We start from the raw sequence: 113,429 nt of genomic DNA, 5'->3' as shown, positions 1-113,429 counted from the left end.
GTGGCCAACGAGCGCACGGTGGAGCCAGTGGAAGAGAAGTTCAGCGGCTTCGTGTTCAAGATCCAGGCGAACATGGACCCGAAGCACCGCGACCGTATCGCCTTCATGCGCATCTGCTCGGGCAAGTACGAGAAAGGCATGAAGATGCGCCATGCGCGCCTGGGCAAGGACGTGCGCATCGCCGACGCCCTGACCTTCTTCTCCAGCGAGCGCGAGCAACTGGAAGAAGCCTACGCCGGCGACATCATCGGCCTGCACAACCACGGCACCATCCAGATCGGCGATACCTTCACCGAAGGTGAGGCCCTGGGTTTCACCGGCATCCCGCACTTCGCTCCGGAACTGTTCCGCCGCGTGCGCCTGAAAGACCCGCTGAAGTCCAAGCAACTGCGCCAGGGCCTGCAGGAGCTGGCCGAGGAAGGCGCGACCCAGGTGTTCTTCCCCGAGCGCAACAACGACATCATCCTCGGTGCGGTCGGCGTGCTGCAGTTCGACGTGGTCGCCAGCCGCCTGAAAGAGGAATACAAGGTCGAGTGCGCCTACGAGGCGATCAACGTCTGGTCGGCGCGCTGGATCGAATGCGGCGACGAGAAGAAGCTCAAGGAGTTCAAGGACAAGGCCTACGAGAACCTGGCCGTGGACGGTGGCGGCCACCTCACCTACCTGGCGCCGACCCGCGTCAACCTGAGCCTGATGGAAGAGCGCTGGCCCGAGGTGAAATTCCGCGCGACGCGCGAGCATCATTGATAGCCCAGAGCAAGAGCCTGTTCACGATCTCGCGGGGTCTCAGGCGGTATGCCTGAGACCTATGGCTTCACGCCTCTCACCTGCTGCAACAACACCCCGCACTGGTTCTCGTCCCCACCACTCGGCGCCACCAGTGCCAGCAGCCCGGCCGCTGGTGCCACCGCTACGCCCAGCGCCACCAGGCCTACGCCACGCAACACCAGTGGAGTCGCCCGCACACCCGGCTTGGGGTTCTTGAAGGTGCCTTCGACGTACAGCGGCGAACGCAGGGAAATGATACGGAAGCCCTTGGAGGTCGGCACGATGTCCATGTTCAGCGTTTCCTTGGCGAAATTGGCCGTGCCGTCGACCTTGATCACCGCGTTCTCGGTATCGACCACGAACAGCCGCGTGCTCAACAGACCCTCCTTGATGCCCAGGTCGGCGGCCGCGCAGTTGATCTGCACATCCTTGTCACCGAACAGTTTGCCGACCACGTAGTTACCGACGTTGAGCCCGGCGATTTCCATCAGGTCGCGGCTGACCGCGCCATCGTTGATCAGCATCTTCACCTGGCCGTTGGCACCGCCGAGCAAGGCCGCCACCGAGTTGCCGGAGCCACGGATATCGGCGTCGCCGTTCAACTCACCGAAGCTGGTCTGCATCGGCGCGAAGCTGGGGAACAGTTGCTTGAGCTTGAAATGACGAGCCTTGAGCTGCGCCTGCCCTTGCAGCGGCGTCACCCCGCCATTGAGACGGATGGTGGAATCCAGGGTGCCGCCCGCCACGCCGAAGCGCAGCGGTTCCAGGCTGAGTTGACCGTCGTTGAGCACCAGGTGGGTGTCGAGGTCGCTGATCGGCAGCTTGTCGCTGTGGACGATGCGCTTGCCGGTGAAGCGCACATCGGCATCCATGGCGCGCCAGCGGTCGGTGCGGAACTGCTCGACCGGCAGCACCTTGTCGGCGGGTTGGTTGGAGGCCGCCCCGCGCGCCTTCTTCTCGGCATTGGAGTCAGCACCGATCAGCGCTGCCAGGTCCTTGAACAGCAGTTGGTTGGAAACCAGTTGTCCGGACAGCTTGGGTCGTGGCTTACGGGCGACGAAGGTCAGCTCGCCGTGGATGTCGCTGTCGCCGATCCGGCCATTGAAACCTTCATAGCGAAAGCTGGCGCCATCGGCATCGCGCAGGTTGGCGCGCAGGCGGCCGTCGGTGGAGTACGCCGGCGTATCCGGCAGGGTCACGCCGGTCAGCGGATAGAGATTGCCCAGGCTGGAACCAGCGATGCGCAAGCGCAGGTCGAGGGCGCCGAGGTGCTGCGGGTCGGTCAATGTACCGGCGACCTGCACCCGCGTACGCCCCGCACTGACATCGGCCTGTACCGGGAATGGCAGCGCCGCGTCCTTCAGCGCCAGCAAACCGCCAACCTTGCCGCTGCCCGAAACCGGCAGGCCCTGGTATTGGCCCTTGGCCTGCCAGGCGAAGGCGTAGTCCTGGGGTGCCACATTGTCCTTGACCGCCTTGTCGGCCGCCTGTTTGCCGACGATCTCGCTGAACGGGATCGGCTTGCCCAATGGCTCGACATCGACCCGCACCGTGGCCTTGGTGATCGTGTCGTCGTACTTGACCACGCCCTTGTCGAAACCGATGGTGCCGATGTCCAGGGTCCAGGACGATGGCTCTTTGTCTTCTTCGGCTGCCTGGGAGCCAAGATCGAAGGTCCAATTCGCGCGCCCGTCCGCCAGGCGCTGCAGGTCGGCATTCGGCGCGGTCAGGTCGATGCGCGGGATGCTGACGGTTTTCCACAGCAATGGCACTGGCGACAGGCGCAGCACGACCTTGTCCAGGCTGACGAAGCTGTCGCCCTTGGCCCACTCAGGGTTGCCCAGCACCAGCTTTTCCGCCGACACATGGGGCCACGGCACCCAGGCGCGCCAGCCGCCTTCGCCCTCTTCACGCTGCCAGTGCACGGCCAGGTCGCCATTGATGGCGAACGGACGGTTGAGCGCCTCGGAGACCTTCTGGTTGATTGTCGGCTTGAGCAGATTCCAATCGAACAGCGCCAGGAACAGCATCAGCGCCGCCACCAGCAACAGCAGGCCGGCGAAAGTCCATCCCAGAATCTTGCGAACGCGTGTCATGCACCAGCTCCTCGTTACGTCTGATTCGTTCGACTGGCGCAGCGGCTGAATGACTCCCACTGATTGGCAAACAGCCAGCGAATCGCCGATCCTTGCAGCATGAAGCTCATCGACACCCACACCCATCTCGACTTTCCCGACTTCGACGCCGACCGTGCCGGGGTACTCGCCCAAGCCAATGCCCTCGGCGTCGAGCGCATGGTGGTGCTCGGTGTCTACCGGGACAACTGGCAACGCCTGTGGGACCTGACATTGCGGCATGATGGCCTGTATGCCGCCTTCGGCCTGCACCCGGTCTATCTCGATCGGCACCACGCCGAACACCTGCATGAACTGCGCGCCTGGCTGCAACGGTTGTCGGGCCATCCGCGCCTGTGCGCGGTCGGCGAGTTCGGCCTGGACTACTTCGTCGAAGGGCTCGACCCACAGCGCCAGCAGGACCTGTTCGAAGCCCAGTTGCGCCTGGCTGACGAATTCGAGCTGCCGGTATTGCTCCACGTTCGCCGTGCCCATGCCGCCACCATCGCCACCCTCAAGCGCCTGAAACCGCGCCGCGCCGGCATCATCCACGCGTTCGCCGGCAGCTACGAGGAGGCCCGCGAATACATCAGGCTCGGTTTCCGCCTGGGCCTTGGCGGCGCGCCGACCTGGCCCCAGGCCAAGCGCCTGCACAAGGTGTTGCCGCGCCTGCCGTTGGATTCGGTGGTGCTGGAAACGGATGCGCCCGACATGGCGCCGGCCATGCACCCGTATCAGCGCAACAGCCCGGCGTTCCTGGCCGATATTTGCGCCAGCCTCGCCCACTGGATGAACGTCACGCCCGAAGTCCTGGCCGAAACCAGCACGCGCAATGCGCGGGAGGTGTTCGGCTGGAACTGATGGCAGGCGGCTCCACGCCCTTTCCTTGACCCTGCCCCGTGAACGAATACCTCGCCCTACAGCAGCAGAATCCAGATCGCCAACAAGGCATACCAGAGCACCGCGGCACGCACCAGCAGTTGCCAGAGCCGGTCGAGACCGGCCAGGCCCTCTTCTCCCGCTGCCGGTTCGGTCGCCTCGCCGGCGGCAAGGCCCGCGTGCAGCAACAGCGTGCTGGCCGGCACATCCCAGTTGAGCAACTCGTGCAGCACCGCACGACTTACCGCCGCGAAATTACCCACCACGGCGAAACTGGCAGCCAGAACGCGCACCGGCAGCCAATCGAGAGCATGGCGCAGTTGAACGGCACGCTCGACGAGCGCGGCCTGGGTCGAGTTCTCGGCGACCAGCGCCAGCAGGCGATAGACCAGCGCCAGCAACGGACCAAGCAGCGCGTACCAGAAGATCACCGCGAAAAAGCCCTGGTAGGCCTGCCATAGCTGATACGCCTGGACCTGGGCCAGCAATTCGCCTTCCTCACCCGCGACCACTCCCAGATCACGCTCGGCCACATGCATCGCCGCCTGTTCGTCGCCCCGGCGCCAGGCATCGCGGAACGGGCCCAGCGCCGCCAGCACATCGCCGCGCCCCAGGCTGTAGATCAGTACCAGCAGGTGGATCGGCAGGGCCAGCCAGCCATAGGCCAGCGGCTCGACCAGCGCCAGCAACACGGCCAGGCCCAGCCCCGGCAGGAGCACCAGCCAGGCCAGTGCCAGCCAGGGTGAGCCAGGACTGCGCGACTCGATACGCGCCAGTTGCCCAAGCCAGAAGCCATCACACTGGATACGACGCCGCCAGGCAGAAAACTTTTCTGCCCAGATCACCAGCAGCAGCACCAGAAAATTCATTTATCGTTCTCCTTATCAAGCAGGTCCTCATGCAGGCGCGCCCAGTCGAAACAGGGACCGGGGTCGGTCTTGCGCCCTGGCGCGATATCACTGTGGCCACGAATCCGAGTGGCATCCAGGTCGGGATAAGCCGCCATCAACGCCTGGTTCAAGCGTTTCAACGCCTGGTATTGCGCATCGCTGAAGGGCAGTTCGTCGGTGCCCTCCAGCTCGATGCCCAGGGAAAAATCGTTGCAGTTCTCGCGCCCGGCAAAACTCGATACCCCCGCATGCCAGGCGCGCGCATTACAGGATACGAACTGGGTGACCACGCCATCGCGCTCGATCAGAAAATGCGCGGACACGTGCAGATGGGCAATGCCCGCGAAGTAGGGATGCTCATCGATGGGCAGGCGGTTCTGGAAGAACGCCTGCACCTTGCCCGTACCGAAGCAGCCTGGCGGCAGGCTGATGTTGTGAATGACCAGCAATGACACCTCGCCGTCAGGACGGGCGTTGAAGTTCGGCGATGGGCAGTGCCGCACACCGTCGAACCAGCCGGTTTCCGCGTTAAGAATCATTCGAACTCCAGTTCAACACCGCGCCATGTTCACGCGCCAGGCGCCGGGCGTCACTCTAGCAGGCATGCGACGCCCCTGAAACGACGACGCCCGGCATTGGCCGGGCGTCAGATTCGCAACAGCTGCTCAGGCTTCCTTGAGCCGCCGCAGATTGCTTATCACCGACTCCAGCGCGCGGTCGAACAACAACGCATCGTCGAGCAGGCGAATGGAACCGCGACGGAACTCCACGGCCAGGCCCATACGCGTTTTTTCCAGCACCTTCATGCCGGTGCGATTGACGAAGATGTACTTGCTGGTCGGCTTGATGATTGCCGCCAGCTTGCAACGCAACTTGTGCTCCTCATCCTCGGCGATCTCGACCCAACTGCCGACGCGCAGGCTGTCGACCTGTTGCAGGGCGCCATCATCATGGGGCAACGCCACCTCCGCCTCATGCTCGCGCTTCTCGCCCGGTGCCGACAGCACGATTTCCTCGACCACCTCGATCATCGCCGGCATATCCAGCAACGTGTCACTGTCATCGACGGCCGCGACAGTGCCATGCTCGTTGAGCGGATCAACCAGCGGGGTGTCGCCCTGGGGCTCAGGCGTGACGCGCTTGAAGCGCTGGAAAGCCTGGACGTGGACGGACTCGAGCTGGCTGAAGAACTCGCTGGTGACGAACGGGTCCACAGCGGCGCCCGCCAATCCCTCCCGCAGCGCCTTGAGCAGGTTGGGCACCAGCTCCAGCAGACGCAGGCGATCTTCCGCATCCTCGTGAGGCTCGACACTCCAGATCAGGTCATCCATTACCGACAGGTTGGCCTCCCATTCGGGCGAGCCCGCGCCGAACTTGAGGCAAGCCAGTTGCATGACCTTGCTCCACCCCTCCTGTAACAGGCGCACAACCACTTCGGGCAGAATCTTGCCGAGCATGCGCTGGTTGAGCGCATGTTCCACTTCGAGGCGCGCCAGCTCGGCCTTGGCACGGCCCTCTTCGGCGTCGCGTGTACGCTGTTCGAGCAACTCACTGCGACGACGTTCGTCACCGGTAAAGGCCAGGAATTCGGCGAGCAGGTCGGAGAAAACCGATGTGTCGTCAGTGAAATCGTTGAGCAGGCGCTGCACCACCTGCTCGATGTGCTGGAACAGTTGGTCGCGTTGCTCGTCGCCCTGATTATTCCAGCCAAGCGCTGCCGAGGCGATCTCGTTGAGCAGGCGTCGCGCCGGGTGGCTGCCACGGCTGAAGAAGGTCTTGTCCAGGACCGCGACCTTGAGCATGGGAATCTGCAGGCGCCCGATCAGGGCCTTGAGCGAATCCGGCAAGGTGCGGTCATCGAGGATGAACTCGAAGAGCATCGACACCAGGTTGATGACATCCTCATCGACCTCGCCGACCACACGGGCACGACCGCTCTTGGCGCTCGCGCGACTGAGCAGGTTCTGCAATTGGTCACGCAGGTCGAAGTCACTCTCGCGTCCACTTGGCGCCGGCAGGCGCTGCTGCATGTGGGAAAGCAGGCGCATCAGGTCATTACTGGAGATCGGCAGCGCATCCACAGGCAGTTCGCGGCGTGGCAACAGGGCATTGCCACGAACCTCGGCCAGCAGGTCCTGCAGCACGCCGAACACTTCCTTGAAGTCCTGTTCGGCATAGCCAGCCGAACTGCCGCCGTGGCCTTCGGCGGCCGGCTCACGCGCAGGACGCTCGCCAGGCGCAGTGCGACGACGCGCTGGCGTGGACTTGAGTTCCGGCAACACGCCGGCCTCGATCAGGTGTTCGTTGGCCATGGAGAACAACTGGTCGATATCGCTGAGGACGTACTTCTCGAACAGCTTGAGAATGATCAGCCTGACGCGGATTTCCACGCTCAGGCAGCTGGCCGACTCGACGAACTGTTCGCACAGGCAGCGCGGCCCGAGCGGGTTGCTCTTGTCATCGAGCTTCTGGGTAATCATCGCATTCAGGCGCGTGGTCAGGTGACCGATGGCCATGGCATCACGGCTCATCACCCGGGCGACCATGGCATCGAGCGCCACGTTCTCTTCCAGGTCGTCATTATTGACCAGTGACAGGCTCTCGGCAGTGGCCACATCCAGTTGCGGCGCACCGATCTGATACTGGTTGAGGGTAGCGAAACTCTCGAAGACGTTCTGCAGGAAGGTACGTTCGATGGTCCGCCGCTTCAGGCGCAGTTCGCGCATCGCCTCGAAGAAAGCGTTCTGCTCGGCGTTGCTGGTCGCCCTGTCGGCCATCTCGAAAAGCGTGTCGTCGGCGTTGTCGAACAGCGCCTGCAAGGCTTGCTTGAGCTGCTGGGCAGCCTTGTCGCGCAACTGGATCAGCGCCACGGGGAGTCTTCCTGCCGGCGAGTTTGGCGATTGCTGGGTGGCGACCGTACTGAGACGCACCACTTTCGCGTCGTTCTGCATCACGAATCTCCCGCATAGCGTCCTCTGTCTAGAGCGGGACACCTGCACATAATCATTGAGCGCTTTTCGGTTCCGTCAAAAGCATGGCGCCAAGCTAATTATCCACTCTCATTATAGGGATGAGGCGATGATCACCAAGTTACACGTGACACATACATGATCCAGGTCACAGATGAGTCGCACGCGGCCATTATCGACCGTTCTTTGATAGCCATTTCAGACTTTCTATCCCCAACACCCGCAACTTTCAACAGATGCATCGCTCCGTCTGGCGGATAACCCCATATCAGGTTGTGTGAAAACTACTGCGCTCGGTCATGCGGCGTTAAAAACCGGCTCAAAATGCTCATTTACAACGCGTAAACTGCGCTTTTTCGCCGGTTTTTGCCTTGCCTGACCGTCGCTCGCTACGTTTTCACACGGCCTGATATAGCCCGTGTTTTCAGGTTTTCACGGCAGATTGATGGCAATTCGCCCTGCACCATGCGAAGCATCCCACTCCGTCGCCAGCCTCCCTATAATGCACCACCCGTATCCGGAGGCCGCCATGCCCAACCTGTCTCTCGCCGAACTCGATGCCGAGATCCACGCCAATGTCCGCCGTGCCCTGCGCGAAGACATCGGCAGCGGCGACATCACCGCCCAACTGATTCCCGCCGAGCGCCTGGCCCACGCCACGATCATCACCCGCGAAGCCGCTACCATCGCCGGCACCGCCTGGGTCGACGAGGTGTTTCGCCAGCTCGACCCGCGCGTGGCGGTACATTGGCAGGTCGCCGACGGCGAGCGGGTGCAACCCAACCAGGCCCTGTTCCATCTGCAAGGCCCGGCCCGCGCCCTGCTCAGCGGTGAGCGCAGCGCCCTGAACTTCCTGCAGAGCCTGTCGGCCGTGGCCACCCGCTGCCGCTACTACGCCGATCTGGTGCAGGGCACCGGGGTCAAGCTGCTCGATACCCGCAAGACCCTGCCTGGCCTGCGCCTGGCACAGAAATACGCCGTCACCTGCGGCGGCTGCCACAACCACCGCATCGGCCTGTTCGATGCCTTCCTGATCAAGGAAAACCATATCGCCGCCTGTGGTGGCATCGCCGAGGCGATCAGCGCGGCGCACGGCATCGCGCCGGGCAAGCCTGTGGAGATCGAAGTGGAAAGCCTGGATGAGCTGCGCCAAGCCCTGGATGCCGGTGCGGACATCATCATGCTCGACGAGTTGAGCCTGGACGACATGCGCACGGCGGTCACTCTCTCGGCCGGCCGCGCCAGGCTGGAGGCCTCGGGCGGAATCAATGAAACGACGCTGCGCGACATCGCCGAGACAGGTGTCGACTACGTCTCCATCGGCAGCCTGACCAAGGACATCAAGGCGGTGGATCTATCGATGCGACTGAGCTTGTAAAGGCGCCTCGAAACGCTGCCGGCTGCCTTCAAGCCTGCACGACACGCATCGCCTCTTCAATTGAAGCCTCATCGCCCGGCCGTACCAGCCGGGCGCGTTCCTCGCCGTCACGCATGAAGATCAGCGTTGGCCACAGCTTGACCCGGAACGAACGCCCCGGCACGCGGCCGCTGCCATCTTCGACCATCAGCGCGCGAACCCGCGGATGACGGGCGAGCGCCCTGTCGATCAACGGTTGCGCAGCCTGGCAGTATCCGCACCAGTCGGTGCCGAACACGATCAACGTCGGGCCATCCAGTGCATCGACCTGCTCGCGCTCGGGTTGGCGGGTTTCAAACACTGGCATGTTCGCTCCGTTTCTTTTCCGCCGGCAGCCACAGCGTGCGCAGCGGGCCTTCCTCGCCGAACAGCGGATCGGCGAGCGGCAGCTCGACGCGGGCGATGCGTTTTTCGGCGCCCTCGTGGTTGAACACCGAGGGGCGTTCGATTTCATAGTCTTCCTGACCTCGGGGATAGGCACCGATGACCAGGAAATCGGCACTCGCCTCGGTACGGCAATGACCCACGCCAGCCGGCAGGATCAGGACATCCCCGGCCTGCAGCTCCACGCTGCGTCCCTTGACGCCACCGAGCAGGACCTTGCCGCTGCCACGCACCACGCCCAGTGCTTCATGGGCGTTGGGATGGTAGTGCTGGTAATTGAAGATGCCCGCCTGCCACAACGACGACCAGTGATGCGCCGCGAACAGCCGTTCGCAGAGCGCGGCCTTGTCCCCCGCCTCGTGCAGGACGGCCTTGTAGAGCAGCACCGGATGGCGATTATTGGGTGTGCGCCCATCGCTCTCGAACAGCAACTGCTGCGGCTCGACCAGGGGCAAAGGGGCGGTGGCTGACGACATGTCGTTGTCCTTGCTGAAATTCCATACGACCTCGGAACGACGCCGCCGGCGATGGTTCCCTGGCAAAGCAAAATAGATTGGCCGACAAAGCGTGCGGTAATCGCCCATCGTTTCAAGCCAGGCAAGGGCCTCCGGCGAGCCATGCAACTGGCGTCCTGACTGGCTCTGCCTGGAAAAGAAGCCCGCGGCGCAGCGCCTTGGCAGCGATAGCGAGGAATGCCGCCGATTGACCAAATTAACCGTTTGGTACATTTTCCCGAAGCGAACGACCACCCTCAAAAAGAACAATGGAGGTCAACCCGAATTGACTCATATCGTCCTCGTGCTCAACGGTCCCAACCTCAACATGCTCGGTACCCGCGAGCCTGCCACCTACGGTCATGAAACGCTCGCCGACGTTGCCCAGCTCTGTCGGCATACGGGCGAAGCCCATGGCCTGCAGATCGAGTTCCAGCAGACCAACCATGAAGGCCAGTTGATCGACTGGATCCACCAGGCCCGTGGCCGCTGCGCCGGCATCGTGATCAATCCCGGGGCCTGGACCCACACGTCCGTGGCCATCCGCGACGCCCTCGCCGCCGCCGAGGTCCCGACCCTGGAGGTGCACATCTCCAACGTGCACAAGCGCGAAGCGTTCCGTCATCACTCCTACGTCTCGGGGGTCGCCGTCGGTGTCATCTGTGGTCTCGGGATCAACGGTTATCGCGTCGCCATCGACCATTTCGCCCACCTGCTCGAAGCCTGATCATCATGTCCCAGAACAACAGCAACAACAGTGTCCTCGCCGGCCTCATCGGTTCCGGCATCCAGGCCTCGCGCACCCCCGCCATGCACGAGCGCGAAGGCGATGCCCAGGGCTTGCGCTACCTTTACCGCCTGATCGACCTCGATGCCCTCAAGCTCGACATCGGCGCCCTGCCGAACCTGCTGGAAAGCGCCGAGCGCATGAGCTTCACCGGCCTGAACATCACCTTCCCATGCAAGCAGGCGATCATTCCGCTGCTCGACGAACTGTCGGATGAGGCGCGCGGTATCGGGGCGGTCAACACCGTGGTGTGGAAAGACGGCAAGCGCGTCGGCCACAACACCGACTGCCTGGGTTTCGCCGAGGGCTTTCGTCGTGGCCTGAGCGACACCAGGCGCCAACGCGTGGTGCAGATGGGCGCGGGCGGCGCGGGTGCCGCAGTGGCCCATGCCCTGCTCAGCGAAGGCGTCGAGCAACTGACCATCTTCGAAGTCGATCCGAGCCGCTCTCAAGGCCTGGTGGATAACCTCAACGTCCACTTCGGCCAAGGCCGCGCAGTGGTTGGCCTGGACCTGCCAGCGGCGATGGCCGTGGCCGACGGCCTGGTCAACACCACCCCCGTCGGCATGGCCAAGCTGCCTGGCACGCCACTGCCGGTCGAACTGCTGCGCAAGGAGCTATGGGTTGCCGAGATCATTTATTTCCCGCTGCAAACCGAGCTGCTCAAGGCCGCTCGCGCCATCGGCTGCCGTACCCTCGATGGCGGCAACATGGCGGTGTTCCAGGCGGTCAAGGCCTTCGAACTGTTCAGCGGCGTGCGCGCCGATGCCGAGCGCATGCAGGCGCATTTCCAGAGCATGAACGGCTAAAGAGCTCGGGCCCGGAAGCCGCAAGCTACGAGACGGGCGGCTGCCTACTCCAATATCGGCTTGAGCAGCGCCTGCGCCTCGTACAGCGGCAGTAGATAGCGCTGGCGCATTTCCTCCAGGGTGATGCGCGAGGCATGGGTGGTGATCGCCAGGGTCGAGCGTAGGCGGCCGTGACGGTCCAGCAAAGGCACGCCCAGCACGCGCATGCCCACTTCATATTCCTGATCCAGCTCGGCATAGCCCTGCCGGGCGATCTGCCGCAGTTCCTCACGCAAGCGCTCGACGTCGGTACAGGTATGCGGCGTACGGGCCACCAGTTCGATACGGGCGAAATAGGCGTCGAGCTCCGCCGCCTCCATGGCGGCCAGCCAGAGTCGTCCGCTCCCCGTGCAGTACATCGGTACGCGCGATCCAGGCCGGATCGACAGCGAGGCGATATGGCTGTAGCGACTGCGCACGATATGCACGATCTCGTCGCCATCGCGCGTCCCCACCGATACGTGCTCCTGGGTCGTGCGCGCCACCTGCTCCACCACTGGCCGCAGCATGCGCGGCAACTGCGCCGAGTCGACATAGGCCTGGCCAATGCGCAACGCCTTGGGCGTCAGCCAGTAGTGGCGACCGTCCGACTCGGCGAACCCTTCATGCACCAGGGTCAGCAGAAAACGCCGTACCGCGCTGCTGGTCATTCCCGACAGTTTTGCCGCCTCAGGCACGCTCAGCTTCGGGTGGTCGACGCTGAACAGCTGGATCAGGGCCAAGCCTTTCTGCAGGCCGGCAATCAGGTCACGGGGATGGATCGTACTCATGGTCGCTCCATGGATTCGGACGAATGATGCGATTATCGCATCGCCGTTGCGATTAACAACCTGAACGACGGACTCAACCCTTGGCGATCCCCGTCTCGCGGTCCAGGCTTGTGGGCAAACAACAATGTCCCCTGGAGCTCTCCATGATTCGTGGTTCCACCGAGCTGGTCGCTATCGTCGGTTCGCCCATCGTCCAAGTGAAATCGCCGGACAATTTCAACGCCTGGTTCGCCGCCCAGGGCAAGGACCTGGCCATGCTGCCCATCGACCTGCGCGCCGATGCGCTGGACGCCTTCGTCCTCGCCCTGCGCGGCTGGCAGAACATACGCGGCGTGGTGGTGACCGTGCCGCACAAGCAAGCGTTCGCCAGCCGCATCGATGAACTCAGCCCACGGGCCAGGTTGCTCGGCGCGGTCAACGTGATTCGCCGCGAAGCGGATGGCCGCCTGATCGGCGATCACGTCGATGGCGACGGCTTCATCGGCGCGGCGCGGCAGAATGGCTTCGAGGCGGCCGGCAAACGTGCGGTGGTGATCGGTGCCGGCGGCGTCGGCAGTGCCATCGCCTATACCTTGTGCCAGGAAGGTGTCACTCACCTGACCCTCAGCGATGTCAGCCCGCAGCGGCTTGGCGCATTGCTCGACGCCTTGGCCAGCGCATTTCCTGCCGTGACCTTCAGTACCGACTTGCAGACCCTCGCGGAGACCGACCTGCTGGCCAATGCCACGCCGATAGGCATGGGCGGGACCGGCGAGCTGCCGCTGCCACAGGCGCTGCTCGACAGCCTGCCGGCCAGCGCCCATGTCGCCGACGTGGTCACCTCGCCGGAGATCACGCCGCTGCTGGCGTTCGCCCAGGCACGTGGCTGCAGCATCCAGACCGGGCCGCAGATGGCCAGGGCCGAAGCCGGGCCGCTCGGCCACTTCATGGGTGTCACCCCGCTGCAGTTGTGAGGAATGTCGAAATGAACAGTGCGGCTCAGTTGCCCCAATCCAGTTATGACCTGATCGTCCTCGGCAGCGGTGCCGCCGGTTTCGCCGCCGCGACCACGGCAGCCTGCAAGGGACTCAAGGTACTGCTGGTGGAAAAAGCTTCGACCTTCGGCGGCACCTCGGCGATCTCCGGTGGCGCGGTATGGGTCTATGGCACCGACCAGGCCAAGGCTGCCGGGGTCGAGGACTCCGCCGACGCCATGCGGCGCTACCTGCAAAAGACCATCGGCCCCGGCTACGAAGCCGAGCTGGTGGACAGCTACATCGAACAGGGCCACCAGGCATTGCGCTGGCTCGAGGCGAATACCGAGCTGAAATATGGCTTGCGCCCGTTGTCGCCCGACTATTACCCCGACGAAGACGGCGCGACCGATTACGGCCGCGCCCTGGAAATGGTCGAGTACGATGGCCGCCGCCTCGGTGAGCGACTCAAGGACCTGCGCATGCCGCCCCCCGGCATGCTGTTGTTCGGCGGCATGATGGTCAACCGCGTGGACATCCAGCACTTCCTCTCCATCCGCCGCTCGCTCAAATCCTTCGTGCATTGCCTGAAGCTGATGGCCCGCTACGGCGTAGATCGTCTCTCCCATCCACGCGGCACCCGCCTGACCACCGGCAACGCCCTGATCGCCCGCCTGGCCACCAGCGCCTTCGCCAAGGGCACCGAGCTATGGCTGGACGCCGAGACCGAGTCGCTGATCATCGAGGACGGCGCCGTGGTCGGCGCCAACATCCTCTATCGTGGCCAGCTTCATCAGGTGCGCTCCAGGGCTGGCGTGGTCTGCGCCAGCGGTGGCTTCGCCGCGGGCCCGCTGGCAGCGGCCAACCGCCCGGCCCCAGGCGAACACCTGACCATGTCACCCGCTGAGAACACTGGCGCGGGCCTGCGCCTGGGCCAGCAGGCTGGCGCGGTGCTCGGGGAGAACCTGGCGGCCAATTTCTTCTGGGCACCGGTTTCCGAAGTGCGCCACCGCGACGGTCAGCGCGAGCGCTTCCCCCATCTGGTCACCGACCGCGCCAAGCCTGGGGTCATCGCGGTGAACCCGGCAGGCGAGCGCTTCGTCAACGAATCCAATTCCTACCACCATTTCGTGCAGACCATGTTCGCCAATGGCCTCGAGCACTGCTGGCTGATCTGCGACGCCACGGCAATGAACGCCTATGGCCTCGGCCTGGCCCGTCCCAAACCGGTGGATAACTCGGCCCTGGTCGAAGCCGGCTACCTGTTCCGCGCCGACAGCGCCGAGCAACTGGCGAGCGCCATCGGGGTCGAGCCACAGCGCCTGCGGAGCACCCTGGAACGCTACAACGCCGACGCCCGCCAGGGCCTGGACCAGGACTTCGGCAAGGGTGGCAACAGCTACAACCGCTACATGGGCGACCCCGAGCATAAGCCCAACCCTTGTAACGCACCGCTGTTGCAGGCGCCCTGGTATGCGATCCGCATCCACACCGGCGACCTTGGCTCGGCCCGTGGCCTGGTCACCAATGGCAGCGCCCAGGTCCTGGACGCCGCTGGCCAGCCGATTCCCGGCCTGTACGCGGCCGGCAATGACATGAACTCGCTGATGAAAGGCACCTATCCCGGTCCCGGCATCACCATCGGCCCCGGCCTGACTTTCGGCTACCTGGCGGCCAGCCATGCCGCCGCGCGAATCGAACGAACCACCACTGCTTGAACGGAGAGTTGAACATGTACTACGAACTGCGCACCTACACGATCAAACCCACGCGCCTGGCCGACTGGCTGGCGTTGTACGAGCGCGAAGCCCTGGCGGTGCAGACCGAACACCTGGGCAACCTGGTCGGTTTCTTCACCACCGAGTTCGGCGAAGCCAACCAAGTGGTGCACATCTGGGCCTATGAAAGCCTCGACGACCGTGCCGAGCGTCGCGCGCGCATGGCGGCCGACCCGCGCTGGGCCGCGTTCGGCAAGCAGAACAAGGAGCTCGACGCGGTGGTGACCCTGGAGTCGCGGATCATGCGTCCGACCGGCTTCTCTCCGCTGAAATGACCTTGCCCATGCGTCAACTCGATTGCGATGTGCTGGTCATCGGCTCCGGCGCCTCGGGCCTGGCCGCGGCGGTCACCGCCGCGCATCACGGGCTCAAGGTCATCGTGGCGGAAAAGCACGTCCAGTTGGGTGGCACCAGCGCCTGGTCGGGCGGCTGGCTGTGGGTGCCCGGCAATCCCCTGGCGATCGCCGACGGCCAACTGGAGCAGGACGATGCGCCGGCCCGCTATCTGCGCAGCCAGGTGCATCGCGACAAGCTGGACTGCTTGCAGAGCGCCTACCTGGAGCGCGCGCCGGAGATGGTCGATTTCTTCCAGCGCCATACCCGCGTGCAATTTCAATCCGGTACGCACATGCCGGACATGCGCGATGCGGATGGCTCGGCGCGGGGCGGGCGCTCGCTGTGCGCCCTGCCCTTCGATGGCCGAGAGCTAGGCCCCTGGCTGCAGAAACTGCGTCCGCCACTGGATATCGTCAGCCTGTTCGGCATGGGCATCGCAGGCGGAGCGGACCTCAGGCACTTCTTCGACTCCCGGCGTTCGCCCAGATCAGCCTGGCATGTCGCCTCGCGCCTGCTGCGCCATGGGCGTGACTGCCTGCTGCATGGGCGCGGCCTGCACCTGGTCAATGGCAACGCCCTGGTCGCGCGCCTGCTGCGCAGTGCGCTCGACCTGGACGTCGAGGTGCGCACCGGCAGCCCGGCGCGCAGGCTGGTCATGGAGGATGGCGCGGTGCGTGGCGCGATCCTGGGGGGTGCGGACGAAGAAACGCGGATTCTCACTCGGCGCGGCGTGGTCCTGGCCTGTGGCGGCTTTCCCCACGACCAAGACCGACAAGCCCGGCTGTTTTCCCACACCGCGCATTGGTCGGCCGCGCCCCCCGAAAACAGCGGCGATGGCCTGAGCCTGGGAGAAGCCAGCGGCGGTCAGGTCGCCACCGACCTGGCCAGCGCGGCGGCATGGGCGCCGGTGTCCCTGGTTCCGCGCCGCGACGGCAGCCTCGGTCACTTTCCGCACCTGATCGACCGGGCCAAACCTGGCTTCATCGCGGTGCGCAACGATGGCCGGCGCTTCACCAACGAGGCGGACTGCTACCACGATTTCATGAACGACCTGTACGCCGGCACGGCGGCGGGCAAGCCCGTGGAAGCCTGGCTGATCGCTGACCGCCAGGCGCGCCAACGCTATGGCATCGGCTGGGCCAAGCCGCTGCCGTTCGCCGACCGTCATTATCAACGCCTGGGCTACCTGGTCAGGGCCAATACCCTGGAAGAACTGGCCGAACGTTGCGGCATAGACCGCGAGGGCCTGCGCCAGACAGTGCAGCGCTTCAACCAGTTCGCCGCCCAGGGCGAGGACCCGGATTTCCAGCGCGGCGCCTCGGCCTACAACCGTGCCCAGGGCGAGGCCAGCCATGCTCCCAACCCCTCGCTGCGCCCCCTGCGAGGGCCGTTCTACGCGGTCAAGCTGCATCCGGGCAGCCTGGGCACCTTCGCCGGCCTGCGTTGCGACGAGCAGGCGCGGGTGCTGGATGCCAGCGAATCGGCAATCCCCGGACTGTTCGCCGTGGGCAATGACATGAACAGTGTGATGGCAGGCCATTACCCCAGCGGCGGTATCACCCTCGGCCCCGGCATGACCTTCGGTTATCTGGCGGGGTTGGCGCTTGCCGAAGAAGCAAGCGCCCTCAGCGCCGCAGGTAACCCAGCACCGCCTCGCAGATCATCTGCTTGTGGCGCAGCTTGACCTCGACGTCCTGCAGATCGATCTGGAAGATGGAGCCGAAGGTATGCCGATTGGAAACCCGATAGAAGCAGAACGCGCTCATCAGCAGGTGCACGTCGGTCGGATCGAGGTTGGCCTTGAACACCCCCGTTGCCACGCCGCGCTCCAGCAGTTCGCCGAGGGTGGCGCGGATGCGGTCGCTCATCGAGCGAATCGACTCGGACTGGGAGACGAACTGGGCGTAATGGATATTCTCGATACTTACGGTGCGGACGAAATCGACGTTGCGGTCGTGGTAATCGAAGGTGAACTCCACCAGCCGACGAATCGCCTCCTGCGGTTCCAGCTCGTGCAGCGGCAAACCATGTTCGGTATTGCGAATCGCCGCGTAGAGCTTCTCCAGGACCGCCTGGTAGAGCTGTTCCTTGCTGCCGAAGTAGTAATAGATCATGCGCTTGGAAGTCTTGGTGCGCTCGGCGATGGCATCGACACGCGCCCCCGAAAGCCCTTGGTCGACGAACTCGGCGACCGCCGCCTGCAGAATGTCCTCGCGGGTTTTTTCCGGATTGTTCTTGCGCCCCTTGCGCGCGGCCTCGACAGGCTCGGCAAGCAGGGCGTCAGCATTTTTTGTCATTGTTGGCTCGCGACCACGGTGGTATCGAGCGGATTATGGGGCCACACGCTGGCCGGAAGAAAGCCACGCGCACCGGCGGCGATGCGCGTGGTCCCTCGGTCAGGTGCTTACAACTTGGCTTGGCGCGGTGCGCCGCTCCGTGCCTTGGCCATGGCCGCCAGGCGCACGGCGACGTTGGCCGCGCCATAGCCGACATAGCCATTCTTGCGTTGCAGGATCTCGAAGAAGAAACGCCCGTCGAACGGCTCGGTGTAGACGTGGAACAGCTCGCCACCCTGGGCGTCACGGTCATACAGCACGTTGTAATAGGCCAGTTCGCTGAGGAACTCGTCATCGAAATCGAAGCGCGCGGCCAGGTCGTCGTAGTAGTTGAGCGGGATGTCCAGTAACGGCACCCCGGCTTCCTTGGCCCGACTGACCTCGGCGAAGATATCCTCGCAGGAGAACGCGATGTGGTGCACGCCCGAGCCCCGGTAGCTGGACAGCGCATGGGAAATCGCCGTGTTGCGGTTTTCCGAGATGTTCAATGGCAGGCGCACGGTGCTGCAGCGGCTGCGGATGGCCCGGCTCTTCACCAGGCCATAAGGGTCGGGCAGGACCACTTCGTCGTCGGCCTCGAAGTCCAGCAGGCTCTTGTAGAACAGCACCCAGTTGTCCAGGCTCTCGGCGGGCAGCGCCATGGCCATGTGGTCGATGCGTTGCAGGCCGCCGGTTGCCAGGGCCTGGCTGTCCAGGCGGAAATCGCTGTCATAGATGGTCTGGCCCGCGTCCGCTGGCTCGACCAGGTAGATCAGGCTGCCATCGGGCGCGCGCACGGCAGGAATCTCCCGCTCGTTGGGGCCGACCAGTCCGCGATACGGCTGGCCCTTGAAGCCCCGCGCCCGTTCGAGCGCGGCATTGCAGTCACGCACGCGCAGCGCCGTGGCGCACAGCGAAGGCCCATGGGCCTCGAAAAAGCTGTGGGCGAAGGAGTACGGCTCGCTGTTGAGCACGATCTTGACGTCGCCCTGGCCAAGCAGGCTGACCGCCTTGGAGCGGTGCGTACCGATGCGGGCGAAACCCAGGCGTTCCAGCCAGCCGGTCAGGCGCGCGCCCTGCTCCTCGTCGACGGCGAATTCGAGAAACTCGACACCGTCGTAGCGGCTGGCCGCCGGCGGGCTGAACAGCAGGTCGGGAGCCACCGTGGCCTGTTCTTTCTCCAGCAACTTGCGGGTCTTTTCTTCGAGGTAGAGCAGCGAGCGCAGGCCATCGGCGGCATTGGCCCGTGGCGGCGCGGCGCGAAAGCCGTCGTTGAAGATTTCCAGGGACAGCGGACCGCTGTAGCCACTCTTGAGGATCGGCGCGAGGAAACCCGGCAGGTCGAACTCGCCCTGGCCCGGGAAGCAGCGGAAATGGCGGCTCCATTCCAGCACGTCCATGGCCAGGATCGGCGCATCGGCCATCTGCACGAAGAAGATCTTGTCGCCCGGAATCTGCTCGATACCGCTCGGGTCGCCCTTGATCGACAGGGTATGGAAGCTGTCGAGCAGTACGCCCAGAGCCGGATGGTCGGCCTGGCGCACGATGTCCCAGACCTGTTGCCAACTATTGACGTGACGGCCCCAGGCCAGGGCTTCGTAGCCGATGCGCAGGTTACGCGCGCCGGCCCGCTCGGCCAGTTGGCGCAGGTCATCGACGAGGATTTCGCTGTCGCCCAGGGAGTCGGCGGCGACGTTGCTGCAGACCAGCACCAGGTCGGTGCCCAGCTCCTGCATGAGATCGAACTTGCGCTCGGCCCGGTCGAGGTTCTTCTGCAAGCGGTCGCGCCGGCAGCCTTCGAAATCCCGGAACGGCTGGAACAGGGTGATGGCGATGCCGAGGTCGGCACACATCTGGCGGATCTCGCGGGGGCTGCCCGCGTAGTACAGGAGGTCGTTCTCGAAAATCTCCACGCCGTCGAAACCGGCCGCGGCGACAGCTTCGAGCTTTTCCGGCAGGGTACCGCTCAGGGAGACGGTGGCAATCGAGCGATGCATACTTCTGCTCCTTGTGAATGGCAGCCTCTGAAGGGCCGCATGACGTAGCCCCCACGAGCTTAGACGAGGGTGCCGGAGTTACCGTCCGTCGCCGCGCAGGCCAGATATTACAGGGGCTGCGGCGATTATTCGTGCGCTCACGCGAGGCGGCAATTTAAAGTGTACGAACTGGTTAGTTTTGTGTTCGGTTATCGAACAAAAGGCCGTTTATCGAATTGACGGTATTTCGCTCTCTCAACGACCATGTTCCCCACTGCGGTGTTCCACGCCTCCACTCAAAGGCACCCAGGCGACCCGGCTTCATCACATAACAATTTCAAGAAAGAGTACTCCTGTCATGCACGCTTCCCGCACCCTGATTACCCGCATACCATTCGCTCCCCTCCTGGCAGCCAAGCGGCCAGCCGCGTGCTCGCGCGTCTTTCCCTGACCCGAGACTTCCGCTCGATCCATCCCGATAGCGGTTGACCTGAGCCCGCCCCGGCCGGTCGCCTAGCGCCGCTGCTCGAATTCGCTTCGTCGACTCGATCAGGGCTCTAACAACAACAACGGAGACAATGATGGCTAAAACATCAAGCTCACAAGCCAAGAAAGCCACTGCCAGCGGCTGGGTAGGCTCCGCCCTGGAGTACTACGACTTTTTCATCTATGCCCAAGCGGCGGCGTTGATCTTCCCGCAGATATTCTTCCCCAACAGCGACCCGAAGATGGCCATCGTCGCCTCGCTCGCGACCTACGGCGTCGGCTACCTGGCCCGTCCGATCGGTGCGTTCTTCCTCGGCCACTGGGGTGACACCCGCGGCCGCAAGCAGGTCCTGCTGCTGTGCATGTTCCTGATGGGCATCTCGACCATGGCCGTCGGCCTGCTGCCCACCTACCACGACATCGGCCTGCTGGCTCCGGCCCTGCTGGTCGTCCTGCGCCTGATCCAGGGCTTCGCCGTCGCCGGGGAAATCTCCGGCGCCAGCTCGATGATCCTCGAACACGCCCCGTTCGGCCGAAGAGGCTTCTACGCCAGCTTCACCCTGCAAGGCGTACAGGCCGGCCAGGTCATGGCCGCCGCGGTATTCCTGCCGCTGGCCTACTTCATGCCGAGCGAAGCGTTCAACGACTGGGGCTGGCGCATCCCGTTCCTGATGAGCGCCCTGGTGCTGCTGGCCGGCTTCATCATCCGTCGCGAAGTCCATGAAACCCCCGCCTTCGTCAACGAAGAGAGCAAGCAGAAAGTCGCCAAGTCGCCGATCAAGGAAGCCTTCAGCAGCAGCTGGAAGAACATGTTCCTGGTCATGATCATGGCCCTGATGAACGTGGTTCCCGTGGTCGCGACCATCTTCGGCGCCGCCTATGCCGTGCAACCGGCCTACGGCATCGGCTTCGACAAGAGCGTGTACCTGTGGATTCCGGTGGTCGGCAACATCGTCGCCGTGCTGGTCATCCCCTTCGTCGGCAACCTGTCCGACAAGATCGGTCGTCGTCCGACCATGATCGCCGGTGCGCTGGGCTCGGGCCTGCTGTCATTCGGCTACCTGTATGCGATCAGCATCCAGAACGTACCGCTGGCGTTCGTCATGTCGCTGCTGATGTGGGGCATGGTCTACCAGGGCTACAACGCGGTGTTCCCAAGCTTCTACCCGGAGCTGTTCCAGACCCGCTACCGCGTTTCGGCCATGGCCATCGCCCAGAACGTCGGCACCATGCTGACCGCCATGCTGCCAGCGCTGTTCGCCATGGTCGCCCCGCCCGGCTCGGACAACATCCCGCTGCTCATCGGCGGCCTGGCCTTCGGCATCACCTGCCTGTGCGCCCTCGCCGCCTACATCGCCCCGGAAACCTACCGTGTGCCGATGGAAGACCTGGGCAAGCCGGACGCCAAGCCGCTGGCCAAGGCCGAGTACGACGCCGCCCGCCTGGACAGCGTTCGCGCCGCCAGCCACTGATCGTCATGCGCTAAGAGAAAAGGCCCTGCGGGGCCTTTTCTCGTTGGTCGCCGGCAACAGACGTCACCCCTTGCGCCGCTGCTGATAAGCCGCGGCCAGGCCGCTCAGGCAGATGATGGCGATACCGACCTTGGCGCTGGTCTCGGGCACATGGCCGAAGATGATGAAACCCAGCAGGCCGGCGAAGACGATCTGGCAATAACCGAAAGGCGCCAGCAGCGCCGGCGCGGCATGGCGGAACGCCTTGGTCAGCATCAGGTGGGCGAACATGCCGCAGGCGCCGAGGGCCAGCATCATCGGCATGTGCCGCCATTCGGGCAATTGCCAGAAGAACGGCACCAGGCAGCTCATCGCCAGGGTATTGAACAAGCCGGTGAAAAAGTTGCTGGTGGTCGGGCTGTCGTATTCGCTGAGTTTGCGCGTGAGCAGTTGATAGAAGGCGAAGCACATCGCCGAACACAAGGGCAACAGTACCGCCGGGGTGAACAGTTCGCCTCCCGGATGGACGATGATGATCACGCCACAGAACCCGACCAGCACCGCGATCCACTGGCCGCGGCTGACCTGCTCGCGTAGCAGCGGCACCGACAGGGCGGTCACCAGCAGCGGTGCGAGAAAGTTCACCGCCGTGGCCTCGGCCAGCGGGATGAACAGCAGGCCGGTGGTGAAGAACAGGCTGCAGCCCAGCAGGCATATGGCGCGCAGGGCCTGCAACAGCGGGCGCCTGGTACGCAGCACACGCAGGCCGGACTGCGGCATGAAGATGCCAGCCATGAGCACGGTGTGCACCACATAGCGCACCCACACCACCATCACCACCGGGTAGATCCCCGAGAGGTACTTGGACAAGGCATCGTGGCTGGAAAACAGGAAGGTCGCAAAAACGACGAGCGCAATGCCCATCAGTGGCTTGTTGACGCCAGACAGCGACGTGGAGGTGCTCATGGTGGTCCTTGGTGCGCAGGTCGCCCGGGCGGCGACCGGCGACATGCGCTCGATAGGTATGGAGAGAATATAGAACCCGGTTCTACCTCTCAAACCAGAGCTGACGTAACGCGACCTTTCAGCGCCGTGCGAGCACCTCGCGCGCCTTGTCCAAGGCCATCTGTGCGCGCTCCAGCGCACTCACACCCTGCTCCAGCAGTTGCCGCGTGGGAATCTCCAGGCTCAGGGGAATACCGGCGGGCAGCGTTCTCAGCAGGCCCACCAGGTCGCAGTCACCATCGCCGGGGAAGCGTCGTTCGTTACGCGCCTGGCGCAGGATTTCGGCCATGTCGTCGGGACGCGGCCCGGCCACGTCGCACAACTGCACGTAATGCATGCGCGATGCCGGCACCTTGGCCAGATCAGCGAGGGAGGAGCCCGAGCGGTCGAAGTGAAAGGCATCGACCAGCACGCAACCATTGTCACGCCCGGCCGCCTCGACGATACGCACGGCCTGTTCGAGGTTGCGCGCATCGGTCCAGGGCATGAATTCCAGGTGCGGGCGGATGGAGAACGGCTTGGCCAGGTCGCACAACGCGGCGAAGTTCTCGATCAGCCGCGCTTCGTCCGGGTCATTGCCGGCGACCAGCAACTCAGTGGCACCGAACTGCGCGCCCACTTCGAGGATCGCGGCGAAATCCGCCACGCGGGTTTCCGGCTTCAGGCGCAGGATCTCGATGTCGCAGACCTTGACCCCGGTGTCGCGCAGCCGCTCCAGGGTCGCCCGGCGCAAACCCGCATCGGCCACCAGCGGGAAATGGTGCTCTTCCGGGGTGGCCGGCTCCAGGCGCAGCCCGACATGGCTGTAACCGGCGCGCGCCGCCACTTCGACCATCTCCGGCGGGGAAAGCTCGAGGACGGTCAGCGCCGCCAGGGAAAAAATCTGTTCGCTCATGCTATCGACTCACGTGGGCCAAGGCCCGTCTCAGGGGGAATGAATTCAGATTGCCGCTGGCGCACAGGCACGGCCGCTTTGCGCCGCGTCGCGGATTGCTTCGATCAGCGCCAGGGTACGGCCGGCGTCGGCAGCGTCGACGATCGGTGTCGCCTGGTCGCGGACCACGGCGACGAAATGTTCCAGTTGCAGACGCAACGCTTCGTCGGCGCTGAACGCTTCGTCGACCTGCCGCAGGGGCTGGTGCCAGCCGGCGCCCGGCTCGGCGTAGTGCCAGCGCTTGAGCTGCGGAATGCTCAAGGCGCCCTGGGTGCCAGCCAGCAGGTAACAAGGCTGGTCGGCCTGGCGCGGGTAGATCGGGTTCTCTGCCGAGTCCAGCTCCCAGCTCCACGGCGCGGCAACGCCATCGGAAGCCGTCAGCGTGCCGAGGGCGCCGCTGTCGAATTGCAGCAGGATGGCCGCGCTGTCCTCGTTGCCGAAACCGCGCACGCCATTGCTGGTGAACGCCTGTACCTGGCGCACCTCGCCGCACAGGTGGCGCAACAGGTCCAAGTCATGGATGAGATTGGTCAACAACATGCCGGCCCCCGGCTCGCGGCGCCAGAGGATGTCGAAATAGCTGTCGGGCTTCTGCAACTGCCACAGCGCCGTAACCGTGGTCAGACGCCCCAACGCACCACTGGCGACGATCTCGCGGGCACGGGCGATCAACGGGTTGTGCCGCCGATGGTGACCAACCAGCACCGGCACACCGGCAGAACGCGCCGCCGCCGCCAGTTCGCGAACCTCGTCCAGATTCACCCCGACCGGCTTCTCCAGCAGCGGCGGTATGCCCGCGGCAATGCAATCCAGGGCCGTCGGCACATGCAGGGTATTCGGATTGGCGACGATCACCGCATCGGGGCGCGCCTGCTCGAGCATGTGCCGATGATCATTGAAGTACGGCACCCGCCACTCTCTGGCCAGCGCCTCGACCCGTGGTTCCGGATCGGCGATGGCGCAGAGCGAAGCCGCCTGCACATTGGCCAGGTGCTGGAGGTGTTGCCGGCCCATGCTGCCGGCGCCAATCAGGGCGATACGTATAGGTGAGCTCATGGCAGTCCTCTTGTGTTTGTTCGTTGCAACCGAGCTTTTTATATTTTAGAACTCAGTTCCACTTTCAAATCAAGCGTGCATTTGAGCGATGCGCCGAACTGCCGTCGGTACGACCTGACGAATCCTCAGCCGAACAGTTCGGAAGCCTGACTGGCGGCAGACAATTCTTCCGCGCCCTTGAGCAACAGCGGCGCCAGTTCTTCATGCATGCGCGCCTGGGGCAGGCGCGCGGTCGGCCCGGCGATGCTCAGCACGCCGATGCAATGACCATCCTGGGGGCTGCGCACAACGGCGGCCAAGGCCGAGGTGCCGACCGCCGAACTTTCCTCGACCCAGGCATAGCCCAGGCCCCGCGCCTGCCTGAGCAACGCCAGCAGGCCGGCCTCGGAAGTCGGTGCGTTGGGGCCGAAGCCTGCCGCATCGGCGATGCCCTGGCGACGGACCTGGGCCAGCGCGGCTTCATCAGAGAGCGTGGCCAGCCAGGCGTGCCCCGATGCGGTGTAGAACAACGGCGCGTCGCGGCCCATGTCCGGGTCGTAGCGCAGCCCCGAACGCGCGCCCTGGGACTTGGCGATCCAGGTCAGGCGGTCGTCCTCGGTCACGCCCAGGCGCACCAGTTCGCCGCTTTCCTGGGCGAGCCGGTCGATGATCGCCTGGACGATATCCGTGCCGGCGCACGACAGGTAGCGAAAGCTCTGCGCCACCAGCTTGGTCGACAGCTGATAGCGGCTGTTGTCCGGGTTCTGCCGCACGTAGCCGAGGCGAATCAGCTCCGCGAGCATCCGGTGCGTGGCGCTCTTGGGAATCTGCAACTCGTCGGCGAGCGTCTGCATCGGCAACCCTTGAGGCTCACGGGTAAGGCTTTCGAGAAGGCTGAAGGCGCGTTCGATCTGACTGCCGGCCATGCTGGGTTCCTGAATCTGTTGATGGTTTCGGCGCGAGCCGCGCTGCCATGAGAAAAGTGCCGGATTCTAAAGACAATCCCGGCCAACATGAAACTCGATGACGGGATGATGTCAATGTTCTAACCAGTTAATTAATGTGCGATATTCGAACGAAAACAACGGGCACCGATTGCTTCACGACGACGCCGCTCGCACCATCGGAACCACGCAAAGGCAACAGGCCCAGCAGCCGCCTGCCGCCACATTGATGAACCAATAAATATAAGAAGGTCCATTGTGATGCCGACTATCACCCGCGCAGTTGCAGCCACTTCGTCCCTCAGCACGTCTCCATCGCATCTCGTACGCCATCTCCGATTGCGTAGGCAATGACCGCATTCCACCGCAAGCCGGCCGTGACCACGGCAGGCTGATTCACTTCGCCCACAAAAACAACATCATCGAGAGCATCTATGAGCACATTTCGCCTAGTCCCGGCCAGCCTCGCATTCGCCATCGCCAGCGCCGCCCTGCTGCCAGCCGGTGCCAGCGCGGCTGGCTTCGTCGAAGACGCCAAGGTCAGCCTGAACCTGCGTAACTTCTACATGAACCGCAACTACCTGAATAACAGCAGCGCGACCTCTCAGGACCAGTCCGAAGAGTGGACCCAGAGCTTCATCCTCGATGCCAAGTCCGGCTTTACCCAGGGCTTCGTTGGCTTTGGCCTCGATGTGCTGGCGATGGAGTCGATCAAGCTCGACGGCGGTCGCGGCACCTATGGCACCCAGTTGCTGCCGCGCCATGACGACGGCCGCCCGGCGGACGATTTCGGTCGCCTCGGGGTCGCCGTCAAGGCCAAGATATCCAAGACCGAACTGAAGGTCGGCGAGTGGATGCCGGTGCTGCCGATCCTGCGTTCCGATGACGGCCGCTCCCTGCCACAGACCTTCCGTGGCGGCCAGGTCACCTCCCAGGAAATCGACGGTCTGACCCTCTACGGCGGCCAGTTCCGCCAGAACAGCCCGCGCAACGATGCAAGCATGGAAGACATGTCCATGAACGGTATCGCCGGTGCGACGTCCGACCGCTTCAACTTCGGCGCTGGCGAATACACGTTCAACGACAAGAAGACCATGATCGGCGTGTGGTACGCCGAGTTGCAGGACATCTACCAGCAGCAGTATTTCAACCTCGTCCACAGCCAGCCGCTCGGGGACTGGGTGCTGGGCGCCAACCTCGGTTACTTCCAGGGCAAGGAAGACGGCAGCGCCCGCGCCGGCGACCTCGACAACAAGACCTGGTCGGCCATGCTCTCGGCCAAGTACGGCGGCAGCACCTTCTACGTCGGCCTGCAGAAAGTCAGCGGCGACAGCGCCTGGATGCGCGTCAACGGCACCAGTGGCGGCACCCTGGCCAACGACGGCTACACCAACAGCTTCGACAATGCCGGCGAGCGCTCCTGGCAACTGCGCCACGACTTCAACTTCGCCAGCGTCGGCGTCCCCGGCCTGACCCTGATGAACCGTTACATGAGCGGCGACCACATCAACACCACCACCTCCAGCGATGCCAAGGAATGGGCGCGCGAATCCGAACTGGCCTACGTGATCCAGGACGGCACGCTGAAATCGCTGTCGGTGAAATGGCGCAACTCCTCGCTGCGCCGTGGCCATGGCCTGAACACCCTGGACTTCGACGAAAACCGCCTGATCGTCAGCTATCCGTTGTCGATCCTGTAACACAGCCGCCGGCGGCAAGCCCCGGGTACCCGCCGGGGCGCCGCTCGCTGCGCTCGGCTCATCATTCTCGGCTGCTCCAAGCCAAGCCTTCGGCCCGTCCTCGCGACGGGTCTTTTTCACGTGCCCCGCACACCTTTGCCCAGGCATCTGCCCTATCTCGCCGCGCTGCCCAAGCCCACGGGCCTGGGCAGCGCCCCTGACGCTTGGCGAGGCGGGATCATCGCAATAGAATATGGAACCAAGTTCCAGAATAACTAAATTACCGATCAACCCAGGTAACGCCATGACCTCCGCCCAGCAGCAAATCGAATGTGATGTCCTCGTCGTCGGCTCCGGTGCCGCTGGTCTTTCCGCAGCGGTAACCGCCGCCTGGCACGGTTTGAAAGTAATCGTCGCGGAAAAGGATGCGACCTTCGGCGGCGCCAGCGCCTGGTCCGGCGGCTGGATGTGGCTGCCGCGCAACCCGCTGGCCCGCCGTGCCGGTATCGAGGAAGACATCGAGCAGCCACGCACCTACCTGCGCCATGAGTTGGGCGAGCGCTACAACGCGGAACTGATCGATGCCTTTCTCCAGTCGTGCCCGGACATGGTCGACTTCTTCGAACGCAACACCGCCCTGCAATTCGCCGATGGCAACGCCATTGCCGACATGCATGGCGACAGCCCCGGCGCCGCCACCGGCGGTCACCAGGTGATCGCCGCGCCCTACGATGGCCGCCAGGTCGAGGATTTATTGCCGCGCCTGCGCAAGACCATGCGCGAGACGTCCTTCATGGGCATGCCGATCATGGCCGGCGCCGACCTTGCCGCCTTCATGAACCTGACCCGCTCGGCCAGTGCCTTCGCCCACGTGACCCGACGTTTTCTCACCCACCTTTATCACCTGGCCCGCTACGGTCGTGCCATGCATCTGGTCAACGGCGTGGCCCTGGTGGCGCGACTGGCCAGGTCGGCGGCCGACCTGGGCGTCGACTTGCGCGAGAACGCGCCGGTCGAACGCCTGTTGCTGGAGGATGGCCGGGTAGGCGGCGCAGTCCTCGGCGGTCGGCACAGCGGCCTGCAGGTAAAAGCCAAAGCCGTGGTCCTGGCCGCTGGCGGCTTTGCCAACGACATCGCCCTGCGCAAGGCGATGTTCCCGCGCACGCCGACCGGCCATGAGCACCTGGCACTGCCGCCGCTGTCCTGCAACGGCGACGGCCTGCGCCTGGGCGAGTCCGCCGGTGGCAAGGTCGCCGAGGACCTGAAGTCCCCCGTCGCCTGGGCCCCGGTATCGCAAGTCCGTCATCGCGACGGCAGCATCGGCCACTTCCCGCACATCATCGAACGCGGCAAGCCGGGCATCATCGGCGTGCTGGCCAACGGCAAGCGCTTCGTCAACGAAGCCCACGGCTACTACGACTACGTTGCGGCGATGATCGAACAGGTGCCGGAAGGCCAGGAAGTCTGTTCCTGGCTGATCTGCGACCACCGTTTCCAGCGCCGCTACGGCCTCGGCCACGCGCGGCCTGCGCCGCTGCCCGTCGGCCCCCACGTACGCAGCGGTTACCTGAAGCGAGCCGCGACCATCGAGCAACTGGCCCTGGCCTGTGGCATCGAGCCTGTCGCCCTGGCCACCTCCGTGGCTGAATTCAACCTGCATGCGCGCCAGGGCGAAGACCCGCAGTTCGGGCGTGGCAGCACCGCCTTCAACCGCAAGAACGGTGACCCCAGGCACCCCGGCCCCAACCCTTGCGTCGCGCCGATCGAACACGGGCCCTTCTATGCCGTCAAAGTCCAGCCGGGCAGCTTCGGCACCTTCGCCGGCCTGAAAACCAATGGCAGCGCCCAGGTGCTCGATGCAGCCGGCCACCCCATCGCCGGCCTGTATGCTGCCGGCAGCGACATGGCCAGCGTGATGGGTGGCTTCTACCCGTCAGGCGGCATCAACCTCGGTCCGGCCATGACCTTCGGCTATATCGCCGCACGTCATATCGCCGACGCACAGAATCACCAAGAGAAAGGAGACGATTGAGCATGCAGACCATCCGCAACGCCAACGGGCTGAACCTGCCGAAACTCGGTCTTGGCACCTGGCCGATGCTTGACGACGAATGCACCCGAGCCGTGCTCCAGGCCCTGGAGCTGGGCTATCGGCACATCGACACCGCAGCCGGCTACAACAACGAAGCGGCGGTCGGTAAAGCCCTGGTGCACAGCGCCACGCCGCGCGAGCAGATCCACGTCACCACCAAGGTCTGGTACGACAAGCTGGAACCCGCCGACATGCGCGCCTCTCTGGACAACAGCCTGAAAGCCCTGCAAAGCGACTACGTCGACCTGTTCCATATCCACTGGCCAGGCAAGCACGGCGACCTGCGCGGCGATGCGCTCAAACGCAGCATCGACACCCTGGTGGAGCTGCACCAATCGGGCAAGGCCCGCGCCATCGGCGTGGCCAACTTCCCCCTGGCACTGCTGCGCGAGGTGGTCGAGATACTCAAGGCACCGCTCTCGGCGATCCAGGTCGAGTACCACGTGCTACTCGACCAGCAGCCGCTGCTCGACTACGCCCGCCAGCACGACCTGGCCTTCACCGCCTACACCCCGCTGGCCCGTGGCGAAGCGGCAGCCAACGAAGTGATCCAGCGCATCGCCAGGAAACACGGCGTGCTACCGACCCAGGTCGCCCTGCAATGGTTGCTCGGCCAGGAGGGTGTCGCGGCGATTCCCAAGGCGGCCGGGCGCGAGAACCAGCAGGCCAATCTCGACGCGCTGAAGCTGCGACTGGATGATGAGGATCGCGACGCCATCGCCGCCCTGCCGAAGAATCGCCGGGTGGTCAGCCCGGCAGACTTCGCGCCGGTCTGGGACTGACAGTCGCTTCGCGTTGAAGGTTGACTGGAGGTAACTGCGGTCGCTCGAGATTATCTGCCGTCACACTCGCGAAAGAGGGAGCCCAGAAGCAGCTTTATCTTTGGGTTCCCGCCTTCGCGGGAATGACGGAGCACAGAAAATTTTCTGCTCCCTCATAGCAGCCATTCACTGGCTCTCACTGCTGCCAGGGCGGCGGCGGTGGCTCATCGCGGGGCGCATCCTCGGCGTTGCGCATGGCTTGCAAGCGCTCCTGCTCGGCCAGCGCCGCCTTGATTTCGCGCATCACCGCATCGACGTCGGCGGTTTCCTCGGGGTCGTCGAACTCACCGGTAAGCGGGCTCTCCGGGGTCAGCTTGCCCTCTTCGAACAGCGCCCACATTTCCTTGGCGTACTTGGTGTAGCGCAACTCCGGAGCGAACTGGCCGAAGTACTCGGCCATGTTGCGCACGTCGCGCTCGAGCATGCCGAAGGCATGGTTGTTGGCCGCCGCGTCCACCGCTTGCGGCAGGTCGATGATCACCGGGCCGTCGGGACCGAGCAGCACGTTGAACTCGGACAGGTCGCCATGCACCAGGCCGGCGCACAGCATCTTGACGATCTCGCCAATCATGAAGGCATGGAACTCGCGGGCATCCTCCGGCAGCAGGTCGACATCATTGAGGCGCGGCGCGGCATCGCCGAAGCCATCGTCGACCATCTCCATCAGCAGCACGCCATCGAGAAAGTCGTAGGGCTTGGGGACCCGCACGCCGGCATTGGCCAGGCGGAACAGCGCGGACACCTCGGCATTCTGCCAGGCCTCCTCCTGCTCCTTGCGGCCGTGCTTGCTGCCCTTGGCCATGGCCCGAGCATCGCGGCTGTTGCGGGTCTTGCGCCCTTCCTGATACTCGGAGGCCTGGCGAAAACCGCGCTTGTTCGCCTCCTTGTAGACCTTGGCGCAACGCAGTTCGGTGCCGCAGCGCACGACGAATACGGCGGCCTCCTTGCCACTCATCAGCGGGCGCACCACTTCGTCGATCAAACCATCTTCCAGCAGGGGTTCTAGGCGTTTCGGGGTCTTCATTGCGCGAACGTCGGGTCCTGTGAAAAAGGTGAAGTTGCGTTATACGGCAATCCGCGTGCTGCGCCCATAGGCACAGGGTGCAGATGACACAGTTTGAAAGTCAGATCCGCATTGGCAGGCCTTTCGGCGCGGCGGACAATCCGCTGCAACAGCCACCGAGGACTCCGCCATGCTCGATGCACAACGCTGCTGGCAAGCCGTCTGCGAACGCGATGCCGCTTGCGATGAGCACTTCGTCTTTGCCGTACGCAGCACAGGCATCTATTGCCGTCCCAGTTGCCCGGCACGGCGGCCGGAGCGTGCAAACGTCAGCTTTCATCCTGATGCCCAGGCCGCCGAGGCCGCTGGTTTTCGCCCCTGTCGACGATGTTCGCCCCACGGCCAGAGCCCGGCACGTCAGCTCGACGAACTGGTCGTTGCAGCCTGCGCTCTGCTTGAGGAAAACCCAGCCCTGACCCTGGCGCGACTGGCTGAACGCATCGGTCTGTCGCCCTCGCACCTGGTACGCGCCTTCAAACTGCGCACCGGCACGACACCCAGGGGCTGGGTCGCTGCCCAGCGTCGCCAACGCCTGGAAAGTCGCTTGCCTCGATCGACCTCGGTGCTGGATGCCGCGCTGGATGCCGGCTATGCGAGCCCCAGCGCCTTGTATAAAGAGCCCCGGAGCCTGAGCCCGGCGAAGCGCCGCCAGAAAGGCGCTGGCGAATCACTGCGCTATGCCATCGCGCCTTGCCCCCTCGGGCATGTGTTGCTGGCAGCCAGTGACCATGGTGTATGCGCCCTGCTGTTCGGCGATGAACAACGCCTGCTCATCGAGGAACTGCAGCAACGCTTCGCCGCCGCCGAGCTTCGACGCGATCAAGCCGGCCTGCACGACTGGTTGGCGGTTGTGCTGGCCCAGGTCGAGGAGCCCGCCCGCGCCGCGCACTTGCCGCTCGACCTGCGCGGCAGCGTATTCCAGCAACGGGTCTGGCAAAGCCTGCGCGCCATTCCTCGCGGCCAGACGCGCCGCTACGGCGAACTGGCCGAACAGTTGGATAGCCACCCACGGGCCATTGCGCGCGCCTGCGCCAGCAACCCCGTCGGCCTGCTGGTGCCTTGCCACCGCGTGGTCTCTGCTGGCGCAAGCCTGGGCGGATATCGCTGGGGCGTGGAGCGCAAGGCCAGGCTGCTGCGAGACGAGCAGCAGACGCCGGCCGAAGACTGACAACCGGCTATATCGGGGTAGTGCCTTAGCCCTATCGCCATGGCCGGTGCTTTTCATCAAGCTTGCGATCCGACGCTCGGCTTCATGTCACGTTTCCAGCCGCGAGGGCTTGGCCTTCACCACTGCTGGCTATATCGTGGCGCACAGCCTCGTCCCGCCAAGAAGGCCGAGCCACTGCCCAACCAGATAAAGGATTTTCCGCATGAAACAGGGATCCGCTTTCGCGATCACCGTCGCCCTCGCCTGCGCCTCATTCCAGGCCAGCGCCGCCGACGCCATCGGCCAGCGCTACATCGATCAACTGGTGCAAGGCGGCCCCGCCTCGGTCAGCCAGGCCGCACAGGGCATGTTCCACACCAACTACCGCGACCAGGAAGTGCTGGACGTCGCCGCCGAAGTGCTGGCCCAGCGTTACCGCACCGCTGCCGGCAACTCCGAAGCCGACGCCTACGCCTGGGTGTGCAAGGCATTGGCCGCATCCGGCAACGGCCGCTACAAGAACCTGCTGACCCAGGTCGGCGAGTCCGACAACCGCAAGCTGACCCGCCACTGCAGCAAGGCGGCCAAGAGCCTCAGCGCCGGCGGTTCGACCTTCGTGCCGGGCAGCGTCAACCTCGCTCACTACCGTGCCACCGGTGGCAATAGCACGGGCGGCGCCAGCACCAGCTATGCCCCCACGCCTGCCCAGGCCCTGACCGGCTATGGCGCCCCCGCCCAACAAGCGCAGGCCGGCAAGCCGACCGGCAGCTTCCGTGACGTCGCCATCGGCATGAGCATGGATCAGGTCAACGCCATCCTCGGCGCGCCAAGCGGCACCTTCGCCCACCAGACCGGCAAGGCCTGGATTCCCTTCAATTTCCAGGGCAAGGACGTCGCCCGCGTGGTCAACCTGTACAAGGGCCAGGGCCGCGTGATCTTCTCCCAGGCCAGTGTCTATTCATCGGTCTGGCGCGTGCTGGAAGTGCAGCAGAATCCGAACGAAACCGGCTACCCATAACAAGCTTGCCGCTTGAAGCTTGCGGCTCCGTATTGCAGTCTTCGCCCTCTGCAACGGAGCCGCTTCATGGACCTCGACGAACTCACCCAGCGCCTGCATGCCATTCGTGATCGCAACGACTGGCGACAATTCCACAGCCCGAAGAACCTGACCATGGCCGCCAGCGTGGAAATGGCCGAGTTGGTGGAAATTTTCCAATGGCTGAGCGAGGACCAGTCGCGCCAGCTGCCTGCCGAGAAACTTGCCCATGCGGGCCAGGAAGTCGGCGACATCATTCTTTACCTCCTGCTTCTCTGCGCCGAACTGGGCATCGACATGAACCAGGCCGTGCGTGACAAGCTGGCCGACAGCGAACGGCGTTTCGCCCATGACTGATCGCCATTTCGACGAACTGGCGGTGCGTTTCGCCGAAAAGATCTACGGCGGCGCCAAGGGCGCTATCCGTCTCGCCGTGCTCCAGGCCGACCTCGAAGAGGCGCTGCCCACTCGCCCGCTACGGGTACTGGATATCGGCGCGGGCCTGGGCCATATGTCCTTGTGGCTCGCCCAGCGCGGCCATCAGGTGACCCTGGCCGAGCCCGCCGCACCGATGCTCGACGGCGCCCGCCAGCGTTTCGCCGAGGCCGGCCAGCAGGCCGAGTTCATCCAGGCGCCCTGGCAAGACCTGCCAGCACGGCTCGATCAGTCCTACGACCTGGTCATCTGCCACGCCGTGCTGGAATGGCTGGCCGAGCCCCATGCGATCCTGCCGCTCCTGCATCACCTGACCACACCAGGCGGCCACCTGTCCCTGGCCTTCTACAACAAGGATGCGTTGATCTACCGCAACCTGCTCAAGGGCCATTTCCGCAAACTGCGCAAGGACAGCTTCGCCGGCGAAGGCCAGAGTCTGACCCCGCAACGCCCGCTCGACCCTCGCGAACTGGCGGCGCAACTCGCGCCAGCCTGGACGGTCGAAAGCCAAAGCGGCATCCGGGTGTTCCACGACTTCATGCCCGCCGATTTCCAGGCCAAGGCCGAACTCGGCGACCTGCTGGAAATGGAGCTGGCGCACCGGCGCCACCCGGCCTTCGCCGGACTGGGTCGTTATCTGCACTGGATATGCAGGCCACAGTAGGCTTTGTTGAGCTTTTGATGAAAACGACTGAATCGAGGCAGGAGCGGACATTGGTTATTCCGGCGTTCCCGCGAAGGCGGGAACCCAGAAGCGCCTTTTTATTCGGGCTCCCGCCTTCGCGGGAGTGACGGCAAATAATCCCGATCGTCTGCTTGTTCCGGTCTGATGCACCGAAGCCCTGCAAATCGAAGGCCGCTAACGGAGTTCGTGATGAAAACACTGCTGCTTCTGTCCGCGACATTGCTGCTGGCCGCCTGCCAGAGCCCCAACCCGTACGTGGCCGAATCCGCCCCGATGCCGCCCGCCCCAGCCCAGGCCGCCACGCATTTCGATGCCAGCGCCTACCCGGCAGCGCCGCGCGACTACTCCATCTACCGCAGTTGGACCTGGCGCAACGGCCAATTGCCGCCCGCTACGGTCTGGGCCGACAGCACGCTGGTCGCGGAAACCCTGGGCAACGCCCTGGACCAGCGCGGCCTGCGCCCTGCCGCTACGCCGGCCCAGGCCAATCTGCTGGTCAGCAGCGACCTGCGCCTGGAGCGCCGCCTGTACCAGATGCAGGATGACTACGGCGGCTACTACGACCGCGGCCCCTACGGCAATCGCTACGGCATGTACGGCAGCGCGCCGATCGTGCGCACCTATGAACGCGAAGTCGCCGTGGTCCGCCTCGACTTCTTCGATGCCCGCAACGGTCAGCCGGTGTGGAGCAGCAGCGCCGAAGCGCCGAGCGCCGGCAGTCAGTCACAACGCGCCGACGCCCTGCGCCAGGCCATGGACAACGCACTGAAGGGGTTCCCGCCACCATGAACACATTGCACGTTGCCGCACTCAACGAACAAGCCTGGTACCTGCTCAAAGACGACGAAAGCTGGTATCTGCTGGCGCGCTGCTCGCAATCGGCAGTCGACTTCGAGCTGCTGGTCCAGCTCAGCGCCGACGAATACCGCGAGTACCACGCCCTGGGCCATGTCTACCTGGACTACCTGGCCGCGCGTATCCAGCATTGGCCGCACGACTACAGCCCAAGGCACCTGCCGCAGGCACTGGCGGCAGCCAACCAGGCAATCGCCCAGTGGCGCTCGACCACGCCTTGATCCACTGCGGCTAGACTGATTACACAGGAGGCACCGGCCTCGGAGGTTTGACCATGCTGTCCCGTCTTCTTTTGATTCCTATGCTGCTGGTGCTGGCCGCCTGCCAAAGCCAGCAGATCGACCACGACTTCGACGCCACCCGCGATTTCAGCCGCTATCAGGACTGGACCTGGCAGGAGCCGGCGATGACCTACCGGCCGGACGATCCGCGCATCCGCAGCGACCTCACCGAACAACGCGTGCGCAGCGCCATCGCCCAACAACTCGACCAGCACGGCCTGCGCCCGGCAACCTCCGGCAAACCGGCTGACCTCAAGGTGCGCGCCTACCTGATCGTCGACGACCGCCAGGAACAGATCACCAGCAACGCCAGCGCCGGCTACTGGGGGCCTGGCTGGGGCGGCTACTGGGGCGGCCCGCTGGCGACCGAGACGCGCACCTTCGACTACAAGGTCGCGACCCTGCAGATCGACCTGTTCGACGGCAAGGACGGCAAGCTGGTCTGGCGTGGCAGTGCCGAACAGGTGGTCAATCCGGCCCCACGCCATCCCCGTGATCGCGATGCGCAGACCCGCGCCATCGTGGCGAGAATCCTCAGCCAGTACCCGCCAAGATGAGCGAACGACTCCTCAGCCATCGCCCGGCCGACCCGGCCGACCTCGATGCCGTGAGCGGCTTCGTCCACAACGCCGACGAACTCTATTTCGCCTTTCCCCGCGCCCATTGGCCGCTGAACCGCGAGCAACTGGCCGCCGCCGTAGCCGAACGCCAGGCCAGTACCCTGGCCCTGCTCGATGGCAGGCCGGCCGGCTTCGCCAATTTCTACCAGCATCGACACGGCGAGTTCTGCGCCCTCGGCAACCTGATGATCGCGCCCTGGGCTCGCGGCCAAGGCGTGGCGCAGTACCTGGTCGGCATCATGGAATGCCTGGCCAAGCGTGACTTCCAGGCTCGCGAGCTACGCGCCTCCTGCTTCAACGCCAACGCCGCCGGGCTGCTGCTCTATCAGCAACTGAGCTACCGGGTTACCGGCATCGTCGAGCGCCAGCGCGGACAGGAACGCGTGGCGCTGGTGCAGTTCAGCAAAGCGCTGGAGTGAGGCGCGCCGGCCTCGAAGGCCCCTGCCCTCCGGCAGAATGACGTCCAATCATTTTCCGACCGACGAAGTGGCACATTGCTTCCATCGTGCCATTGGCAAGGTTATGCTGCGCACGTCGAATCTGTGATCACAAAATACATGCCCCTTTCCGACCTTCCGCGCCAGGTCCAGCTTTTCGAGATCTGGCGCGAAGCGCAGGACACCCGTGTGCGTACCCGCCTTGGCGGTATCTACTACACGCTGGCCTGGCTGCTGACCTGGTTGTTCAGCGAGTCCCCCGGCGATATGAAGGCGGAGGGTGCGTTATTCACCATCGTCTTTGTCTTTCTCCTGGTCCTGCGCCTGCAGCACAACCTGCCCGGCCAGCATGACCGCGCCAGCCTCAATCAATGGCTCAGCCAGCATTGGGTGCTGATTCTGCTCACCGCCCTGATCTGGGGCCTGTTGCACGCCTGGGCCATCGTCAGCCCGCAATTCGAAAGCTCGCGACTGGTCGCCACCATCAGCACCCTGGCGTTCAGCACCGCCATGGCCTTCAACTTTCCCATGCGCCGCCTGTCCGGCATGCTCGGCATCCTGCTGCTCTACGTGCCGGGCCTGGCGATGATGGCCAGCGACTGGGATAAGAACCATGCCTTGTTCATTACCATGGTTACTTACCTGAGCTACCTGCTGCTGGTCGTCAATCGCAGCCATGGTGAGTACCAGACCACCCTGCAACTGGAGCGCGCCCTGCTGGAGCAACGCGAACGCTTCGATCAACTGAGCCGTACCGACACCCTGACTCAGCTCGGCAACCGCCTGCAGTTCAACGGCCTGTTCCCGACCATGGTCGCCAGCGCCCAGCGCCAGGGCTCGCCACTGGCCCTGGTGCTGATCGACATCGACTACTTCAAGCGCATCAACGACGAACACGGCCACTCCAGCGGCGATATCTGCCTGCACGACTTCGCCGAGCGCATGCGCAGGGTGTTCCGTCGCGACAGCGATGCGCTGCTGCGCCTGGGCGGTGAAGAGTTCGGCGTGCTGATGCACGACACCACCCTCGAACAGGCGCAATCCATGGCCGAAGCCTTTCGCAAGGACCTGGAAAACAGCGGGATAAGCCTCCATGGCCGGCAGATACTGCTGACCGCCAGCCTCGGTGTCGGCTGCTACGACCTGCTGCACGATGGCAGTGCCGAAGTGTTCTTCAAACGGGTAGACGACGCGCTGTACCGGGCCAAGGCGGAAGGCCGCAATCGGCTGGTGCTGGCAGGCTGAGCGACAGGCAAACTCCAGGCAGTCAAATACACCGAACGCCCCAGCAGCTACGCGTTGGTCGAGCGGATGGCATTACGGTGACGTCGGGCTAGCCGGCGGCCAGGCGGGCGCGGGCCACCTGCGAACCGTTCTCCCGGCCAAGCACCCGGCAGATGCGCTCGCCCGCCGCGATCAGCCGCTGCAGGTCGACGCCGCTGTGGATGCCCAGGCCCTCGAGCAGGTAGATCACGTCCTCGCTGGCGACGTTGCCGCTGGCGCCCTTGGCATAGGGGCAACCGCCGAGGCCAGCCACCGAGCTGTCGAACACCGCGATGCCCTCCAGCAGGCCGGCGTAGATGTTCGCCAGCGCCTGGCCGTAGGTGTCGTGGAAATGCCCGGCGAGGCGCTCGCGCGGGATGTCGCGGGCCACGGCGCTGAACAGCGCACGGGTCTGCCCCGGCGTGCCGACGCCGATGGTGTCGCCCAGGGAGATTTCGTAGCAGCCCATGGCGAACAGCTCCCGCGCCACGCTGGCGACCTGCGCCACGGGCACCTCCCCGTCGTAGGGGCAGCCGAGCACGCAGGACACGTAGCCGCGAACGCGCACGCCGCGAGCAGTGGCCTGGGCTATCAGCGGCGCGAAGCGCAGCAGGCTGTCGGCGATCGAACAGTTGATGTTCCTCTGCGAGAAGGCCTCGGACGCCGCAGCGAACACCGCGACCTCGTCGGCCCCCGCCGCCAGCGCCGCCTCCAGCCCCTGGACGTTGGGCGTCAAGGCGGCATACACCCGCCCCGGCAGGCGCTCGATGGCGGCGAACACCTCGCCGCTGCCGGCCATCTGCGGCACCCATTTCGGCGAAACGAAACTGCCGGCCTCGATATAACTCAAGCCGGCCTGGCCGAGGTCGTCGATCAGGCGCACCTTGTCGCCGACGTCGATCGGCCGTTTCTCGTTCTGCAAACCGTCGCGAGGGCCGACTTCGACCAGGCGTACGCGATGGGGTAGGGACATGTCGTTTCTCCGCAAGCTGTCGAGGGGGTGATAGTCAGGCCGTGACCAGCGGTGCCAGGAGCACCGGTGCCCATGCGCTACAGCTCGACCAGCACGGTGCCTTCGCTGACCAGTTCGCCTTCACGGCAATACAGCGCCTTGACCGTACCGGCCTGGGACGCGCGGATGCTGTGCTCCATTTTCATCGCCTCGAGTACCACCAACACGCTGCCAGCCTCGACCGCCTGGCCTGGCTCGACCAGTACCTGGACGATGCTGCCATTCATCGGCGCGCTCAGGCCGCCCGGGTGATCGAGATCGTTGGCCACGGTGCCGAGTGGGTCGTGGCATTGCACTTCACGCCACTGTTGCTGCCAGTGCAGGTACAGGCTGTCGCCCTGGCGCAGCAGGCGCAGGCTGCGGCGCACGCCCTGCTCCTCGAACCACAGCGCCTGGCCGTCGAGGCGGGTGGTCGGCGGCCCTTCCAGGCGCACCTGACGGCGCTGTCCGGCGCAGCTCAGCGACAGCATGCGCTGCGCCACGCCAGCACTGCGCCAGCCCAGGGTCTGCGCCCAGGGCGAATGGGGGTCGTCGGCCCGCTGAAGCGGCGCCAGGCTGTGCAGGTAGCCTTCGGCCGCCAGTTGCCAGAAACGCGCCGGCAACTCGCTCGCTGGCGGCAGCAGCTCGGCCTGGTGGCGTTCGATGAAGCCCGTGTCCAGCTCGGCGGCGGCGAACGCCGGGTGGCCGAGCACGCGCTGGAGAAAGCCCAGGTTGCAAGCGAAGCCGCTGACCAGGGTTTCCTCGAGCATGGCCAGCAGGCGCTGACGGGCCTGTTCGCGGTTATCGCCCCAGGCGATCAGCTTGGCCAGCATCGGGTCATAGAACGGCGAGATGCTGTCGCCCTCGGCCACCCCGCTGTCCATGCGCCGCCCCGGCCCGGCGGCCGGCTCGCGGTACAGGCTCAGCTCGCCGGAAGCCGGCAGGAAGCCATTATCCGTGTCCTCGGCATACAGGCGCACCTCGATGGCATGGCCGGTGAGCGGTACCTGGGCCTGGGTGATCGGCAGCGGTTCGCCCTGGGCCACGCGGATCTGCCAGGCAACCAGGTCGAGACCGGTGATGGCTTCGGTGACCGGGTGCTCCACCTGCAGGCGGGTGTTCATTTCCATGAAGAAGAAATCGCCGCGCGCGTCCAGCAGAAACTCCACCGTTCCGGCGCCGACATAACCGATGGCCTGTGCGGCCTTCACCGCCGCCTCGCCCATGGCGCGCCGCAACTCGGCGCTCAGGCCCGGCGCCGGTGCTTCCTCCACTACTTTCTGATGACGGCGCTGGATCGAACAATCACGCTCGTGCAGGTACAGGCAGTGGCCGTGCTGATCGGCGAACACCTGGATTTCCACGTGGCGCGGCTTGAGCACGTATTTCTCCACCAGCATGCGTGCATCACCGAAGGACGACTGCGCCTCGCGCTGGGCCGAGGCCAGCGCCTCGGCCAGTTCGGCCTCGGCCTGCACGATCTTCATGCCCTTGCCGCCACCGCCAGCGGTCGCCTTGAGCAACACCGGGTAGCCGATGTGGGCGGCGGCGGCGCGGAAGGTCTCGACGTCCTGCGCGGCCCCGTGGTAGCCGGGGACCAGCGGCACCCCGGCCGCCTCCATCAGTGCCTTGGCCGCGGACTTGCTGCCCATGGCGTCGATCGCCGTCGCCGGCGGTCCGAGAAAGACCAGGCCGGCGGCCTCCAGGGCGCGGGCGAACGCTGCGTTCTCGGAGAGAAAGCCGTAGCCCGGATGAACCGCCTGGGCGCCGCTGGCCCTGGCCGCGGCGATGATCTTGTCGATCACCAGGTAGCTCTCGGCGGGCTTGGCACCGCCCAGGTCGATGGCCAGGTCGGCCTCGCGCACGTGGCGCGCATTCAGGTCGATGGCGCTGTGCACGGCCACGCTGCGTAGCCCCATGGCCCGGGCGGTACGGATGATCCGGCAGGCGATTTCGCCACGGTTGGCGATCAACAGGGTATCGATGTTCATGCGTATGGCTCCTGCCAGGCGGGGGTGCGTTTCTCGAGGAACGCGCTGAGCCCCTCCTGGCCTTCGGCGCTGACGCGAACGCGGGCGATGGTCTGTTCGGTGTACTGGCGCAGGGCCGGGCTGCCGGCGCCGCTGCCCACCTCGCGCAACAGCGCTTTGCTGACCTGCATGGCCTGCGGGCTGTTGCTCAGCAGGGTGGCGACCCAGCGTTCGGCCAGCGCGGGCAGCTCATCCGCCGGGCAGGTTTGCGCGAGCAGCCCCAGCGCCTGGGCCTCGCGGCCGTCGAAGCGCTCGGCGCTCAGGGCATAGCGGCGCGTCGCACGCGGGCCGATGGCCTGGACCACGAAGGGGCCGATCACCGCCGGCACCAGGCCGATACGCACCTCGGAGAGGGCGAACAGGGCATCCTCGGCGCCGATGGCCACGTCGCAGCAGGCGACCAGGCCGACGGCGCCGCCGAACGCCGCGCCCTGGACCAGCGCCAGGGTGGGAATCTTCAGGCCGGCCAGCTTGTACATCAGCTCGGCCAGCTCATGGGCGTCCGCCAGGTTGGCATCGTAGTCCAGCCTGGCGGACTGCTGCATCCAGGCCAGGTCGGCGCCAGCGGAGAAATGCGTGCCCCGCCCGCGCAGCAGGAGAAAACGCAGCCCCGGGTCGGCCGCCACGGCGTCGAGGGCGAGGATCAACTCGCGAATCATCTCGGCGTTGAAAGCGTTGTTCTTCTGTGGGCGGTTCAGCCACAAGGTGGCGAAACCGCGCGTGTCGGTTTCAAGCTGTATGGTGGTGAAGTCGGTCATGTCTTGGCACTCTCAGGTATCCGGTGCGTGGGCCGGCTCGCCGGCGATGCGTTTGATCGGCGGCGGTCACATGCGGAACACACCGAAGGTGGTCGGCTCGATAGCGGCGTTGAGGCTGGCCGACAGGGCCAGGCCGAGGGCGTCGCGGGTCTGTGCCGGGTCGATCACACCGTCGTCCCACAACCGGGCGCTGGAATAGAAGGCATGGGCCTGGCGCTCGTATTGCTCGATGATCGGCTGGCGGATGCGCGCCTGTTCCTCTTCGCTCAACGCTTGCCCGGACCGTTCGCCCTGCTCGCGCTTGACCTGGCTCAGCACTCCGGCGGCCTGCTCGGCGCCCATCACGCCGATCCGCGCGTTGGGCCACATCCACAGCAAGCGCGGGTCGTAGGCACGACCGCACATACCGTAGTTGCCGGCACCAAAACTGCCGCCGATGATCACGGTGAACTTCGGTACCCTGGCGCAGGCCACCGCGGTGACCAACTTGGCGCCATGCTTGGCGATGCCTCCGGCTTCGTACTTCTGCCCGACCATGAAACCGGTGATGTTCTGCAGGAACAGCAGCGGGATGCCACGCTGGCAGGCCAGCTCGATGAAGTGCGCGCCCTTCTGCGCCGCCTCCGCGAACAGGATGCCGTTATTCGCCAGGATCGCCAGCGGATAGCCGTGCAGGTGGGCGAAACCACACACCAGGGTGGGGCCGAACAACGCCTTGAACTCGTCGAACTGGCTGTCGTCGACCAACCGGGCGATCACCTCGCGGACATCGAACGGCTGCTTGCTGTCGGCGGGAATCACCCCGTACAGCTCCTCGGCGGCAAAGCGCGGCGGCCTGGCCGGGCGGCACTGCAATTGCCCGAGCTTGCGCCAGTTGAGGTTGGCGATGCAGCGCCGCGCCAGGGCCAGGGCATGTTCGTCGTCCTGGGCATAATGGTCGGCGACGCCGCTGGTGCGACAATGCAGGTCGGCGCCGCCCAGTTCCTCGGCGGTCACCACTTCGCCGGTGGCGGCCTTCACCAGCGGCGGGCCGGCGAGAAAGATGGTGGCCTGCTCGCGCACCATGATGGTCTCGTCGCTCATGGCCGGCACGTAGGCGCCGCCAGCGGTGCATGAGCCCATCACCACGGCGACCTGCGGGATGCCCAGGGCGCTCATGGTCGCCTGGTTGAAGAAGATCCGTCCGAAGTGCTCGCGGTCGGGAAACACCTCGTCCTGGCGCGGCAGGTTGGCACCGCCGGAGTCCACCAGGTAGATACACGGCAGGCGATTTTCCCGGGCGATGGCCTGGGCGCGCAGATGTTTCTTCACCGTCAGCGGGTAATAGCTGCCGCCTTTGACCGTGGCGTCGTTGGCGATGATCATGCACTCGACGCCTTCCACCCGGCCGATCCCGGCGATCACCCCGGCGGCCGGCACGACCTCCTCGTAGACCTCGTGGGCCGCCAACTGGCCGATCTCGAGGAAGGGCGAACCAGGGTCGAGCAACAGCTCGATGCGCTCACGCGGCAGGCGCTTGCCACGGGCGCAGTGGCGCTGCTGGGCCTGCTCGCCGCCGCCCTGACGCACCTGCGCCAGCAACTGCTGCAACGCCTCGACCTGTTGGCGCATGGCCATCTGGTTGGCGACGAAATCCGCCGCACGCGGGTTCAGCCGCGATTGCAGGATGCTCATGCTGCCGTCCTTGCCAGCGCCGGGCGCCGAACGGCGATACGCTGCGGCCAGACGCTGGCCGTGGGGATACGCGGCGTGTTCATGGTGGTTGGTTCCCTTGCTCTTGTCGTTGTCGGAGGGTTGGAACGGGTGCCCGCAGGCAAGCCAGCGCAGAACTGCCCATTCCCATACTTACCTTTACGTTAACGTAAACTCGCAATCGCAACCTGTCAAACCTGGCGCGTCATCGACACGCCGTTGGTCCGAGTCAGCGCTGTCTCACTGCAGTTTCTTGTACAGGGTGCTGCGCGAGATGCCCAAGGCCTTGGCGGTGGCCGACATATTGCCTTGGTGCTGGCGCAGGGCTTGCTGGATGGCCTCGCGCTCCAAGGCGTGCAGGGTGCCGCCATGCGCGCTGGCGGGCGTGGGCCGCAAGGCTTGCAGCAGGTCTGGCGGGAAGTGGCCGAGTTCGATCTCGACCGCCTCGCCACTGAGGATCGCCGCCACTTTCAGCGCCTGCTGCAACTGCCGCACGTTACCCGGCCAGTGGTAGCCGAGCACGGCCTGCTGCGCCTCGGCGGACAGCCGCTTGGGCCTGTCGGGCACCTCGCGACGCAACAAGGTCTGCACCAGTTGTGCGACATCGCGGCGCTCGCGCAGGGCCGGCAGCGTCACCCGCAAGCCATTGATGCGGTAGTAGAGGTCCTCGCGGAACCCGCCCTGGCCGATCAGTTCCTCGAGCGGGTGCAACGAGGCGCTGACCAGGCGCAGGTCGAGGGCGATGGTACGGTTGTCGCCCAGGCGGGTCAGGCAGCGTTCCTGCAGCACCCGCAGCAGGCGGGTCTGCAGCAGGGCCGGCATGTCGCCGATCTCGTCGAGAAACAGGGTGCCGCCATTGGCCTGCTCGATCTTGCCGATGGCGCCGCCCTTACGGCTGCCGGTGAAGGCGCCTTCGCGATAGCCGAACAATTCGGACTCGATCAACTCGGCGGGAATCGCCGAACAGTTGATGGCGACGAAAGGCCGCCGCGGCTCGAAAGCATCGTGCAGGGCACGGCTGAAGACCTCCTTGCCGACCCCGGTTTCGCCCTGCAACAGGATCGGCACGCCGCCCTGGAAGGCGCGACTGGCCATGGCGAAACGGGCCAGCAGATCGGGGTCGGCGCCCAACGGATGCTCGGCGGGCGCCTGGCGTGGCGCGCTGAAGGCCGGCACCGGCGGCGCCACGACGCGGGGCTGGTGCAGACGGGCATACAGGGCATGGCCCGAAGCCAGGGTCAAGGGCACGGTTTCCTCGGGGAACAGCCGCAGGCGGTCCAGGCTGCGAGGTTTGCAACCATCGAGCAGTTCCTGCAACGACATCCCCGGCGGCAGCGGCCCTTCACGCTCGAGTCCGAGCAGGCCCCGCGCCACGCCGTTGGCCGCACGGATCGAGCCATCGTCGGCGATCGCCAGGATACCCTCCAGCGGCGTGCCCAGCAGGCGCGGGTCATAGTGCACGTGCAGCAGGGAGCACCCGGGCAGTTCCTGGTAAAGGCGGTTCTCGATGCCCACGGCCGCCATGTTCAGGCGTTCCTGCAACCACAGCGGCGGGCTCTGATCGACACTGGTGACGTCCAGCACGGCGAGCAGTTGACCGTCGGGATGGCGAATCGGCGTGGCCGTGCAAAAGAACCGGTCCAGCTCGCTCAGGTAGTGCTGGCTGCCATGAATTACACAGGGCCGGGCGCTCTGCAACACGCAACTGGGCGCGGTAGTACCGATCTCGCCCTCGTGGATGCGCCGGCCAACGCGCAAGCCATGAAAAGCGGCCTCGCGCTCGGCGCTGAGCCCATGCACGATCAGCCCGGACTGCTCGATGCACAGCACCATCCAGCGCGAGTCGGCCAGCGATTGCCAGAGCAGTTGCATCTCCGGTGCCAGGTGGCGGATCAGTGGCTGGTGGGTTTCCTGGGTCTGCTCGATCTGCTGGCGCGACGGCGGCGCACTGGCCAGGCGATGGCTGTAGGGCGTCAACCCCGCCGCCCGCGAACGGCGCCAGGATTGTTCGAGTTCGCTGGGCAGGTGACAGGCCGCCGGCAGGCGTTCGTCATCGGCGAAGCGCCTGCGGATCAACTGCAAGTCGATTGCGCTATTCATGCCTCGATGCCTCGGTTCTTGTTCTTTTTGGAAGCGATTCTGAGTTCTCGATGTGCCCGCCCAGCCTAATCCAAGGCGGTGGTAGCCGGCAAACACCCCGCGCCGCGCCCGACGCTGTCCGAGAATCGGACAATGTACAGGGCCTGGACATCCGCTTTTCGTACACATGAATTCATTCGAAAAATAAAAATCCTTTATTTTCAATTAATTATAAATTGGCACAGTTTGCGCTATGGATTCCTCGAACCTCTTGGCCAGCGCCATCGAATCCGAGCGAGAACAACAATGAGCCAGATTTCGACCTTCGCGGCATTACTGCCGGATACCCATTTCCCCCTTTCCATCGGCGGCGAACTACGCCAGACCCGCGAGCGTGGACAGGCCATCAACCCTGCCACGGATACCCCCCTGTGCGAACACGCCCTGGCCAGCGCCAGCGACTGCGAAGACGCGGTGCGTGCCGCCCGCGGCGCGTTCGGCGCCTGGCGCGACCGGCCCTGGAGCGAACGCCAGCGTCGAGTGGCCGCGCTGGCCGATCTGATCGAGGAGCGCCAGGAAGACTTCATGCGTCTGCTGACCCTGGAGCAGGGCAAAGGCCGCGCGGCCGCCGAGTGGGAAATCGGCGGCTGCATCCACTGGCTGCGTGAAATCGCCGGCCAGATCCTGGCGGATCTGCCCTTCGAGCTGCCCGGAGCCGGCACGGTCAAGGCACGGCACGTGCCGCTGGGCGTGGTCGCGGCTATCACGCCGTGGAACTTCCCACTGTTGCTGGCGATCTGGAAGATCGCCCCGGCGCTGCTGGCCGGCAACACCCTGGTGGTCAAGCCCTCGCCCTATACGCCGCTGTGCACGCTGTGGTTCGGCGAACTGGCCCAGGCGGTGCTGCCGCCCGGCGTGCTCAACGTGATCGCCGGCGGCAACGAGCTGGGGCAGACCCTGACCGAACACCCCGACATCGATAAGGTCGCCTTCACCGGCTCGACCGCTACCGGGCGCCGGGTCATGCAGAGCGCCGCACGCAACCTCAAGCGCGTGACCCTGGAACTCGGCGGCAACGACCCGGCGATCGTCCTGCCCGACGTCGAGGACATCGACGGCCTGGCCCAGCAACTGTTCTGGGCCGCCTTCCAGAACAGCGCGCAGTTCTGCGTGGCGACCAAGCGCCTGTACATCCACGAGTCGATCTACCCGCGACTGGCGCAGGCACTGGTCGACTACGCCGCCACGGTGCCCCTGGGCGACGGCCTCGACCCGCAGACCCAGCTCGGGCCGCTGCAGAACCGCATGCAATTCGACAAGGTCAGCGACCTGCTGGCCGCCACCCGCCAGGCCGGCTTGCGCATCCTCTGCGGCGGCGCGCCGCTGGACAGGCCCGGCTACTTCATCCCGGTGACCCTGGTCGACAACCCGCCGGACGACGCCCGCTGCGTGGTCGAGGAAGCCTTCGGCCCGGTGCTGCCGCTGCTCAGCTACCGCGACATCGACGAAGTGGTGGCACGCGCCAACGCCACCGAATACGGCCTGGCCGCCAGCGTCTGGGGCCGCGACCTGCAACAGGCCCAAGCCGTAGCCCAGCGCCTGCAGGCCGGCACCGTGTGGATCAATCAGATCCACGCCTTCTCGCCCCACGTGCCGTTCGGCGGCCACAAGCAGTCCGGCCTGGGCATCGAGAACGCCCTGGAAGGGCTGGCCGAATACAGCAACCTGCAAACCATCATGCAGCGCCCGCTGTGAGCGAACGAGCGGATCTTCGACAACCACAATAAATCTGGAGATACCCATGTACGAGATTCAAGCTGCCGTGGTGCGTGAGCAATCCGGCCCCTTCCGTATCGAACGCCTGAGCCTGGAGGCGCCCCGTGACGACGAGGTGCTCGTCGAAGTGCTGGCCACCGGCGTCTGCCACACCGACATCGTCGTGCGCGACCAGTACTTCCCCGTGCCGCTGCCCGCCGTGCTCGGCCATGAAGGGGCCGGCGTGGTCAAGCAGGTGGGACGCAGCGTGACCCGCTTCGCCCCCGGCGACCATGTGGTGATGAGCTACGCCAGTTGCGGTCACTGCCACAACTGCCAGCAGGGCCAGAACGGCTACTGCAACGAGCTGTACGGTCTCAATTTCGCCGGCCGTCGTACCGATGGCAGCACGCCCTACCGCGATGCGCAGGGCGGCGAGGTGAGCGGCTGCTTCTTCAGCCAGTCGTCGTTCGGCAGCCTGGCACTGGCCAGGGCCGACAACCTGGTGAAGATCCCCAACGACGTGCCCCTGGAACTGATGGGGCCGCTGGGCTGCGGCATCCAGACCGGCGCCGGGGCGGTGATCAATGCGCTGCGCCCCGAGGCCGGCAGCAGCCTGGCGGTATTCGGCGCTGGCTCCGTGGGCCTGGCGGCGGTGATGGCGGCACGGCTGGTCGGCTGCACCACCATCATCGCCGTGGACATGAACCCGGCGCGCCTGGAACTGGCCCGCGAACTGGGCGCGACGGCGGTGATCGACGCCGCCGCGGGCGACCCGGTCGCTGCCATCCAGGCCCTGACCGGGGGCGAAGGGGTGCAGTACTCGCTGGAATGCACGGCGCTGCCCAAGGTGCTGCGCCAGGCGGTCGAGTCGTTGCGCCAGACCGGCGTCTGCGGCCTGATCGGCGCGGCGGCGCTGGGCACCGAGGTGACCCTGGACATGAACAGCATCCTTTTCGGTCGCAGCCTGCGCGGCATCATCGAAGGCGACAGCGTGCCGGACATCTTCATCCCACGACTGATCGAGCTATGGCGCCAGGGCCTGTTCCCCTTCGACAGGCTGATCAGCTTCTACCCTTTCGCCGAGATCGAGCAGGCGGTTCGCGATTCCGAGCAAGGCCGGGTGCTCAAGGCCGTGGTGCGCTTCGATCAGGAAGGTGCCGCATGAGCACGCTGAGCGATCTCAGCCTGCGTGCCGCCCAGCGTTTCGGCACGCAGACGGCGCTGGTGATGGACGATGTGCAGCTCAGCTTCCAGGACATCGAGGAACGCGTGGCCCGCTTCGCCGGTGGCCTGCGCGAACGGGGCGTGCAACGGGGCGACCCGGTGGTGCTGCACCTGCCCAACGGCTGGCGCTGGATCGTCGCCTACTACGCCATCGCCCGCCTCGGCGCCGTGGTGGTGCCGGCCAACTTCCTGCTCAGCCTCGAAGAAGTCGCCTACATCGCTGGCGACAGCGCCGCGCTGGCGCTGATCGCCCCGGACGAACGCTGTCGCGCCCTGCGTGAGCAGCATGCCATCGCCGGCCTGCTGGTCAGCGTGGCCACTGGCGCAGCGAGCATCGGCGAACCCTTCGAGCGCCTGCTCGACGCCGCACCGGTGGAACCGGTGAGCGTGGCGGCGGACGACCTGTTCACCATCGGCTACACCTCCGGCACCACCGGCAACCCCAAGGGCGCCCAGCTCAGCCATCGCTGCGTGTACATGAGCACGGCGCTGACCGCCACCATCCACGTGCGCCAGCGCGGCGAGCGGGTGGTCAGCGTGCTGCCGTTCCCGCACGTGTACGGCAACGTGGTGATGAACGCCTGCTTCCTGGTCGGCATGACCCTGATCAGTCACGAGCGCTTCGACGCCGGCTGGGCCCTGGAAAGCATCCAGCGCCACCGCGCCACGCTGTTCGAGGGCGTACCGACCATGTACTACTACATGCTGGTGCACCCGCGACTGGACGACTTCGACCTGTCCTCGCTGCTGCGCTGCACGGTGGGCGGGCAGACCATGCCGACCGCCAAGATCGACGCCATCGTCGCCGCCCTGGGCTGCCCGCTGCTGGAACTGTGGGGCATGACCGAGGTCGCCGGCCCGGCGATATCCCATTCGCCGCACCTGCCGCCGCGGCACGGCTCCATCGGCCAGCCATTGCCCGGCGTCGAGGCGCGCATCTGCGCGTATGACGACCCCGAACGCGAATTGCCGGTCGACGAGGCCGGCGAGCTGCAAGTACGCGGGCCGCTGGTCATGCTCGGCTACCTCGGCCGCGAACAGGCCAACGCCGAGACCCTGCTGCCCGGCGGCTGGCTGCGTACCGGCGACATCGCCCGGCGCGATGCCGACGGCTACCTGTTCATCGTCGATCGCCTCAAGGACATGATCATCACCGCCGGCTACAAGATTTTCCCCGCCGAGCTGGAACAGACACTCGGCGCCCATCCGGCGGTGGCCATGGTCGCCGTGGCGCCCCAGGCGGACGAGGTCAAGGGCGAGCTGGCCAAGGCCTTCATCGTCCTGCGTCCCGGCCATGAAGACACCCGCGAGGAGGAAATCATCGCCTTCTGCCGCGAACGCCTGGCCGCCTACAAGGTGCCGCGCGCGGTGGCCTTCGTCGACAACCTGCCCAAGACCAGCACCGGCAAGCTGTTGCGCCGGGCGCTGCGCGGTTGAATCGCTGTTCCCACAACAACAAGAGGAAAACCCCATGATCAAACCCGAAGACGCCGAGTTCCACAGCCCGGACGCCAACCAGCCAAGCTGGGCCGAAACCAACTACTTCGGTTTCTACAACGCCGAGAAGCACCTCAACGTCGGGGTCTATGCGTTGTTCCGCAGCAATCTGCGCACGGTCAACTCGACCATCAACATCAACCGCCACCATGCGCTGACCGCCTGGCAGGCGGACTACTCCGACTGGCACTCGCAGATTCCCCTGCCGGCCGAAACCAGCCTGCTCGACTACCGCTTGCCCAACGGCCTGGCGGTCAAGACCCTGGAGCCGAACCAGGCCTGGCACATTCGCTACGACGATGGCCAGCAACTGAACATCGACGTCACCTTCCGCGCCATCATGCCGGCGTTCGACATCCGCGATCCCGAGCAGGACCCGATGGCGGCGCGTATCCAGGGCGCCTGGGGCACCGCCTACAACGGCCATTTCGACCTCAGCGGCCACGTCGAGGGAGAGGTGATCCTGCGCGACGAGCGCATCGCCATCGACTGCATCTCGACCATGGATCACAGCTGGGGGCCACGTCCGGAACGCGGCGCGCCGAACATGTCCTGGCTGCATGCGCACTTCTCCAAAGACCTGGCCGTGCACGCAATCTTCACCTTCGACCCCGGGGTCGACGACGGCGCCCTGTCACTGACCCACGGCTACGTAGTCGAAAAGGGCCGCGTGTTCGGCCTCAAGGGCGGCAAGGGCCGCGTGCTGCGCCAGGTCGACCGCTACGCCCGCGAGGTCGAACTGCAACTGCTCGACTGCGAGGAACGCAGTTGGTCGCTACGCGGCGAAGGGCTGACCAGCTTCCCCTGGGAGTGCCATACCAACACTGTCGGTTTCAACGTGCTGGCGGCCTGGCGGATGAACGGCCAGCTCGGCTACGGTGAAATCCAGGAGTTCTTCGAGCTGCCGCAACTCACCCGCCTCAATGCCACCCCGGCCACGCGCCGTGTCTTCCAGCCACGCTGAGCCCACGGCCATGAGTACCCCACCCATCCGCGCCGTGCTGTTCGATCTCGACGGCACCCTGGTGCAGACCCGCGAGGCCTCCTGGCAGCTGTTTCGCCAGACCAACGAAGTATTCGCCCTCGGTCTGGACGAGCAGCAGGACTACCTGGACCTGTTCCAGGAGAACTTCTTCGAAGCCATGCAGCGGCACTGCCAGGACCCGCAGAAGGCCGAGGACGCCCAGGCGCATTTCCTCGAGTTGATGCGCCATGCCTACCTGCCCGAGCCCGTGCCGGGCATGCTCGACCTGGTGCGCGACTGCGCCCAGCGCTACCCGCTGGTGATCGTCTCCAGCAATGCCCTCGAGGCGATCCGGCGGATCACCGACCGTGCCGGCATCACCACCTGTTTCTCCCAGGTGTTCGGTGGCGACGTGGTGCGCGACAAGCGCGAGGTGATCCGGCGCATCCTCGCCGACCCCAGCTACGCCACCCGGCGGCTCGCCCAGCCCTGGTACGAGGAACGCGCCGCCCAGCGCCTGCAGGCCGAGGAAGTGGTCATGGTCACCGACACCGTCGGCGACGTGCGCCATGCCCGCGAATGCGGCCTGCGGGTGTTCGCCGTGAGCTGGGGGCTGCACAGCGAACAACGGCTGCGCGAAGCCGGTGCCGAGCAAGTCGCCTACTGGCCCCAGGAGTTGCACCAGCTATTGATCGGACAGACCTGACCCCAGAGCGCAAGCCATCGATTCGTTAAAACAACAAAAAACGAGGAACACCCCGATGAACGCCATCGCACAAGGCTACAACGCATTCGAAACCAGCAAGCAGCCGGAAGGCACGGTGATCTACCTGCCCAACCCGCAATCGGTCATTGCCCTGCTGCAGAGCGGCAAGCTCAAGGAGCACATCCTGCTCGTCGAGGGCGGCACCACCACCTTCCTCTCGCCAGCGCTGAGCCTCGGCGCCATCGGTGTGATCACCCTGTCGGGCGCGCCCGAGTCGCACCTGGGCATTCTCTCGCGCGAATTCCAGATGCCCTGCGTGATGACCACCCACCTGACGGACAGCGAGTCGCGCTACGTCACCGGCGGCGACAACAAGAAACACTTCGCCGCGATGATCGAAGCCCTGCAGGGACGCCGCGTACGGCTGGACTGCAGCGACCAGGAAAGCGGCCGCGTCATCGCGGTGTGAACCCACTCGAACAAGAACAAGAGGTGACACCATGAGCCACTACAAACAACGCTACCAGCCCGGCGACGACGGCCTGCGCTTCCAGGACCTGCTGTACAAGGGCAACTTCCAGGACCTGCCCGGCGTCCCCGACGGCATCCTCGGCGACAAGATCATGCGCTCGCGGGCCAAGAGCCAGGTGCTGGAGAAAGTCTCCCGCGAAGACGTGCTGAAGGAGCAGTTCAACCTCGACGAACTCAACGACCTCAACAACTACCTGGCCTGGAACATCTGGGACGTGCTGGTGATGCGCGCCACCGAAGGCGTGTCGGGCATGATCCCGCGCCAGGAGTACGAAATCCTCGCGTTCATGAACGAGTTCTACCGCTGGCCGGAAATCCTGCGCATGACCACCGACGAGGTCGGCGCCGAAGGGGTGATGAACATCGGCGCCACCGCCCGCCGCGAAATCGGCATCAAGGTCAACGCGGTACACGACTGGTGCATCGGCGCGGTCGGCTTCGGCATGGGCCGCTGCGGCCTGCTGGCGCTGGAAGCGATCAAGCCGCAGGATTTCGTCGAAGAGAGCAACACCATCCTCAAATTCATGCAGCGCGTGCTCTGGGGCAAGCGCCAGGACGGCTACCTGCTCAACTCCCAGGATCGCTACCGCTGCGCCATCCATGACGCCGACGTGATCGCCGACCTGGCCACCCAGGTCGAATGGTTCGAACCGGGCAGCGACCAGCACGCCCGCTTCACCCAGTTCAATGCCTCGGCCGAACTGCTGGCCTTCCTCGACCACTTCGACAACCGCCTCGGCCTCGGCGATACCGGCCCCTACGAGTTGCCCGACGGCAAGCTGCTGATCATCCGCGACCTGTTCACCAACGAAGAGATCTACCACTGGAGCGACGCCTGCGATGCCGCCGGCGTGCCCCACGCCTATTCCCTGCTGCTGGTGATCGACCCGACCCTGCTCAAACTCGACGAAATCCGCGTCAACGACATTTCCACCACCTTCACCCGGCCGAAGAACTACATCGAGGCCATCGTCGGCGGCGCGGTATTCGCCCGCGAGAAATGGAACACACCGATGGCCGACGTCTACCCGATCCCCATCGCCGAGCTGGGCAAACGCCTGGAAGGCATCCAGCAGGCGACTCTCGGCCTGTACGGCAAGCTGGCGCGCATGTCGCGCCGGCAACTGATCACCAACGGCATGTACACCTACTACATCGACATGATCCTGCCGCACCTGCGCCTGGCCGGCACCTACGAGAAGGCCTGCGTGGACTACGACTTCTGGGAGATCGACCAGCGCGTGGCCAACTATTACTACGAGATCGGCAAGCGCGGCTTCGCCCAGGCCGTGGTGCCGCAGAAGATCTTCTCCGGCGAAGGCTACCTGCCGTTCCCGGAGGGCACCGACCTGCGCCGCTCCAAGTATTTCTGGGGGTGAGCCATGGCACTGGACGACAACACCTTTCAGATCCTCAACGCCATCTACCTGCGCAAGATGGCGGGCGCCGAACACGTTGCCGCCGTCACCAGCCTCGATCGAAGCGAAGTCGATGCCCAGCTCGTCGCGCAGACCGAGGCCGGCCGGCTGGTGGCGGTCACCGACAACTACCTGATGCAGCCTGACGGCGTGACCCAGGTGCTGGCCTTCTATCACAACACTTATGCGCCGCTGCGCCAGCCCGGCAGCGCGTCGATGCACTGGTACGAACGCTTCGAGAGCAACCTCAACCAGCAGTTCATCAAGGCCGTGACCGACTGGCAGACCAGCGAGGGCGACGAGCGCGCGGCGGGGCGCATGATGCGCATCGTCGAGCGGATGATCCGCGCCCTCGGCGAGCTGACCCCGGCCATCCCCCGCTACCGCGACTACGTGCGCCGCTTCGAACGCTCCATGGCGCTCGCCGACCAAGGCCAGCTCGACTACGTGTGTAACCCGACGCTCGACTCCATGCACAACATCTGGTTCGAGTTCCACGAAGACATCCTGGCCGTCGTCGGCCGTCCTCGCGATCAATGAGGTGCAGCATGGACGAACCCCTTTACGTGCACGACATCACCGCCATCGATGCCAATGACAGCGCCCGCTTCGGCGGCAAGGCCAGCGGCCTGGCGCGCATGAGCCATGCCGGCATCCCGGTGCCGCCGGCCTTCGTCATCGGCACCGACGGTTTCCACGCCTACACGGCGGCCGGCAAACGCCTGCCGGATGCGCTGGAACTACAGATTCAGCAGGCCATCGCCCGCCTGGGCGACAGTCTCGAACGCGCCTTCGCCAGTCCCGACGGCCAGCCGCTGCTGGTCTCGGTGCGCTCCGGGGCCCAGGTGAGCATGCCCGGCATGATGGACACCGTGCTCAACCTCGGCCTGGATGCCCGGGCCGCCTGGCGCCAGGTGCAGGCGGGGGGCAATGCGCCTTTCGTGCTCGACACCTGGCTGCGCTTCTGGCGCATGTACGCCGACATCGTGCTCGGCCTGGATGGCGAAAGCATTCTCGAACGGGTCGCCGGGCAACGCCACGATGTCCTGCAAACGCCCTCCCCGGCTACGTTCGAGGCCCTGCAGCAGGCCATCGTGGAAGCCTTCGCCGACGACGGCGAACAGGTCTCGTGCGACCCGCGCGAGCAGTTGCTCGCGGCCGTGCGCGCGGTCTTCGACTCCTGGCACAGCGCCCGGGCCAAGGCCTACCGAGCGCACCAGGGCATCGCCGACGACCTCGGCACGGCGGTGACCGTGCAGGCCATGGTGTTCGGCAACGCCGACGACAACTCGGGCTCCGGGGTGGCCTTCACCCGCAACCCGAACACCGGCGACGACAGCCTCTATGGCGAGTACCTGCTCGGCCAGCAGGGCGAGGACCTGGTTTCCGGCGCCGCCACGCCGGTCGACCTGGCCCATCCGCAGGGGCCCCACCATGCCCGCCTGTGCAGCGAACTGACAGCCCATGGCCGGGTGCTGGAAAGCCTCTACCGCGATGCCGTCGACATCGAGTTCACCGTGCAGGCCGGCACGCTCTACCTGTTGCAGGTACGCCCGGCCAAACGCACCGCGCTGGCCGCCGTGCGCATCGCCACGGCGCTGGTCGACGAAGGCCTGTTGACACCCCGGGAGGCGCTGACGCGGGTCAGCACCGAGCAGCTCGATCGCCTGCTACGTCCATCCTTCGAACCCGAGGCACTGGCCGAGGCGCGCATCCTCGGCAGCGGCATCGGCTCCTCGCCAGGCCAGGCCAGCGGCATCGCCGTGCTCGATGCCGACCGCGCCGCCGAGCGCGCCGCCCAGGGCGACAAGGTGATCCTGCTGCGCCCGACCACCAGCCCACTGGACATTCGCGGCATGCTCGCCGCCGAAGGCATCGTCACCGCCAAGGGCGGCGCCCTGAGCCATGCCGCCGTGGTCTCGCGGGCCCAGGACAAACCGTGCGTGGTCGGCTGCGCAGGCATCGAGATCGACCTCGACGCGCGTGTCTTCCACATTGGCGGACAAACCTTCGAGGAAGGCACCTGGCTATCGATCGACGGCACCCAGGGCCAGGTCTATGCCGGCAACCTGCCGATGCGCCGCGACCTCGGGCGCTCCGAGCACCTGCAACGCCTGCTGGGCTGGGCCGCGCGCACCTCGCAGGCGCAGCTCAGCGCTTCGGTCAAGACACCGGAAGACATGCACCCCACGCCGACCCGGCATGGCTATGCCATCGCCGGCCTCACCGACATGGCCCAGGCGCTGGGGCTGATCGACGGCCTGGTCAACGCCGTGGCCAGCCAGGCCCAGCACCAGGGCGAACATGCCGAGGCCCTGCGCGACATCGGCCAGCGCATCGGCCACAGTGTGCTCAGCGCCGCGCATGGCCAGCCGGTCTACCTGCGCCTGCCACGGCTGGCCTCGGATCGCGCCCGCACCCTGCTCGCCCACTGGTCGGAACTCGAATACCGGCGCCACCTGCCGTTGGGCGACCCGGGCTTCCACCGGCCAATCCTCGCCGGCCTGCAACACGCCTGCGAACGCCTCGGCAGCCCGCCCGGCGCGCTGGTGGTGCTACTCGGCGGGGTGATCGAAGCCGGCGACTGGACGCGCTTCCATGCCGAGTTGGCGGCCTTCCCGGCCCTGCGCGGTGGCCTGGCGATCCAGAACGTCGCCGGCCTGTCCGGCGCCCCGCAGATGCTCGCCAGCGGCGCCTGCCTGTGGCTGGACATGGACGAAATCCTGCGCTCGTCCTACGGCATCCCGGCGGAGCGCTATTTCTCCCTGGCGACCTTCGAGGAACTGGTCAGCGAAGGCGCCCTGGAGAGTAATCCACGCACCCAGTTCAAGCCCTTCCTGCAGGCACTGCTCGGGCAACTGCTGGAACACCCCGAGGCCGCCGAACGGGTCGGTATCGAATGCCCACAACCGATCACCCTGGAGAGCATCGAGACCCTCTATCGCCAAGGCTTTCGCCATTTCAGTGTGCCACCGCGCTGGGAGCAGCTGGTACAGCTGCGCCTGGGCCAGCTCGCCAGTGACTGATCGTTCCGAGAGGTCAACGCCAGGCCATGACCATGGCCCGGCGGCGCCCTGCCACACCCCACAACAAGAAAGGTATACGCACATGCGCTTCTCGAATCGACTGCCCGTCCCACTGCTGGCCGCGCTGCTGGCCACTTCTCCGCTCAGCCAGGCCGGCGATGCCGACGCCGGCGACTACGAGTCGTTGCCGCCCGGCAGCGATATCGGCGTGCTCTACTACCAGCACGACGCCAGCGATACCTACCGCGACCAACACGGCCGTTCAGCGGACGGCTCCAGCCGTCTGCGCTCGGATATCGGCATCCTGCGCTTCGCCCACTACACCGAGATTTTCGGCTTCACCGCCAACCCGCAGATCCTCGTGCCCTTCGGCAAGGTGCACGACGCCAAGGTCGGCGGTGCCGAACTCGACGGCAACTCGGGCCTCGGAGACATCCAACTGGCCGCCACCGTCTGGCTGCTCAACGAACCACAGAACGGGCGCTGGTTCGGCATTTCGCCGTTCCTGATCGTGCCCACCGGCCAGTACGACAAGCACGACCCGTTGAACATCGGCGAAAACCGCTGGAAAGGCATGCTGCAAGCCGGATACGTGCAGCGCCTGGGCGACAAGTTCTCACTCGACCTGCTCGGCGACGTGACCTGGTACGGCGATAACGACCGCGCCAACGGGCAGAACCAGGAACTGAGCCAAGACACCAGCTACCATGCCTTCGCCTGGCTGCGTTACCACCTCGACGACAGCTCGCACCTGGCCTTCGGCCTGTCCAAGGGCTGGGGCGGCAAACAGGAACTCGATGGCGTCGACACCGGCAGCCGCACCGACTGGGAACGGATTCGGCTCAGCTACGCGAAAATGCTGACCCCGAGCTTGCAAGGGCTGTTCACCGTCTCCCATGACCTCGAGGCCAAAGGCGGTTTCGAGCGCGATTACATCCTCAACTTCCGCCTCTTGAAGCTGTTCTAGGGTCTGTTGCCGTTTCGTCGCGACCGCGCCGGAGCCAGTTTTTACACGAGGCGAGGCGCGAGATGCGAAGTTTAGTGGGCTAAATGAGCCATCGAGTAACGCTGCATCGTGTAAAAACTGGCCCGGCCCTTCGGGTTGTGCGAGAAATAACCCCCGCTGTCGTTGCAGGACTTGCCAAGGGAATGACCATTGCCTGCGTCCTGCGCCTAACCGGGGGCTATTTCTCGCGACAACGCGGCTTGCGCCGAAACGGCAACAGACCCTAGCGATGATCGTGGACAGGTTCTTATACTGCCGGCCCCATCCGGAGCCCTCGCATGTCAGCCCTGATCCAAGCCTGGCGCCACACGCCGACCCATCGCCGGGTCTGGGCGCTGGCGGCACCGATGATTCTTTCCAACCTGTCGGTGCCGATGGTGGCGCTGGTCGACAGTGCCGTGGTCGGCCACCTGCCCCATGCCCATCAGTTGGGCGCGGCGGCGGTCGGCAGTGCGCTGTATGTGTTGATCGTCGGCGTGCTGGGCTTCCTGCGCATGGGCACCACGGGGTTCGCCGCCCAGGCCGCTGGCCGTGAGGATGGCGGGGCATTGCGCCAGGTGCTGGCGCAGGGCTTGTCGCTTGGCTTGGGCTTGGCCGTATTGTTCGCCATCCTGGCTGTGCCGCTCGCCGAACTGGCCTTGCAGTCGATGAACCCGTCGGCGGCTCTCGACGACCAGGCACGGGGCTTCTTTCATATGCGCCTGCTTGGCCTGCCGGCGGCCCTGGTCAACTATGCCCTGGTCGGCTGGTTCCTCGGCACGCAGAATGCGCGGGCACCGCTGGCGATCCTGTTGACCACCAATCTGTGCAACGCCGCCCTGTCGCTGTGGTTCGTCCTTGGCCTGGACTGGGGCGTGGTCGGCGCGGCCAAGGCCGCGGTGATCGCCGAGTGGAGCGGCGCCCTGCTCGGCCTGGTCCTGAGCCGCCACGCCCTCGCCCGCTATCCAGGCAAACTGGATACGAACGCCCTGCATCACTGGGCCAACTGGCGCCCGCTGCTGGCGGTCAACCGCGATATCTTCATCCGCTCGCTGGCCCTGCAAGGCGTGTTCTTCCTGGTCACCGTACAGGGCGCGCGACTGGGCGACGCCACGGTGGCGGCCAATGCATTGCTGCTCAACGGCCTGCTGGTCACCGCCTATGCCCTGGATGGCCTGGCCCACGCCACCGAAGCGTTGTGCGGGCACGCCATCGGTGCGAGGGAGCGACTGGCGCTGTCTCGTGCCCTGGTGGTGACATTCGGTTGGTCGCTGCTGGCCAGCCTGGCCTTTGCCCTGTTCTTCTTCAGTGCGGGCCAATGGTTCATCGATCGACAAAGCGATATTCCCGGCGTACGCGAGGTGGCCTACGGTTATCTTCCGTACTTGGCGCTGCTGCCGTTGATCGCCGTCTGGAGCTACCTGCTGGACGGCCTGTTCATCGGCGCGACCCGCGCCCGCGAGATGCGCAATGCCATGCTGCTCAGCATCGCCCTGGCCTTGCCGCTGGGGGTGGCGCTGCAAGGCCTGGGCAACCATGGCCTGTGGCTGGCGTTTCTTGCCTTCATGGCGATCAGGAGCCTGACCCTGGGTTGGACCGCCTGGCGCCTGTACCGCAACGATGCGTGGCTGGCCGCCCGCTAGCTCGCCAGATACGACGAACGCGTCAGCCCCAGCCGCAGCGCATCCAGGTAAACAGTGCGCTCGCGCGGGCTGAGCTTGGCGCTGGCGACCTTGTCGCGGTAGTAATTCATCAGTTCTTCCGGCGACAGGTGCACGTAGCGCAGCATGTCCTCGATGGTGTCGTGGGTTTCCACACCGGCGTGGTAGGCGCTGCCGTCGGCGTTCTGGTAGATGTTCACCGAGTCGGTGTCACCGAACAGGTTGTGCATGTCGCCGAGGATTTCCTGGTAGGCGCCGACCAGGAAGATGCCCAGCAGGTAGTCCTCGCCCTCGCGCACTTCGTGCACTGGCAGGCTGGTCTCGATGCTCTGCTCGTCGACGTACTGGCGGATCTTGCCGTCGGAGTCACAGGTCAGGTCCTGCAGCACCGCGCGGCGCAGCGGCTCTTCAGCGAGGCGGTCGAGGGGCAGGATCGGCAGGATCTGGCCGATGGCCCAGGTATCCGGCAGGCTCTGGAACACCGAGAAGTTGCAGATGTACTTGTCCGCCAGCTTGTCGTTGAGTTCATCGAGCACCGCGCGATGGGAGCGCTGGCGCGCCTTGAGCTGGTTGTACAGCCGGCGGCAAATGGCGAAGTAGCACTGCTCGGCCAGGGCCTTCTGCGGCAGGTCGAGCTTGCCGGACGAATACTGGGCCGCCGCCTCCTCGATGAAATGGGTGGCGCGCCAGTAGCTTTCGGCGACCATCTCGGGATCGCTCGGGCCAAGCAGTTCGATCAGCGCCTGCAGCACTTCCGGCTGCTCGGCAGTGTTGTCGATCTGCGGCTCGTCGTCGTTGTGCCGCTCGACGTCGGTAACCTGCACCACCAGCACAGCGTGGTGGGCGGTCATGGCCCGGCCGCTCTCGGAAAAGATATGCGGATGCGGCAGTTCCTGGCGGTCGCAGAACTCGCGCAACATGTCTACGACAGTGGCGGCGTAGTCGTCCATGTCGTAGTTGATCGAACTGGCATTACGCGAATGCGTGCCGTCATAGTCGACACCGAGACCGCCACCTACGTCGATGTGATCGACTGGCAGGCCCAGGGCGCGCAACTCGCCGTAGTAACGGATCGCCTCGCGGAAACCCTTGCGGTAATCGGCGATGTTGGCGATCTGCGAGCCCATGTGGAAGTGCAACAGGCGGATGCCCTGGTCGAGGCCGGCCTTGCGCAGGCGTTCGACCACGGACAGGATCTGCGCCGCCGACAGGCCGAACTTGGATTTCTCGCCACCGGTGTCGGCCCACTTCGACGAGGCCAGGGACGACAGGCGCACACGCAGGCCGATCTGCGGCTGCACCTTGAGTTCGGCCGCCTCTTCGATCACCAGTTGCACCTCGGACTCCTTCTCCACCACGATGAACACGTTGTGGCCGAGCTTCTGGCCGATCAGCGCCAGCTTGATGAACTCGCGGTCCTTGTAGCCGTTGCAGACGATGGTGCCGCCTTTCGGCGCCAGCGCCAGCACGGCCAGCAGTTCCGGCTTGGAGCCGGCTTCCAGGCCGATGGAGACGTTCTGCGTGGCGATGATGTTCTCGACCACCGCCTCCTGCTGGTTGACCTTGATCGGGTACAGCGCGGTGTAGCGATTCTGGTATTCCAGGCGCTCGATATTGGCGTCGAAGGCACCGGTGAGCTGGCGCACGCGGTGCTGCAGGATTTCCGGGAAGCGCACCAGCAGCGGCAGGCTCAGGCCGCTTTCGCGCAAGGCGTCGAGTTCGGCGTAGAGGTCGATGGGCGCGCTATCCGGGCCGTTGGGACGAACCTCGACCCGGCCGGCATCACTGATCGAAAAGTAACCAGCGCCCCAATGGCGAATGCCATACACGCTGCGGCTGTCGGCCACGGTCCACTGGCTTCCGTCATCTTTACGCGTACGTCTTACGGCCATCGGGCTCTCCCGCAAAAGTGAGTGGCTGCCCGGCTGATGCAGCCGGCGCAGTGTGCAACCTGGATATGACGAATGACGCAGAGTTGACTGCAGCGCCAGCCGAGAGTTTAGAAGACTGGCCTGGCGATCCGGCCGCGCGCTATCCGCCCGATTTTTTCGCCTTGAAGCCACGCTTGCCCAGCTCTTCGAGCAGCAACTCGACATGGTCGCCCTGGATTTCTATCACGCCATCTTTCACCCCGCCGCCACAACCGCAACGCTTCTTCAGGACGCTGGCCAGTTCCTTGAGCGGATCGAGCGCCAGCGGCACGCCGCTGATGGTGGTCACGGTCTTGCCGCCACGGCCCTTGGTCTCCCGGCGCACACGGGCAATGCCATCGCCAGCGGGAATGACACTGTCCTTGCAGGTGCAGGCATCCACCGGCTGGCTGCAGTCCGGGCAATGCCGGCCGCTGTCGGTGGAATAGACGAGCCCGCCGAGGGCGGATAACGAAGAGGCTTTCTTGACCACCGGATGGTTCCTCTTGAGGCCGGTCAGGATAGCGACTGGCTGAGCTTCATTCAGCCGCGAAGCGCCAGCGGCAACCGCTGGCGGCCGCGCAGTTTAATGGCAAATGCCACGCTTGCTAAGAACGAATTTGCGCCATGTAGGGTTGGATTGGCGACGCAGGGTGACTCCCTCAGCGGAAGCGGCCGTAGCGAAGCTTGTCCACCGCTCTGCGTTGCCAATGGTGGACAAAAAGAGCGTTGTCCGCCCTACGGCCGCTACTGTCTCGCAGCAACCATTACCGAGCAGACGCGAGATAACGCTCCAACGCCAGGCGCGAGTCAGGGCAGAACGGACGTTCATCGAACAACCGTAAAACCTCGTCGAGCGGCAGAAAACAGGCTTGCAGGACTTCCTCGGGCTGGACCTGCACAGGCACATCGGAACGCGCCGAGAACACCGCGCCCCACAAGCGATTACCCGGCTCATCGAAGTAGAAGCGGCCATGGTCGGTCAGTTGCGTATCACGGATACCCAACTCTTCCGCCAACTCGCGCGCGGCAGATTCAGCGTAGCTCTCACCCTCGCCGACCATACCGCCAGCAGCGACATCCCAGTAACCGGGATACACCGCCTTGCTCAGGGTGCGCTGGTGAATGCACAACTCACCAGCGGAATTGAACAGCAGGATGAAAGTACCGCGCCCGATCAGCCCGCCCTCGCGCAATTCGGCGCGGGGAAGGCTGCCGAGCAGGTTGTCCCGCTCGTCGACCCAGGCGACCCGCTCGGCATCGGACGCCGCGCGGTGCGCGGCTTCCTCGGGCGAAATCGGCATGCCTCAGCCCTGGCTCAGCAGGGTGCGCAGGTCGATGATCGCGGCGTTGGCGCGGGAGATGTAGTTGGCCATCACCAGCGAATGGTTGGCCAGCACGCCGTAACCGCTGCCGTTCAGCACCATGGGGCTCCACAGCGGGTCCTGGGCGGACTCCAGCTCACGAATGATCTGGCGCACGCTGATGGTGGCGTTCTTCTTCGCCAGCACGTCGGCGAAATCGACCTCGATGGCCCGCAGGATGTGCGACAGCGCCCAGGCCTGGCCACGCGCCTCGTAGAACACGTTGTCGATCTGCAGCCACGGGGTCTGCACCATTTCCTCGCGCACCGGCACGGCCTGACCTTCCGGCACCGGCTCGTCGATCTTGGTCTCGGAGTCCAGACGCACACGGCCGACGCTCGCGGACAGGCGCTGGGACAGGGAACCCAAGCGGGTCGCCACGTCCCCCAGCCAGTTGTTCAGGTTGTCGGCGCGGGCATAGAACTGCGCCTGAGGCTGGGCGGAACCGGAGAGGCGCGCCAGGTAACGGTCGAGGGATTTGATGCCTTCGGCGTACTCCGACTCGGCCGAGGGCAGCGCCCAGCTCTTGTTGTCGAAGTTGAAGCGCGGCTCGGCCTTGGCCAGGTCGAAGTCCTCGGTGGACTGCGACTGCGAACGGGCGAAGTCCTTGCGCAAGGCGCGGGACAAATCGCGCACCTGCACCAGCACGCCGTACTCCCAGCTCGGCATGTCGTCGAGCCACAGGCCGGGCGGTGCCAGGTCGTTGGCCAGGTAGCCGCCGGGCTTGTCGAGCAGCGTACTGGAGACCTGCTTGAGGGTTTCCACCGTGGTGTAGCCGGTCACCAGCTTGCGCTGGGCCTGCTCGGCAGCGGCCTTGGCGTGCTGTTGCACGGGGAACAGGTCCGGCTCACGGCTCCAGTACCAGCCGATGGCGAAAGCCAGGATCAGGTATACGCCCAGCAGCGTCGCCAGTGAGCGCAAGGCCCAGCGGGCTTTGCCGCCATGCTTCGTCGATTCGTCGAGGCCCACCTTCGGCTCCTCCGTGCGGTTCTTCCAGTCCAGCATGGTCACGTCCTTAAATTCATTCAGACCCGGTATCGGACCGCAACCTGCTCGCAGGGTTGCGACCCAACCTGTTGCCAGTTCTTGGATCATCGGCATGCGAATGGGCAACAAGCCTTGAGCACTATAAGGGAACGATGGCGATGCGAGGGTGCCGAAGCGTCATTGGACGCGTCAAACGCGCCAAACAATGATAAAAAAATGACGCCATCTGGTCGACACCCTCTGGAAATTGCCGTGCCAAATGGTAGCATGACGCCATCATCTGGCGGGGAAGCCGGATCACAGGACCCACTGACAACCTATGCGCGAGTCGGAAGATCCAAGCCGTGATCGCCTCAAGCAGCATTTCGCTACGCGGGTGATCCACCAGGCCCGTCAAGTCCTGGAGGCGTGGCAGCGCCTGCAACAGACAGAGTGGTGCAGCGAATCCACGGTCGAACTGGTCGAGTTCAACCAGATTCTGTTGCGCTACGCCGAGCGCTTCGATCAGGAAGAACATACCCGGATCGCCAACGCCATCGACCAATGCCTGGCCACGGTGGCAGCCAATCGCGGCCGCCTCACCAGCGAATCGATCACCGAACTCAACCAGCTCATGCAGCGCCTGTCACGTACCGGCCTGCGTCACGGTGATCGCTATGAGCACACGTTCCTGCCGCCCCTGCGCAAACCGGTATACCTGGCCTTGCAGGATGAAGATCGAGCCCAGCGCCTGGCCCAGCAGTTGGAATTCTTCGGCCTCGGCGCGGCGGTGATGAACAGCGCCAACGCCTTCCGCCATGCCATGCTTGAACGCCATCCCGCCGCCATCGTCATGGAAACCGACTTTTCCGGCCCTGGCATGGGCCTGATCCTGGCCAACGACGTCCAGCAGGACCTTGCCCCCAAGCTGCCCGTGCTGTTCTTCAGCCACGACGACCCCGACACCCCGACGCGCCTGGCCGCCGTGCGCGCCGGTGGCCGGGAGTTCTTCACCGGCGCCCTGGACGCGTCCAGCCTGATCGAACGCATCGAGGTGCTCACCCATACCGCCCAGTACGAGCCTTACAAGGTTCTGGTGGTCGATGACTCGCGCGCCCAGGCGACCCACACCGAGCGCGTGCTCAACAGTGCCGGCATCGTCACCTGCACCCTGACCGAGCCGATCCAGGCCATGAGCGACATGGCCGAGTTCCAGCCGGACCTGATCATCCTCGACATGTACATGCCCGACTGCAGCGGCATCGAACTGGCCAGGGTGATCCGCCAGAACGACCGCTACGTCAGCGTGCCGATCATCTACCTGTCCGCCGAGGACGACCTGGACAAGCAGCTCGACGCCATGAGCGAGGGCGGCGAGGACTTCCTGACCAAACCGATCAAGCCACGCCACCTGATCGCCACGGTGCGCAATCGCGCGGCCCGCGCCCGCAACCTCAAGGCACGCATGGTGCGTGACAGCCTGACCAGCCTGTTCAATCACACCCATATCCTGCAATTGCTCGACGATGCCCGCTTCCGCGCCCGCCGTGACAACCGTCCGTTGACCTTCGCCATGCTCGACATCGACTACTTCAAGAAGGTCAACGACACCTATGGCCATCCAATGGGTGACCGGGTGATCAAGAGCCTGGCCCTGTTCCTCAAGCAGCGGCTGCGCAAGACCGACCACATCGGCCGCTATGGCGGCGAAGAGTTCGCGGTGATCCTGCCCGATACCGATGCCGACACCGCAGCCAAGGTCCTCGACGAAATTCGTCGACGCTTCGCCGAGATCCACTATCCGGCCCAGCCATTCGACCTGAGCTGTACCTTCAGTTGCGGCATCGCCCAGCTCGAAGAAGGGCTGGACAGCAACCTGTTGTCCAAGCGCGCCGACGAAGCGCTGTATGCGGCCAAGCATGGAGGGCGTAACCGGGTAGAGGTCTACAGCAAGAAATGACGGTGCCCAGACCCTAGTGTGGTCGCCGTCACACCCGCGCAACAAAACCGCAATAACCTCCGGGGAAACCGATCCCGTATTACGGTGTTCCCCATGCGCCTCAAACGCCTCACCAATCTGTCGACCCTGCTGCTGGTCGCCGCCTGTATCGCGCTGGGCGCCACCTTATGGTGGTCGGAGCGGGCCCTGGAACGCCCTTACCTGTTGATGCAACGCTACCTGGAGCTTTCCCAGCAATTTCGCCAGATCACCGACGGCATCAACCTCTACCTCAACACCGGCGATGCCCTGCGTCACAGCGAAACGACCCAGAGCATCGAACAACTGCAGCGCGGTATCGACGAACTCCCACAAGCGTTCGCCGCTGAATTGCGCCCGAGCCTGGCGGACCTGCGCCAGTTCGTCGCCAGCGACCTGCTGGCCGCCGGCAAGCTCGCGGGCGACCCGCAGGGCCTGCTGATCCAGGCGGAACGGGAAATCGACGCCAACCTCGAACAGTTCACCCAGTACACCCGCGAGGCCCAAGGCGTCGACGCGACGCGCTACCAGGCGCCACTGTTCGTGGCGGTCCAGCATCTTGGCCGGCTGGCCCAGGCGCGCAGCAAACTGGTCGCCAGCGGGCGCGACGACCTGGCTGCGGATGTCGAACGCGAACTGAACGTCCTGCAACAACAATCGCAGCAGTTGCAGCAGTTGCCCCTGCTCGGTGTCGCCGACAGCAACAGCTCCAACAACGACGCTTTCGCCAGCATGCTGGGCCTGGCCAGCAGCCAGGAACAGAGCAAGGCCGAAGACCGTGCCGTTGCCCTGCGCCGGGAATTGACCACCCTGTTGTCGCGCTACCCCGCGGAACTCGAACGCACCCGTGCCCAGATCCGCAATCGCGGCAGCCTGGCGCAGAACACCCTGGCGAAGATCGACAGCCTGCAGCAGGCGTTGGCGGGCATGCGCCCCGCGGTACTGGCCGAGCAGCAGCGCATTCAGGCGGAAGTACGCCTGGTCCAGGGCCTGATGATCGGCCTGATCCTCCTGGTGGCGCTGGCCATCGACCGCATCCAGCGCAACCTCGCGACCTTGCTCGGCCGCCTGTCTCCGGCGCTGTCCAGATGGGCCGCCGGCGAGTTCACCCAAGGCATCACCCTGAGTTCGAGGATTCGCGAGATGGACGATATCGAGGACTCGCTCAATCACCTGCGGCGCTATCTGGTCGAGCTGGTCGGCACCATCCATGAACACGCCAAGGAAGTCGCCGGCAGCAGCCGTTCCCTGGCCGAGATCAGCCAGGACCTGCATGGCGGCGCGCAACGCCAACTGGACGATACGGCGCAGATTCGCGATGCCCTGGGCGACTTGGAAAGCACCATCCAGCAGGTCGCCGACGATGCCAGCCAGGCCGCCGGCGCCAGCCATTCGGCCAGCCGCGCGATCGAGCAGGGCCAGAATGTCATCGAGCAAAGCCTCAACGGCCTGCACGCGCTGGTCGGCGAAGTGCAAGACAATGCCCTGTCCATCGAACAACTGGCGGAAGAAACCGCCACCATCGGCCAGGTACTGACCGTGATTCGTGGCGTTGCCGAGCAGACCAACCTGCTCGCCCTCAACGCCGCAATCGAAGCGGCTCGCGCGGGCGAGATGGGCCGTGGCTTCGCCGTGGTCGCCGACGAGGTGCGCTCCCTGGCCCAGCGCACGAGTGGCGCCACCGAAGAAATCCAGAACCTGATCAGCCGCCTGCAACAGGCCGCGCAACGCTCGGTTTCGGCCATGCGCGCCCAGGTCGAACATGCCGAGGCCACCGCCAGCCAGGCCGAACAGGCCGATGGCGCACTGGACGAAGTGGTGGTGTCGATCCGCACCATCGCCAGCATGGCCGAACGTATCGCCGAGGCCACCGCCCAGCAGGGCGGCGCCGCCAGCGAGATCCGCGAGCGCAGCGAACGCATCCACCAACTGGGCGGCACCAACCTGGCGCGGATCGGCCAGGGTCGCCAGCAAGGCGAGCAGTTGCTCGATCTCGGCGGACAATTGCATACGGCGGTGAAGGCTTTCCGCGTATAGAGGCGTTGCCACAGGCGTAAAAAAGGAGACCGAGGTCTCCTTTGGGGTTCGTCCTGTGCCGGCAATCGTGTCGCCGTTTTCTTCGCCCGCCTGGTTGAGCGGTGCGGACCCGGTAGCCTGCGCGCTCCTGTAGGAACGCCGGCGCCAATCGGCCTGGTTGGGCCGATCGGCATGGACGAGATGCCCGAGCCGTGAACGTGGGACAAAGCTTATCCCTGGGCAGACGAAAAATGATTGCGAAGATTGCTCCAATATCCACCCATTGCGCAATTTTCATCTGCATGTAAATTATCTTGCGCAATCAATTAACGAAGAAATAGAAAAATGGACAAAATGGATCGCTACGACCTGCGCATTCTCGCCGAACTGCAGCACGACGCTCGCATCTCCAACCAGGAACTGGCAGAACGCATCGGCCTGTCTCCATCGCCCTGCTCGCGACGGGTCAAGCAACTGGAAGACGACGGCTATATCGTGCGCCAGGTCGCCCTGCTCGACCGCAAGAAGCTCGGCCTGAGCCTCACCGCCTTCGTCCTGATCGGCATGGACCGGCACACGCCCGAGCGCTTCGAGCACTTCCAGTCGGTGATTCGCCAGTGCCCGGAAGTCCTGGAATGCAGCCTGGTCACAGGCGTCGATGCGGACTATCAACTCAAGGTGGTGGTACCGGACATGGACCACTACCAGAAATTCCTGCTCGGCCAACTGACCCGCATCGAAGGCGTCACCAGCGTACGCTCCAGCTTCGTGCTCGACCATGTGATCAGCAGTACCGAGCTGCCCCTCGAACACCTCAAGCGGGCGAACTGACCCGCTGCCACGCTGGACGCTGAGCGTTTTGACCAGCGTCCGGCCATCCCAGAGGCGAATGGCCAGGGCATAACGCCACCCTCGACTTTCGTATCATCCCGCGAACGAGAAAAGCTCTCAACAATACCTGCTACAGGCACATCGCCTGCCGTATAATCCCCCAGCTTTAGTAATGTCTTGTGCGGGGTTTCTCGAACGCTCATTCACTCGCCCCGCAGATGACACCTGTTGCCGCAGCCCATGAAGGACTCCGGCACACCATAGGCCGCTGTCGTTGAATGCGGCCTACAGAGGTCGACGATGGAAACCGAAGTATTCGAGCAATGGATGATGTACATCCTGGTTGGGGGCCTGATCCTGTTCATGGCTTTCATCATCTGGGACCTGGCGAAGAAGTCCAAGGCAGGGCGGTTGGGGACCGCCATCCTGTTCTTGGGGCTGGGCCTGTGCCTGTTCGCCTTCCTGGCCAAGCCTGTCATCACCTATGTCATCGAAGTGACCAAGGGCATCCAGTAGTTACCGTTGCCCGTGGCAGCCAGGAGGCTAGGGTCTGTTGCCGTTTCGTCGCGACCGCGCCGGAGCCAGTTTTTACACGAGGAGAGGCGCGAGATGCGAAGTTTAGTGGGCTAAATGAGCCATCGAGTAACGCTGCATCGTGTAAAAACTGGCCCGGCCCTTCGGGTTGTGCGAGAAATAACCCCCGCTGTCGTTGCAGGACTTGGCAAGGGAATGACCATTGCCTGCGTCCTGCGCCTAACCGGGGGCTATTTCTCGCGACAACGCGGCTTGCGCCGAAACGGCAACAGACCCTAGCCACTTCACCAGCCATAAAGAGAAACCATGAACGCTGCCGACCGCGTGATGCAGAGCTTTGGACGATGCTGTGCAAAAACTGAATTCTTCGATGATTTCTATCACTACTTTCTCGACAGTTCGCCGCAAGTACGCGAGAAATTCGCCAACACCAACATGGCCGGGCAAAAACTGCTGCTACGCCAGGGCATTCTCAATCTGGTGATGCACGCCCGTGGCATGCCCGATACCAAGCTGCGCGCGCTTGGGGCGACCCACAGTCGCCACGCCCTGGATATCCGTCCGGAATTGTATGACCTCTGGGTCGAAGCGCTGATCAAGACCATTCGCCAGCACGATACCCAGTACGACGCGGATATCGGCCTGGCCTGGCGCGAAGTGCTGGCCAAGGGCATCGCGGTGATCAAGGGCGCTTACTGAAGCAGAACCTCGCGCCATTGACCGGGTGCGAGATCGTCCAGGCTCCAGGGCCCGATCCGCACGCGTACCAGGCGCAAGGTCGGCAGACCGACCGCCGCCGTCATGCGGCGGACCTGACGGTTGCGCCCTTCGCGAATCACCAGTTCCAGCCAGGCGGTCGGCACGCTCTTGCGAAAGCGTACCGGCGGGTTGCGCACCCATAACGTCGGCTCGTCCAAGAGGCGCGCCTCGGCCGGCAGGGTTGGTCCATCGTTGAGTTCGACGCCCTCGCGCAGGCGACACAGCTGTTGCTCGTTCGGCTCCCCCTCGACCTGCACCCAGTAGGTCTTGGGCAGTTTGTGCCGGGGGTCGGCGATGCGCGCCTGCAGGCGTCCGTCGTTGGTCAGCAGCAACAGGCCTTCGCTGTCGCGGTCGAGGCGCCCTGCGGGATATACGCCAGGGATCGGCACGAAGTCCTTGAGCGTCGCCCGGCCCTGATCGTCGTTGAACTGGGTGAGCACGTCGAAAGGCTTGTTCAGCAGGATCAGCCTTGGTTCGGCGGGGGTTGCCTTGGCTTCGCGCCGGAGAACGGGCCGCGACGTGGGACGCCGGCGATCAGGACGAGAGGAAGCAGGCATACCAGGGACCACCGAGCAGGAACGGACGCGCAGTGTAACGCAAAGAAGCCGGCCGCCCCTGGCAGCGAGCGTCGTTACAGGTTAGCGTTGCCACCTCCCAACCATCACGATTCCCGCCATGCTTCCGCGCAACCTGCATCGACTGACCGTCATCGGTCTGATCTTCTTCATTCTCGGCCTTATCGGCGTCGCCTACGCCCTGTACACCCTCTACACCGGCCCGCGCCCTGCCGACCCCGAGCTGATGCGCAGCCTGATGATCGCCGCTGGCATGCAGTTGACCGGCTATGTCCTGCTCAACCGCAATCGCTGGCGGATAATGTTCGGCAAACGCAAGTGATCGCCATAACCCCACCTCGCGCGGCCGAGATGCCACGCCTGCTGGAGGTCTGGGAAGCGGCCGTGCGGGCGACCCACGGCTTTCTCGAAGAACACGATATCCAGGTGCTCAAGCCGCTGCTGCGCGAGCAGTACTTCCCGCTCATGCGCCTGGCCTGCGTGCGCTCAGCGGCAGGCCACGCCCTGGGGTTCATCGGCTGCGCCGAGGGCAAGGTGGAAATGCTCTTCGTCGACCCGCAGGTTCACGGCCAGGGGGTCGGCAAAGCCTTGCTGCAACACGCCATCGACCGGGAAAACGCGACCTTGGTGGACGTCAACGAACAGAACCCAAAGGCCTTGGCTTTCTACTTGAGCCAGGGTTTCGAAGTGTTCGACCGCTCCCCCCTGGATGGCGGCGGGCGGCCGTTCCCCTTGCTGCACCTGCGACGTGCCGTGCCGACGCCGGGGGCTGGCCAGAGCTGATGGCCGCCGCCTGCCGACTCAGGCCAGCGGCACCAGAAACTTCGGCTGGGTCAGGCGCATAACGCGCGCGAGCAGCAGTTCGACGCCAATCAACAGCAGCACCAGAGCCGCCTGGAGCAATAGCGCGATATAGAGTGGCTTGAACACCGAGCCAACCTGCTTCTTCAACAGCCCGAGCAGGTAGTCGGCCTGGAACAGTTGCTCGATCCGGGCCTCCATCACGCCGCCGATCACCTCGCGGTCCATATGGCTGTATTCGGCGGCTTTGTCGGCCACCGCCTCGGCCACCGCGGCGCTGAGGGCGCTGGCGCGGAAACGCTCGATCATGTCCAGCGCCAGACGCTGTGGCAGCGAGGCATCCTCGCGCAGTTCAGCGCTCTGCTCACCCTCCTTGCGCAGGTACGCCAGCACCAGTTGGCCCAGCACCTCCTGCAGGGTGCTGCCACGCATGGCCTGCTCGGCCTCGGCGCTGCTCAGGTAGGCACGGAAGTCACTCCACACATCGTCGGCCAGCACCTGGACCAGTGGCTGATAGACGTCCAGGTGACGGTTGATCTGCTGCTGCGTGCCGTACAGCGTACCGCCCTGGAAACCCAGGAAGCCGCCTGCCAGCGGCAACAGCAGGAAGTACAGTTTGAGCAGCCAGTGATGCAGGCGCAGGCGCCGTCCCAGCCAGCCAAGACGTTGCAGTTGCCAGGCCAGGAGCAGGCCGAGCAATCCCCCGAGGAGGATGCCGGCGGCGATGTAGCCGAACAGCGAAAAGAAACTGAAGGGTTCCCAGAATGCGCTCAGCAGGTGTTCCATATCTTGCATGTCAACGTCCCTGTACCGGGTTCTGCGTAAACCGCCCGCATGATGCGGGCAGCCTTGTCGATCAACGGAACGGCGGCTCGTCGAAGCTGCGCAGTTTGCGCGAGTGCAGCGAGTCGAGCTGGCAGCGCAGCAGGTCGATCGCCGCGATGCCGATGTGCAGGTGCTGGGTTACCGCACGCTCATAGAACGCTCCGGCCGCCCCCGGCAGCTTGATCTCGCTGTGCAGCGGCTTGTCGGATACGCACAGCAAGGTGCCGTAGGGCACCCGTAGACGGTAGCCCTGGGCGGCGATGGTGCCGCTTTCCATGTCCACGGCCACGGCCCTGGCCAGGTTGATCAATGGCCGTTCCTGGGCCCAGCGCAACTCCCAGTTACGGTCGTCGTAGGTCAGTACGGTGCCGGTGCGCAGGCGCTTCTTCAAGGCTTCGCCCTTGTCGCCGGTGACGTTCGCCGCCGCCTCCTGCAACGCCTGCTGTACTTCGGCGAGAGCCGGGATCGGGATATGCGGCGGCAGCACGCGGTCGAGAATGCCGTCGCGGCGCATGTAGGCATGGGCCAGGACGTAGTCGCCGATGGTCTGCGATTGGCGCAGCCCGCCGCAGTGGCCGATCATCAGCCAGCAATGCGGGCGCAGCACGGCCAGGTGGTCGGTGATGTTCTTGGCATTGGACGGCCCGACCCCGATGTTGACCAGGGTGATACCGTGGCCATCGGCGGCGACCAGGTGATAGGCCGGCATCTGGTAGCGGTGCCAGACCACCGCGTCGGCCACCGCCTGGGCATCGGCCTCGGAGGTTCCGCGCTCGATGGTCACGTTACCCGGCAACACCATGCGCACGAAGCGCGGATCGTCGCGCAACTGCGCCAGACCATGGCGGATGAACTGGTCGACGTAGCGGTGATAGTTGGTCAGCAGGATCCACGGCTGTACGTGACGCCAGTCGCTGCCGGTGTAGTGGACGATGCGGCGCAGGGAAAAGTCGGTGCGCGCGGCGTCGAACAGCGCCAGCGGCAGCGGATCGATGTTCTCCCAGTCGTACAGGCCGTCGGCGGTGCCATCGGTGGCGGCGGACAGGTCGGTGCTGGGGAACACCCGCGCCAGCTCGGCGGCGGTCACCCCGGAGCCGGCCAGCTCGTCGCCCTGCTCGACCACGTAGGGATAGGGAATGTTCTGCTGGCTGAGGCCCACGGAGACGCTGACGGTGAAGTCGTTCATCAACGGTCGCAGTTGGTCCAGCAGGTAACCACGGAACGCTTCCGGGTGAGTGACGGTGACGCTGTAGGTGCCGGGCACCTGGACCTTGGCATAGGCGCGCGTGCTGCTCGGCACCTCGCCCTGGGTCTCGTAGACCAGGCGCAGCTCGGGATAGCGGAACATCGCCCGCTCCGACTCGCTGGGCAGCGTGCGCGATTTCAGGTAGCGCTTGAGCGCCTGGCTCAGGGCTCCGGCTGACTGGCGATGCAGGTCGGCCAGGTGATCCACCGCCTCCTCGGGGGTGGAGGCAATGGTGAAGTAATCGTCGTCGCTGAAACTCATGTACGGCTTCCTGTCTGATCGAGCCGCCCCATCTTGCCTGCTCGCGCCCGCCAGCGGTAGCTCAAGCCGTCACACACTGATGGAAATGCCGCCCAGGGAGAGCATGCCGATAGCCGACATGTCCCCCGCCATGTCCTCAATGCTGGCCATCTGTTCCTGGATATCCTCGACCAGCCTCTTCGACGCCTTGTCGCCGCTCTGAAGCGATCCACGCACCATGGCCAGCAGGCCCTTGAGCTCACGCAAGGCACGTTGCACGGACTCGCCATCGGCACGCCGTTGGCGGCTGTCATCGGTGCGATTGGACTGTGCGGCGGCGAAAGCCTCACGCACGGCGGCATCGACGTCGTTGTCGCTCGCCTCAGCCTGCTCATCCGTATCCGCAGACTGCCGCCGGGTCGCCGTGGCCTCTGTGTCCGGCTCGGCAGAGCTGTTTGGCTGCGTGCCGTCCGAGACGTCAGTTGCGCTCTCGTCCGCCCCCGAGACCACGGCCCCGGCGTCCGCCTCAGCGCCCGATGAATCCGCCGCCGCGCTCGCGATCGATAGCGATCCTTCTTTCAAGACCGAGGCAGCCTGCCCCAACTCGCGCGCCAGTTGCTGGATCTCACGCAGCATGCCCTTGGAGGCGAGCCCACCCACCGCCAGCATCTTCAGCATGCGGATGCGTTCGCGGAGTTGCTCGATACGCTGGCGCGCGGCCTCCTTGCGTGCCTCCTGCACCTGCGCCATTCGGGCGCGCAATGCGCTGCCGACCTTGCGCGCCGCCTTGAGGCGCTCGCGCAGCGTATCGCTGAAGGAAACCTGCACGCCGGAGGTGCTGCTTTCGGCCTGCTCATCCCGGGTGGCGGCACTCTCGGCGGATGCACGCTGGCGCGTAGCCTGAAGCAAGGCCGCGCTGGAAGCGCTGGAGGCAATGGGCGTGGTCATGTCTGTCATCCCTGAACGCAGTGCCTTTGTATCGGCGGTGTTACAGGGAAGTTTAATCGGCCGGCAAAAACGGACGCCGCTCGAAAGGCCTTATGTTCGGCCGAAGTCACGCGGTGTCACGCCATGATGGCGACGGAACACCTTGGCGAAATGGCTGGGATTGGAATAACCGACCGCCAGGGCCACGTCCGCGACCTTTTCGCCAGCCTGCAGGCGCAAGGCTGCACGCTGCATGCGCAAATCCTGCAGCAAGGCGTAGACGCCCTTGCCATAGAGGCGGCGGAAGCCCTCCTTGAGCTTGCGCACGTTCAACTCCACCGCAGCGGCCAGCGCGTCCAGGGTCCAGGCCTCGTCAAGGCGCTCTTCCAGTAGAACCCTGGCCCGTTGCAGGCGTGCCTGATCGCGACCGCCCAGCGCCTGTGCCTGCGGCTGTACCTGACGCTGCAAATGACAGAGGGTTTCGGCCAGCATCTCCAGGGCCTTGCCACGCAGATACAGTTGCCGGGCCAGCCCTTCGAGGCGGCAGTCGAGGATATCCAGGCCAATCCGTCGTAACGCATGGGGGGCCGGGAATTGCAGCAGATGGGCGAGGCCATCGGACGAGTGCGCCTGCTCCCAGGGGCTGGAGCCATCGAACAGCCAATCCTGTACACCGAGCCGGGCCAGGATCTGCTGGGCGAAGCTGATGTTGACCCCGCGCAGCGGCACCCCGGCCGGCAGAAAGCCATCCCCTTCCACCACCACGCTGGAGTGATAGAGGCAGCAACTGCCGTCGCGGAACGGCATCGGCGCGGTGTCGGCGAACTGTCGCCAACCGCCGCCCTGCTCGTAATAGGCCAGGGTCAACGAGGGTTCGCTGCGCGCACTGGCCTTGCTGTCGTGGGGCATGGTCACCGCGATCAGGCGGATGTCCAGTTCCTCGTCGGCCAGGCTGAGCAGGGCCTGCTCCAGCGGCATGTCGGTTTGGTACTGATTGAGGGCCATGGTGAAACGCTCCTTCGCAGGCGCGTACGATAGATGAGAACACTTATCACTAATAGTCCCGATCGCGCGCATCGCCGCCCCGATCGCGCGCGCAGTGGCATCGACCAGCCGCCACCATGCACGGCATCTTTTCCCCGGGAGCCGCTCATCATGCTTCGTCACCCTCTCAACCTGGCCATCCTCCTGGCCATGGCTGCGCCCCTGCCGGTCCTGGCAGCCGTCAACCTGCCCAGCCTGGAGGTCACCGCCAGCAAGCGCACCAGCACCCTGGAAAAAACCGACATGGCCCTGTCGGTCGCCGAACAGGACGATCTGACGCAAGCCAATGTCGGCACCACCGATGAACTGAACCGGATATTTCCCGAACTGTTCCTCAGCGACAGCGGCCTGAGCCTGTTCCCCAACCTGAGCCTGCGCGGCATCTCGTCGTCCGACGCCTATAACGCGGCGGTAGCGACCTATGTCGACGGCGTGCCGCAGACCCTCGGCGCCTTCAGCCAGCGCCTGCTGGACATCGAGCGCATCGAGCTGCTCAAGGGGCCGCAAGGCACGCTGTATGGCCGCAACGCCCATGCCGGCGCGCTGAACATCATCACCCGCCAGCCGGGCGAGGAAACCCGCCTCGGCGTGCAGAGCCGCTTGAGCAACCTCAATCGCGAGATCGGCGCCAGCGCCAGCGGCGCCCTGGTTCCGCAACGGTTGTATGCGGAAGCGGCGGTCTATCACAACGACATCCAGGGCGAGTTGCATGGCACGCCCAACCATGGCGACGGCGACAACGGCGGCGGTCGTTTCGGCCTGACCGTCAAGCCGACCGACGACCTCAGCCTGCGCCTGCTCTACGCCCGTGATCGGCTGGCGTCCCACGAGGAGCACTACTTGCCATTCCACGGCTTCGCCGAACGCGACGTGACCCTTGGCTGGCGCGAGTCATCCTTCGTCCGTCGGGTGGAAACCAGCAGCGCGACCCTCGACTGGTCACTCAACGACGCCTGGAAACTGACCTCGATCAGCGCCCTGCAGAACTATCGCCACGAACGCGTGCTCGGTGACTACGGCCTGCAACATCCGGAGCGCCAGCGCACCGCCAGCCAGGAGCTGCGCCTGTCCAGCCAGGGCGAGGCACGGGCCTGGGACACCACGCTCGGCCTCTACTGGCAGGACAGCAAGAGCCATTCCCGGCGAATCGCCGAAGCAGGCGGCCCCACCTACGGTTACTACGGCAATGCCGAAAGCCGCATCGACAGTACCGAGAAAGCCGTGTTCGGTGACTTCACCTGGCACATCGACGCGCGCTGGGACCTGACCCTGGGCCTGCGCCACAGCCGGGAAAACGTCAGCACCGATGCCAGCCAGGATGCGGCCTACTTCCCTGGCTACGTGTTCCACGGCAGCGACCGCTTCACCAGCACCACGCCGAAACTGGTCCTCGGCTTCCAGGCCAGCGACGACCTGCGCCTCTATGCCCAGGCCAGCGAAGGCTACAAGGCTGGCGGCTATAACCGCATCGGCAGCCTGAGCGCCGACTCGGTCGCCTTCGATCCCGAGCGCTCGCTGAACCTGGAGATCGGCGCCAAGGCCAGCCTGCTCGAGCGTCGCCTGTGGGCCAATGTCGCGCTGTACTGGATGCGCATCGACGATGTCCAGCAGTACACCAACACGGTCGGCGTACAGGCCCTGGAAAACATGGGCAAGGCCCGCAGCGAGGGCGCCGAGCTGTCGCTGGACTGGCAACCGGACGACGTCACCCGGCTGCGCCTGGCCGGCACCGTCAACCGCAGCCGCCTGGTCGATGCCGATGTGCGCGACGGCAATCGCCTGGCCCTGGCGCCGCGCGGCACCGTGCGCCTGTCCGCCGAACGCAGCCTGCATTGGGATGGCCTGCTTGGCGAACTGGTGCCTGGGGTCGGCCTGTCCTATATCGGCCAGCATTACTTCGATGCCGACAACCAGTTCGCCCAGGGCGGCTACACCCTGTTCGACGCGCGCCTGGCCTGGCGTCCACGGGACGGCTACGAGTTCGCCCTGTATGGCAACAACCTCGCCGACAAGGACTATCGCACCTACGCCTTCCAGGGCACGACGGCGCAAGCCCAGGCCGGGCAGGGGCGGGAACTGGGCGTCGACATGAGCCTGCACTTCTGATGCCACGTATCCACCTGCTGCTGCTCGGCCAATACACCAGCCTGGGCCTGCTGGGCGGCTTCAGCCTGCAGTTGCTGCCGGCCTACCTGCGCCGCGCCGGCATCGGCCTGGACAGCATCGCCCTGGTGGCGCTGATCTTCCTGCCCCATGCGCTCAAGCTGGCCTGGGCGCCAGCGGTGGACGCGCACTGCCGTCGTCATCGGCGCACCTGCCTGCGCCTTTGTTACGGCGGCCTGTTGGCCTGCGTCGCCGTGCTGGCCGGCATCGACCCGGCTAGTCGATTGAACCTGGCGCTGGCACTGCTGACCCTGGCCGCATTCTGCGCGGCCACCGGCGATATCGCCAGTGACGGTCTCGCGGTGCAGGCCTTGCCTGCCGAGGATTATCCACAGGTCAATCGCCTGCAGATCGGTGGCAGCTATCTCGGCTACCTGATCGCCGGCCTGCTGGTGGCACCACTGATCGGGCATGTGGGCTGGCATGCCGGGGTGTTGCTCCTGATGGTGCTGGTAGCCATCGCCCTGTTGCCGCTGCTGGCTTTCGAACTGCCGGAGGTGACGCCGTCCTCGCTGCCCCGGCCAAGTCTGCGTGGCCTGTGGCGGCCCCTGATACGTCGTGCCGCGAGCCTGGTCCTGCTGGTGCAGATCGGCCCGCGCCTGCTGCTGGGCATGGCCTCGGCCTACTGGATCGAACGAGGCCTGAGCCTCAGTGGCGTCGGCGTGCTGGAGGCCTGGTGCATCAGCATGGGCCTGCTCGGCAGTTTGCTGGCGCCATCGTTGCTGCAACGCCTGGCGATACGCGGCAGCTTGATCCTCGGCCTGCTCGCCCTGCTGGGTGCCTGTGCCTGGCTGGTGATCGGCGAACGCCGGGCGTCGATAGGCATCGGCCAACTGATTGCCCTCTTCAGCCTGGCCAACCTGGCCTGCGGGCTGATCTTCGTCGCCCTCTACAGCCACATGATGCGTTGCGCCGACCCGGCCCAACCGGGCACCGACGTCACCGCCCTGCAATGCGTGGATGCCTGGATCGGCCTGCTGGCCGGTTTCGCGGGGGCATGGCTGGCGCACTGGTTCGGCTTCGACGGGCGCTTCCTGATTGCCGCGGCGGCGCTCTGCCTTGCCCTTATCGCCCTGCCCATGCTGATCGGGCCCGGCAGAACCCCGAATTCCAAGGAATCACTGCAACCATGACTGCTCGTATCCTCGTACTCGGCGCCGGCATCGCCGGCCTGGCCACGGCCTGGTGGCTGAAGCACAAAGGTTTCGCCCCGGTGGTGGTGGAACGCGCGCCAAGCCTGCGCGAGGACGGTTTCGTCCTCAGCCTCGGCGGCACCGGCTTCACCGTCGCCGAGCGCATGGGCATTCTCGACGAACTGCGCAACAGGAACGTCAACCTCGGCCGTACGCTGTTTCGCGACAGCCGTGGGCGCGATGTGCTGCTGGTCGATCACAGCCGCCACCTGCACAACCTCAACCTGCTGCCGGTGTGCCGCGACGATCTGGTGCAGGCGCTGTACCAGGCTGTCGAGGGCGATGTCGAGGTGCGTTTCGGGCGCCAGTTACAGAGTCATGTCGAAGACGACGAAGGTGTCGATGTCACCTTCGACGACGGCAGCCAGGAACGCTTCGCCTATGTCGTCGGGGCCGAGGGCTGCTTCTCCGACCTGCGGCGCCGAGCGTTCGCCAGCGACGAGGCATGCCTGCGGTCGCTGGGTTACAACGCCGCCTCGTTCATTGTCGAAGGCGACATGGCCCCTGGTGGCGAGCAACACCTGTCGTTCTCCGAGCCCGGCTATGTGGTCGAGTGCTACAACATGCGCCCCGGCCTGCTTGCCACCTTGTGGCTGTGGCACAGCGACGATACCCGGCGTATCGCCCCGCCGCAGCGCAAGGCGCGGCTGCGCGAGACCTTCGCCAACGCCCACCCGGACGTGCTCAAGGTGCTCGAACCGCTACCCGAGGATCGTGGTTTCTACCTCGACCACCTGATGCAGGTGCACCTGCCGCAGTGGCACAAAGGCCGCCTGGTACTGGTCGGCGATGCCGCCCACTGCCTGACCCTGGCCTCCGGGCGTGGCGCCAGCATGGCCCTGACCGGCGCCTGGCTGCTGGCCGACGAGTTGGCGCGGGATTTCTCCCCGGCGGCCCTGCCCCGCTACGAAGCCGCGCTGCGTCCAGACATCGTCGAGTTGCAGGCCCTGGCCAAGCGCATGAGCGGCTGGTACGCACCGATCACCCGACGCGGCTGGCACCTGCGTAACTGGGCGATGCGCCTGATGCCCGCCCGCCTCAGCGCCTGGCTGCTCAGACGCACCTTCGACAAGCTGAAGAAAACGCCATTGGCGATGAGGATTGCGGGGTAGACCTCTATCGAGCGCAGAGAAAGCTGGTTGGCCGAGGTGTGCCAGAGAGTCGGCTTCGAGGCAGGAGCGGACACTCGTGCGGTGACCCTATTACGCGGTGTATTTAACCGTCATCCCCGCGAAGGCGGGGACCCAGAAGCGCTTTTTTATTTGGGCTCCCGCCTTCGCGGGAGTGACGGCAAATAATCTCGAACGTCCGCTCCTGCCTCGAACCGGCCATAACCCCCAACGGCTTTTCGCTATCCCACCGGCAACGCCCGTGCGATCAGCCCTTCGACATCGAGCCCGTGCGGCAAGGTGCCGAAGGCATGGCCGCGCCCTTCCAGGCGGCTGGCGATGAAGGCGTCGGATACCACGGCGTTACCGGCTTCGAGCAATAGCTTGGCTTGCAGGGCCAACGCCACATCCTCGGTGAGCTGGCGGGCCCGGTACTGGATCGCCTCGGTATCGCTGAAGTCAGCGCGCAGGCGTTGGATGTGCGCACGCAGGCGAGCATCGCCCTGGCCGTCGCCCAGCTCATCGAACAGGGCCGTGAGTACCCCCGGTTCCTTGGCCAGCGCACGCAGCACGTCCAGGCACTGCACATTGCCCGAGCCTTCCCAGATCGAGTTGACCGGTGCCTCGCGATACAGGCGCGGCAGGATCGAGTCCTCCACATAACCGGCGCCGCCCAGGCATTCCTGGGCTTCGTTGATCATTGCCGGGGCACGCTTGCAGATCCAATACTTGCCCACGGCGGTGACCAGGCGGGCGAACCTGGCCTGGTGCTCATCGTGCGGGTTGTCCAGCGCGTGCCCCAGACGCAAGGTGAGGGCCAGCGCGGCCTCGCTCTCCAGCACCAGGTCGGCCAGGACGTTCTGCATCAGCGGCTGCTCGAGCAGCACGCGGCTGCCGACCTGGCGATGACGGCAGTGGTGGACGGCCTGGGTCAGTGCCTGGCGCATCAGGGCACTGGAGCCGATCATGCAATCGAAGCGGGTCATGGCGACCATCTCGATGATGGTCGGCACGCCACGACCATCCTCGCCGACCATCCAGGCCAGCGCGCCGCGGTATTCCACCTCGCCGGATGCGTTGGCCCAATTGCCGAGCTTGTCCTTGAGCCGCTGGATGTAGAACGGGTTGCGCTCGCCGTCCGGCCGATGGCGCGGCAACAGAAAACAGGACAGCCCCTTGTCGGTATACGCCAGGGTCAGGAAGGCATCGCACATCGGCGCCGAGCAGAACCATTTGTGGCCGACCAGTTCGTAGGCGGCGCCAGGACCGCCGCCCCCGAGCGGATAGGCCCGGGTGGTATTGGCGCGCACATCGGTGCCGCCCTGCTTCTCGGTCATCGCCATGCCGATGGTCACGCCCTGCTTCTGCTCGATGGGCAGGTTGCGCGGGTCATAGCGGGTGGAGAGGATCTTCGGCAGCCAGGTCTCGGCCAGATCCGCTTGCAGGCGCAGGGCCGGCACACTGGCATAGGTCATGGTCAGCGGGCAGGCATTGCCGGCTTCCGCCTGGTTGTGCAGGTAGTTGAGCGCCGCGCGCGCGACCTGGGCACCGGGGCACGGATCGCTCCAGGCCATGGACGGGATGCCGTGCTCGATGGCCGTACGCATCAGCTCGTGATAGGCCGGGTGGAACTCCACCAGGTCGATGCGATTGCCGTAGCGATCATGGCTCTTGAACTGCGGTTTGTTCTGGTTGGCGAGAAACCCCGCCGCCATCAACGGCCCACCGGCCAGCGCGCCATAGCTATCCAGGCGCTGCTCGGCCCAGGCTGCGCCAAAGCGATGGGTCCACTGCTGCAAGGCCAGGTCGAGCCGATACAGGTTGGCGCCATCGAGGGGCGGCACCTGGTTGAATACCTCGTGGGTTTCCGCGAATCGATGCAAGGACATCTCGGACCTCCAGGGGCGGGAGCGCGGGGAACTGCAACAGTGTGGACCTGGCAGGCGTCCCGTCAAGCGTGCCCCTGGCTTCAGGCTTCCGGCTTGCCGCTGTCTTTCCGGCACAGCACCCAGTCGTGCAGCATAGTCTGCAACTCGACGAACTTGGTCGGCTTGGCCATGTAGTCGCTCATTCCCGCGGCCAGGCAGCGCTCGCGATCGCCGACCTGGCTGTGGGCCGTGAGCGCAATCACTGGCAGGTCGGCGAAGCGAGGGATGCCACGTATGCTGCGACAGGCGGCGAAACCATCCATCACCGGCATCTGGCAGTCCAGCAGCACCGCATCCACAGGCTCGCTGTCCAGCCGTTCCAGCGCCTCGACACCATTGTCGGCAGTACGCACCCGGTAGCCGAGCTTGAGCAGCATGCCACGGGTCACCAGTTGATTGATCGCGTTGTCCTCGACCACCAGGATGGTGCACTCGCCAGGCTGGCGCTGCGGCCAACCTCCGGGACGGCGCAGCGGAAAATCGACGGGGGTGCTTTGCTCCGGCAGCTTGAGCAGCAGGCTGATGGCAAAGGTACTGCCTTCACCCGGCCGCGACTGGTGCTGCAGGCTGCCGCCCTGCAACTCGACCAGTTGCCGGCAGATCGCCAGGCCGATGCCCAACCCGCCATAACGACGCGTCATCGAGCCATCGAACTGCTTGAAGCTCTGGTACAGGTTGCTGTCTGGCATGCTGAAACCGATGCCGCTGTCCTGGACCTCGATGCGCAGCGGAATACTCGACGTCATCGGCCCAGCCGCCGCCACCGTCACCGCCACGCCGCCCTCATGGGTGAACTTGATCGCGTTATCGAGCAGGTAGCCCAGGCTTTGTGCCAGTTTGCCGGCATCGCCTTCGAGGGTATCGGGCAAACCACTTTCCAGGTCGATATTGAATGTCAGGCCCTTGGCAATCGCACCGGGCCCGTGCTGTACGCGCAGGCCGTCGAACAGGCCGCGCAGACTGAACGGCTCACGCCGCGCATACAGACGCCCGGCCTGCAGCTCCGTCAGCATCAGGATGTCGTCGACCATGCACATCATGTCGCGCGCGGAGTTGGCCGCGGTCCTCTGGTACTGCGCCAGCTCGACGCTCAGGTCGAGGGTCTGCATCAGCTCCAGCGAGCCGATCACGCCATTCATCGGCGTACGCAGCTCGTGGGTGACCGTAGCCAGGAACTCATCCTTCAGGCGATTGCTGTCGGCCAGCTCGCGATTGAGCAGTTCCAGCTCGCGCCCAGTCTGCTCGAGCAGGCGCGTACGTTCTTCCTTCATCGCATTGATACGGTCGGCCAGGGCCAGGGACAGCAAGCCGACCTCCAGCGCCGAGCCGATCTGGCTGGCGTACATGGTCAGGAATACGTTGGGTAGGTAACCAAGGACCATCAGGGTGTTGATCGCCCCGCCGACCAGGAACGCGGTCCAGGCGATGATGAAGTAGCGCGCCACGCGCAAGCCGCGCAGCCAGGCCAGGATGCCGGCGAAAAAGATCATCACGGTGAAGGCCAGGGCCAGGTAGGTCGCCAGGCGCAACGACAGGCCATAACCGGCGGTCAGCGCCAGCCCCATCACCAGTACGCCACAGCCCATCAGCACCAGCAGGATGCGGTCGACCCAGCGGCTGTGCGAGGCGGTATGCAGGAAGCTACGGGCGAACTGGCTGCCGAACAACGCCGTGGCGCCGACCAGGAACGGCGTCGAAGCGTTGGCCCACCAGGGATTGTTCGGCCACAGGTACTGGATGCCCGCGCCATTCACCGACACTTGGTACAGGCCGAACGAGGCGATGTAGAGGATGTAGTACAGGTAACTGGTGTCGCGCACGCTGACGAAGATGAACAGGTTGTAGAACAGCATCACCAGCAGCACGCCATAGATGATGCCGAGCACGTAGATGCGTTGCGGCTGGTCCTCCAGGTAGGCCTTGGGCGACCAGAGGATCAGCGGCGCCTGCATCGATCCTTCACTCTGCAGGCGCAGGTAGATGCGCTTGGTCTGGTGCGCGGTCAGGTCGACTTCGAAGACATAGTTGTTCTGTTTCACCTGGCGGCTGTTGAACGGCAGCGTATCGCCGCTGCGCTGGGCCAGGCGGTAGCCCCCATGCTCATCGGGCAGATAGAGGTCGACCCGGTCGAGTGGCGGATAGGCCAGTTCCAGGTACCACAACCGCTCTTTGTCGCGGCTCATCGGCTGGTAGTTGAGATCGACCCGCAACCAGTAGGCGGAGCGGGTGTAGCCGGCGTTGAGGACCTGGCCAGCGTGGCGGCGGAAATTGCCGCTCAACGCCGGTGACAGGATGTCGCTAATGCTTGCTTCACCACGGACATCTTCGAATATGTCCATGTGCGGGCCGAGCGCAACACTGCGGGTGAACTCGTCGAAGTCGACAGCCCGCGCGAACATTGCCTGAAAACACAAGAGAAAGAAGAGTGCGTAACGCATGCCGCCCCGCATGACCCAAGCCAAACTGCGCCCGGAAACCTTCCGCTACCGGTGGCGCGCTGCACAAAGTCTATCAATACAAAGCACTCTAGGGCCTGTTTCGTCATTCGTAAAAGCCACGGCCTGGGAAGGCGCATGCCGAGTTGGGAGCGCCACCCGGCAAGTGGTAAGCTGCGCCGCCATGAATACATACACCTCCCGTCCCGTCGTCCTCTGCCTGTCCGGCCACGATCCCAGTGGTGGCGCCGGCCTGCAGGCGGACATCGAAGCCCTGCTCGCCCAGGGTTGCCATGCGGCCCCTGCCGTCACCGCGCTGACCGTGCAGGACACCGTCAACGTCAGCGACTTCCGCGTCCTCGACCGCGAATGGGTGATCGCCCAGGCCAATGCGGTGATCGCCGACCTGCCCGTCGCCGCGGTCAAGCTGGGCATGCTCGGTTCGGTGCAGATGGTCGAGACCGTGCTGGAAATCATGCAATCGCTGCCCGGCGTGCCGTTGGTCTGCGACCCGGTACTGCGCGCTGGCGGCGGCGGCTCGCTGGGCAAGGACGATGTCGGCTACGCCATGCGCGAGCGTTTGCTGCCCAGCGCGACCATCGCCACGCCCAACCTGCCGGAAGCACGCATCCTCGCCGACCTGCCCGACGGCAGCGCCGATGAATGCGCCGAGAAGCTCCTGCCGTTCTGCCAGCACCTGCTGATCACCGGTGGTCATGGCGACGAGAGCGAGGTGCACAACCGCCTGTACGGACGCGACGGCAGCCGTCACACCTTCACCTGCCAGCGCCTACCAGGCAGCTACCACGGCTCGGGCTGCACCCTCGCCAGCACCCTCGCCGGCCGCCTGGCCCTGGGTGAAGAGATGGTCAGCGCCGTACGTTCGGCCCTCGACTACACCTGGCGCACCCTGCGCGATGCCGAGCAACCCGGACGCGGCCAGTTCGTGCCGCGCCGCCTGCCCCTGGATTTCAACCTATGAAACTACGTGGCCTGTACGCCATCACCGACAGCAGCCTGCTGGCCGACGGTCGCCTGCTGCCTTATGTGGAAGCCGCCTTGCGCGGTGGCGCCCGTCTGTTGCAATACCGCGACAAGTCCGCCGACGCAGCCCGCCGCCTGCGCGAGGCCGAGGCCCTACTCAAGCTCTGCGAGCGCTACGGCGCCGGCCTGATCATCAACGACGACGCCGAACTGGCTGCGCGCCTGGGTGTCGGCGTGCACCTGGGGCAGAGCGACGGTTCGCTGGATGCCGGCCGCGCCCTGCTCGGCCGCAAGGCCATCATCGGTTCGAGCTGCCACGCCGACCTCGGCCTCGCCCGCCAGGCCGAAGCCCAGGGCGCCAGCTACGTCGCCTTCGGCCGCTTCTTCAATTCCCTGACCAAACCCGGCGTACCGACCGCTACCCTGGAATTGCTGGCCGAGGCCAAGCAGAACATCGGCCTGCCCATCGCCGCGATTGGCGGCATCACCCTGGATACCGCGCCGGCCCTGATCGCCCAGGGCGCCAGCCTGCTGGCGGTGATCAACGCCCTGTTCGCCGCCCCCTCCGCCGCCGAGGTGGAGCAACGCGCGCGCGCCTTCAGCGCGCTGTTCGAAAACGCCTGACCTTTATATAGAGAAGCCGCCATGTCCCGTTCCGAAGCCCTCTTCGCCAATGCCCAGAAACACATCCCCGGCGGCGTGAATTCGCCGGTGCGCGCATTCAAGAGCGTCGGCGGCACGCCGCTGTTCTTCAAGCATGCCGAAGGCGCCTACGTCACCGACGAAGACGACAAGCGCTACGTCGACTATGTCGGCTCCTGGGGCCCGATGATCCTTGGCCACAGCCATCCGGAGGTGCTCGACGCGGTGCGCAGGCAGCTCGACCACGGCCTGTCCTACGGCGCGCCGACCGCCATGGAAACCGAGATGGCCGACCTGGTCTGCGCGCTGGTGCCGTCCATGGAAATGGTACGCATGGTCAGCTCCGGCACCGAGGCAACCATGAGCGCCATTCGCCTGGCCCGTGGCTACACCGGCCGCGACAGCATCATCAAGTTCGAAGGCTGCTACCACGGCCACTCCGACAGCCTGCTGGTCAAGGCCGGCTCTGGCGCCCTGACCTTGGGCGTGCCCAGCTCGCCAGGCGTGCCGGCGGCCTTCGCCCAGCACACCCTGACCCTGCCGTTCAACGACCTGGCGGCGGTGGAAGAAACCCTGGCCAAGGTCGGCCAGGAAGTCGCCTGCATCATCGTCGAGCCGGTGGCCGGCAACATGAACTGCGTGCCGCCGGCACCCGGCTACCTGCAAGGCCTGCGCGCCGCCTGCGACAAGCACGGCGTGGTGCTGATCTTCGACGAAGTGATGACCGGCTTCCGTGTCGCCCTCGGCGGCGCCCAGGCCTACTACGGCGTGACCCCGGACCTGTCGACCTTCGGCAAGATCATCGGCGGCGGCATGCCGGTCGGCTGTTTCGGCGGCAAGCGCGAGATCATGTCGCACATCGCCCCGCTCGGCCCGGTCTACCAGGCCGGCACCCTGTCCGGTAACCCGCTGGCGATGGCCGCTGGCCTCACCACCCTGCGCCTGATCAGCCGCCCCGGCTTCCATGACGAACTCAGCGCCTATACCAGTCGCCTGCTGCAAGGCCTGCAGGAGCGGGCCGATGCCGCGAGCGTGCCCTTCGTCACCACCCAGGCTGGCGGCATGTTCGGCCTGTACTTCAGCGGCGCCGACGACATCGTCACTTTCGAAGACGTGATGACCAGCGACGCCGAGCGCTTCAAGCGCTTCTTCCACCTGATGCTCGAAGGCGGCGTGTACCTGGCGCCAAGTGCATTCGAAGCCGGCTTCACCTCCATCGCCCACGGCGACGCGGAACTGAAGATCACCCTGGACGCCGCCGAGCGCGCCTTCGCCCAACTGCGCTGAATCACCCGCGCCGCCCGGGCGGCGCGACCGCATCGAAGTAAATCAGGTAAAGGCTTTGTAACGACGCACCGGCTTAACCCATAATGTGACGGCCGGCGCGGATCGCCGGCCAGGTCTAGGATTCGCCGGTTCTGCGAGGCGCTGTGATTTCGATGAGATGCAACGGCCAAACCCTGTTCATGGGTTGCCTGCTGTTGATTTCCCCACTGCTGGTTAAAGCGGACAGCGATTTGCTGATGCCGCCGACCGACCGCTGCTCATTGAATACCGCCCCCGAAGACCTGCCCAAGGCCCTGGAAAACTGCCAGCAGACCGCCGAGAGCGGTAACGCCCAGGCCCAGTACGAGCTGGGCGACTTCTATTACGAAGACCCCCGTACCGAACGCGACCTGAACAAGGCCCGGCACTGGTTCGAGCAGGCCTCGCTGCAAGGCAACGCCCCGGCCCAATTGCGCCTGGGCACCATGTTCTTCCGTGGCGAAGGCGTACCGGCGAACAACGTACAGGCTTACATCATCCTGAAGATGGCGGCGGTCAATGGCTCCGACGAAGCCATGGACAGTGCCGACCTGGTCGCGGAAAAGATGGACCGCAACGAGATGGAGATGGCCAGCCAGGTGCTCGGACAGATCTTCCGCGACTACCTGATGACCCTGCAGAACATCGGGCGCTCGCCGTTCGGGGAATAGGCCAGCGGACAAAGTCTCGCGAGCTAGCGTCGACGCGCAGCAGACTTTGAACAGGTTCTAAAGCTGCCGACTGTTACTTCTCGGGCATCGGCATCGGAAACGGCATCACGTTCCCGCTCCCCTTGGCCTCGCTGATCTTCGGCGTCCCCAGCCGCTCCACCTCGTCGATACGCACGATCGAGTGCATCGGCACGAAACTGCGTACCACGCCTTCGAACTGCGCCTTGAGCTTCTCTTCGCTGGGGTCGACCACGATCTGCGCCCGCTCGCCGAAGACGAACTCCTCGACCTCAAGAAAGCCCCACAGATCGCTCTGGTAGATCTGTTTGGCGTACATCTCGTACACCTGGCCCTGGTTGAGAAAGATGACTTTATAGATCGGCTCGCGTTTGCTGCTCATGGGGCGCGGGAGGGATGGCATCGAATGAAGGGGCGCGGATCATAGCACGCCCAGCAGCTGACGCTAGGAACACACGCCACTCCTCCCTATAATGCGCGGTCCTATCGACCACCCTCCGACGACACGAAGATGGCCAAGAAGCTTTATATCGAAACCCACGGTTGCCAGATGAACGAGTACGACAGCTCGCGCATGGTCGATCTGTTGGGCGAGCACCAGGCCCTCGAAGTGACGGACAACCCGGCCGAAGCCGACGTGATCCTGCTCAATACCTGCTCGATCCGCGAAAAAGCCCAGGACAAGGTGTTCTCCCAACTGGGCCGCTGGCGCGAGTTGAAGCTGGAGAACCCGGACCTGGTGATCGGCGTCGGTGGTTGTGTGGCCAGCCAGGAAGGCGCGGCGATCCGCGACCGCGCGCCTTACGTCGACGTGGTGTTCGGCCCGCAAACCCTGCACCGCCTGCCGGAAATGATCGACGCCGCCCGCCAGCTCAAGCAGCCCCAGGTCGACATCAGCTTCCCCGAGATCGAAAAGTTCGACCGCCTGCCCGAACCGCGTGTCGACGGCCCCAGCGCCTTCGTTTCGGTGATGGAAGGCTGCAGCAAGTACTGCACCTTCTGCGTGGTGCCCTATACCCGTGGCGAAGAAGTCAGCCGCCCGCTGGACGACGTGCTCGGCGAAATCATCCACCTGGCCGAACACGGCGTGCGCGAAGTCACCCTGCTCGGCCAGAACGTCAACGGCTATCGCGGCGCGACCCACGATGGCGGCATCGCCGACTTCGCCGAACTGCTCTACCTGGTGGCGGCCATCGACGGTATCGAGCGCATCCGCTACACCACCAGCCACCCGCTGGAGTTCTCCGACGCGCTGATCCAGGCCCACGCCGAGATCCCGGAACTGGTGAAATACCTGCACCTGCCCGTGCAATCCGGCTCCGACCGCATCCTCGCCGGCATGAAGCGCAACCACACCGCGCTGGAATACAAGTCACGCATCCGCAAGCTCAAGGCCGCGGTGCCGGACATCCTGATCAGTTCCGACTTCATCGTCGGCTTCCCCGGCGAGACCGAAAAAGACTTCGAGCAGACCATGAAACTGGTGCAGGACGTCGGTTTCGACTTTTCCTACTCCTTCGTCTACAGCTCGCGCCCCGGCACGCCAGCCGCCGACCTGGTCGACGACACTCCGGAAGAGGTCAAGAAACAGCGCCTGCAAATCCTCCAGCAGCGCATCAACCAGCAAGGTTTCGAGAACAGCCGACGGATGGCCGGCACCGTCCAGCGTATCCTGGTCAGCGACTACTCGAAGAAAGACCCCGGCATGCTCCAGGGCCGTACCGAGACCAACCGCGTGGTCAATTTCCGCAGCACCAATCCACGTCTGATCGGCCAGTTCGTCGACGTTTACATCGAAGAAGCCCTGCCGCACTCGCTGCGCGGAGCGCTTATCGACTAATGGCCCGCTCGCCCCGGCTTTCCGGCTCGGGCGAGCGGCGCTATGCTCCCTGACTCAATCCCTGCCGACTGAGCGGCCATACCACTCCATTGAACACACCCATAGAACCGCATCATTTCACCCTCGAGCCCTTCGAAGCCCAGCGCTTCGCCAACCTCTGCGGGCAGTTCGACGAGCATTTGCGCCTGATCGAACAGCGCCTGGCCATCGAGATCCGCAACCGTGGCAACCAGTTCGAACTGATCGGTACGCCCCAGCACACCCGCTCGGCGGAAAACCTGCTGCGCCGCCTGTACCGGGAAACCAAGGGCACTGAACTGTCGCCCGAACTGGTGCACCTGTACCTGCAGGAATCCGGCATCGAGGAACTGAACGAAAACCCGCGCGGCAGCGCCACGGTCACCCTGCGCACGCGCAAGGGCGTGATCAAGCCGCGCGGCGAGAACCAGCAGCGCTACGTGCGCGCCATTCTCGACAACGACATCAACTTCGGCATCGGCCCGGCCGGCACCGGCAAGACCTACCTGGCCGTAGCCTGCGCCGTCGACGCCCTGGAGCGCGAGCAGGTGCGGCGCATCCTGCTGGTGCGTCCGGCGGTCGAGGCCGGCGAGAAGCTCGGCTTCCTGCCAGGCGACCTCGCGCAGAAGATCGACCCGTACCTGCGCCCGCTGTACGACGCCCTCTACGAGATGCTCGGCTTCGAGCAGGTGGCCAAGCTGATCGAGAAACAGGTGATCGAGATCGCACCGCTGGCCTACATGCGCGGGCGCACGCTGAACAACAGCTTCATCATCCTCGACGAGAGCCAGAACACCACCCTGGAACAGATGAAGATGTTCCTCACCCGCATCGGCTTCGGCTCGACGGCGGTGATCACCGGCGACATCACCCAGGTCGACCTGCCGCGCGGCACCAAGTCCGGCCTGGCCCATGTGATCGAGGTGCTGCGCGACGTCCAGGGCATCACCTTCACCCACTTCAAGCCCAAGGACGTGGTGCGCCACCCGCTGGTGCAGCGCATCGTCGAAGCCTACGAGGCCTTCGAGCGTCAACCGCAGCCACAACGGGGCGAGAGCAAGGGCGATGCTTGAACTCGACCTGCAGAACGCCTCGACGGCCAGCGGCCTGCCCACTGAAGCGCAATTGCGCGAATGGTGCGCCATTGCCCTGCGCCAGCGCACGGCCGATTCGGAACTGACCATTCGCCTGGTCGACGAAGACGAAGGCCGCGCGCTGAACCACACCTGGCGGCAGAAGGACTACGCCACCAACGTGCTGTCGTTCCCGGCGGATGTGCCTGACGAGTTGCTGGATATCCCACTGCTCGGCGACCTGGTGATCTGCGCCGCCGTGGTCGAGCGCGAGGCCGTCGAGCAGGGCAAGAGCAGCGAGGCGCACTGGGCGCACATGGTCATCCATGGCTGCCTGCACCTGCTCGGCTACGATCACATCGACGATGACGAAGCCGAAGAAATGGAAACACTGGAACGGGAATTGCTGTCGGAACTGGGGCATCCCGACCCTTATGCCGCTGACGAATGACGACCGAACAAGAAGGATTCGAGTAAACCCATCATGAGTGAAGATCGATCGAGCAACGAGCAGAAGTCCTGGCTGGGCAAACTGACCCAGGCTTTTGCTCATGAGCCGAGAAACCGCCAGGAACTGCTGGAAGTCCTGCGCGAAGCACACCAGAACAAGCTGCTCGACAGCGAGGCGCTGACCATCGTCGAAGGCGCGATCCAGGTCGCCGACCTGCAGGTTCGCGACATCATGGTCCCGCGTTCGCAGATGATCAGCATCCGCTCGACCCAGAGCCCGCAGGAGTTCCTTCCCGCCATCGTCGAGGCCGCCCACTCGCGCTACCCGGTGATTGGCGAAAGCGTCGACGACGTGATCGGCATCCTTCTGGCCAAGGATCTTTTGCCGCTGATCCTGAACAACGGCGACAAGCCGTTCAACATCAAGGAAATGCTCCACCCGGCCACCTTCGTCCCCGAATCCAAGCGCCTCAACGTGCTGCTGCGTGAATTCCGCGCCAATCACAACCACATGGCCGTGGTCATCGACGAATACGGCGGCGTGGCCGGCCTGGTGACCATCGAAGACGTGCTGGAGCAGATCGTCGGCGATATCGAGGACGAGCACGACGTCGAGGAAGACAGCTACATCAAGCCGTTGCCCAGCGGCGACTTCCTGGTCAAGGCCCTGACCCCTATCGAGAACTTCAACGAGTCGTTTTCCACCGAGTTCCCCGATGACGAGTTCGATACCGTCGGCGGCCTGGTGATGAGCGCCTTCGGCCATCTGCCCAAGCGCAATGAGGTCACCGAGATCGGCGAATACCGCTTCCGCGTGCTCAACGCCGACAGCCGCCGCGTCCACCTGCTGCGCCTGACCCCCCTGAATCGCTGACCCCCTCGCCCTCCCGCCGGGAGGGCCTCCCCAAGGAGTTCCGATGCGCTGGATCACCCGCCCCGGCTGGACCGGCAACCTGCTGGCCCTGGTAGCCGGCGCCATCACCACCCCGGCGCTCGCCCCACTCGATCTCTGGCCACTGGCGATCCTGTCCATCGCCCTGCTCTACCTGGGCCTACGCGAACTCACGGCGAAGCAGGCACTGCTGCGTGGCTGGCTCTATGGCCTCGGCCTGTTCCTCAGCGGCACCAGCTGGGTCTACGTCAGCATCCACGACTACGGCGCGGCCTCGCTGCCCTTGGCCGGCCTGCTCACGGTCGGTTTCTGTGGCGGGCTCGGCTTGCTGTTCATGCTCAGCAGTTGGGTGTGGGTACGGTTTCTGCGTCGCGACCACTCGCCGCTTGCGGATGCCCTGGCCTTCGCCGCCCTGTGGGTGGCCCAGGAAGGTTTCCGCGCCTGGTTCCTCACCGGTTTTCCCTGGCTTTACGCGGGCTACAGCCAACTGGATGCCCCGCTGGCCGGGCTGGCGCCGGTTGGCGGTGTATGGCTGATATCCCTGAGCCTGGCCTTGACCGCAGCCCTGCTGGTCAATCTGCCGCGCCTGCTGGCGAACAAGGCGCAACTGATCGCGGGCTTGATCCTGCTGATCGCGCCCTGGATCGCGGGCCTGGCCCTCAAGGATCACGCCTGGACCAGCAGCAAGGGCGAACCGCTGTCGGTCGCCGCCATGCAGGGCAACGTCGAGCAGAACCTGAAGTGGGACCCCAAGGCCCTGGAAGCCCAACTGGCGCTGTACCGCGACATGACCCTGGCAGCCAGGCGCACCGACCTGATCGTCTGGCCGGAAACCGCAGTCCCCGTGTTGCAGGAATACGTCGGCGGTTACCTGCAAGTGATGAACCGCGTCGCCACGGACCGCCAGGCCGCGCTGATCACCGGCGTGCCGCTGCGCCAGGCCAACGAGCGCGGCGAGCGGCGCTACTACAACGCCCTGACCGTGCTCGGCGAGGGCGAAGGCACCTACCTCAAGCAGAAACTGGTGCCGTTCGGTGAATACGTGCCGTTGCAGGACGTGCTGCGCGGCCTGATCGAATTCTTCGACCTGCCGATGTCCGACTTCGCCCGCGGCCCGGCCGAGCAACCGCTGCTCCAGGCCAAGGGGCTGCGGATCGCACCGTTCATCTGCTACGAGGCGGTCTACCCGGAATTCGCCGCCAGCCTGGCCGCCCGCAGCGACCTGCTGCTGACGGTGAGCAACGACACCTGGTTCGGCACCTCCTTCGGCCCCCTGCAACACCTGCAGATGGCGCAGATGCGCGCCCTGGAGGCCGGGCGCTGGATGATTCGCGCGACCAACAACGGCGTCACCGCGCTGATCGACCCGCAGGGCCGGATCAGCGCCACCATCCCGCAGTTCCAACAGGCCACCCTGTACGGCGAAGTGCAGGCGATGGAAGGCCTGACGCCCTACCTGCGCTGGCGTGCCTGGCCAGTGGCGATCAGCGCCGCACTGCTGATCGGCGTGGCGCTCTGGCAGCGCCGCAGAGAACGAGGCTGAGTACGCGCTTTTATCGGTAAAGCAATGGATACACCGCCAAACCGATCACCTCATTGAGCAGGCGGGTGCTCTGCCACAGCGCCTGCCCCTCGGGCAGCCAGCCATTCAGCGGACGGTCATTGGCAACGCCGAGAAAGCCCAGCGGCGCCGAGATCACGTGCAGACCCGCCTGCTCGAAACACCATCGCGCTCGCGGCATATGGGAAGCCTGAGTGACGACGACCACACGCGAGATGCCCTCGGCCTTGAGCATCCGCGCGCTGTATAGGGCGTTCTCCCAGGTCGTGCGACTTTCTTCTTCACGCCAACGCGTTTCGACGCCGAAATCCCGTTGCAGCGAATCGGCCATCAGCCCCGCCTCGCTTGGCGGGCGTCCATAGTGCAGCCCTCCGGAGATCAGCAGCGGCAACCCCGATGCGCGATGCAAGCGGGCGGCATAACGCATCCGCTCAAGCGCGGTGAAACTTGGCTGGTCGCTCCCCCAGGCCGGATCGGCCTGCTCACGCCCGGAACCGAGCACGACGATCACATCCGCCCGCTGCCCCAGCCCTGCCCACTGTGCCTCAGGCAACGCCGGCTCGCTCTCCACCCAGCGCGATGCCTGCTCGAGCGCTATCGGCAAACTCATCGTCCACAACCCGGCAAGGCCCGCAATCAGGCAGGCCAGGGCCCAGCGCGGATAACGCTTGCGCATGAACCAGGCGAACAGGATCAGCAAGAGGAGGCCGCCAGGCGGCAGCAACAGTTGTTTGACGAAGAAACGCAGTTCCACGGCGGCCTCCTGCCGGTTGGGGGAGGCGCAGTTTATCGGCTGGGAGGTGGCAGTGTCTTCGCGCCGGCGCTCAGTGCTTCACCGGCCCGCAGCGAAACAGCCTCGACCCACAGGCTTCGCAAGGTGGCACACTGCGCCCGCGCGGCCAGCGAATAAGCGCGCCGCACAAGGCGCAACGCAGTGGCCGTCCACAACTGAAAGCCTTGGGCGGCAATGCCCGCAGGCCCGAGCGCACGCGACCTTTGCCACCCCCTGCGCGCTCGATGAACTCCACTTCTTCCGCGGCGGCATGCCAGCCGCGCAACCAGCTCAGGTCATGCTCCAGATACGCCTGGATCAACGCCATTTCCGCACTGGAGAGCCCGCGCAGCTTGAGGTCCGTCGGGGCACCCTCGTGCAGCAGTGCCGCTGCGTCTGCCTCCTCCAGGGCAAATGCCAGTCGATGTAACAATCGTTCATACAGCCCGCCCTGCATTTCGCTCTGTCGCCTTTCAGCCATCAAACACCTCGATCAGGTGCCCGACTACGCACCCGTAGCCTCAAGCTTAGTCGTGCAAGCCTCGCCAGCCGGGGCTTACGACGGACGGAGCACGGTTGGCAACGGTCTTGTGTGCCGGCCTCTGGCGTCGGGCTTGCACGCGCCAGCCATGCAGATAACCGTTTCCCTCGGCCGCAACCGCTCATGTATGCTACGGCGTTTCTCGAAACACCCTCATTTCTCAGCGCCCGAAGCCCATGCACGAACAGTATCAGCCCCGCGAAATCGAAGCCGCCGCCCAATCCCTGTGGGACTCGCAGAATGCCTTCGCCGTCAGCGAAGAGCCCGGCAAGGACACCTTCTATTGCCTATCGATGTTCCCCTACCCGAGCGGCAAGCTGCACATGGGCCACGTGCGCAACTACACCATCGGCGACGTGATCGCGCGCTACCAGCGCATGCTCGGCAAGAACGTCCTGCAGCCGATGGGCTGGGACGCCTTCGGCATGCCGGCGGAAAACGCCGCGATGAAGAACAAGGTCGCGCCCGCCAAGTGGACCTACGAGAACATCGCCTACATGAAGTCCCAGCTGAAAAGCCTGGGCTTAGGCCTGGACTGGTCGCGTGAAGTCACCACCTGCAAGCCGGACTACTACCGCTGGGAACAGTGGCTGTTCACCCGGCTGTTCGAAAAAGGCGTGATCTACCGTAAGAACGGCACGGTCAACTGGGACCCGGTCGACCAGACCGTCCTGGCCAACGAGCAGGTCATCGACGGCCGTGGCTGGCGCAGTGGCGCGCTGATCGAGAAGCGCGAAATCCCGATGTACTACTTCCGCATCACCGCCTACGCGGAAGAGCTGCTGAGCTCCCTCGACGAGCTGCCGGGCTGGCCCGAGCAGGTCAAGACCATGCAGCGCAACTGGATCGGCAAGAGCTACGGCGCCGATATCGTGTTCGACTACGACCAGCCCAGCGTCGGCGAATTCGGCCAGTTGAAGGTCTACTCGACCCGTCCCGATACCCTGATGGGCGCCACCTACGTCGCCGTCGCCGCCGAGCACCCGCTGGCCCAGCGCGCCGCCGAGAGCAACGCCGAGGTCGCCGCGTTCATCGCCGAATGCAAGTCCGGCTCCGTGGCCGAGGCCGACATGGCCACCATGGAGAAGAAGGGCCTGGCCACCGGCCAGTTCGTCATCCACCCGCTGACCGGCGACAAGCTGCCGGTATTCGTCGCCAACTACGTGCTGTGGGGCTACGGCGAAGGCGCGGTGATGGCGGTTCCGGCCCATGACGAGCGCGACTTCGAGTTCGCCAACAAGTACGGCCTGCCCATTGTGCAGGTCTATGCCGGCAGCGCCGAACAGAACTACGACGCCAGCCAGTGGCAAGCCTGGTACGGCGACAAGGCCGGCCTGACCACCATCAACTCAGGCAAATACGACGGCAAGGACTTCAGCGCCGCCTTCGACGCCATCGTCGCCGACCTGGAAGCCACCGAGCACGGCAGCCGCAAGACCCAGTTCCGCCTGCGCGACTGGGGTATCAGCCGCCAGCGCTACTGGGGCTGCCCGATCCCGATCATCCATTGCGACGCCTGTGGCGACGTGCCGGTGCCGGAAGAACAGTTGCCGGTCGTCCTGCCGGAGGACGTGGTGCCGGACGGCGCCGGTTCGCCGCTGGCGAAGATGCCCGAGTTCTACGACTGCGCCTGCCCGAAATGTGGCAGCCCGGCCAAGCGCGAAACCGACACCATGGACACTTTCGTCGAGTCGTCCTGGTACTTCGCCCGCTACGCCAGCCCGCACTACGACCAGGGCATGGTCGACCCGAAAGCCGCCAACCACTGGCTGCCGGTCGATCAGTACATCGGCGGTATCGAACACGCGATCCTGCACCTGCTCTACGCGCGCTTCTTCCACAAGCTGATGCGCGACGAAGGCCTGGTCAGCTCCAACGAGCCGTTCAAGAACCTGCTGACCCAGGGCATGGTGGTCGCCGAGACCTACTACCGCACCCTGGATAATGGCGGCAAGGACTGGTTCAACCCGGCCGACGTGGAAGTCGAGCGTGACGCCAAGGCCAAGGTCATTGGCGCCAAGCTGAAGGCCGACGGCCTGCCGGTGGAAATCGGCGGCACCGAGAAGATGTCCAAGTCGAAGAACAACGGCGTCGACCCGCAAGCCATGATCGATGCCTACGGCGCCGACACCTGCCGCCTGTTCATGATGTTCGCCTCGCCGCCCGACATGAGCTGCGAATGGTCCGACGCCGGCATCGAAGGCGCCAACCGCTTCCTGCGCCGAGTCTGGCGCCTGGCCCACGGCCACGTCAGCGCTGGCGCGACGGGCACGCTGGACACCGCCAGCCTGAACGACGAGCAGAAAGCCGTGCGCCGCGCCATTCACCTGGCGATCAAACAGGCGAGCAACGATATCGGCCTGCACCACAAGTTCAACACCGCCATCGCCCAGGTGATGACCCTGATGAACGTGCTGGAAAAAGCCGCCAGCACCAGCGAACAGGACCGCGCCCTGCTGCAGGAAGGACTGGAAACGGTGACCCTGCTGCTGGCGCCGATCACACCGCACATCGGCCACGCCCTGTGGCAGGCCCTGGGCAAGACCGACAGTGTGATCGATGCGAGCTGGCCACAGGTCGACGAGTCGGCCCTGGTACAGGACAACCTGACCCTGGTGATCCAGGTCAACGGCAAGCTGCGCGGCCAGATCGACGTGCCAGCCAGCGCCAGCCGCGAAGAAATCGAGGCCAGCGCTCGTGCCAACGAGAACGTCCAGCGCTTCACCGAAGGCCTGCAGATTCGCAAGGTCATCGTGGTGCCGGGCAAGCTGGTCAATATCGTCGCCAACTGAATCAAGCGCCGCCTGCCTCCGGCAGGCGGCCACTTCGAGGGGAAGTAAATGATGAAACGGAATCTGCTGGTAATCGGCCTGGCCACCCTGCTCGGCGCCTGTGGTTTTCATCTGCGCGGCACTGGCGAGCATTCGTTCGCAATCAAGGAAATCGACCTGCAAGCGCGCGACAGCTATGGCGAAACCGTCAAGCAACTGCGCACCGTCCTGGAAGACAATGATGTGCGCGTTCACAACGGCGCGCCCTACCGCCTGGATCTGGTCAAGGAAACGGAACAGCAGCGCGCGGCCAGTTCTACCAGCAGCACGCGTTCCGCCGAGTACGAACTGACCAATAAGCTCGACTACGAAATCCATGGCGAAAAGAACCTGCTGCTGCTCAAGGACCAGATCGAAGCCCAGACCGTCTTCGTGCATGACGCCAACAACCTGAACGGTTCCGATGCCGAGTCCGTGCAACTGCGCCAGGAACTGCGCCGCGATCTGGTCCAGCAACTGAGCCTGCGCCTGCAACGCCTGACACCGGCACAACTGGAGCAATTGCAGCAGGAAGCGGAAGCCAAGGTCCAGGCCGAGGCAGAAGCCGCCGCCGCTGCCCGTCGCGCCGAACAGCAATCTGCACCGCTGCAGTCGCCGATCCAGTTCCCGCCAGCTCGCTGATGCTCATGGGGCCACGGTAGTGGTCCCATTCTGCCGCCCATGAAACTCAACCCCGCCCAACTCGCCAAGCACCTGCAAAGCGGGCTTGCCCCGGTCTACGTGATCAGCGGGGACGAGCCGTTGCTGTGCCAGGAAGCGACCGATGCCATCCGCAGCGCGGCCCGCAATCAGGGTTTTAGCGAGCGCGAAGTATTCCACGCAGAGTCCAACTTCGACTGGGGCTTGCTCTATGAAGCCGGTGCCAGCCTTTCTCTATTCGCCGAAAAGCGCATCATCGAGTTGCGCATCGCCAATGGCAAACCGGGCGACAAGGGCACCGCTGCCATCCTCGAGTACCTGCAACGGCCGCCTGAGGACACCCTGCTGCTGATCAGCCTGCCCAAGCTCGATGGCAGCACGCAGAAAACCAAGTGGGCCAAGGCCCTGATCGACGGCACGGCCAGCCAGTTCCTGCAAGTCTGGCCGGTCGAGGCCAACCAGCTACCCCAGTGGATTCGCCAGCGTCTGGCCGACAGCGGCATGACTGCAACCCAGGAAGCCCTGGAACTGATCGCGACCCGGGTCGAGGGCAACCTGCTGGCCGCGGCCCAGGAAATCGAGAAACTCAAGCTGCTCGCAGAAGGCAACCAGATCGACGCGGCAACCGTCCAGGCCGCCGTTGCGGACAGTGCCCGCTACGATGTGTTCGGCCTGATCGAAGCCGTTCTCAACGGTGAGTCCAGCCATGCCCTGCGCATGCTCGAAGGTCTGCGCGGCGAGGGCCAGGAAGCACTGTTCATCGTCGCCATGCTCGCCCGCGAGCTGCGTCAGCTGGCGAGCATCGCCCAGCAGTACAGCCAGGGCGTGCCGCTGGAAAAAGCCTTCAGTTCGGCCCGCCCGCCCATCTGGGACAAGCGCCGGCCGCTGGTCAGCAAGGCCTTGCAGCGCCACACGGCGGCCCGCTGGCAGCAGCTGTTGATCGACACCCAGCGCATCGACGCCCAGGTCAAGGGCCAGGAGCCGGGCGATCCCTGGACCAGCCTGGCACGTCTGGTCCTGACGATATCAGGCGTGCGCATCAACCTTGGCACCTGAACATGGACATTCGCGGCGCCTCGGCGCATTATCCGCGCCCTGCAAGCCGAGGGCATTACCATGAGCAAGAGCACGTCCCGGCCTAACAAGGCCAAGTCCCTGATCGCACAGCCACTTTTCCGTTGCCGCAAAGAAAAGGCGAAGAAAGGCAAAGGCAGCTACCGTCGTGAAGCCTCCCAGCAAAACTGGGAGGCTTCTTACTTTATAGCGGCCTGAAAAGCTTCTGGCATGCTAAGGTTTCGGTCTGTTTCGCCAACCGAGAGACCCCTGATGTTTTGCCCTCGCCTGTGCAGCCTGCTCATCAGCACCATTGCCCTCAGCGCATGCGCCGAAACACCCAATACCTCTACCCCTGCAGCGCCCACCGGCGCCTCGATCAGCCAGCCAGCGCTGGCCGAGCAACCCACCGCTGCCGCCATCAGCTTCGAGTCATGGCGCGACGCATTCCGCGTCAAGGCCCTGAATGCCGGGGTACAAGCCACCCGTTTCGACCAGGCCTTCGCCGGTATCCAACCCGATGCTGCCGTCATCGATGCCGACCGCAGCCAGCCGGAGTTCACTCGTCCGGTCTGGGAATACCTCGACGGGGCCCTGTCCGCCATTCGCGTACGCAAGGGCCAGGCACTGCTCATCAGCAACAAGGCCACCCTGGATGCCATCGAGCAGCGCTACGGCGTGGACCGCCAGGCGCTGGTTGCGGTCTGGGGCATGGAAAGCAGCTTCGGCCAGTTCATCGGCGACAAGTCGGTGATCCGCTCCCTGGCCACGCTGGCCTACGAAGGGCGTCGCCCGCAGTTCGCCGAGGATCAACTGATCGCCGCACTGCTGATCATCCAGCACGGCGATATCCAGCCGCAGCGCATGCTCGGTTCCTGGGCCGGGGCCATGGGCCAGACCCAGTTCATCCCGACCACCTACAACAGCCACGCCGTCGACTTCGATGGCGACGGGCGGCGCGACATCTGGAACTCCAGCGCAGATGCGCTGGCATCGACCGCTCACTACCTGCAAGCCTCGGGCTGGCAACGCGGACAGCCGTGGGGCTACGAAGTGGCGCTGCCCAGCGGCTTCGACTACGCCCAGGCCGATCCCGAGATTCGCAAACCGCTGCACGAGTGGACTGAACTCGGCGTGAAAGTGCCGCCAGTGGCCGTACGCAGCGACGACCGCGCCTCCCTGTTGCTGCCTGCCGGGCATCGCGGACCGGCCTTCCTGGTGTTCGGCAATTTCCGGGCGATCCTCAAATACAACAACTCGTCGTCTTACGCCCTTGCCGTCGGCCTGCTGTCCCAACGCTTCGACGGCAAGGGGCAGATCCTTGGCGCCTGGCCGCGCGACGACAAACCGCTGAGCCGCAGCGAACGCATCGAAATGCAGGATCATCTGTTACGCCTCGGCTACGCCCCCGGCGCCTCGGACAGCATCATCGGCGCCAACACACGCAAGGCCATCCGTGCCTTCCAGCAGCACCAGGGTTGGCCGGCAGATGGCTATCCGACCCACGAATTGCTCGCACGGCTCAGGACCTCCTGAGCCTGGGCTCATCGCAGCGCTATAGCCGGGGACCGGACCAAGCCTATCGTCCAGCTCCGGCATCCCTTTCGGTTTTGCAACCGGCGTAAAAATTTTTATCGCGCTAAGCCAGCGACGCAACGGCTTCTATCTAATATTTGAGCTATTAGTCTGTATTCAGGAAATCCCTGTGCCGCCGACAAACTGGAGAGGCAACGGACGTTAGCCCATCTACAGGATGCGATCATGTTCAACAGACACCTGAAGCAAGAGCTGGCAAGACTGCGTGAAGAACTGGCCATGAGCCAGCAAATCAAAGAAAGCATCTACAGCGACATGCTGGTGCTGGAGCTCGACGCGGCAGGACACATACTGTTCGCCAATGACAATTTCCTCGGTGAACTCGGCTATCGCCGCGAAGCGCTGCTCGGGCGCGCCCTCGATGAGTTCATTCCCGACTCCTTCCGCAAGGAACCCAACTACCAGCGCCTGCAGTCCTCGCTCAGGAGCGGCGAGCACATGAGCGGCGCCTACCGCATGTTGCGCGGCGACGGTCGCGAGGCCTGGCTGCGCGCCATCATCCAGCCCCTGAGAGACGCGTCCGGCAAACTCAAGGGCTTCACCGTCTGTGGCAACGACCTGACCCGCACCATCGAAACCTCCAAGGAACACGAAGGCCTGATCGCCGCGCTGCTGCGCTCCACTGCGGTAATCGAGTTCAACCTTACCGGCGAAGTGCTGAACGCCAATGCCCGTTTTCTGGAGAGCATGGGTTACCGCCTGGAGCAGATCAAAGGCAAGCACCACCGCCTGTTCTGCGACCCTGAAGAATACAACTCAGCGGAATACCGCGAGTTCTGGGGCAAGCTCAACAGTGGCGAATTCGTCGCGGGCCGCTTCAAGCGCATCGACGCCCACGGTCGCCCGGTCTGGCTGGAAGCCTCCTATAACCCGGTGCTCGACACCCACAACCGGCTGTACAAGGTAGTCAAGTTCGCCACCGTGATCACCGACCAGGTGAATCAGGAAATCGCTGTCGCGGAAGCGGCCAATATCGCCTACAGCATCTCCCAGCACACCGACGAAAGCGCACACAAGGGCGCTTCCGTGGTGCGCCAGACAGTGAACGTCATGCACCAGATCGCGACCCAGGTACAGGAAGCCACCGACGGTATCGAAGCCCTGGACAAGCAATCGCTGCTGATCAGTTCGATCATGAAGACCATCAGCGGTATCGCCGACCAGACCAACCTGCTGGCCCTCAACGCGGCCATCGAAGCGGCTCGCGCTGGCGATCAGGGGCGAGGTTTCGCCGTGGTTGCCGATGAGGTCCGCCAATTGGCCGGTCGCACGACCAAGGCGACCCATGAAATTGTCGAGGTCGTGCAGAAGAACCAGGCACTGGCTCAGGCGGCGGTTGGCAGTATGTCCAGCAGTCGCCAGCAGGCCGAACAGGGCCTGCAACTGGCCAATGAGGCCGGATCGGTAATCGTCGAGATCCAGGACGGCGCCCAGCAAGTGGTCAAGGCCGTCGAGCAGTTCGCCAGCCAGCTCAAGACCTGACGACACGAGCACTCGAAAAGCGCTGGTGGCTGACGACAGCGCTTTTTCGTCTGCTTGTCCGGGTGTGGTAAACTGCGCACCGGCCAAAAGCCCCGCCACCGAAGCCCCTACCGGAGCCGAGTTTCGATGTCCGACACAGTCTCGCCCAAGCCCGTATCCAGCGGCGAAAAATTCCGTACGCCCCAAGGCATCACCGCGATCAAGGACGGCCAGAAGCGCCGTGCCTCCGCCGAACCCCAGGTCTTCGAACCCAAGCCGAGCTGGCTGCGGGTCAAGGCCCCGAGCGGCAGTCGCTTCGATGCGGTCAAGCGCAATGTCGGCGAGCATCGACTCAGCACCGTCTGCCAGGAATCCCACTGCCCGAACATGGGCGAATGCTGGTCCAACGGTACCGCCACCATCATGTTGATGGGCTCGGTCTGCACCCGGGCCTGCCGTTTCTGCGCGGTCGACACCGGCAACCCGAATGGCTGGCTGGACCTGGAAGAACCGCAGAATACCGCCAAGTCGGTGGAACTGATGGCGCTGCGCTACATCGTGCTGACCTCGGTGGATCGCGATGACCTGCCCGATGGCGGTGCCGCCCACTATGCCGCCTGCGTACAGGCGATCAAGGCCAATACGCCACAGGTGGTGGTTGAAGCGCTCACACCGGACTTCGACGGCGAGCATGAAGCCATCGCCCGCGTGGTCGACTCAGGCCTGGAGGTGTTCGCGCAGAACGTCGAGACGGTCAAGCGCCTGACCCATGTCGTACGCGACCCACGTGCCGGCTATGAAAAAACCCTGAAGGTGCTCGAACACGCCAAGCGCCATCGCCCCTCGATCATCACCAAGACCAGCCTGATGCTCGGCCTGGGCGAGACTGACGAGGAAATCCTCGAGACCATGGACGACCTGCGCGCCATCGGCGTCGATATCCTCACCCTCGGCCAATACCTGCAACCCACCCGCAACCACCTGCCGGTGAAGCGCTGGGTCAGCCCCGAGGAATTCAACCGTTTCCGCGACATCGGCCTGGAAAAAGGCTTCATGGAAGTCGCCGCCGGCCCGCTGGTTCGCTCCAGCTACCGTGCCGACCGGGTGTTCGAGAAGAACAACCTGGGCCTGGCCGCACCGGTTCCGGTTCCTGGCCAGCAGCAGGACAGCAGCCTGATTCCCGCTCTCAACCTGAACTGAAGCAGGTCATCAGATACGCCCGCGGGTATAGGCCCTTGTAGGGTGGATGACGCTCTTTTCATCCACCATTTGCACGGTGCAGTGGTGGATGAAAAGAGCGTCTCCACCCTACGAACTCTGCAATCAGACGTAACCCAGACGCTCGCGCAGCGTCTGTTCCAGGCGCTGTGCAACCTCATCGGGGCTGACCGGCGCATCGAGCAGGTCTTTCATCTGCGCCATCTTCAGACCGGCATAGCCGCACGGATTGATGCGCCAGAACGGCGACATATCCATGTCGACATTGAGTGCGAGGCCGTGGAACGAGCAACCGTTACGAACTCGCAGGCCCAGCGAGGCGATCTTGTCACCGTTGACGTAGACGCCCGGAGCGTCGGCTTTGGGTGCCGCCTCGACGCCGTAGCTGGCAAGCACATCGACCAGTGCCCGCTCCATCGCCGTGACCAAATCACGAACCCCCAGCCCCTGGCGGCGCAGGTTGATCATCAGATAGACCACCAACTGGCCAGGACCGTGGTAGGTAACCTGACCACCACGCTCGACCTGTATGACCGGAATGTCGCCAGGCGCCAGCAGGTGTTCGGGTTTGCCGGCCTGCCCCTGGGTATAGACCGGAGGATGCTGCAGCAACCAGATCTCGTCGGCAGTCCACTGACTGCGCTCGGCGGTGAAGCTGCGCATGGCTTCCAGGGTCGGCAGGTATTCCACCAACCCAAGGTGACGCACGACCAGATCCGCCACTAGAGCACCATGTGCACGCGGCCAGTGGCCTTGAGGTCGAGATGGATGGCTTGCAGTTGCTCCGGCCCGGTGGCCAGGATGCGCACCTGCACGGAAAGGAAACGTCCGGTACGGCTATCGCGCGCAGTGAGGCCGGATACGTCGAAGTCCGGCGCATGGCGCTGGATTACCTCGATGACCATTTCGTGGAATCCCTCCCCCGCCTCGCCGATCACTTTGATCGGGTAGTCGGCACAGGGAAATTCGATCTTCGGGGCTTGAACGTCGGTGTCGGTCATGGTGGCGGGCTTTTCGCCCTCTCCAGAAAAGTCGGGGCTCTTGTCGAGCCCCGCATGGATCAGTTGAACAGTCCGTAGAAGAACAGGCGGATACCGTCCCACATGCGACGGAAGAACCCGCCCTCCTCGACGGCCTCCAAGGCAACCAGGTCAGCGGTCTTCACCACCTGATCCCCCATCTTCACTTCGACCTGGCCGATCACCTGGCCCTGCTGGATCGGTGCGACCAGCTCAGGTGCGAGGGTCATGCTGGCCTGCAACTGCTTGGCCTGGCCCTTGGGCAGGGTCATGGTCAGGTCGGCGGCCATGCCAGCCTTGACCTGGCGCACGGCACCTTTCCAGACCGGCGCCTGGGCCACTTCCTGGCCCTTCTTGTAGAAGGTCTGCGATTCGAAGAAGCGGAAGCCATAGGTCAGCAGCTTCTGGGTTTCCGCAGCACGGGCCTGCTCGCTGTCGGTGCCGAATACGGCGGTGATCATGCGCGAACCTTCACGCACAGCCGAGGACACCAGGCAGAAACCGGCTTCGTCGGTGTGACCGGTCTTCAGGCCATCGACGGTCTTGTCGCGCCACAGCAGCAGGTTGCGGTTGGGCTGCTTGATGTTGTTCCAGAAGAACTCTTTCTGCGAGTAGATGGCGTAGTGTTCCGGCTCGTCGTAGATGATCGCGCGGGCCAGGATCGCCATGTCGTGGGCGCTGGAGTAGTGCTCCGGGTTAGGCAGGCCAGTGGCGTTCATGAAGTGGCTGTTCTTCATGCCCAGGCGCTGGGCGGTGGCGTTCATCATGTCGGCGAACGCATCCTCGCTGCCGGCGATGTGCTCGGCCAGGGCGACACTGGCGTCGTTGCCGGACTGGATGATGATGCCGTGCAACAGGTCGCTGACGCTGACCTGGGTGCCGACCTGGATGAACATGCGCGAACCACCGGTACGCCAGGCGTGCTCGCTGACGGTGACCATGTCGCTCTCGGCGATCTGGCCCTTGGCGATCTCCAGGGTAGCGATGTAGGCGGTCATCAGTTTGGTCAGGCTGGCTGGCGGCAGGCGCTGGTCGCTGTTGTTCTCGACCAGCACGTTACCGCTGGCCGCATCCATCAGTACGTAGGACTTGGCAGCCAGTTGCGGCGGCGAGGGGATCAACTGCTCGGCGGCTTGCGTCAGCGGCGCGGCGATCAGGACAGTGAACAGCGATAGGCATTTGGCAAAGCGGGAGATATTCATCCGTCTCTCTGATGTGGCTATTCAAGGTGGAAGCAGGCGATTGAAAAACCTGCTGCATTCATCATCCCTGGCAACGCCAGGGATGGACGAAATCATCAATCAGGGCGAACCAGGGTCGGCTGGCCAAGGTTGGCCAGGCGCACGCTGTTCTGTACTTGCTGCACTTCACCCTGCGTGCCGATCGGCCCCATCCGCACGCGGTGCAAGATCTGCTGGTTGCGCACCACCGAGCTGATAAACACCTTGGCAGGCACGACCTGGCTCAGCTTCTCCCTGAGGAGTTCCGCAGCGTCCGGATTGGCGAAGGCGGCCACCTGGAGATACTGGCCAGATGCTGCGACTGAATCGTTTTTTTTTGAGTCGATCTGTACCGGCACGGTGGCCTCGGCATGCTGCTGGGGCGGCGGCGTGTACTGTTCGATCGGCTGCATGACCGGAGCCGCGCTGGCAACCGTCACGGCCGGCTGGGCAGCCTGCTGGCTGGCCATCTTCGGCGCCGCCATCACCATCGGTACCGGCCGGCCCTGCCGGGCCCACCATTCGGTGGGGTCGATGCCCTCGACCTTGACCCGTGCGGTGCCTACTTCCGCATAGCCGAGTTTCTTCGCCGCGGCAAAGGACAGGTCGATGATCCGGTCGGAATAGAACGGCCCACGGTCGTTGACCCGCAACACCACGCTACGGCCATTGTCCAGGTTGGTCACCCGTACGTAGCTGGGCAGTGGCAGGGTCTTGTGCGCCGCAGTCATGCCATACAGGTCGTAGGCCTCGCCATTGGCGGTAGCCTGGCCGTGGAACTTGGTGCCGTACCAGGATGCGGTACCTGTCGCGTTATAGCGACGGGCATCGTTGATCGGGTAGTAGGTCTTGCCCAATACCGTGTAGGGGTTGGCCTTGTAGGCGCCGTAGTGCGGCATCGGCACCGCATCGGGGATGCGCGAGACATCCACGTCCCACCAGGGCGCACCATCGCGATGCGGACGGTTGTAGTCGCCTTGCCCTGAAGCGCCGGCACTGGAGTCGACCGTCGGTGCCCGGCTCGAGCTGCAACTCGCCAGGGCCATGACCAGAGCCGCGTACATCAGGCCGCGTAGCGGCAACACGTGCAAAGTGGCGTTCATTGCCCGCTCCGTTTGGCCAGCAGTTGTTCCGACAGTTGGTAAACAGCCATGGCATACATGGCGCTGCGGTTATATCGGGTGATCGTGTAGAAGTTGGGCAGGCCCATCCAGTATTCGTCGCCCTCGGCGCCGTCGAAGCGGAACGCGGTCACCGGGATATCGTCACTCAACACGTCACTGGAGGTCCAGCCGAGTGTCCGCAACTCACCGACATTCTTCACCGGGTCCAGGCCGTCGGTCAGGCCGCTGTCGACCTGATCGCCCTTGACCTGGGCACGGCTGACCACGGGAGCGCCAGCAGTCCAGCCGTGGCGCTTGAAGTAACTGGCGACGCTGCCGATGGCATCGGTCGGGTTGCTCCAGATGTTGATGTGGCCATCGCCGTCGAAGTCCACCGCATAGGCGCGGAAGCTGCCCGGCATGAACTGCGGCAGGCCCATGGCTCCAGCGTAGGAGCCCTTGAGGCTGAGCGGGTCGACCTGCTCCTCGCGGGTCAGCAGGAGCAATTCGCGCAGTTGCTGGCAGAAGAACGGCGCACGCGGCGGGTAGTCGAAACACAGGGTCGACAGCGCGTCGATGCCACGCCAGCTACCGGTATTGCCGCCATAGAAGGTTTCCACGCCGATGATCGCCACGATGATCTGTGCCGGTACGCCATATTCCTTTTCCGCTCGCGCCAGGGCCTCGGCGTTCTGGTTCCAGAAATCCACGCCCTTGCTGATGCGTGCATCGGTGATGAAGATCGGCCGGTATTCCTTCCACGGCTTGACCCGCTCGGCCGGCTTGGAAATCGCGTCGAGGATTGCCTGCTTGCGTTGTGCCTGCTGGAACAGGCCGACCAGTTGCTCGCCGGCGAAGCCATAGTCGCGGGTCATCTGGCCGATGAACTCGGCAACCTGCGGCGAGCCGTCGTAGTCCCCTGCGCTGGCCTGCCCGGCCAGGCCGAGCGAAGCGGCCAGGCCGAGCCATCGAATGCCGCTGATCAGCCGGCCGAATGCATGCTTCAAATTATTCACTCTTGTCAAACCTGCGCGATCCATTTTCGGTGTGTATGAATCGCCATCAAAACCCCAAACCCTGACAACAGCGTCACCAAGTGAGTTCCGCCGTAGCTAATGAAGGGCAGTGGCACCCCAACCACCGGCAGCAGCCCGCTGACCATGCCGATGTTAACGAATACGTAGACGAAGAAGGTCATGGTCAGGCTGCCAGCCAGCAGCTTGCCGAACAGCGTCTGCGCCTGCGCGGTAATGACCAGCCCCCGGCCGATCAACAGCATATAGACGAACAGCAGGATACACACGCCGACCAGGCCGAACTCTTCGCTCAGGACCGCAATGATAAAGTCCGTATGGCTTTCCGGCAAAAAATCCAGATGGGATTGCGTACCCAGCAGCCAGCCCTTGCCCAGGACACCACCGGAACCGATGGCCGCCTTGGATTGGATGATGTTCCAACCGGCCCCCAGCGGGTCGCTTTCCGGGTCGAGGAAGGTCAGCACCCGCTGCTTCTGGTAGTCGCGCAGGACGAAGTGCCACATGCCCCAGGCCACCGGCACCAGCACGGCCACTGCGCTGGCGATCCAGCGCCAGGGCAGGCCGGCCATGAACAGCACGAAGGCGCCCGAGGCGAGGATCAGCATCGCCGTGCCCAGGTCCGGCTGCTTGAGGATCAGCACGAAGGGAACGCAGATCAGCACCAGGCTGATGACGATGTGCTTGAGCTTGGGTGGCAGGTTATGCCGGGCCAGGTACCAGGCGATGGTCGCCGGCATGATGATCTTCATGAACTCCGAGGGCTGGAAGCGGATCACCCCCGGAATGTTGATCCAGCGGGTCGCGCCCATGGCCGTGTGGCCCATGATCTCGACCACGCTGAGCAGGCCGACGCCGACCACATAGCCCAGCGGCACCCAGCGCGCCATGAAGCGCGGCTCGAACTGGGCGACGAAGATCATCGCCACCATGCCCAGGCCGAAGGAGCTGGCCTGCTTGACCAGCAGGTCCCAGTGCTTGCCGCTGGCCGAATACAGCACGAACAGGCTGCCGACGCCGAGGACCAGCAGGATCAGCAGCAACCAGCCATCGATATGCAAGCGTTGCAGCAGCGTGGCGCGGCGCTTGAGCACGTCTTCCTGGGAAATGGTGCGGTCGAAGTTGTTGCTCATGGTTTGACCTTCGGCTCCAGGAGCACCGTCTTGTCGGAACGGTATTCGGGTTTCAACTGGCCATCTTCGCCAAGCAGCCAGGCATCCATCACCTGCTTGAGCATCGGCGCCGCGAGGCCGGAACCGGACTCGCCGTTCTCGACCATGATGGCGATGGCGATCTTCGGGTCTTCCGCCGGGGCGAAGCCGATGAACAGGGCGTGGTCGCGATGGCGCTCGTCCAGCTTGCTACGGTCGTAGCGCTCGCCCTGCTTGATTGCCACCACCTGCGCGGTGCCGCTCTTGCCGGCGATGTGGTAGGCGGCGGTGTCGCCCATCTTGTTCGCGGTGCCGCGCGGTGCGTGGACCACGGCCTCCATGCCGTTACGGGCATAGTCCCAGAAACGCGGGTCGCGCAGGGTGATGTCCGGCATCGGATCGGGATCGACCGGCGGCACGCCCTCGATGGTCTTGGCCAGGCGCGGGCGAATCCACTTGCCGCGCATGGCCACCAGCGAGGCCGCCTGGGCCAATTGCAATGGCGTGGCCTGCATGTAGCCCTGGCCGATACCGAGGATCAATGTCTCGCCGGGATACCAGGCCTGGCGATAACGACCGCGCTTCCAGTCACGCGAAGGCATCAGGCCCGGCGCCTCTTCGAACATGTCCAGCGAGACGCGCTGGCCGAAGCCGAAGCGGCTCATGTATTCGTGCAGGCGGTCGATGCCCATCTTGTGGGCAAGATCGTAGAAATAGGTGTCATTGGAACGCATGATCGCCGATTCGAGATCCATCCAACCGTCGCCCGAGCGATTCCAGTTGCGGTATTTATGATCGTAGTTCGGCAGTTGATAGAAGCCCGGATCGAACACCCGCGAGGTCGGCGTGACCACCCCGGCATCGAGGCCGGACACGGCGACCATCGGCTTGACTGTCGAGCCCGGCGGATAAAGGCCGCGCAGCACCCGGTTATACAACGGCCGGTCGATGGAGTCGCGCAGGTCGGCATAGGCCTTGAAGCTGATGCCGGTGACGAACGGGTTGGGATCGAAGCTCGGCTGGCTGACCATCGCCAGCACCTCGCCACTCGATGGCTCGATGGCGACCAGGGCACCGCGCTTGCCGGCCAGGGCTTGTTCGGCCGCGGCCTGTAGCTTGGAGTCGATGGTCAGGACGATGTCATTGCCCGGCTTGGGATCGGTGCGATTGAGCACCCGCAGGACCCGGCCACGGGCGTTGGTCTCGACTTCCTCGTAACCCACCTCGCCGTGCAACTGGTCCTCGTAGAAACGCTCGACGCCGGTCTTGCCGATATGGTGGGTGCCACTGTAGTTGACCGGATCGAGCTTCTTCAGCTCCTGTTCGTTGATGCGCCCGACATAGCCCACCGAGTGGGCGAAGTGCTCGCCCAGCGGATAGTGCCGTACCAGTTGCGCCACCACGTCCACGCCAGGCAGACGGAACTGGTTCACCGCGACCCGCGCGATCTGTTCCTCGGTCAGCTCGAACAGGATCGGTACCGGTTCGAACGGGCGCCGGCCCTGGCGCATGCGTTTCTCGAACAACACGCGATCATCCGGCGTCAGCTCCAGCACCTCGACGATGCTGTCGAGCACCTGCTCCCAGTTCCCCGCCCGCTCGCGGGTCACGTTGAGGCTGAAGCTGGGGCGGTTGTCGGCAATGATCACGCCATTGCGGTCGAAGATCAGCCCACGGGTCGGCGGGATCGGCTGCACGTGAACGCGGTTGTTCTCGGACAGGGTCGAGTGGTACTCGTACTGGATCACCTGCAGGAAATACATGCGCGCGATCAGCGCCAGGGTCAGCAGCAACACCACCACCGCACCGACGACGACGCGACGACGCACCAGGCTGGCGTCCTTCTCGTGGTCCTTCAGTTGAATCGGTTGCGGCATCGGCGGCTACTACTTGTGGTACGGATGGCCGGACAGCACGGTCCAGGCCCGATAGATCTGTTCGCCGACCAGGATGCGCACCAGCGGATGCGGCAACGTCAGCGGCGACAATGACCAACGCTGCTCGCTACGCGCGCAGACCTCTGGCGCCAGGCCTTCCGGCCCGCCAACCATGAGGTTCACCGTGCGCGCCTCCAGGCGCCAGCGATCCAGTTCGACAGCCAGTTGCTCGGTGCTCCAGGGCTTGCCTGTGACCTCGAGGGTGACGATGCGTTCGCCGGGCTGGACCTTGGCCAGCATCGCCTCGCCTTCCTGACGGATCAGGCGGGCGACATCGGCGTTCTTGCCACGGGTGCCCAGCGGGATCTCCAGCAGATCCAGGGCCAGCTCGGCAGGCAGGCGCTTGGCGTACTCCTGCCAGCCATCCTCGACCCAACGCGGCATGCGCGATCCGACGGCGATCAACTTGATGCGCATGGCGCCGACTTATTCCTGATGCTGGGCGCGGCTCTGCTCGGCCCCCTGCCACAGACGCTCAAGGTCATAGAACTGGCGAGTGGCGCTCTGCATCACATGCACCACCACATCGCCCAGGTCGAGCAGCGCCCACTCGCCGCCGTCCAGGCCTTCGCTGCCGATCGGGCGCACGCCGTGCTCCTTGACCTTCTCCAGGACATTGTCGGCCAACGACTTGACGTGGCGGCTGGAGGTACCGCTGGCGATCAGCATGAAATCGGTGACGCTGGTCTTGCCGCGCACATCGATGGTGGTGATGTCTTGCGCCTTGAGGTCTTCGAGGGCGTCGATCGCCACTTTGACCAGTTCTTCGTTTTGCATTTCTACCTCATGAATCGGTTTGCGCACGGTACAGCCCGTGCGTCTGGATATAGGTCAGTACCGCGTCGGGCACCAGGTAACGCACGGAACGCCCCTCACCCAACAGCTGACGAACCTGGGTGGCGGACACCGCCAGCGGCGTCTGCCAGATGAAACTGATCTGCCCACCCGGCCCGGCCAGGGTCAGCGGATCGATCACGTTGCGCGCGGCGATCACGTCGCGCAGCGCCTCGGGCGCCTCGCTATCGGCATCCGGCCGCTGCAACACGAGAATGTGGCTGTGCTCCAGCAACTCCTGCCAGCGATGCCAGCCCGGCAGACCGCAGAAAGCATCCCAGCCGAGGATCAGGAATACCTGGTCGTCCTTGCCGAGTTCTGCACGCACCGATTCCAGGGTGTCGATGGTGAACGACGGCTTGTCGCGGCGCAGCTCACGGTCATCCACCGTCAGCCGTGTCTCGCCTTCCACGGCCAGGCGCACCATTTCCAGGCGCTGCTCGGCACTGGCCTGCGGCGTGTCACGGTGCGGCGGCCGCGCGCTGGGAATCAGGCGCAGTTCGTCCAGTTCCATGAACTCGGCCACTTCCAAGGCACCGCGCAGATGCGCGATGTGCACCGGGTTGAAGGTGCCGCCGAGAATCCCGATACGCCGGGGTCGAGTCGCCATCAAGTACGGACGTGCCCGTCGCCGAAGACCACGTACTTCTCGCTGGTCAGGCCGATCAGGCCGACCGGGCCACGGGCGTGCAGCTTGTCGGTGGAAATACCGATCTCCGCGCCCAGGCCATATTCGAAGCCGTCGGCGAAACGGGTCGAGGCGTTGACCATCACCGAGCTGGAATCCACCTCGGTGAGGAAGCGCCGCGCATCGCTGAAGTTCTCGGTGATGATCGCGTCGGTATGCTGCGAGCCGTACGTATTGATGTGCTCGATGGCCGCATCCAGCGAGTCGACCACGCGGATCGCCAGGATCGGCGCGTTGTACTCGGCGTACCAGTCGTCCTCGGTGGCTTCCAGCACGTCGCTGCCGAGCAGCGCGCGGGTCGCTGCGTCGCCACGCAGCTCGACGCCTTTTTCGCGATAGATGGCGGCCAGCGGCGGCAGCACGCGATCGGCGATGGCCTCGTGCACCAGCAGGGTTTCCATGGTGTTGCACGGCGAGTAGCGCTGGGTCTTCGAGTTGTCGCAAACGCGGATGGCCTTGTCGAGATCGGCGGCGATGTCGACATAGACGTGGCAAACACCATCCAGATGCTTGATCACCGGCACCCTGGCCTCGCGGCTGATGCGCTCGATCAGGCCCTTGCCACCACGCGGGACGATGACGTCGACGAACTCCGGCATGGCGATCAGCGCGCCGACGGCGGCACGGTCGGTGGTCTCGACCACCTGCACGGCGCTGGCCGGCAGGCCGGCTTCGGCGAGGCCGGCCTGGATGCAGCGGGCGATGGCCTGGTTGGAGTGGATCGCTTCCGAACCACCGCGCAGGATGGTGGCGTTGCCCGACTTCAG

General features: G+C 64.9%; 103 protein-coding genes and 1 pseudogene (2 of these 104 cut by a window edge). 60 read left to right on the top strand and 44 right to left on the bottom strand.

Translation table 11 applies throughout. From position 1 onward, the window contains the following. Positions 1–747, top strand: partial view of a peptide chain release factor 3 gene (locus tag ACSZPK_RS17835; protein ID WP_437882815.1) — the end only. The gene continues 837 nt to the left of window position 1, outside the view; the window shows 747 of its 1,584 coding nt (coding positions 838–1,584); its start codon lies beyond the left edge, outside the window; the stop codon is at positions 745–747. Positions 748–806: 59 nt separating this feature from the next. Here ACSZPK_RS17835 and ACSZPK_RS17830 read toward each other — a convergent pair whose 3' ends face one another. Beyond that, positions 807–2,864, bottom strand: a complete 2,058-nt coding sequence (locus ACSZPK_RS17830; protein WP_437882814.1) for an AsmA family protein — start codon at positions 2,862–2,864, stop codon at positions 807–809. 99 nt (positions 2,865–2,963) lie between these two features. On the opposite strand from ACSZPK_RS17830, the gene ACSZPK_RS17825 reads away from it, so the two are divergent. After that, positions 2,964–3,743, top strand: coding sequence for a TatD family hydrolase (locus ACSZPK_RS17825; protein WP_437882813.1), 780 nt, complete (start codon positions 2,964–2,966; stop codon positions 3,741–3,743). A gap of 56 nt (positions 3,744–3,799) precedes the next feature. On the opposite strand, the gene ampE is transcribed toward ACSZPK_RS17825, so the two are convergent. The 3 genes from ampE to ACSZPK_RS17810 all read right to left on the bottom strand — a co-directional run bounded on the left by ampE (position 3,800) and on the right by ACSZPK_RS17810 (position 7,602). Then, positions 3,800–4,630, bottom strand: a complete 831-nt coding sequence (ampE, locus tag ACSZPK_RS17820) for a regulatory signaling modulator protein AmpE (RefSeq protein ID WP_437882812.1) — start codon at positions 4,628–4,630, stop codon at positions 3,800–3,802. Next, positions 4,627–5,190: a 1,6-anhydro-N-acetylmuramyl-L-alanine amidase AmpD gene (gene ampD, locus ACSZPK_RS17815; RefSeq protein WP_437882811.1), complete on the bottom strand. Its 564-nt coding sequence runs from the start codon at positions 5,188–5,190 to the stop codon at positions 4,627–4,629. The genes ampE and ampD overlap by 4 nt, the downstream gene beginning before the upstream one ends. Positions 5,191–5,316: 126 nt before the next feature. Then, on the bottom strand, positions 5,317–7,602 hold the full coding sequence (locus tag ACSZPK_RS17810) for a DUF1631 domain-containing protein (RefSeq protein ID WP_437882810.1): 2,286 nt from the start codon (positions 7,600–7,602) through the stop codon (positions 5,317–5,319). A 547-nt stretch (positions 7,603–8,149) separates the two neighbouring features. On the opposite strand from ACSZPK_RS17810, the gene nadC reads away from it, so the two are divergent. Then, the gene (gene nadC / locus ACSZPK_RS17805) at positions 8,150–8,998 is read left to right on the top strand and encodes a carboxylating nicotinate-nucleotide diphosphorylase (RefSeq protein WP_437882809.1); all 849 of its coding nucleotides are present in this window, start codon (positions 8,150–8,152) and stop codon (positions 8,996–8,998) included. Positions 8,999–9,026: 28 nt separating this feature from the next. On the opposite strand, the gene ACSZPK_RS17800 is transcribed toward nadC, so the two are convergent. Both ACSZPK_RS17800 and ACSZPK_RS17795 read right to left on the bottom strand, forming a co-directional pair. Next, positions 9,027–9,344 (bottom strand): thioredoxin family protein, encoded by a 318-nt coding sequence (locus ACSZPK_RS17800; RefSeq protein WP_437882808.1) that lies wholly within the window; start codon positions 9,342–9,344, stop codon positions 9,027–9,029. Next, positions 9,331–9,897, bottom strand: coding sequence for a cupin domain-containing protein (locus ACSZPK_RS17795; protein ID WP_437882807.1), 567 nt, complete (start codon positions 9,895–9,897; stop codon positions 9,331–9,333). Before ACSZPK_RS17795 ends, ACSZPK_RS17800 begins: the two co-directional genes overlap by 14 nt. Positions 9,898–10,201: 304 nt before the next feature. Between ACSZPK_RS17795 and aroQ the strand changes: the two genes are divergently transcribed. Next, entirely contained in the window at positions 10,202–10,642 is a 441-nt protein-coding gene (gene aroQ / locus ACSZPK_RS17790) for a type II 3-dehydroquinate dehydratase (protein WP_437882806.1), read from the top strand. 5 nt (positions 10,643–10,647) lie between these two features. Continuing rightward, positions 10,648–11,511, top strand: a complete 864-nt coding sequence (locus ACSZPK_RS17785) for a shikimate dehydrogenase (protein ID WP_437882805.1) — start codon at positions 10,648–10,650, stop codon at positions 11,509–11,511. A 44-nt stretch (positions 11,512–11,555) separates the two neighbouring features. Here ACSZPK_RS17785 and ACSZPK_RS17780 read toward each other — a convergent pair whose 3' ends face one another. Continuing rightward, on the bottom strand, positions 11,556–12,320 hold the full coding sequence (locus ACSZPK_RS17780) for an IclR family transcriptional regulator domain-containing protein (RefSeq protein WP_437882804.1): 765 nt from the start codon (positions 12,318–12,320) through the stop codon (positions 11,556–11,558). Positions 12,321–12,463: 143 nt separating this feature from the next. Here ACSZPK_RS17780 and ACSZPK_RS17775 point away from each other — a divergent pair, with 143 nt between their 5' ends. The 4 genes from ACSZPK_RS17775 to ACSZPK_RS17760 are packed head-to-tail and all read left to right on the top strand — an operon-like array spanning position 12,464 to position 17,071. Beyond that, positions 12,464–13,273: a shikimate dehydrogenase family protein gene (locus ACSZPK_RS17775; RefSeq protein WP_437882803.1), complete on the top strand. Its 810-nt coding sequence runs from the start codon at positions 12,464–12,466 to the stop codon at positions 13,271–13,273. An 11-nt stretch (positions 13,274–13,284) separates the two neighbouring features. Continuing rightward, positions 13,285–14,991: an FAD-dependent oxidoreductase gene (locus ACSZPK_RS17770; RefSeq protein WP_437882802.1), complete on the top strand. Its 1,707-nt coding sequence runs from the start codon at positions 13,285–13,287 to the stop codon at positions 14,989–14,991. A gap of 14 nt (positions 14,992–15,005) precedes the next feature. Then, the gene (locus ACSZPK_RS17765; protein ID WP_437882801.1) at positions 15,006–15,326 is read left to right on the top strand and encodes an NIPSNAP family protein; all 321 of its coding nucleotides are present in this window, start codon (positions 15,006–15,008) and stop codon (positions 15,324–15,326) included. 8 nt (positions 15,327–15,334) lie between these two features. Continuing rightward, entirely contained in the window at positions 15,335–17,071 is a 1,737-nt protein-coding gene (locus ACSZPK_RS17760; protein ID WP_437882800.1) for an FAD-dependent oxidoreductase, read from the top strand. Here ACSZPK_RS17760 and ACSZPK_RS17755 read toward each other — a convergent pair. Together ACSZPK_RS17755 and quiC are read right to left on the bottom strand one after the other, a co-directional pair. After that, positions 17,013–17,684, bottom strand: coding sequence for a TetR/AcrR family transcriptional regulator (locus tag ACSZPK_RS17755; protein WP_437882799.1), 672 nt, complete (start codon positions 17,682–17,684; stop codon positions 17,013–17,015). The two genes, ACSZPK_RS17760 and ACSZPK_RS17755, sit on opposite strands and share 59 nt — an antisense overlap. Before the next feature lie 107 nt (positions 17,685–17,791). Further along, positions 17,792–19,699, bottom strand: coding sequence for a 3-dehydroshikimate dehydratase QuiC (gene quiC / locus ACSZPK_RS17750; RefSeq protein ID WP_437882798.1), 1,908 nt, complete (start codon positions 19,697–19,699; stop codon positions 17,792–17,794). 560 nt (positions 19,700–20,259) lie between these two features. On the opposite strand from quiC, the gene ACSZPK_RS17745 reads away from it, so the two are divergent. After that, positions 20,260–21,636: an MFS transporter gene (locus tag ACSZPK_RS17745; protein ID WP_437882797.1), complete on the top strand. Its 1,377-nt coding sequence runs from the start codon at positions 20,260–20,262 to the stop codon at positions 21,634–21,636. A gap of 63 nt (positions 21,637–21,699) precedes the next feature. Here the strand turns inward: ACSZPK_RS17745 and ACSZPK_RS17740 are convergent, their stop codons facing one another. From ACSZPK_RS17740 to ACSZPK_RS17725, 4 genes are all read right to left on the bottom strand, one after another. Then, positions 21,700–22,581: a DMT family transporter gene (locus tag ACSZPK_RS17740; protein WP_437882796.1), complete on the bottom strand. Its 882-nt coding sequence runs from the start codon at positions 22,579–22,581 to the stop codon at positions 21,700–21,702. A 118-nt stretch (positions 22,582–22,699) separates the two neighbouring features. Then, on the bottom strand, positions 22,700–23,515 hold the full coding sequence (locus ACSZPK_RS17735) for a sugar phosphate isomerase/epimerase family protein (RefSeq protein ID WP_437882795.1): 816 nt from the start codon (positions 23,513–23,515) through the stop codon (positions 22,700–22,702). Between the two features lie 45 nt (positions 23,516–23,560). Then, positions 23,561–24,610 (bottom strand): Gfo/Idh/MocA family protein, encoded by a 1,050-nt coding sequence (locus ACSZPK_RS17730; RefSeq protein WP_437882794.1) that lies wholly within the window; start codon positions 24,608–24,610, stop codon positions 23,561–23,563. Positions 24,611–24,735: 125 nt separating this feature from the next. Continuing rightward, entirely contained in the window at positions 24,736–25,515 is a 780-nt protein-coding gene (locus tag ACSZPK_RS17725; RefSeq protein ID WP_437882793.1) for an IclR family transcriptional regulator, read from the bottom strand. 452 nt (positions 25,516–25,967) lie between these two features. Between ACSZPK_RS17725 and ACSZPK_RS17720 the strand changes: the two genes are divergently transcribed. The 3 genes from ACSZPK_RS17720 to ACSZPK_RS17710 all read left to right on the top strand — a co-directional run bounded on the left by ACSZPK_RS17720 (position 25,968) and on the right by ACSZPK_RS17710 (position 30,086). Then, on the top strand, positions 25,968–27,233 hold the full coding sequence (locus ACSZPK_RS17720; RefSeq protein ID WP_437882792.1) for an OprD family porin: 1,266 nt from the start codon (positions 25,968–25,970) through the stop codon (positions 27,231–27,233). 283 nt (positions 27,234–27,516) lie between these two features. Continuing rightward, complete coding sequence (locus tag ACSZPK_RS17715; protein WP_437882791.1) at positions 27,517–29,244, top strand: FAD-dependent oxidoreductase; 1,728 nt, start codon at positions 27,517–27,519, stop codon at positions 29,242–29,244. A gap of 2 nt (positions 29,245–29,246) precedes the next feature. After that, positions 29,247–30,086: an aldo/keto reductase gene (locus ACSZPK_RS17710; RefSeq protein ID WP_437882790.1), complete on the top strand. Its 840-nt coding sequence runs from the start codon at positions 29,247–29,249 to the stop codon at positions 30,084–30,086. Between the two features lie 175 nt (positions 30,087–30,261). Here the strand turns inward: ACSZPK_RS17710 and ACSZPK_RS17705 are convergent, their stop codons facing one another. Further along, positions 30,262–31,149, bottom strand: a complete 888-nt coding sequence (locus ACSZPK_RS17705) for a PA4780 family RIO1-like protein kinase (protein ID WP_437882789.1) — start codon at positions 31,147–31,149, stop codon at positions 30,262–30,264. Between the two features lie 169 nt (positions 31,150–31,318). On the opposite strand from ACSZPK_RS17705, the gene ada reads away from it, so the two are divergent. From ada to ACSZPK_RS17660, 9 genes are all read left to right on the top strand, one after another. Continuing rightward, entirely contained in the window at positions 31,319–32,356 is a 1,038-nt protein-coding gene (gene ada, locus ACSZPK_RS17700) for a bifunctional DNA-binding transcriptional regulator/O6-methylguanine-DNA methyltransferase Ada (RefSeq protein ID WP_437882788.1), read from the top strand. A gap of 202 nt (positions 32,357–32,558) precedes the next feature. Next, positions 32,559–33,353: a hypothetical protein gene (locus tag ACSZPK_RS17695; protein ID WP_437882787.1), complete on the top strand. Its 795-nt coding sequence runs from the start codon at positions 32,559–32,561 to the stop codon at positions 33,351–33,353. Between the two features lie 66 nt (positions 33,354–33,419). Next, on the top strand, positions 33,420–33,728 hold the full coding sequence (locus ACSZPK_RS17690; RefSeq protein WP_437882786.1) for a nucleotide pyrophosphohydrolase: 309 nt from the start codon (positions 33,420–33,422) through the stop codon (positions 33,726–33,728). Beyond that, positions 33,721–34,470, top strand: coding sequence for a methyltransferase domain-containing protein (locus ACSZPK_RS17685; protein ID WP_437882785.1), 750 nt, complete (start codon positions 33,721–33,723; stop codon positions 34,468–34,470). The genes ACSZPK_RS17690 and ACSZPK_RS17685 overlap by 8 nt, the downstream gene beginning before the upstream one ends. Positions 34,471–34,680: 210 nt before the next feature. Beyond that, the gene (locus ACSZPK_RS17680) at positions 34,681–35,280 is read left to right on the top strand and encodes a DUF4136 domain-containing protein (protein WP_437882784.1); all 600 of its coding nucleotides are present in this window, start codon (positions 34,681–34,683) and stop codon (positions 35,278–35,280) included. Then, positions 35,277–35,567 (top strand): hypothetical protein, encoded by a 291-nt coding sequence (locus ACSZPK_RS17675; RefSeq protein WP_437882783.1) that lies wholly within the window; start codon positions 35,277–35,279, stop codon positions 35,565–35,567. Before ACSZPK_RS17680 ends, ACSZPK_RS17675 begins: the two co-directional genes overlap by 4 nt. Before the next feature lie 53 nt (positions 35,568–35,620). After that, positions 35,621–36,184 (top strand): DUF4136 domain-containing protein, encoded by a 564-nt coding sequence (locus ACSZPK_RS17670; RefSeq protein WP_437882782.1) that lies wholly within the window; start codon positions 35,621–35,623, stop codon positions 36,182–36,184. Further along, entirely contained in the window at positions 36,181–36,666 is a 486-nt protein-coding gene (locus ACSZPK_RS17665) for an N-acetyltransferase family protein (protein WP_437882781.1), read from the top strand. The genes ACSZPK_RS17670 and ACSZPK_RS17665 overlap by 4 nt, the downstream gene beginning before the upstream one ends. A 138-nt stretch (positions 36,667–36,804) precedes the next feature. Then, complete coding sequence (locus ACSZPK_RS17660) at positions 36,805–37,929, top strand: GGDEF domain-containing protein (protein WP_437882780.1); 1,125 nt, start codon at positions 36,805–36,807, stop codon at positions 37,927–37,929. A gap of 88 nt (positions 37,930–38,017) precedes the next feature. Here the strand turns inward: ACSZPK_RS17660 and ACSZPK_RS17655 are convergent, their stop codons facing one another. The 5 genes from ACSZPK_RS17655 to ACSZPK_RS17635 form a co-directional block, all read right to left on the bottom strand. After that, entirely contained in the window at positions 38,018–38,920 is a 903-nt protein-coding gene (locus ACSZPK_RS17655) for a hydroxymethylglutaryl-CoA lyase (protein ID WP_437882779.1), read from the bottom strand. A gap of 77 nt (positions 38,921–38,997) precedes the next feature. Beyond that, complete coding sequence (locus tag ACSZPK_RS17650) at positions 38,998–40,929, bottom strand: acetyl/propionyl/methylcrotonyl-CoA carboxylase subunit alpha (protein WP_437882778.1); 1,932 nt, start codon at positions 40,927–40,929, stop codon at positions 38,998–39,000. Then, on the bottom strand, positions 40,926–41,726 hold the full coding sequence (locus ACSZPK_RS17645; protein ID WP_437882777.1) for a gamma-carboxygeranoyl-CoA hydratase: 801 nt from the start codon (positions 41,724–41,726) through the stop codon (positions 40,926–40,928). Before ACSZPK_RS17645 ends, ACSZPK_RS17650 begins: the two co-directional genes overlap by 4 nt. Positions 41,727–41,792: 66 nt before the next feature. After that, positions 41,793–43,400, bottom strand: coding sequence for a carboxyl transferase domain-containing protein (locus ACSZPK_RS17640; RefSeq protein ID WP_437882776.1), 1,608 nt, complete (start codon positions 43,398–43,400; stop codon positions 41,793–41,795). A gap of 258 nt (positions 43,401–43,658) precedes the next feature. Then, complete coding sequence (locus ACSZPK_RS17635) at positions 43,659–45,518, bottom strand: sigma-54-dependent Fis family transcriptional regulator (RefSeq protein ID WP_437882775.1); 1,860 nt, start codon at positions 45,516–45,518, stop codon at positions 43,659–43,661. Between the two features lie 285 nt (positions 45,519–45,803). Here ACSZPK_RS17635 and ACSZPK_RS17630 point away from each other — a divergent pair, with 285 nt between their 5' ends. The 11 genes from ACSZPK_RS17630 (at position 45,804) to ACSZPK_RS17580 (ending at position 59,249) form a co-directional block, all read left to right on the top strand. Continuing rightward, complete coding sequence (locus tag ACSZPK_RS17630) at positions 45,804–47,252, top strand: aldehyde dehydrogenase family protein (protein ID WP_437882774.1); 1,449 nt, start codon at positions 45,804–45,806, stop codon at positions 47,250–47,252. 46 nt (positions 47,253–47,298) lie between these two features. Then, the gene (locus ACSZPK_RS17625; protein WP_437882773.1) at positions 47,299–48,420 is read left to right on the top strand and encodes an NAD(P)-dependent alcohol dehydrogenase; all 1,122 of its coding nucleotides are present in this window, start codon (positions 47,299–47,301) and stop codon (positions 48,418–48,420) included. After that, positions 48,417–49,916, top strand: coding sequence for a class I adenylate-forming enzyme family protein (locus tag ACSZPK_RS17620; RefSeq protein ID WP_437882772.1), 1,500 nt, complete (start codon positions 48,417–48,419; stop codon positions 49,914–49,916). The genes ACSZPK_RS17625 and ACSZPK_RS17620 overlap by 4 nt, the downstream gene beginning before the upstream one ends. A 34-nt stretch (positions 49,917–49,950) precedes the next feature. Next, positions 49,951–50,940: a DUF7064 domain-containing protein gene (locus tag ACSZPK_RS17615; protein ID WP_437882771.1), complete on the top strand. Its 990-nt coding sequence runs from the start codon at positions 49,951–49,953 to the stop codon at positions 50,938–50,940. A gap of 10 nt (positions 50,941–50,950) precedes the next feature. Continuing rightward, positions 50,951–51,646: an HAD family hydrolase gene (locus tag ACSZPK_RS17610; RefSeq protein WP_437882770.1), complete on the top strand. Its 696-nt coding sequence runs from the start codon at positions 50,951–50,953 to the stop codon at positions 51,644–51,646. A gap of 55 nt (positions 51,647–51,701) precedes the next feature. Next, positions 51,702–52,115, top strand: coding sequence for a PEP-utilizing enzyme (locus tag ACSZPK_RS17605; RefSeq protein WP_437882769.1), 414 nt, complete (start codon positions 51,702–51,704; stop codon positions 52,113–52,115). Positions 52,116–52,146: 31 nt separating this feature from the next. Next, positions 52,147–53,556: a hypothetical protein gene (locus ACSZPK_RS17600; RefSeq protein ID WP_437882768.1), complete on the top strand. Its 1,410-nt coding sequence runs from the start codon at positions 52,147–52,149 to the stop codon at positions 53,554–53,556. A gap of 3 nt (positions 53,557–53,559) precedes the next feature. Beyond that, positions 53,560–54,135 (top strand): hypothetical protein, encoded by a 576-nt coding sequence (locus ACSZPK_RS17595; RefSeq protein ID WP_437882767.1) that lies wholly within the window; start codon positions 53,560–53,562, stop codon positions 54,133–54,135. An 8-nt stretch (positions 54,136–54,143) separates the two neighbouring features. Further along, positions 54,144–56,621 carry a pyruvate, phosphate dikinase gene (locus tag ACSZPK_RS17590; protein WP_437882766.1) on the top strand — a complete coding sequence of 826 codons (2,478 nt, stop codon included), beginning with the start codon at positions 54,144–54,146 and terminating at the stop codon, positions 56,619–56,621. Positions 56,622–56,703: 82 nt separating this feature from the next. Beyond that, a complete protein-coding gene (locus tag ACSZPK_RS17585) occupies positions 56,704–57,588 on the top strand; it encodes a transporter (RefSeq protein ID WP_437882765.1) in 885 nt (294 codons plus the stop codon). A gap of 317 nt (positions 57,589–57,905) precedes the next feature. Then, entirely contained in the window at positions 57,906–59,249 is a 1,344-nt protein-coding gene (locus ACSZPK_RS17580; RefSeq protein ID WP_437882764.1) for an MATE family efflux transporter, read from the top strand. Here ACSZPK_RS17580 and speA read toward each other — a convergent pair. The 4 genes from speA to ACSZPK_RS17560 all read right to left on the bottom strand — a co-directional run bounded on the left by speA (position 59,246) and on the right by ACSZPK_RS17560 (position 63,546). Next, a complete protein-coding gene (speA, locus tag ACSZPK_RS17575) occupies positions 59,246–61,159 on the bottom strand; it encodes an arginine decarboxylase (protein ID WP_437882763.1) in 1,914 nt (637 codons plus the stop codon). The two genes, ACSZPK_RS17580 and speA, sit on opposite strands and share 4 nt — an antisense overlap. A 139-nt stretch (positions 61,160–61,298) precedes the next feature. Further along, positions 61,299–61,670 carry a translation initiation factor Sui1 gene (locus ACSZPK_RS17570; RefSeq protein ID WP_437882762.1) on the bottom strand — a complete coding sequence of 124 codons (372 nt, stop codon included), beginning with the start codon at positions 61,668–61,670 and terminating at the stop codon, positions 61,299–61,301. A 274-nt stretch (positions 61,671–61,944) separates the two neighbouring features. Further along, a complete protein-coding gene (locus ACSZPK_RS17565; protein ID WP_437882761.1) occupies positions 61,945–62,481 on the bottom strand; it encodes an NUDIX hydrolase in 537 nt (178 codons plus the stop codon). Between the two features lie 3 nt (positions 62,482–62,484). Further along, positions 62,485–63,546 carry a DUF2333 family protein gene (locus ACSZPK_RS17560; RefSeq protein ID WP_437882760.1) on the bottom strand — a complete coding sequence of 354 codons (1,062 nt, stop codon included), beginning with the start codon at positions 63,544–63,546 and terminating at the stop codon, positions 62,485–62,487. Positions 63,547–63,847: 301 nt separating this feature from the next. Here ACSZPK_RS17560 and ACSZPK_RS17555 point away from each other — a divergent pair, with 301 nt between their 5' ends. From ACSZPK_RS17555 to ACSZPK_RS17535, 5 genes are all read left to right on the top strand, one after another. Beyond that, a complete protein-coding gene (locus tag ACSZPK_RS17555; protein WP_437882759.1) occupies positions 63,848–65,467 on the top strand; it encodes a diguanylate cyclase in 1,620 nt (539 codons plus the stop codon). A gap of 93 nt (positions 65,468–65,560) precedes the next feature. After that, positions 65,561–67,522: a methyl-accepting chemotaxis protein gene (locus tag ACSZPK_RS17550; RefSeq protein WP_437882758.1), complete on the top strand. Its 1,962-nt coding sequence runs from the start codon at positions 65,561–65,563 to the stop codon at positions 67,520–67,522. A gap of 324 nt (positions 67,523–67,846) precedes the next feature. After that, on the top strand, positions 67,847–68,332 hold the full coding sequence (locus ACSZPK_RS17545) for an Lrp/AsnC family transcriptional regulator (RefSeq protein ID WP_437882757.1): 486 nt from the start codon (positions 67,847–67,849) through the stop codon (positions 68,330–68,332). A 300-nt stretch (positions 68,333–68,632) separates the two neighbouring features. Beyond that, on the top strand, positions 68,633–68,848 hold the full coding sequence (locus ACSZPK_RS17540; protein ID WP_437882756.1) for a DUF2788 domain-containing protein: 216 nt from the start codon (positions 68,633–68,635) through the stop codon (positions 68,846–68,848). A 324-nt stretch (positions 68,849–69,172) separates the two neighbouring features. Then, positions 69,173–69,565: a globin gene (locus ACSZPK_RS17535; protein ID WP_437882755.1), complete on the top strand. Its 393-nt coding sequence runs from the start codon at positions 69,173–69,175 to the stop codon at positions 69,563–69,565. Here the strand turns inward: ACSZPK_RS17535 and ACSZPK_RS17530 are convergent. Beyond that, positions 69,559–70,182 carry a pseudouridine synthase gene (locus ACSZPK_RS17530; protein WP_437882754.1) on the bottom strand — a complete coding sequence of 208 codons (624 nt, stop codon included), beginning with the start codon at positions 70,180–70,182 and terminating at the stop codon, positions 69,559–69,561. The genes ACSZPK_RS17535 and ACSZPK_RS17530 overlap by 7 nt on opposite strands. Positions 70,183–70,300: 118 nt before the next feature. On the opposite strand from ACSZPK_RS17530, the gene ACSZPK_RS17525 reads away from it, so the two are divergent. Both ACSZPK_RS17525 and ACSZPK_RS17520 read left to right on the top strand, forming a co-directional pair. Next, complete coding sequence (locus ACSZPK_RS17525) at positions 70,301–70,522, top strand: hypothetical protein (protein WP_437882753.1); 222 nt, start codon at positions 70,301–70,303, stop codon at positions 70,520–70,522. A 29-nt stretch (positions 70,523–70,551) separates the two neighbouring features. Further along, a complete protein-coding gene (locus tag ACSZPK_RS17520) occupies positions 70,552–70,983 on the top strand; it encodes a GNAT family N-acetyltransferase (RefSeq protein WP_437882878.1) in 432 nt (143 codons plus the stop codon). 18 nt (positions 70,984–71,001) lie between these two features. On the opposite strand, the gene ACSZPK_RS17515 is transcribed toward ACSZPK_RS17520, so the two are convergent. The 4 genes from ACSZPK_RS17515 to ACSZPK_RS17500 form a co-directional block, all read right to left on the bottom strand. Continuing rightward, the gene (locus ACSZPK_RS17515) at positions 71,002–71,796 is read right to left on the bottom strand and encodes a hypothetical protein (protein WP_437882752.1); all 795 of its coding nucleotides are present in this window, start codon (positions 71,794–71,796) and stop codon (positions 71,002–71,004) included. A gap of 61 nt (positions 71,797–71,857) precedes the next feature. After that, on the bottom strand, positions 71,858–73,333 hold the full coding sequence (gene amn, locus ACSZPK_RS17510) for an AMP nucleosidase (protein ID WP_437882751.1): 1,476 nt from the start codon (positions 73,331–73,333) through the stop codon (positions 71,858–71,860). Between the two features lie 69 nt (positions 73,334–73,402). After that, positions 73,403–74,260 carry a hypothetical protein gene (locus ACSZPK_RS17505; protein ID WP_437882750.1) on the bottom strand — a complete coding sequence of 286 codons (858 nt, stop codon included), beginning with the start codon at positions 74,258–74,260 and terminating at the stop codon, positions 73,403–73,405. Positions 74,261–74,350: 90 nt separating this feature from the next. Next, a complete protein-coding gene (locus ACSZPK_RS17500; RefSeq protein ID WP_437882749.1) occupies positions 74,351–75,244 on the bottom strand; it encodes a helix-turn-helix transcriptional regulator in 894 nt (297 codons plus the stop codon). Between the two features lie 150 nt (positions 75,245–75,394). On the opposite strand from ACSZPK_RS17500, the gene ACSZPK_RS17495 reads away from it, so the two are divergent. Genes ACSZPK_RS17495 through ACSZPK_RS17485 form a run of 3 tightly spaced genes read left to right on the top strand, consistent with a single transcriptional unit; the run spans position 75,395 to position 79,751 of the window. Further along, positions 75,395–77,389 carry a TonB-dependent receptor gene (locus ACSZPK_RS17495; RefSeq protein WP_437882748.1) on the top strand — a complete coding sequence of 665 codons (1,995 nt, stop codon included), beginning with the start codon at positions 75,395–75,397 and terminating at the stop codon, positions 77,387–77,389. Further along, positions 77,389–78,579 carry an MFS transporter gene (locus ACSZPK_RS17490; protein ID WP_437882747.1) on the top strand — a complete coding sequence of 397 codons (1,191 nt, stop codon included), beginning with the start codon at positions 77,389–77,391 and terminating at the stop codon, positions 78,577–78,579. The genes ACSZPK_RS17495 and ACSZPK_RS17490 overlap by 1 nt, the downstream gene beginning before the upstream one ends. Continuing rightward, positions 78,576–79,751, top strand: a complete 1,176-nt coding sequence (locus ACSZPK_RS17485) for an FAD-dependent monooxygenase (RefSeq protein WP_437882746.1) — start codon at positions 78,576–78,578, stop codon at positions 79,749–79,751. Before ACSZPK_RS17490 ends, ACSZPK_RS17485 begins: the two co-directional genes overlap by 4 nt. 239 nt (positions 79,752–79,990) lie before the next feature. On the opposite strand, the gene ACSZPK_RS17480 is transcribed toward ACSZPK_RS17485, so the two are convergent. Beyond that, complete coding sequence (locus ACSZPK_RS17480; protein ID WP_437882745.1) at positions 79,991–81,637, bottom strand: acyl-CoA dehydrogenase family protein; 1,647 nt, start codon at positions 81,635–81,637, stop codon at positions 79,991–79,993. 80 nt (positions 81,638–81,717) lie between these two features. Then, the gene (locus ACSZPK_RS17475) at positions 81,718–84,114 is read right to left on the bottom strand and encodes a 7TM diverse intracellular signaling domain-containing protein (protein WP_437882744.1); all 2,397 of its coding nucleotides are present in this window, start codon (positions 84,112–84,114) and stop codon (positions 81,718–81,720) included. Positions 84,115–84,295: 181 nt separating this feature from the next. Here ACSZPK_RS17475 and ACSZPK_RS17470 point away from each other — a divergent pair, with 181 nt between their 5' ends. The 4 genes from ACSZPK_RS17470 (at position 84,296) to ACSZPK_RS17455 (ending at position 87,713) form a co-directional block, all read left to right on the top strand. Next, a complete protein-coding gene (locus tag ACSZPK_RS17470; protein WP_437882743.1) occupies positions 84,296–85,093 on the top strand; it encodes a hydroxymethylpyrimidine/phosphomethylpyrimidine kinase in 798 nt (265 codons plus the stop codon). Beyond that, complete coding sequence (gene thiE / locus ACSZPK_RS17465; protein WP_437882742.1) at positions 85,090–85,719, top strand: thiamine phosphate synthase; 630 nt, start codon at positions 85,090–85,092, stop codon at positions 85,717–85,719. The genes ACSZPK_RS17470 and thiE overlap by 4 nt, the downstream gene beginning before the upstream one ends. Positions 85,720–85,740: 21 nt before the next feature. Then, a complete protein-coding gene (gene hemL, locus ACSZPK_RS17460; RefSeq protein ID WP_437882741.1) occupies positions 85,741–87,024 on the top strand; it encodes a glutamate-1-semialdehyde 2,1-aminomutase in 1,284 nt (427 codons plus the stop codon). Between the two features lie 152 nt (positions 87,025–87,176). Then, positions 87,177–87,713, top strand: a complete 537-nt coding sequence (locus tag ACSZPK_RS17455; protein WP_437882740.1) for a tetratricopeptide repeat protein — start codon at positions 87,177–87,179, stop codon at positions 87,711–87,713. Positions 87,714–87,786: 73 nt separating this feature from the next. Here ACSZPK_RS17455 and ACSZPK_RS17450 read toward each other — a convergent pair whose 3' ends face one another. Next, complete coding sequence (locus ACSZPK_RS17450) at positions 87,787–88,113, bottom strand: DUF1820 family protein (RefSeq protein WP_437882739.1); 327 nt, start codon at positions 88,111–88,113, stop codon at positions 87,787–87,789. 129 nt (positions 88,114–88,242) lie between these two features. On the opposite strand from ACSZPK_RS17450, the gene miaB reads away from it, so the two are divergent. The 5 genes from miaB (at position 88,243) to lnt (ending at position 93,547) form a co-directional block, all read left to right on the top strand. Continuing rightward, complete coding sequence (gene miaB, locus ACSZPK_RS17445; RefSeq protein WP_437882738.1) at positions 88,243–89,571, top strand: tRNA (N6-isopentenyl adenosine(37)-C2)-methylthiotransferase MiaB; 1,329 nt, start codon at positions 88,243–88,245, stop codon at positions 89,569–89,571. An 89-nt stretch (positions 89,572–89,660) separates the two neighbouring features. After that, positions 89,661–90,662 (top strand): PhoH family protein, encoded by a 1,002-nt coding sequence (locus ACSZPK_RS17440; protein WP_437882737.1) that lies wholly within the window; start codon positions 89,661–89,663, stop codon positions 90,660–90,662. After that, positions 90,655–91,113 (top strand): rRNA maturation RNase YbeY, encoded by a 459-nt coding sequence (gene ybeY / locus ACSZPK_RS17435; protein WP_437882736.1) that lies wholly within the window; start codon positions 90,655–90,657, stop codon positions 91,111–91,113. The genes ACSZPK_RS17440 and ybeY overlap by 8 nt, the downstream gene beginning before the upstream one ends. A 33-nt stretch (positions 91,114–91,146) precedes the next feature. Then, a complete protein-coding gene (locus tag ACSZPK_RS17430) occupies positions 91,147–91,986 on the top strand; it encodes an HlyC/CorC family transporter (protein WP_437882735.1) in 840 nt (279 codons plus the stop codon). A 43-nt stretch (positions 91,987–92,029) separates the two neighbouring features. Then, entirely contained in the window at positions 92,030–93,547 is a 1,518-nt protein-coding gene (lnt, locus tag ACSZPK_RS17425; protein ID WP_437882734.1) for an apolipoprotein N-acyltransferase, read from the top strand. A 10-nt stretch (positions 93,548–93,557) separates the two neighbouring features. Here lnt and ACSZPK_RS17420 read toward each other — a convergent pair whose 3' ends face one another. Together ACSZPK_RS17420 and ACSZPK_RS17415 are read right to left on the bottom strand one after the other, a co-directional pair. Continuing rightward, positions 93,558–94,319, bottom strand: a complete 762-nt coding sequence (locus ACSZPK_RS17420; protein ID WP_437882733.1) for a YdcF family protein — start codon at positions 94,317–94,319, stop codon at positions 93,558–93,560. A gap of 70 nt (positions 94,320–94,389) precedes the next feature. Beyond that, positions 94,390–94,818, bottom strand: coding sequence for a hypothetical protein (locus ACSZPK_RS17415; protein ID WP_437882732.1), 429 nt, complete (start codon positions 94,816–94,818; stop codon positions 94,390–94,392). 236 nt (positions 94,819–95,054) lie between these two features. Here ACSZPK_RS17415 and leuS point away from each other — a divergent pair, with 236 nt between their 5' ends. The 8 genes and pseudogenes from leuS (at position 95,055) to lipA (ending at position 103,658) form a co-directional block, all read left to right on the top strand. Next, positions 95,055–97,670 carry a leucine--tRNA ligase gene (gene leuS, locus ACSZPK_RS17410; RefSeq protein ID WP_437882731.1) on the top strand — a complete coding sequence of 872 codons (2,616 nt, stop codon included), beginning with the start codon at positions 95,055–95,057 and terminating at the stop codon, positions 97,668–97,670. A 48-nt stretch (positions 97,671–97,718) separates the two neighbouring features. Then, on the top strand, positions 97,719–98,330 hold the full coding sequence (lptE, locus tag ACSZPK_RS17405) for an LPS assembly lipoprotein LptE (protein ID WP_437882730.1): 612 nt from the start codon (positions 97,719–97,721) through the stop codon (positions 98,328–98,330). 39 nt (positions 98,331–98,369) lie between these two features. Then, a complete protein-coding gene (holA, locus tag ACSZPK_RS17400) occupies positions 98,370–99,404 on the top strand; it encodes a DNA polymerase III subunit delta (protein WP_437882729.1) in 1,035 nt (344 codons plus the stop codon). Positions 99,405–99,464: 60 nt separating this feature from the next. Further along, entirely contained in the window at positions 99,465–99,620 is a 156-nt protein-coding gene (gene arfA, locus ACSZPK_RS17395; protein WP_437882728.1) for an alternative ribosome rescue factor ArfA, read from the top strand. 54 nt (positions 99,621–99,674) lie between these two features. Continuing rightward, the gene (locus tag ACSZPK_RS17390; RefSeq protein WP_437882727.1) at positions 99,675–100,937 is read left to right on the top strand and encodes a lytic murein transglycosylase; all 1,263 of its coding nucleotides are present in this window, start codon (positions 99,675–99,677) and stop codon (positions 100,935–100,937) included. Between the two features lie 225 nt (positions 100,938–101,162). Continuing rightward, positions 101,163–101,933, top strand: a pseudogene (locus ACSZPK_RS17385) (PAS domain-containing protein); the annotation flags it as partial. Then, complete coding sequence (locus ACSZPK_RS17380) at positions 101,919–102,479, top strand: methyl-accepting chemotaxis protein (RefSeq protein WP_437882876.1); 561 nt, start codon at positions 101,919–101,921, stop codon at positions 102,477–102,479. The pseudogene ACSZPK_RS17385 and the gene ACSZPK_RS17380, both read left to right, overlap by 15 nt. A 126-nt stretch (positions 102,480–102,605) precedes the next feature. Further along, on the top strand, positions 102,606–103,658 hold the full coding sequence (gene lipA / locus ACSZPK_RS17375; RefSeq protein ID WP_437882726.1) for a lipoyl synthase: 1,053 nt from the start codon (positions 102,606–102,608) through the stop codon (positions 103,656–103,658). Between the two features lie 123 nt (positions 103,659–103,781). Here the strand turns inward: lipA and lipB are convergent, their stop codons facing one another. The 11 genes from lipB to ACSZPK_RS17320 form a co-directional block, all read right to left on the bottom strand. Beyond that, positions 103,782–104,399, bottom strand: a complete 618-nt coding sequence (gene lipB, locus ACSZPK_RS17370) for a lipoyl(octanoyl) transferase LipB (RefSeq protein WP_437882725.1) — start codon at positions 104,397–104,399, stop codon at positions 103,782–103,784. After that, the gene (locus tag ACSZPK_RS17365; RefSeq protein ID WP_437882724.1) at positions 104,399–104,677 is read right to left on the bottom strand and encodes a DUF493 domain-containing protein; all 279 of its coding nucleotides are present in this window, start codon (positions 104,675–104,677) and stop codon (positions 104,399–104,401) included. Before ACSZPK_RS17365 ends, lipB begins: the two co-directional genes overlap by 1 nt. A gap of 59 nt (positions 104,678–104,736) precedes the next feature. Beyond that, positions 104,737–105,897: a D-alanyl-D-alanine carboxypeptidase family protein gene (locus tag ACSZPK_RS17360; protein WP_437882723.1), complete on the bottom strand. Its 1,161-nt coding sequence runs from the start codon at positions 105,895–105,897 to the stop codon at positions 104,737–104,739. Positions 105,898–105,992: 95 nt separating this feature from the next. Beyond that, the gene (locus tag ACSZPK_RS17355; RefSeq protein ID WP_437882722.1) at positions 105,993–107,018 is read right to left on the bottom strand and encodes a septal ring lytic transglycosylase RlpA family protein; all 1,026 of its coding nucleotides are present in this window, start codon (positions 107,016–107,018) and stop codon (positions 105,993–105,995) included. Then, complete coding sequence (gene mltB / locus ACSZPK_RS17350) at positions 107,015–108,034, bottom strand: lytic murein transglycosylase B (protein WP_437882721.1); 1,020 nt, start codon at positions 108,032–108,034, stop codon at positions 107,015–107,017. The genes ACSZPK_RS17355 and mltB overlap by 4 nt, the downstream gene beginning before the upstream one ends. A gap of 5 nt (positions 108,035–108,039) precedes the next feature. After that, positions 108,040–109,185 carry a rod shape-determining protein RodA gene (gene rodA, locus ACSZPK_RS17345; protein WP_437882720.1) on the bottom strand — a complete coding sequence of 382 codons (1,146 nt, stop codon included), beginning with the start codon at positions 109,183–109,185 and terminating at the stop codon, positions 108,040–108,042. Then, entirely contained in the window at positions 109,182–111,080 is a 1,899-nt protein-coding gene (gene mrdA / locus ACSZPK_RS17340; RefSeq protein ID WP_437882719.1) for a penicillin-binding protein 2, read from the bottom strand. Before mrdA ends, rodA begins: the two co-directional genes overlap by 4 nt. A gap of 9 nt (positions 111,081–111,089) precedes the next feature. Next, positions 111,090–111,557 (bottom strand): 23S rRNA (pseudouridine(1915)-N(3))-methyltransferase RlmH, encoded by a 468-nt coding sequence (rlmH, locus tag ACSZPK_RS17335; protein WP_437882718.1) that lies wholly within the window; start codon positions 111,555–111,557, stop codon positions 111,090–111,092. Between the two features lie 9 nt (positions 111,558–111,566). Then, a complete protein-coding gene (gene rsfS, locus ACSZPK_RS17330; protein WP_437882717.1) occupies positions 111,567–111,917 on the bottom strand; it encodes a ribosome silencing factor in 351 nt (116 codons plus the stop codon). Positions 111,918–111,924: 7 nt separating this feature from the next. Then, positions 111,925–112,584, bottom strand: coding sequence for a nicotinate-nucleotide adenylyltransferase (gene nadD, locus ACSZPK_RS17325; protein WP_437882716.1), 660 nt, complete (start codon positions 112,582–112,584; stop codon positions 111,925–111,927). Continuing rightward, positions 112,584–113,429: the 3' portion of a glutamate-5-semialdehyde dehydrogenase gene (locus ACSZPK_RS17320; RefSeq protein WP_437882715.1), read on the bottom strand. 420 nt of this gene lie beyond the right edge of the window; the window shows 846 of its 1,266 coding nt (coding positions 421–1,266); its start codon lies beyond the right edge, outside the window; its stop codon occupies positions 112,584–112,586. Before ACSZPK_RS17320 ends, nadD begins: the two co-directional genes overlap by 1 nt.

It is taken from the genome of Pseudomonas sp. LRF_L74 (assembly GCF_965644255.1).
GTDB lineage: Bacteria > Pseudomonadota > Gammaproteobacteria > Pseudomonadales > Pseudomonadaceae > Aquipseudomonas.
Note: the sequence above shows the minus strand (reverse complement) of the source record. Positions and strands in the feature narration are given on the sequence as shown.

Coding starts and splice junctions, on each gene's coding strand:
- leuS (WP_437882731.1), top strand. CDS start 95,055: ATGCACGAACAGTATCAGCCCCGCGAAATCGAAGCCGCCGCCCAATCC.
- ACSZPK_RS17630 (WP_437882774.1), top strand. CDS start 45,804: ATGAGCCAGATTTCGACCTTCGCGGCATTACTGCCGGATACCCATTTC.
- ACSZPK_RS17590 (WP_437882766.1), top strand. CDS start 54,144: ATGGACGAACCCCTTTACGTGCACGACATCACCGCCATCGATGCCAAT.
- ACSZPK_RS17735 (WP_437882795.1), bottom strand. CDS start 23,515: ATGAGCGAACAGATTTTTTCCCTGGCGGCGCTGACCGTCCTCGAGCTT.
- ACSZPK_RS17535 (WP_437882755.1), top strand. CDS start 69,173: ATGAACGCTGCCGACCGCGTGATGCAGAGCTTTGGACGATGCTGTGCA.
- ACSZPK_RS17455 (WP_437882740.1), top strand. CDS start 87,177: ATGAGATGCAACGGCCAAACCCTGTTCATGGGTTGCCTGCTGTTGATT.
- ada (WP_437882788.1), top strand. CDS start 31,319: ATGCTCGATGCACAACGCTGCTGGCAAGCCGTCTGCGAACGCGATGCC.
- ACSZPK_RS17500 (WP_437882749.1), bottom strand. CDS start 75,244: ATGGCCCTCAATCAGTACCAAACCGACATGCCGCTGGAGCAGGCCCTG.
- ACSZPK_RS17770 (WP_437882802.1), top strand. CDS start 13,285: ATGAACAGTGCGGCTCAGTTGCCCCAATCCAGTTATGACCTGATCGTC.
- nadC (WP_437882809.1), top strand. CDS start 8,150: ATGCCCAACCTGTCTCTCGCCGAACTCGATGCCGAGATCCACGCCAAT.
- ACSZPK_RS17490 (WP_437882747.1), top strand. CDS start 77,389: ATGCCACGTATCCACCTGCTGCTGCTCGGCCAATACACCAGCCTGGGC.
- ACSZPK_RS17810 (WP_437882810.1), bottom strand. CDS start 7,602: ATGCAGAACGACGCGAAAGTGGTGCGTCTCAGTACGGTCGCCACCCAG.
- ACSZPK_RS17715 (WP_437882791.1), top strand. CDS start 27,517: ATGACCTCCGCCCAGCAGCAAATCGAATGTGATGTCCTCGTCGTCGGC.
- ACSZPK_RS17610 (WP_437882770.1), top strand. CDS start 50,951: ATGAGTACCCCACCCATCCGCGCCGTGCTGTTCGATCTCGACGGCACC.
- arfA (WP_437882728.1), top strand. CDS start 99,465: ATGAGCAAGAGCACGTCCCGGCCTAACAAGGCCAAGTCCCTGATCGCA.
- ACSZPK_RS17755 (WP_437882799.1), bottom strand. CDS start 17,684: ATGACAAAAAATGCTGACGCCCTGCTTGCCGAGCCTGTCGAGGCCGCG.
- ACSZPK_RS17545 (WP_437882757.1), top strand. CDS start 67,847: ATGGACAAAATGGATCGCTACGACCTGCGCATTCTCGCCGAACTGCAG.
- ACSZPK_RS17620 (WP_437882772.1), top strand. CDS start 48,417: ATGAGCACGCTGAGCGATCTCAGCCTGCGTGCCGCCCAGCGTTTCGGC.
- ACSZPK_RS17530 (WP_437882754.1), bottom strand. CDS start 70,182: ATGCCTGCTTCCTCTCGTCCTGATCGCCGGCGTCCCACGTCGCGGCCC.
- ACSZPK_RS17725 (WP_437882793.1), bottom strand. CDS start 25,515: ATGGCCGGCAGTCAGATCGAACGCGCCTTCAGCCTTCTCGAAAGCCTT.
- ACSZPK_RS17430 (WP_437882735.1), top strand. CDS start 91,147: ATGAGTGAAGATCGATCGAGCAACGAGCAGAAGTCCTGGCTGGGCAAA.
- ACSZPK_RS17560 (WP_437882760.1), bottom strand. CDS start 63,546: ATGCTGGACTGGAAGAACCGCACGGAGGAGCCGAAGGTGGGCCTCGAC.
- ACSZPK_RS17760 (WP_437882800.1), top strand. CDS start 15,335: ATGCGTCAACTCGATTGCGATGTGCTGGTCATCGGCTCCGGCGCCTCG.
- ACSZPK_RS17685 (WP_437882785.1), top strand. CDS start 33,721: ATGACTGATCGCCATTTCGACGAACTGGCGGTGCGTTTCGCCGAAAAG.
- ACSZPK_RS17720 (WP_437882792.1), top strand. CDS start 25,968: ATGAGCACATTTCGCCTAGTCCCGGCCAGCCTCGCATTCGCCATCGCC.
- ACSZPK_RS17520 (WP_437882878.1), top strand. CDS start 70,552: ATGCCACGCCTGCTGGAGGTCTGGGAAGCGGCCGTGCGGGCGACCCAC.
- ACSZPK_RS17730 (WP_437882794.1), bottom strand. CDS start 24,610: ATGAGCTCACCTATACGTATCGCCCTGATTGGCGCCGGCAGCATGGGC.
- lipA (WP_437882726.1), top strand. CDS start 102,606: ATGTCCGACACAGTCTCGCCCAAGCCCGTATCCAGCGGCGAAAAATTC.
- lptE (WP_437882730.1), top strand. CDS start 97,719: ATGATGAAACGGAATCTGCTGGTAATCGGCCTGGCCACCCTGCTCGGC.
- ACSZPK_RS17390 (WP_437882727.1), top strand. CDS start 99,675: ATGTTTTGCCCTCGCCTGTGCAGCCTGCTCATCAGCACCATTGCCCTC.
- ACSZPK_RS17740 (WP_437882796.1), bottom strand. CDS start 22,581: ATGAGCACCTCCACGTCGCTGTCTGGCGTCAACAAGCCACTGATGGGC.
- rlmH (WP_437882718.1), bottom strand. CDS start 111,557: ATGCGCATCAAGTTGATCGCCGTCGGATCGCGCATGCCGCGTTGGGTC.
- ACSZPK_RS17600 (WP_437882768.1), top strand. CDS start 52,147: ATGAGCCACTACAAACAACGCTACCAGCCCGGCGACGACGGCCTGCGC.
- ACSZPK_RS17660 (WP_437882780.1), top strand. CDS start 36,805: ATGCCCCTTTCCGACCTTCCGCGCCAGGTCCAGCTTTTCGAGATCTGG.
- ACSZPK_RS17505 (WP_437882750.1), bottom strand. CDS start 74,260: ATGACCACGCCCATTGCCTCCAGCGCTTCCAGCGCGGCCTTGCTTCAG.
- ACSZPK_RS17645 (WP_437882777.1), bottom strand. CDS start 41,726: ATGACCGACTTCACCACCATACAGCTTGAAACCGACACGCGCGGTTTC.
- ACSZPK_RS17795 (WP_437882807.1), bottom strand. CDS start 9,897: ATGTCGTCAGCCACCGCCCCTTTGCCCCTGGTCGAGCCGCAGCAGTTG.
- ybeY (WP_437882736.1), top strand. CDS start 90,655: ATGCTTGAACTCGACCTGCAGAACGCCTCGACGGCCAGCGGCCTGCCC.
- amn (WP_437882751.1), bottom strand. CDS start 73,333: ATGAGTTTCAGCGACGACGATTACTTCACCATTGCCTCCACCCCCGAG.
- ACSZPK_RS17550 (WP_437882758.1), top strand. CDS start 65,561: ATGCGCCTCAAACGCCTCACCAATCTGTCGACCCTGCTGCTGGTCGCC.
- ACSZPK_RS17365 (WP_437882724.1), bottom strand. CDS start 104,677: ATGACCGACACCGACGTTCAAGCCCCGAAGATCGAATTTCCCTGTGCC.
- ACSZPK_RS17525 (WP_437882753.1), top strand. CDS start 70,301: ATGCTTCCGCGCAACCTGCATCGACTGACCGTCATCGGTCTGATCTTC.
- ACSZPK_RS17515 (WP_437882752.1), bottom strand. CDS start 71,796: ATGCAAGATATGGAACACCTGCTGAGCGCATTCTGGGAACCCTTCAGT.
- ACSZPK_RS17540 (WP_437882756.1), top strand. CDS start 68,633: ATGGAAACCGAAGTATTCGAGCAATGGATGATGTACATCCTGGTTGGG.
- ACSZPK_RS17780 (WP_437882804.1), bottom strand. CDS start 12,320: ATGAGTACGATCCATCCCCGTGACCTGATTGCCGGCCTGCAGAAAGGC.
- ACSZPK_RS17825 (WP_437882813.1), top strand. CDS start 2,964: ATGAAGCTCATCGACACCCACACCCATCTCGACTTTCCCGACTTCGAC.
- ACSZPK_RS17415 (WP_437882732.1), bottom strand. CDS start 94,818: ATGGCTGAAAGGCGACAGAGCGAAATGCAGGGCGGGCTGTATGAACGA.
- ACSZPK_RS17785 (WP_437882805.1), top strand. CDS start 10,648: ATGTCCCAGAACAACAGCAACAACAGTGTCCTCGCCGGCCTCATCGGT.
- nadD (WP_437882716.1), bottom strand. CDS start 112,584: ATGGCGACTCGACCCCGGCGTATCGGGATTCTCGGCGGCACCTTCAAC.
- ACSZPK_RS17670 (WP_437882782.1), top strand. CDS start 35,621: ATGCTGTCCCGTCTTCTTTTGATTCCTATGCTGCTGGTGCTGGCCGCC.
- ACSZPK_RS17705 (WP_437882789.1), bottom strand. CDS start 31,149: ATGAAGACCCCGAAACGCCTAGAACCCCTGCTGGAAGATGGTTTGATC.
- lnt (WP_437882734.1), top strand. CDS start 92,030: ATGCGCTGGATCACCCGCCCCGGCTGGACCGGCAACCTGCTGGCCCTG.
- rodA (WP_437882720.1), bottom strand. CDS start 109,185: ATGAGCAACAACTTCGACCGCACCATTTCCCAGGAAGACGTGCTCAAG.
- ACSZPK_RS17360 (WP_437882723.1), bottom strand. CDS start 105,897: ATGAATATCTCCCGCTTTGCCAAATGCCTATCGCTGTTCACTGTCCTG.
- ACSZPK_RS17830 (WP_437882814.1), bottom strand. CDS start 2,864: ATGACACGCGTTCGCAAGATTCTGGGATGGACTTTCGCCGGCCTGCTG.
- ampD (WP_437882811.1), bottom strand. CDS start 5,190: ATGATTCTTAACGCGGAAACCGGCTGGTTCGACGGTGTGCGGCACTGC.
- ACSZPK_RS17565 (WP_437882761.1), bottom strand. CDS start 62,481: ATGCCGATTTCGCCCGAGGAAGCCGCGCACCGCGCGGCGTCCGATGCC.
- ampE (WP_437882812.1), bottom strand. CDS start 4,630: ATGAATTTTCTGGTGCTGCTGCTGGTGATCTGGGCAGAAAAGTTTTCT.
- ACSZPK_RS17495 (WP_437882748.1), top strand. CDS start 75,395: ATGCTTCGTCACCCTCTCAACCTGGCCATCCTCCTGGCCATGGCTGCG.
- ACSZPK_RS17475 (WP_437882744.1), bottom strand. CDS start 84,114: ATGCGTTACGCACTCTTCTTTCTCTTGTGTTTTCAGGCAATGTTCGCG.
- ACSZPK_RS17480 (WP_437882745.1), bottom strand. CDS start 81,637: ATGTCCTTGCATCGATTCGCGGAAACCCACGAGGTATTCAACCAGGTG.
- ACSZPK_RS17640 (WP_437882776.1), bottom strand. CDS start 43,400: ATGAGCATCCTGCAATCGCGGCTGAACCCGCGTGCGGCGGATTTCGTC.
- ACSZPK_RS17695 (WP_437882787.1), top strand. CDS start 32,559: ATGAAACAGGGATCCGCTTTCGCGATCACCGTCGCCCTCGCCTGCGCC.
- ACSZPK_RS17355 (WP_437882722.1), bottom strand. CDS start 107,018: ATGAACGCCACTTTGCACGTGTTGCCGCTACGCGGCCTGATGTACGCG.
- holA (WP_437882729.1), top strand. CDS start 98,370: ATGAAACTCAACCCCGCCCAACTCGCCAAGCACCTGCAAAGCGGGCTT.
- ACSZPK_RS17690 (WP_437882786.1), top strand. CDS start 33,420: ATGGACCTCGACGAACTCACCCAGCGCCTGCATGCCATTCGTGATCGC.
- ACSZPK_RS17765 (WP_437882801.1), top strand. CDS start 15,006: ATGTACTACGAACTGCGCACCTACACGATCAAACCCACGCGCCTGGCC.
- ACSZPK_RS17665 (WP_437882781.1), top strand. CDS start 36,181: ATGAGCGAACGACTCCTCAGCCATCGCCCGGCCGACCCGGCCGACCTC.
- thiE (WP_437882742.1), top strand. CDS start 85,090: ATGAAACTACGTGGCCTGTACGCCATCACCGACAGCAGCCTGCTGGCC.
- speA (WP_437882763.1), bottom strand. CDS start 61,159: ATGGCCGTAAGACGTACGCGTAAAGATGACGGAAGCCAGTGGACCGTG.
- ACSZPK_RS17450 (WP_437882739.1), bottom strand. CDS start 88,113: ATGAGCAGCAAACGCGAGCCGATCTATAAAGTCATCTTTCTCAACCAG.
- ACSZPK_RS17650 (WP_437882778.1), bottom strand. CDS start 40,929: ATGAACATCGATACCCTGTTGATCGCCAACCGTGGCGAAATCGCCTGC.
- miaB (WP_437882738.1), top strand. CDS start 88,243: ATGGCCAAGAAGCTTTATATCGAAACCCACGGTTGCCAGATGAACGAG.
- ACSZPK_RS17585 (WP_437882765.1), top strand. CDS start 56,704: ATGCGCTTCTCGAATCGACTGCCCGTCCCACTGCTGGCCGCGCTGCTG.
- ACSZPK_RS17595 (WP_437882767.1), top strand. CDS start 53,560: ATGGCACTGGACGACAACACCTTTCAGATCCTCAACGCCATCTACCTG.
- quiC (WP_437882798.1), bottom strand. CDS start 19,699: ATGCATCGCTCGATTGCCACCGTCTCCCTGAGCGGTACCCTGCCGGAA.
- ACSZPK_RS17710 (WP_437882790.1), top strand. CDS start 29,247: ATGCAGACCATCCGCAACGCCAACGGGCTGAACCTGCCGAAACTCGGT.
- ACSZPK_RS17655 (WP_437882779.1), bottom strand. CDS start 38,920: ATGTCCCTACCCCATCGCGTACGCCTGGTCGAAGTCGGCCCTCGCGAC.
- ACSZPK_RS17485 (WP_437882746.1), top strand. CDS start 78,576: ATGACTGCTCGTATCCTCGTACTCGGCGCCGGCATCGCCGGCCTGGCC.
- ACSZPK_RS17800 (WP_437882808.1), bottom strand. CDS start 9,344: ATGCCAGTGTTTGAAACCCGCCAACCCGAGCGCGAGCAGGTCGATGCA.
- ACSZPK_RS17615 (WP_437882771.1), top strand. CDS start 49,951: ATGATCAAACCCGAAGACGCCGAGTTCCACAGCCCGGACGCCAACCAG.
- ACSZPK_RS17580 (WP_437882764.1), top strand. CDS start 57,906: ATGTCAGCCCTGATCCAAGCCTGGCGCCACACGCCGACCCATCGCCGG.
- mrdA (WP_437882719.1), bottom strand. CDS start 111,080: ATGCCGCAACCGATTCAACTGAAGGACCACGAGAAGGACGCCAGCCTG.
- ACSZPK_RS17680 (WP_437882784.1), top strand. CDS start 34,681: ATGAAAACACTGCTGCTTCTGTCCGCGACATTGCTGCTGGCCGCCTGC.
- ACSZPK_RS17625 (WP_437882773.1), top strand. CDS start 47,299: ATGTACGAGATTCAAGCTGCCGTGGTGCGTGAGCAATCCGGCCCCTTC.
- ACSZPK_RS17675 (WP_437882783.1), top strand. CDS start 35,277: ATGAACACATTGCACGTTGCCGCACTCAACGAACAAGCCTGGTACCTG.
- ACSZPK_RS17635 (WP_437882775.1), bottom strand. CDS start 45,518: ATGAATAGCGCAATCGACTTGCAGTTGATCCGCAGGCGCTTCGCCGAT.
- ACSZPK_RS17555 (WP_437882759.1), top strand. CDS start 63,848: ATGCGCGAGTCGGAAGATCCAAGCCGTGATCGCCTCAAGCAGCATTTC.
- ACSZPK_RS17470 (WP_437882743.1), top strand. CDS start 84,296: ATGAATACATACACCTCCCGTCCCGTCGTCCTCTGCCTGTCCGGCCAC.
- hemL (WP_437882741.1), top strand. CDS start 85,741: ATGTCCCGTTCCGAAGCCCTCTTCGCCAATGCCCAGAAACACATCCCC.
- rsfS (WP_437882717.1), bottom strand. CDS start 111,917: ATGCAAAACGAAGAACTGGTCAAAGTGGCGATCGACGCCCTCGAAGAC.
- ACSZPK_RS17775 (WP_437882803.1), top strand. CDS start 12,464: ATGATTCGTGGTTCCACCGAGCTGGTCGCTATCGTCGGTTCGCCCATC.
- ACSZPK_RS17745 (WP_437882797.1), top strand. CDS start 20,260: ATGGCTAAAACATCAAGCTCACAAGCCAAGAAAGCCACTGCCAGCGGC.
- ACSZPK_RS17605 (WP_437882769.1), top strand. CDS start 51,702: ATGAACGCCATCGCACAAGGCTACAACGCATTCGAAACCAGCAAGCAG.